This window comes from Neobacillus mesonae (genome assembly GCF_001636315.1).
Taxonomy (GTDB): domain Bacteria; phylum Bacillota; class Bacilli; order Bacillales; family Cytobacillaceae; genus Neobacillus; species Neobacillus mesonae.
Window position 1 is genome coordinate 1203 of record NZ_KV440949.1, and the last position, 115343, is coordinate 116545.

A 115343-nucleotide genomic window follows, 5' to 3' on the forward strand; every position below is an offset into this window, starting at 1 on the left:
GTGACGGATTCCCTACTGCTGCCTCCCGTAGGAGTCTGGGCCGTGTCTCAGTCCCAGTGTGGCCGATCACCCTCTCAGGTCGGCTACGCATCGTTGCCTTGGTGAGCCGTTACCTCACCAACTAGCTAATGCGCCGCGGGCCCATCTGTAAGTGCCAGCCGAAACCGACTTTCAGCTTACCAACATGTGTTGATAAGAATTATCCGGTATTAGCTCCGGTTTCCCGAAGTTATCCCAGTCTTACAGGCAGGTTGCCCACGTGTTACTCACCCGTCCGCCGCTAACTTTTGGGAGCAAGCTCCCGCAAGTTCGCTCGACTTGCATGTATTAGGCACGCCGCCAGCGTTCGTCCTGAGCCAGGATCAAACTCTCCAAGAAAGTTGATTAGCTCATAAATTTTACGTTGGCTCGAATCCCTCTATATATTATAGAAGAAATTCGATGTTTATTGTTTGTTGACGTTTTTGTTTGTTTAGTTTTCAAAGAACAAATTATTGCTTGCTTAAAAAGCGACAAAGAAAATCATAACATCTTTCTTTCATTCTTACAACCATCAATTATTTCCAATTGAAAACAATTGAATTTACATTTTCTAAGTTGTTTTTGAAGCGACTTTTACATCGTAACATCTTTTATGTTGCTATGCAATAGAAAGTTTTTCTAAATAACAAGTATTTATTATCTGAAAACAATCATATAGTATTGATCTGTTCTGAAGAGAACGATTCCCATAATACCAGCTTCATTAACAAAGTTCAATATGAAATTTTTTTAATTATTTATCCCACCCTCAATACATATCCCGTTTTGTTCATTACTGTAAATGTTTCGGGGGCGGGATTTTGTGATCTTGATTCTGTACCTCCTGAAAAAGATCCTCTTTGGATTCGTAATCGAATTGGCTATTCACTCGTGACAATAATTCATCAATATGTGCAAGCTGTGTATTACTGGGCAATAAGGTGACAATTGTTTGTTTGAATTCTTCGAAATCCTTTTTCGTCACCGGCTGAGCTTCCTCCTTCAATTCAAAGCCAATCTGGCCATTTGGTTCGAGTGTGGCCCATTTTACATCACTTATTCTTGAGATACTTTTTTGTCTTAGCCGCATTTCGAGCTGATCGACGGTTAAACGAAGCTTTTTCAAATTTTTCTCATTTAATTTTCCGTTTTCAATCACGATTTTCGCTTGGCCGGTAAGTATTTTTTCCATACGGTCTGATTTCAATTGAACGACTTCTAGTACTAAAAGAGTTCCCACCAACACCACTCCCACCATAAAGCTTGTCCATACACTTTTACCGGCAATAGGCTGAACAAGTAATGTCCCAATAGAAATCATTATGACTGTTTCGGCTAAAGTCATCTGCGAAATGGTCTTCCGTCCTGAAATTCGTAACAGCAGCGTCCCCGCCAGTACAATTAATACCGCTTTCCATATATAGCTCCATTCCATTGTATAACCACCATTCATTTGAAAAAGTTATCCTTACTTTTTCCTGTTATAGCAGAAATACACCATACAACAGAAAAAGTGCCAGGCACCTTCCAAATTTAATTCCGGTTGGTGCCTGACACTTTTGTACGTCACACTATATTTTTTTAATTAGGGGAAGTGTCTGGCAGGACATTTCTTGCCCTTTTAATGTAAAGCATACAGAGTATTCCTACAACCACTAGATACGGCTCAACCATCCATAATTTTAGGTAGCCTGTTTGGACAAAGATGAATGGGAAATCGATTACGGCATGTATCATCACTGCCAAGATAACAAAGGAAAATTTCTTTTTCACAACACCCGTCAGTACGAGAAGGCTTAACGCAATTTGAATGAACACCGCAAAGAACCGCTCGACAGTTCCTAATAAATAGTAGGAAACCCCCTGGCTTAACACCGTATCTTTTATCGCTGTCAGCTGATCGGCCGGCATTTTCCCTGCCATTTCCGTCTCCAAGGTACCGCTATTAATCATGACGGCGAACAAAATGTTTGGCACAATCATCATCAGCATTAATAGAATGGCTTCAATTCCGCCCCAGCCGACGCCAAAGGAGATACCGCCTTTATAGTCATGGAACTTTTTAAGCAGCCAGATAAATAATAGGAACCGTCCAAACTCTTCAAAGATTCCTGCAGCCATTGCCCCGTATAAACCAAATAGCCATGGGTGATCGGCATAATTCGGGAAATTGACCACTACAACAAAATGTAAAACTTTTTCTAATATCTGTGTAAAAACTATGAATCCAACTGCGCCCAGAATGAGCGGCTTTACTGCGATACCCGTTCTTTTTCGGTAAAACAAAATCAATCCAACAAAAAGCGCAAACGAAAAAATAATGGGTATAAACATTGAAACGATTGTGGCGGTGCTTACCATCCAACTCCCCCTTTTGATGTGTTGCAATTTTATAAACAATAAAAATATTAAATCGATAATAGTTATAGGTCAATAGTCCCTTGTTAAAAAATTATTCATCTTCCAAACAATTTACACAAAAAACGGTTTTGCCCCTTGTGCTAAGTTCTTTCACCTACTTTTATCTTATTGGCAAAAGATAAAAACTTGTTTAAAACAAGAAAAAATACCAAGTAATATTTGATATTTTTTATATACAAAAAAGCAGATGACCTTTTCTCTTAGTCATCTGCTTTGTTTCTTTCTCATTCGACTCCCATTATACTCCGTGCCTTAAACTATAATGAAATCGTTTCTGTCTCTTCAGTTAAAGCTGAAGGTTGTTCACGATGATTTTTTGGAAGCAGTAGTAAGAACAAAAATGAAACCGCGGTAAAGATCGTTAATAATATAGCGGTACTAGAAAGTGCACCTGCAGCATTTCCACCTGCTGTGAATATAGCAAATGTAACAAGGGCAAAGGAGGCACCAACACGGGAAGCGACATTCTCAATCGTAATATAGGTGAAGGAAATGACTCCCAGACGTGAAGGAGCTGCTTTCGACACAATCACCGACTTGACGACTGGACCGACTGTTCCAATGGAGGTACCAATGAAACTCATCGCAATAAATAAATAGATAAACGAAGTATCGATTCTTGCCATAGATAACATCCCTACACCGGCAACTAACAGCCCAATACTAACTCCAATCAAACGGCGGGCAGTGAATGTAGCCATTAATCTGCCGCTAATGATATTCGCTAATGCCATTGTTAAAAAGAGTGGAAATTGTAGCAGCCCAACAATTGTAGAGGGCTTCCCTTGAACACTTTGAACAAAGAAGGTTAACACATACATGACACTGCTAAAGGACATATACAGGATCACCGCAATAGCAGATGGGACCCAAAAGGTGCGCGTCTTAGCATACTGGATATCGAGCAAAGGCTTTTTATGCCTTTTTTCAACTACTAATAATAAGAGGAACGATACGACGGAAACCGCAAAAGCTGGAGCCCACATCCAAGAATGGACACCATAATGATTTATGAAGGTAGGAACAGTCAAAAGGCCGCCTAGTAATAAAAACACGAAGAGTACACCCAAGAAGTCAAATGAGGTGGATTTCACGCCTTTAGCATGCGGAACCCCGAACGCAAATAGCAAGATGGCTATAACGCCTAACATACTGCAAAGGAAAAAGATCGCATTCCAACCGAAACGGTCTATAAGGATACCGCTTACAATCGGTCCCGCTAAGCCGCCGATTACGGTATAGAATCCATAGATGCCCATCATTTTCCCTTGTTGTTCCTTGGAAAAATATTTTCCTACAAAGGCTACACCAGCCGGTATGACTGCAGCTCCAGAAAAGCCTTTTAAGAAGAGGCCGAGGACCAAAACCCAAAAGGTTGTGGCGAGGGCAATGAATAGAGAGCCAATAGCAAGAAGGACAGCTCCGATCAAAATGACAATTTTTTGTCCAAAGGAATCGGACAGCCATCCCATTAATGGCTGGAATCCTGTAAGACCTAAAGCAAAACCTAATTGCATATAAACGGAATATCCGGCACCTAACTGAAAATGCTCCAGCATCTTCGGATAGGCGGGAATATGTGTAGCCTCAGCAAAAACAACAAGTAGAATGCCCAGACATAAAATATGAAACGATTTTCTAATGACCTTTTCTTCCATTCCTTTTCCCCCTCGTTTGTCCTCTTTAGGACCATTTCGTATTCTTTTAAAAAAGGGACAACTCAAACGTTGTCCCCGTCATTATCCTTCCTCAATTACACAGGTTTTTTCTTGTGTGTTCTCTAAGATAGAATCCCTGCCAAAGCCGCTTTCCTTTACACCGCCAAACGGCAATTCAGGGCCGACCCGGCGATACGTATTCACCCATACATTTCCAGATTGCAGATTTTTTATCATTCGCTGGGCACAGGCCAAATTCGTTGTCCAAACACCGGCTCCAAGACCAAAGCTTGTATCATTCGCGATTTCCAATGCTTCCTCCTCAGTATCGAATGACATGACTGTCGCAACGGGGCCAAATATCTCCTCTTGGCAAATCCGAAGGGAATTCCGCTGAACCTGAATCAAGGTCGGCTCCACCCAATAACCGTTAGAAAATCTAGCATCCTTTACTGAAAGCGCCTCTTCACCAGAACGACCGCCGGTGAGGATGGTTCCCCCTTCATGTACACCTATTTCAATAAAATTCCGTACTTTGTTATATTGAACTTCATTCGCGATGGGACCCATGGTGGTAGATGGATCCAGTGGATCTCCAAGCCTTAGGTCCTCTTTCATTTTTTCTTTCATTAACGAAATCATTTCTTCAAAAATGGGCCGTTGAATGAGGATCCTTGAACCGCCTACACAAATTTGGCCGGCATTCCCAGTAAAAATCCCATTGGTGGTTACTCCTTCCACCGCTTTTTCAAGGTTTGCGTCCGCAAAAACAATGTTTGGGGACTTGCCGCCTAACTCAAACGTAAGCGGTTTTGGTGCCTGTGCTGTAGAACGGACGATTGCCTTTGCGGTGTTCCCAGATCCAGTTAATGTAACCCGGTTTACCTCCCTGTGGCTTACCAGAGCTTCTCCCACTTCCCTATCACCGGAGACGACATTTACAATTCCCGGAGGAAGAATGGTATTCAATAGTTCCCCGTATCGTAAGCTGGAAACAGAAGCAAATTCCGATGGTTTGATAATCACCGCATTACCTGCTGCAAGTGCATAAGCCGCTTTGATCGTAAAGGTAAAGAGCGGTGCGTTCCATGGCAGAATTCCGACAACCACCCCTAAAGGTTCACGCAATGTATATCCGAAGCTGGTGGGACTTAGTTGGATCGTTTCTCCCCTGCTTGCTACAGATGCAGCTCCTGCCGCATCATACCAAATACTTGTCAAAGTAGGGATTAACCCGTAACTCGTTTCACGGATTACCCAGCCACAATCGTTCGTCTCTAGCATGGCTAACTCTTCTCCATGCTGGGCAATAAGATCGCCTATTTGTCTTAAAAAAGCGGCCCGTTCCATTGCCGAATACCTGGCCCACTTAGGAAAGGCCTGTTTCGCTGCAGCAACTGCGTTTTCAGCATCCTCTGCCGTACTGCCAGGAACCCTTGCCCAGACCTCCCCATTTGCCGGATTGATACTATCTATTCTTCTTCCGGACGAGGCAGGTACGAGTTCTCCATTCAAAACATTATGAAACTCACGAATCGAACTAACCGTTTCCAATCGTTTCCCTCCTTATCGTACAGCTAGAAGCAGGGGCCTTTTCCTTTACCAGCCCAAACCCGCCGCTGCTTTTTCATAATAATCATGACTGCTTCCAAGGTAGTTTTCATAAAAACGGGCGCGTTTGACAAACAGGTGACAGTCCAATTCCTCTGTGAACCCAATCCCGCCATGAATTTGGACATTATGACCGGCAGCTCTGTTAAAAGCTTCAGCAGCGAACAGACGGGCAGAGTAAATAGCCTGCACCCGGTCATCTGCCCCTGTCTCTAGTGCCCAATTGGCATAGTAGGCAAGGGATCTAGCTGTCTCAAGATCTACTTTCATATCCGCAATCCGGTGTTTTATCGCCTGAAACCTGCCAATCGGCTGGCCAAACTGGACCCGAATTTTTGCATATTCCGCTGCCATTTCGACGATTTTATCCATCCCGCCAACCATGATGGAGGCAAGTGCCGCATTTACTGAGAGCAATCCTTCCTCTAGCACCTCCCAGCCCTGATGCAATGGACCTAATAACTGCCCTTTTTCAATTCTCACATCCTTCAAGGTTAGTTCCGCCAAATGCCTAGATTCATCGATATTCTTTTGGCTCCGCAACTGGGTTTGTTCGGATAAATCAAGGATGACGAGAGAAATTCCGGTTTCCCCCTCTTCCTCGCCAGTCCGAACAGGTACGATCAAGCTGCTGGCCAATCTTGCGTCTGGAACTAATGATTTCGTACCATTTAAAAGAATGTCTTCGCCTTCTATCGTGGCCGTCATATGAATATCCGAAGGTTTGTAGCTCCCTCCAGGCTCCAGCCAGGCAATAGAGAAGGTTTGCGTTCCTTCAGCAATCCCAGGAAGATATTTTTGTTTCTGTTCTTCTGTTCCAAACTTTTCAAGAATAGGCACCGCAAAGGCATTGGTTTCAACAAACAATCCAGGCAGGACATTGCGGCCCATTTCTTCGAGGACCGGAACAAGATCCAATGCCCCCAGTCCCATTCCCCCATACTCTTCTGGAACAGTAATAGCCGTACAGCCTAATTCGACTAAACCTGAAAAAATAGATTGATAGTGCTCTGTATCACCCTTTATAAAATCGCGGGCAATTTTCGTTTCACCCTTGTCGGCTAAATATTTCCGCACGTAATTTCCAAACATTACTTGCTCTTCACTTAATGAAAAGTCCATTCCTTGTCACCTCCACTTTTTTCTATCGTCCCATATCTTTTGGCAGCCCCAGAATTCGTTCTGCGATTGTATTCCGCTGAACCTCACTCGTTCCCCCGCCAATGGTCATTCCGAATGAATACAAATAGTTTTCCTGCCAATACGAATCACCATAAATGGCATCCTCTTGCCACAAAAGTCCTCGGTGTCCTTGAATGGAAATCGACTGGGCGAACAAATCCTTTGTCAATTCGCTGACAATCAATTTATCCATAGAGCCCTCTGCCCCGGGCTGGCCGTTTTTCAACGTTTTTGTTAAGTTGCGATAATAATTTAAGAGAGACCCGCGAGTCCGTGCATAAAGATCGACCATTGTTTTGCGGACAAATGGCTGTTTTAGTAAAGGACGCCCCTCTTCCTGTAGTTCTTTTGTTAACACAACTAAATCGGCAAATTGCTGCTCAAGAGTAAATACTTGCCCGCCAATCCCCGTCCGTTCGTGCATCAATAAGGCAATCATTACCCTCCAGCCCTCATCGACTTCCCCGACAATATCAGCATCATAGGCAATGGCATCCGTTAAATACACTTCATTAAAATCATGTTTGCCATCCATCTGAATAATCGGCCGTGTCTCCACGCCAGGCTGTTTCATATCTAAAAGAAAAACGGTGATTCCTTTATGCTTCTTCTCTCCTTTGCTTGTTCGAGCCAGCAGGAAACAGCGGTCAGCCAGATGCCCAAAACTCGTCCAGACCTTCTGGCCGTTAATCACCCATTTGTCTCCCTCTTTGATGGCCGTGGTCTGAATCGCTGTAAGATCAGAGCCTGCATTCGGTTCTGAGTAACCCTGACACCATACCTCTTCACCTGTTAAGATTTTGTGAATATATGCATCCTTTTGGGCTTCCGTTCCGATTTGCATAAGCGTTGGGGCGACCATATGAATCCCTACATAATTAACAAGCGGCGGAGCCTTTACCCGTACCATTTCCTGCTGATAGATAATCTCTTCCATTAATGTGGCGTTCCTGCCGCCATATTTTTCCGGCCAAGCAATTGCTGCCCAGCCGCCTTCATATAATTCCCTTTGCCAGTTTCTTAGGAAAGCAGAATACTCATTCAAATCCTCCGGCAGCTGTCGATTTCCTTCCAGCCACCCAGCCGGCAAATGGGCTTCGAGCCATGTTCGAAGTTCCTCGCGAAAGGCCTCTTCTTTTTTTGTAAAAGAAAAATCCATTTTCCTTCCTCCTTTGTAGTTACGATACAGGGATCCATTGTGGCAGAGACCGTTCTTCGGTGATTTTCTGCCAGGTCATCTTTACCGGCATGCCGATTTTGACATCCTCCGGGGCACAGTCTAATATATTGCCAATAATTCGTACGGTTGGAGTCTTTTCAAGCTCCACAATAGCAATCGTAAGCGGCAGGTCATCCTGAAACCCTGGAAGAAATGGACGGTATGAAGTGACATACGAGTAAACCGTTCCGTTTATCTCACTGCCAAGGTTTTGCCAGCTTATCTCAGTGCTGCCGCATTTGGCACAGGCCGGGCCAGGTGGATGTGAATAGCTCTGACAACTTTCACATTTTTGGATGACGAGTTCATGACGATCCGCCGCGTCCCAATATGGCTGATTATCCTGCGTTTTTAATGGTATTGGTTTTTGATATCCCATCGATTTCCCTCCTAGTTTCGTAGAATCATAGCTCCTGCAATATCCGGGCCCGCCCAGCCGGTACACAGCCCAATTTCACAATTTTCTACTTGACGGTTTGTCCCTTTATAGTCATGACGGATTTGACGGACAATTTCGAGTACATTATTCATCCCGTGCGTATACCCTTCTGACAACATTCCGCCGGCCGTATTGCTCGGCAGTTTTCCGCCCATCCGCAGGTTTCCTTGGGCAACGAAGTCCCCAACTTCACCACGCGGGGCAATCCCGTATGCCTCCAGCTGCCGTAACACAACCCAAGAATAACAATCATAAATAGATGCAACGTGCAGATCCGACGGCTTTACACCAGCTTTCTTATAGACATCAGCCGCAACATAGTCAGAGGCAACCTCCGATAAATCGCTCCAATAATGGGAATGTGACACACACTGTCTAGCGGCAATCCCCATAATATACACCGGCCTTGATTTACAATCCTTTGCCCGCTCAGCAGACGTCACAATTATGGCATTGGCTTCGTCAGACTCTAAGCAAAAATCATGTTTATTAAATGGGGTACTTAGTGCAGGTGTTTGTAAGTATTCCTCCATCGTTAATGGTTTCCCGTAAAAATAGGCCTTTGGATTTCGTTGAGCATGCTCATAAAAACTGACACACACATGTCCTAAATGTTCTTTCGTCAGCCCTGTTTCATGCATATGACGAGTGGCAAATAACCCAAACCATTGTCCAGGACCACCAGCACCATAGGGTATAATAAAGCTGCCGCCGTCAATAGCGGATTGAAGCATATTGACATCCCAGCCGCCGCCGCCCATTCTGACTCCAGAACGACCATTCATGGAACGGTAGATGAGAACGGTTTGAACCTGCCCTGTTTCAATGAGCCCAATGGCATCCGCAATCAGCATCTCTGTACTGCTTCCGCCGCCCATAATATCCTTCACATATTTAGGACGAACTCCCAAATAGGTGGCCAATTGATGAGAAGTACACGAGTCATTCTCACTGTAGCTCATAAATCCGTCGATATCCTTTGCTTCTAGCCCGGCATCTTGAATCGCGGCCCTTGCTGCATCCAATGCCAGGTGCAACGGCGTGGTCCCGGAATTCTTGGACCTCACGCTTTCTCCTACACCAACAATGGCGTAGCGATCTTTAATGGTAGCCATACAAACACTCCTTTTCCTTTTAACGCTCTATAAATGAGATCTGTTGATGGGTGGAACTCACTAACTGCTTTTACCAAATCATTATTTTAAAAAAGCCCTTTTCTAAAAAATTGCGGCTTTCTTGATTCGCTAATAGAACCTCCTATTTCGCTAATAAAATCCAAAATTTCGCTAATAGAACCTTTAAAATCGCTAATAGGATGCTGAAATTCGCTAATAGAACACAGAAATCCATTCATGCAGTGTGAATTTTTACTGAAATCAAGTCTTTTTGGGTTGAATGTTTACGAAAACGGCCTAAAAAATCGCAAACTAGCTTGACCAGATCCAACCACTTTCCCAGGTGCCTTTTCAGCCGTCAGTTCCAGACGAGCAAACTGGTTTCCCTCTTCCTCATAAAGATTTGTAATCTTGGCAGAACACGTAACTTGATCACCCGGTCTTGTTATAGCGCCAAATCTCATGCAAAAATTGGTTAGCTCCGCTGTTACACCAGCCAGTCGATTCACATACTCCCCTAAGAATCCCATCACGAGCATTCCGTGGGCAATCACCCCTGGCATCCCAATACTTTGAGCAAATTCATCGTCAGTGTGCAACGGGTTAAAATCACCGGACGCTCCTGCATATTTCACTAACTGTACCTTGGTAACAGCTGGTTTTACCAATGGCTCCAGTTCTTTTCCCTCATGCAAATCTTCATAATTAAGCATGGCCCTCGCTCCTTTCCTTTTGGAAAAATTTCTGTGAATGCTTTTTAAAAAAGGCTGTTTTCGTAAAGTTGTTAAAAATCACTTTAATATGGTTTGAAATCACACATATTAACTAATTAATATGATTTATCGGCGATTCTCGTAAGTTTATCGGCGATAACTTCGATTTTATCGGCGAATTCAACCACTTTATCGGCGAATTTTCAATTTTATCGGCGAAACAAAAATCACAACAAACTTTTAGAAAAGAGCCTTAAAAAATGAACATTACACTTGCAGTTGTTTTGCCCGATAAATAATATTCATCCTGCTGACAACAACCATCTCGCCGCTTTCATCCTTCATTTCTGTATCCAGTACTAAAAACTGCATCTTGCCGCTTTTTCCTTCCCGCTCATATAAATCTGTCACCTTCATTTGACAAACGAGGCGGTCGCCCAGTCTAATCGGACGAGTATACAGAAATTCCTGCTCGCCATGAAGCATTCGTTTCGGGTCTAAATCCAATGAAATCCCATTTCCTTCTGAACCAATGACGATCGGAAAAGTTGGCGGAGCAATAATCCCGCCAAAAGGGGATTTCGCTGCGTACTCCTCATCTGTATAGAGCGGATTCTCATCACCAATGGCCGCCGCAAATTGACGAATATGTCTTTTTTCGACCTCGAACGTGAATACCGGTCCCGTTAATCCGATGATACTTTGATCTAAATCCATCCTATTACCCTCCAACCTCTGTTTTTTCAAGGACTTCTGAACTGCTGACAATTAAGGCATCTGCTGCCTTTAGTCCGTTTTCATATACGATGATTGGATTAATATCCAGTTCTTCTATCAACCCTTCAGCATCCATCATCAGGTCTGAGACATGTAACAAAACATCGATAATCGCCTCTTGATCTGCTGGTGCCTGTCCGCGCACGCCTTTCAGAATGGCCCGGGCTTTTAATTCCTCGATCATCTCCATCGCATCCTGCCTTGTAAGCGGGGCTAACCGGAAAGAAATATCTTTAAACGTTTCCACAAGGATTCCTCCGAGGCCAAACATGATAACAGGACCAAAAACAGGATCATTTGAAACACCAACAATTACTTCTGTACCTTTCGGGAGCATTTCGTGAACCGTGACCCCATTAATCACCGCATCTGGTTTATACATTTTGGCCGACTGAAGAATATCTGCGTAAGCTTTTTTGACTTCTTCATCCGACTGGATATTAAGCCTGATGCCGTTCGCTTCCGTTTTATGCAAAATTTGATTGGAATCAATTTTAAGGACTACAGGATAACCGATTTCATTCGCCTGTATAATCGCTTCCTCTACTGTAACGGCGAGCGCTTTTCTTGCAGTGGGAATACCATATTGTGCTAATACTTGGCCTGCTTCAAACTCACTTAGGGTCTTCCCCGGCTTTAATAAATTTTGAATGATTTGTTTGGATTCTACCGAGCCGCCGCTTCTTCTTTGCTCCTCCTGATGGGAGGTCAATTTTTTTTTACGGTATTTTTCACTGTAGGCCACCAGCTTGGCTAGCGACCCAATCGGATTTAAATCACCCGTTATGACTGGAATCCCGTTTTTCTCCATCTCTGCTGCACCTTTCGGAATCGACATTCCCTGTAATGGGAAGGTTGCCACGAGAACAAACTTATCTGACTCCTTACATAGCTGAATAAATTCCTGCAGCAGCGGGTGATCGGATCCCCAATTCATTGGAAATTCTGTGAAAATAATATTATCAACCTCAGGATCCTCCAAAAGTGCCTTCATGGGTGCGATAAATAGTTCTGGATTCGTGACCGATGCCGCCGCCGTTAAATCAATTGGATTGGCTGTACTTGCAAATGGTGGAATGGATTCTTTAATCCTTGCTTTTGTCTTTTCGCTAAGCGGGATAATTTGGAGACCATTCGCTTCACAGCGATCGGCTTCATTGATGCCTCTGCCCCCGGAACTGGTAATAATGACTGTATTTCTTCCGGTTGGCAATTTACCGGATAAGAACAGCTTCGAGAATGAAATGATTTCTTCATAGTCATTTGCTCTAACAATGCCAGTCTGTTTAAAAAAGGCATCATAGAGCTGATCGGATCCAGCTAAAGAACCTGTATGTGACGCTGCTGCCCGGCTTCCGGCCGAACTGCGCCCTGTTTTCATGACAACAATCGGTTTATTTAAGCTCAGGGCTTCCTCAGCTAGGTTGCGCAGCCTGTCAGGGTCCTTGGCCCCCTCTAGATAACCGCTGATGACTTTTGTCTTCGGATCATGAATCATATATTCGACGAAATCCGCGAACTCTGTATCCACTTCATTTCCAACCGTGATAAAATAATTAAATGACAGTCCGTGCTGGGCGGCCGCCATATAGGTCAGAACGCCAAAGGCGCCGCTTTGAGATACATATCCTACGGAACGTTCGTCTTTTAATGGGTAGCTCATGACAGCTGGTGAAAAGGTACCGACTAAACCATTGAGTGTATTCACCAATCCAACACAGTTAGGTCCGATTAAGCGGATGCCATTCTTTTTGGCAATCTCGGCCATCATAGCTTGCTGTCGTGCCCCTTCCTCACCGGTTTCGGAATAACCCGAGGCAAAAATAATGGCCCCTTTTACATTCTTGTTGGCACAATCATGGAGACTGCTCTGTACTTGTTCCGCGCTAACGCAGAATATGGCCAAATCAATCGGTCCAGGAACATCGGCCAATGAAGGATAACAGGTCAACCCCGCAATATCTTCCGCCTTTGGATTAATGGGATAGATCTCTCCAGCAAATCCACCATCCAATAAAGCTTTTACTTGGATATACCCGAGCTTATTTGGATTTTGAGATGCTCCTAACACAGCGACAGAACGTGGGTACAATAATGCATCTAAACTAGATAAGGTAACGCTTTCATTTCTCATGTTTTACCTCCATTTCCAAATTGCGAGCTTATTTGTCATCATACAGGATGATTTTTAAATATTCCGAAAAAATTTCCGCTTATATTATTTAATTTATTAGGGAGTACAAAAAGAAAAAATGTACAGGAAAACCGTAACTCTCCAGCGAAAAATAAATTTCTAAATTTTTTTCTGTACACCATTAGCCCGACAATCCTTCACGATCTCCTCGACAATAGGAGAAGATAGACTTTTTCAGCAAAAAAAAGAACCTTATGCCATTTTGATGCAGGCATAAGGTTCCTTAGGTAATTAAAATCGTTCCAACCATGTTATTAATTTAAATTGAATTTTTTTCGAAGGGACTTTTATTCCTCTTTCGATATGACTTAAATAGGCCGGTGAAATCTCCACCTCTTCCGCCACTTGATTTAAGGACAATTGGAATCGTTCCCTTATCCCTCTTATTTGTATACCAAGGCGTTCATCCATTTTTTCCATTGGTTCTTTTGGCGAATGGATCCTCTTTTGCCCCGGGGTGCTTCTTTTTATGGATTGATATTGTTCTTTAATAAGTGCAGGCGGTTGAATAATGATTAAGGCATTCACCCAAATCCGGCCCCACCCCTTTTGGTCAGCTATCGATTCATCCCATTTCTCATATTGCCACGCAGCGATAAGTCCATCTTGCTGCAGGGTGTCAAGGGCAGTTTCTAATCTTTCACGCGTACGCGAAGGTATACGCTTATTAATTTGTACCCCTGCCGCCTCTAGTAAGGTACTTACCTTATTGGGCTGTAAAAAATCCCCTTTTCTCGCTTGAATTCGCCAGCGCCAGCTTAAGTATCTTGTCAGTCTTTTTTCCCACGTTCTACGATATGGATCATACTGCAATACCTTTAACGGAAGAAGGGCAACCTGCCTCCCGGTTTTGAAGAGGTACCGGGCAAAGACTTGATCCACTTTATAGCTTATTTTTTGCGGAGCATCGTCTTTCGTCATAAGCAGGTCTTTCCCGTTTTGATCAACAAAAAGAAAGGCACGTCCTTGTAGTTTCGTCTCTAGGGGCTTTCCTTTTTCATAGACAACCGTCTTATCCAAATCAATCCACAGCTTTTGAATGATTTTCAGTGCTTGTACGATTTGAGCCCGTTGTTTCTCCTCGTAACCGCCGCGGCGCCCATCCCCGCTTAATTTTGCCTTTAGGCCGCGAATCGCCAAGAGGTCATCCAGCTTAATTTCAACCACATCATCCGCATGTTTTGCTTTAAATAAAAAAATCGAACAAAGGGCGTCAAATATATCTGCTTCCAGATCAGATAATGCCTTCACTTCCTCCCATGTTTCTTTCATCATAGAGGTGGTTTGGCTGCAGGTGTCTACAAGGAGCGGCCTTAGTTCAAGAACCCCTTCGACATTGCCTTTCACAAGCGGAGCAGCTGGCCAAGGTTTTTCTTCCATTTGATAAAAGTTATTCTGATACAACGCTTCACGAACTGCTTGGTATGGGGCATTATTCATGACAAATAGATATTTGTTTAAGGCTAATGGAAAATGGAAATCAGTGGTGGAAGTGACTGGATCACCCGCTATTCCAAATATGGATTCGATTTGCTGCATAGAACCATCATTTAGATCTAAGCTGGTTATAATCTTGTCTAGCCAATCCAGGGTATACTTATTTACAATGCTTGCAAATTTCACAATAAATTGCTTATTATCTGCTAAATTCGAGGAAATATATTGATAGAACAGTTCATTTAATTCCTTTTTCTCCATAGCGGCTAGACGAGCGTTCCCCATGGACTCGATCATTTCTTCAAGCACCCATTCTGTCAAATGAATCCGGAACCATTTACAAAAATCATTCCACACATCCTCATCGACTAAAAAGGTGTCGCTTTTTATGATTTCTTCTATAGATTGTATGCACTGTTTTTTCTTTTCTTGGTCTTGAGAAATAGAGGTAAACGCAGTCGAAAAATTTTTATATTTCATAAAAAGGTAAGCGACAATGTTTTCGGCAATATGCCCGATTAACCGGTTTCTTGCCATCAAACGCAGGCTATTAAATATTTGTGCACTCTCTCGATAAACTCGCTCCCAAATAATAAAAGAGTTGGCACCATAAGTGTCCGTAAAAATGGGCAAATCCGAAAGCGAATGGATCTGGTTCAGCTTTAAGGATTTGACATTTTTTACTCTATCATCCTGTTCATAGATACAGAGAATAAGGAAGTCATCAATCTTTTCTGCTAATTGTTTTACAAATCGAAGCTCTTCTTTTCGAACCTTTTGATCATGGCCGACAACTTTTTGATCTAACATTATAACCTCCTCAGCTGATCGACATTATTTTCGAAAGAATAAGTCATGTTGAGTACAAAAACTAGTAGATATTATTGAGTGTATCACGATATTTTTTATTGTTCAATATTTTCGGAATATTAGAAAACGATTCACGTAATAAGAACACAGCCCAACAAATGGCGCAGCCCCCAAAAAAAAAGAAGTGCTTTTAAAAACACTTCTCCCTTGTATCAATCAATCATTTCAAAACACCCGTCATGTTCGCTACATTTCTTGCAGCGGCAGACCCTGCTGCTTTATTCTTGCTGCTAAATCTTCCTTGAATCGATCTCATTATATGATATGTCGTTGGCACAATGACCAAGGTTAACAAAGTAGAAGTCAGCAGCCCCGAAATAACCACAATGGCTAAGGACCTCGAGATCAATCCCCCATCACTGGAGAGGGCAAGTGGCAGCAGCGCTCCAATCGTTGCCAATGCTGTCATCAAGATCGGACGAAGACGTGTCTTCCCTGCCTCAAGCAAAGCTGCTTTGATCTCCATGCCCTTCTTCTCATTCTGCTTCACCCGTTCCATTAACACAATCGCATTTGTTACTACTATTCCAATTAACATCAAGAACCCTACCAGTGCAGGCATCCCCAGCGCTTGATCAGTTAAATATAATCCCAGTAATCCGCCAGAGAACAAGAATGGCAGCGAGGTTAAAATGGCAACCGGCATTACCATATTTCCAAATGCCACCAGCATGACGATAAACACAAGCACTACGGCAACTGCCATCGAAATCATCATATTGGTGAAACCTTCATTCATCGCCTGTGCCTGGCCCTCTGAATGATAGGTGACCCCATCTGGCAAATCTAACGTCTTAAGCCGCTTATCTACTTCTGCTTGGACGCCTGAAGTATTATCTGTCGTAATCCGGCCCGTAACCTGGACATATTGCTCCTGATTTAACCGGTACAATGCCGAAGGACTAGGCTGCTTCGAAAGGGTGGCTACATCGGAAAGAACCACTTGCTGTCCCATCGGATTGGTCATCTTTTGGCTCAGTATATCTTTAATAGAGTCGCCAGAACCACTGTTCAATACTAAATTAACACTGGTCGTCTTCCCTTCCACTTGCATATCTCCCACATGATTACCGGCAATTAACTCCCTTACGAAGCTAGCTACCATGATTGGGCTTACCCCTTTATCAGCTGCTTTTTGATCATCAATCGACAGCTGCAGCTGTTCCTTCACTCCAGAAAGGTTTGATTCTACGTTTTCCAATCCATCTATATCTTTGATTTTTTCCACAATCAGCTTCCCGGCGGTCTCTAAATTTTCAGCATTGCTCCCCTCAACAATCAGAGCTAGACCGCTTGTTCCGACAATCCCGACAGGAGAAAGGGCGACCTGCATCCCATCGTCTAATTTTTCAACCTGAGACCTGACACTCTTTTCAAATTCAATCGTTTGTTCCTTCGTTACATCATCCTTTAAGTCGATGGAAAAACGTATGATGTCCCCATTCACAATCGTTTGCGTATTTTTTATCTGTTTTTCTTCAGCTAAAATCTGTTCTACCTTCAGGGCCAGTTTATTCGCCTTTGTAAGCGACGTGCCCTCAGGTAATTCCCCTGTTAACCGGTAGGAAACGGCTTTTTCTTGCGGTAAAAAGTTCTTTGGTATCATCGGAACCAAGGCAAGCGACCCGGCAAACATCACCGCAGCGAGTACCATCGTCAAGGCACGACGCGTTAATACCCAAGACAAAATATTCTTATAGGCTTTTTGAACCCAAGTTTCCTTTACCTCTTTATGCTTGATCCGCAGTAAAAACATCTTTGCTAACAATGGCACGACTGTCAAAGAGACAATCAATGAAAAGGCGAGCGCCACAATCACCGTGATGCCAAATGGGGCAAAGAATCGGCCAATAATCCCTGGAACAAAGGAAAGTGGTCCGAACACGGCAATCGTTGTCAGTGTGGAAGAGGTAATCGCTCCACCCACTTCTTTAGCGGCCGTAAGTACCATCCGCTCATCTCGTTTTGGACTTGTCAGGGTCCGGCGGTAGACATTTTCAATCACCACGATTGAGTCATCAATCACCCGCCCGACGGCGACGGCAATTCCAGCCAGGGTCATCATGTTTAAGCTGTAGTCCAAATATTTCATCGTCACCATTGAGGCCAAAATCGATAATGGAATCGAAAGCACCGCAACAATCGTTGCCCTTACATTTCGCAAAAACAAGAACGTCACAATAACCGCAAACAATGTCCCCAGCAATACCTCACGAAGCATCCCATCGACCGAGGTTTTTACTTCTTTGGATGTATCAAATAATTTGGTTAAGGTGTAACCAGCTGGAAGCTCTAATTTGTCCAGTTCTTCCTTCGCCTGGCTCACCACTTCCACAGTATTGGAGCCTGGCTGTGCCTTCATTTCCACCAAGACAGCCGGCTTCTCATTCAATCGGGTGTAAACCTGTTCCTTTTTATTGCTATACGAAACGTCGGCAATCTCCGACAGCTTCACATTTATGACACCAGCAGGTCCTTGCGTTAAAATTTGAATATTCTCAACATCTTGGACAGACCCCAGCTTGAAATCTGCCTGGACGTTCAAGGTTTTATCATCCACATTGACCTGCCCGGCAGGAAACGAAAATTGATGCGCTAAGAATGTTTGTTTGACTGTCTCATAAGAAATGCCAAACTTCTTCATCTTTTTCGGATCCAGTTTGACCGCCACTTCTTTTTCCGTCTCGCCATTAATATCAATCGCCCCTGCACCGTCAATTCTGGCTAAGGCCGGCTTTATGTGTTCATTGATATATTGTGTCAGGTCGGATTGACTCGCGGTTTCGGATGAAAGTGCAAATTGAAAGACCGGCATCGCAGAAGGACCGTCCTTTAGAATTTGTGGTTTCTCGGCCCCTTCCGGCAGCTTGATGGAAGCGACTGCTGTCGTCACATCCTTTTCGGCTTCATCCATATCCTTGCTCATGTCAAACTCAAGAATTCCTACTACTACATTGCTGTGTGCTTCAATATAGAGATTATCCAGTTTCTTGATTCCCGACAGCGTCGTTTCCAATGGTTTCCCTATATCCTCTAATCCTTGTTCCGGTGTAGCTCCAACATATGGAACCTGAACGATTATATAAGGGATATCGACATTCGGCATCGACTCCATCTTCATCGTTTTGACGGAATAAATACCGCCCGCGATCACCATAAGCATGGCGATAAAAATTACCCCTGCGTTCTTTAAAGAAAATTTGATCCATGATTGCATAACTTTTCTCCCTCCGGTAAACCGTTTAATTTTTCCCCTTTTTAACTGGATTTCCATTTTTTATTATAGGGTTTCCGCCTAGTCTTCAGCCTCGGGCGGCTGGTGTAAAATTTCCTAGGACCTGAGGCGTAGAAAAGTTTTCCAACAAGCTTTGTGTAATGCCTAAGCCTCACTTCCAATAGTGAAAATAGGCATAAAAAATGTAAAAAAGCCAAAATACGCAAGCAGTTCATAAAAACTTGCATATTTTAGCTTCTTTATTTTATTGCTTAATGTATTTGTTATGGAACATGATCACTTTATCGTTCACGCTAATCAAAGTTCAATCATTATGCATTCACATTCAAAATGCTCTTTGAATAAACCATACTAGCCCAAAAGCGAATATCGCAGCTGATGTACTAGGGATGACCCATTTGATTGGTTTATATTTTAATTTTCTTATCCACAAAATGATGGGAAAAGCCAAGGTTACGATCAATAGCTGACCCATTTCGATTCCGATATTAAAGGATAGCAGAGACATCGCCATATGATTGGTATCTAATCGCATTTCCGATAGGATTCCTGCAAAACCGAATCCATGAATAAGTCCAAAACCAAAGGCAAGCCAAGGCTGGTGTTTCGAGTCCTTATTAAATATATTTATAAGGGCAACGTAAATGATGCTTAAGGCGATTGCTGACTCTACAAACCTGCTTGGCAGCTGGACAATATCGAAAGTTGCCAGAGCCAATGTGATACTATGGGCAATCGTAAAGGCTGTCACTAAAGAAAGAATGTGACGAATCGTCCTGGCGCCAAAAAGCAAACTAATGACAAACAAGATATGATCATAGCCCGTAAAAATATGCTCTAATCCTAAAAATACAAACTGCTTTACGTTTTGCAGGAAACTTATTTCTCCAATTTCTACTTCCCTTGATTCGAAGGTTAATATCTTTTCTTGTTGTTTCCCGTTCAATTTAACTGTTGCATAATTCGCATGACTTGGGTCAGAATCATCCATAAACATATTATACTCAACCACTAATTTTTCAGGTTTATGTTCTATATTATACGCTAGGTTAATCACCGCAAATGGTCTTTCCTTGATCATCTCTATATCGTTTTTTTTGATTATGCCTTCAATAAGCTGGCTGTCCGCATAAAGTTTTATATGGGAGTTGATATATTCTTGTATAACTTTGTTATTTATTAACTGTTTTTGATCCGTTTCCTTATTAAGGGCATGGCCCAATTCCTCTAAATCTAGCTTTAATTCATAATCTAATGTTTTCTCATTGACCTCAATGTTAGAAAAACCTTCACTGTTATTAGTATGAGCAGAGGCTGGGGATGAAAGGATAGAACCAAATGGAAGTAAGATAAGCAGGATACAGCACCATAATTTTTTCATTAAAATCCACGTCCATTTCTTTTGTTTACTTTCAAGGATGTGTCGACAAAAGATAACGGAAAGACGAGGAGTGTTTCATGCCCCTCGTCAAGCCTTCCGCTTTCCCTTATTTATTTATCTGATTTCATGAAAATTGGGTTTGAATAGAACCAAAGATCATTCCATGGGTTCTCCCCTTTAGGATCTTGAGCTGGCTCTAATTGGTCTGTGTTCGTACCACGTAAACGAATGTAGCTGTCTTTATCCACATCTTTTAACGTATACGTAATTGTGATGTATTCACCATCTTGTTTCCAGTCGTTTTCCGTAAAACGCTTCACAACTTTTGTTGTAGGATTTGAAGCAGAAGAGCGGTCTTCCACTTTTCCATTCACTTCTCCCATGATTAAGTCAACACGTTTTACATTTGGCTTATCTCCATGGGCGTTCGCAGCGTTTGGATCCTTGATTCGAATTGTTACCGTGACATCAGATTTCTTACCTGGTAGTGTTAGTGTTTCACCGATGGTTGCAGTATTTCCTTTTGCCTCGGCATGTAATGGTGATTTGCCTCCTGCTTGCAGTTTCACATCAAGTTCTGAGATAAGGTCACCCGTGGTAACAAACACCTTACCTTTACGCAGGTTTTCCATTACATCCTTATAATTTTTCTCTGCTTTTACATAGGTTTTAGAATATTCACCAGGCCAGAAGTCACTTCCACCATCACGCCAGTTAACATGAGAATCAGAGGTTGCCGTAATCCACCAGTGTCTTCCTTCACCTAACATCGAATCCCATAAACCACCAACGATAGCCGTCATTTGGTCATACCCGCCCATTGTTGGAGCGTTTGCGTTTCCATACGAGCCACGAGATCCTTTAGGATTAAGAGAGCCATCTCGGTTAATAGCAGCCGCCTGGTGTCCTGGAGCACCTTCCATACCAATAGAAATGTCAGGTGCGGTATCGTTCCAATTACGGAACTCTTGCGGAGTATCTTGTCCCCATTTACCAATACCAGTAGCTGAGCGGGATGGATGATGTGCGATAGAAATTGGAAGCTCGTCCATTTGTTTCATATAGTTAAGAGCTTCAATCATAGTTGCTTCTGTATCCCTGCTTCCATCGTTTGGAAATGGATCACGTTTATTGAATTTACTTTCAATATCATAAAGCACTTGTGATTCATTTTCACCTTTTGGAATCATGAGGGTGCTGTGGTCAGCTGCCGGTGTGTCAAACTCCATTCCGTAGAATTGAAGAACTTCAGGAACAGCTGCACGGGATTTTAATAACTCAGGATATGCTTGTTCTAAGTTCACCTTTGAATGGTTAGGACCTCCATGATCTGTTGTCATCATCCAATCAAGTCCATATTTTTTACCATTTTCGGCATTTTTGGAGATTGGATAGATCGCGTCTCCACCCCTAATTGGAGCTGGAGGATTGGTCGAATTGTCCCAGCCAACGCTCCATTCACTATGTACGTGATGATCACCTGCAAGCCAAGATGCACCATTCTTTTTCACTTCTTCTTTTGATAATAATTGTGCATCTGCCTTTTGATTCCCTCCCTCATTAAATAATGTTTGGGTGGTAAGAGCAGTTGTTGCAAGAACAGTCGTTGCGATGAAAGGTATTGCCTTCTTAAAACGAGTTTTCATTTTTCCTTCTCCCCCTAATAAACTTGTTCTAACAGTTAAAATACTAATCTAGTTTTATTAGGGCATTATGGATATACCGTTAATTTTATGTAAATTAAAAATATTATTTAAATAACCTTTCTGTTATTTGTAATTTTTAGATTATTCCATTTATTCCGATCATTCTAACTGTACGTTCATAAGTATATTGCGTATAATGGTTTTTAGTAGTTACTTATTTTAACCTCATATAGTGTCAAATAGTAACCGTAATAACCAATAAAGGAGGAGAATAAAAATGGGGCATGTTTGTCATAGGAATTTTAGCTGCGAGAAAGAATTAACATTAGCGGTAATAGGCGGAAAATGGAAAATGCTTATTCTTTGGTATTTAGGAAAAGAAGGAACAAAACGTTTTAACGAGTTGAAGGCACTTATGCCAAATATTACCCAGAGAATGCTTGTGAATCAGCTTCGCGAGCTTGAATCAGATTTTATCATTCACCGTGAAGTATATCCAGTTATACCTCCAAAAGTGGAGTATTCGTTGACAGATCGAGGAAAAACGTTAATGCCTATTCTTGAAGCAATGTATGAATGGGGCATAGAGTATAAAGACTTTATTAAAACTAACTATATAATGTTAGAAGAAGCTGAAGTATCAACCAACTGAAGGATTCCCTCAAACCATAGGCAGAATGTATCTGTGTATGGTTTTTTAATATTATTAAAATAAAAACCTTTTTTAGCACTATATGTTTTCGGAATCACTATATGAATTTAATGGTCCAACTTCAAATAGGTCAACTTTACTATAGATAATCGAAAAGGCGCAATCATTCTTTTAAGAATATGCGGCCTTTTCTATATATGTGTGCAAGCCCTGCCATCTACGCAATATTTCACTATTTTGATAAATACTTAATAGTACCGTAAAAATTCATTTAATACACATCACGCTGGTAACGCCCATTCTTTTGCATATCATTTAGATATGCTTCAGCTTCTTGACGGGTCATTCCACCTTCTTTTTCAAGAACGTCAATAATAGCGTTGTGGACATCTTTTGCCATTCTTTGTTTATCTCCACAAATATAGAAGTATGCTCCATTTTCTAACCATTCAAATAACTCTTTACTATATTCAAGCATTTTATGCTGTACATATACTTTTTGAGCCGAATCACGGGAGAACGCTGTCTCTAACCTTGTTATCACTCCATTTTGATGATATTGCTCTAACTCGTTTTGATAAAGAAAATCCGACGCTGCATACTGATCACCAAAAAATAGCCATGATCTGCCTGTTGCTTTCGTTGCGGCACGTTCCTGGATAAAAGAACGAAATGGCGCAATACCTGTTCCTGGACCAACCATAATAATATCTTGATCCACAAACTTTGGTAAATGGAAGTGTTTATTTGATTGAATAAATATTGGAAGTGTATCTCCTTCTTGAATCCGTTCAGCAAGTAAAACTGAGCAAACACCTTTCCGGTCCCGTCCGTGGGCGTGGTATCTAACTGCACCGACCGTTAGATGCACTTCGTCAGGATTAGCTGATAGGCTACTTGCTATCGAGTAAAGACGTGGTGTCATTTTTCTTAATATAGACACGATATCTTGAGCAGTTGCTCTCCATGGACCGAAATCATGTAACAGATCAATTAAATAACGACCATAACAATATTCTTTCAATTTGGCTGTATTTTCAACTAACAAGAGTTTATGTAACTCTGTGTTTTCTGTAAATTCTGCTGCATTCAGTAATATTTTTTTTGTCAATACCGTAATTTCAAAGTGTGTTGTTAGCGCTTCCTTTAAAGGGAGTGTATCACCTTTCTTATTTAATGTAACAGCCATTTCTGCATCCCATTTCATTTCTTCAAGAAGTGAAGCAACTAATTCCGGATCATTTTTAGGTAGAATCCCAAGAGCATCACCTGGGGTATAGGAAAGGTCAGAACCTTTTAACGATAAGGCGACATGCCTTGTTTCCTTACTTGATCCATCTCTATTTAAATTTACATTCTGGAGAACTCTCGCTTGAAATGGATTTGTTCTTGAAAATGTTGTGGTCACTTTATTGCTTACTATTGAATTTTTAGGGTTTATTGTGGTGTTTTGCATAAACTTCACCTCTACTTTTTGAAATTTTAGTATTATCTGAATACCATAAATTATAACAAGTAATCCTCTCTATTTTAAGTACGCACTTTAATATCAGATAGTATTTAAAAGTATACTACCTAATCTAAATGTGGAAATTTATAAATTAAATAGACAAAAAATGGAAACTTATTTGAAGTTTCCATTTTTTAGGCAATATTTTCCAAGTTTTTATCTACTGTTCGGACCGTAAAACATCTGTTAATTTCATACATTCTTTTCTTAGGGAAGTTATTATTTGTGAATCGCTGGATAAATCCAGTACACCTTTTATTCCCACAATTGTAATGGTTGCCACTATTCTATTATCACTGCCAAACACGGGGCAGCTAACTGCAACCAAACCGGGAACTAGGATATCGTCCGCTACTGAATATCCCATTTCTCTGATGGAGGAAAGTTCCATTTGAAATTCATCTGGGTCCATATGATGTTCCAGGAGGTCTTTATGTAAATAATGCTGTACCTCCTTCTCAGGTAAAAATGCAGCGAACAATCTTCCAGTAGTCGTTAGAACAATACTGGTTTTATAGCCTACTTTTATCCCAATTGTCATCTGGCGCCTGCTCTCTTCAATGTCAATTGGATAGGGGGCATCTCCTGCCCAAACCGACAAGAACACAGTTTCATTAACCAAATCCCTTAATTTAATTAATGATGGCTTTGCCAAGTCTTTGATATCTTGTCCTATATTTGCGTTATTTCCGATTGCGACCAGCGCTGGACCAATGGAATATTGAAGAGAAGAATCCCTCTGAAGGAAGCCAGTTCGACAAAAACTAGTGAGGTATCTGTGCAATTTGCTTTTAGAAATTCCGCACATATCCGAAATTTCAGTTATTGAAAGAGACTTGTCCATCTCACCAATTTTTATTAAAATATTTATTCCTAATTCCAAGGACTGGATACCTTGCCCTCTCATTTCTGTATCCATTTTCGTATCTCCTTTAAGCAATATATATTCTTCATAGCTACAATTCTAGCTGACTTTTATATAAGGGCTTCCCTGCACCAGTATCTTAATGCTTTCTGTATCGGTACCAACATTTCCTAGCCCCTCTTAGTTCCTAGTCACCCTACTCAGAATAGAGGCTCTTGCTTTTATCGATAAGATCTTAGATTTGGTTTTGCAAGGGAGGATAATAATGTCTTGATTTATTAATTTTATCATATTCTGGGTTAATGGTTCAAACAGCTTTTAGATCCAGCACTCTACTGGTTGGCTAGTCTGATTAAAAGCAGATTGATTTCTTATTTTAATTAATTCCGCCAATACACTTATACTGATCTCCTCCGGTCCCTCTGCGCCGATACTTAATCCGATTGGAGAATGAATGAAAGACAATGATGTTTTATCGTTGACCAGCCGTTTGGTTCTTCTCTTAGGTCCTAATACTCCAAGATATTTCGGAGGGGCCTGCAGGAGATATTCCAGGATTATTTGATCCCGATTAAAATTATGGGTCATGATAAGAACATAACTGTTATAAGGAATCTCGAATCGATTAAAAAAAGATTCCGGATGCTCGTTGATTAAACAATCCGCTTTCGGAAAAAAATCCTCGCTGCACCGGCTGCTCCTCGGATCAATGACTGTAACCGAAAAATCCAGTTTTGAGGCAAGTTCAACCAAAGGCTCAGCATCGGGACCAGCACCAAAAATAAATAATTTGTCCTGTGGCAGATATAATTCGAATAAATAATCACCTTTAAGCTCTTCTATATACATTAACTTTACTTTCGGCCTACTGATGGAAAATTGGTGGATATATGGAATCAAAGTATACTCCACGTCTTGACCCAGAGACCCTCCTATCATTCTCCCATCAGTAGATGAAAGGATGAATGCCCCTTGCCTGTCTCCTTCTTTCATGCATTTTACCGTCACAAGGGTTTGGCCTTGCTCTAATTGTTCATAAATATGAGGCCATAACAAGGTGCTTTGATTTATTTGATTCCATTCCCATCCTATTGGCTCAATATATATTTCTATATTGCCATCACAGCCCGCACCCTGTCCCCAGGAAAGATCATCATCTTCGGACCTCAAATCATACTTCACAATTTTTGGCTGATATGATTCCAGTACATGCATGGATTGATGGATTAAATCCTCTTCCAAACAGCCCGCGCTAATGGTACCGTAATAACTTCCATCTCTTCCAATCAGCATTTTCGCCCCTTCTCGCCTGTAAGCAGAGCCATCTACACGGATAATTGTGGCCATAGCAAACATTTTTTCTTTATCCTTTTCTAATCTATCTAATAGCCTGGAGAAATCATTCATGATCGCAGCTCCTTTTTTCAGTTATATTATTTACTCCTTGTGATTACATGTTTACATATGTTAAATACATGATATAATTTATTTACCAAATTATCAATATTCAGAATAATCTATTTTAACAAAAAGGGGATGTTTTTTATTAACATACTGTATTTGGAGACATTTCTAACTGTTTGTGAGAATGGAAATTTTACAGAAGCCGCAAAGAACCTTTTTGTACCCCAGCCAACCATCTCAAACAGAATTCGCTACTTAGAAGAAGAACTTGGCCAGGAATTGTTTGTCAGAGGAAAAACAGGAAAACGGAGTGTGGAATTAACTAGAGCAGGAAAACTCTTTCAGCCTTATGCCAAACAAGTCATTGAAATAATAAAGTCTGCAAAAAATGAAATAAATCAAAATGAAAATGAAAATTTAATGACCGTAGGGAGCTCCCTCGCACTAACCCATCCATTTATTTACGAAAAAATCAACCTGTTGAATGACGTTCATAAAACGAATATCAACCTTCTAATAATGGACCAGTCACTGATTGCTAACTCGCTGATGGATGGAATTCTTGATCTAGCATTTGTAACCGAGCCTATCAACAATAAGAATTTAGTATCCTATCCAGTTTTAAACGAAAAATATGGTTTGATTGTGTCAAACAAACATCCATTGGCTAGAAAAAATTGTCTAAAAGAAGTAGAAAGTTTAGAAAACCAATACTTAATTTTCTACAAACCATTTATAAAAAATCAAACAGTATTCAATAATGTTTCATGCAAGAGAAGGATTATCACCAATCAAATTGAGTTAGTAAACGACCTTATTCACAACCATAATGGGGTATCTTTTCTCCCTTCACATGCTTTCAATAATGAAATTAAAAAAGGTAATTTAGTTCATATTCCTATTCATGAAAACTTGCTGGTTAGCGAAATTCAATATTTTTTGGCATTCAGAAAAAATGAGTTGTTCTATGAAGATATTTTTATACCTGAATTGGCAGCTGAAAAATTGTCATAATCATCCACAGTTGATTGGGGAGATGTTTCACTCGAGAAACTCTCTCCTCGCAACCAAAAATATCCCCATATATACACTTGCGGAAATTTGTATCCTTACCCGGAAATGACTCTAGCGTCCGGGCAAAGAATGGAGAGAAGATGATTATGAATATACAGCTTTAAAGAAAAAAAGAAAGCCTAATCTCTTGCAATGGCAAAAGAGAAATAGGCTTTGTGATAAAGGACTTCCTTGGATTACATACTGAAAATCACTTAATCTCTACTGCAGTTAACTGTGACAGCTCTTTTATAGCCTCATTGGACGAAACTACCCTGCCAAATGCTTCAGCAAAGAGGTTTAATTCCATCCTATGCCATTCTTCTGCAGTCCCTCCTGCATGATCGAAAGAACTAACAGCATCTGAGATGACCGCGACATTATAATGACGGTGATAAGCCGCTCTAACTGTACTATCAACACACCAATTAAGGACCGTGCCTGTCATAATTAGATCCGATACCCCAAGCGATTTGAGTACCTGGTCAAGTTCCGTTCCAGCAAAACAATCATAACCATACTTTTTGATGACTCGTTCATTGGGAAGAGGATGTAGTTCTGAAAAAATCTTCGTTTCGTGTTTCCCATCCCAAAAATTACATTCCGGTTCTTCCAGTCTCAAACCGCGCTGTTTGGCCATTTTCCAATAAAAATCATAGTGGAAATCAGGCCCTACACAAAAGGCGCTATAGATAACAGGTATTTCCTGATTTCGACAAAAGGTGATTAGTTCTCTTATGACTGGAACTTGTTTGCGTGCCATTGGTACCTCCAGAGGTGAACCCTCTTCGATAAATCCATTTTGCATATCGATAACGAGTAAAGCAGATTTAGTTGGATCCAGATTAAATACTGGTGTCCATTCCGAATATGATTTGGCCATTTAGATCCCTCCGACTTTAAAGCTTTTATTCTATTAAACACTTGATAACATTTACAAGAATCTAGGCGTTTTTTGGACTAACAACTTCCATCGTTTCGACAGACGGGGCCACACGCGTTTCTCTGCCAAGAATCCATACGTTCAATGACGCGAGGATGAATGCTGCGAAAAATACCGAGAAAATGATGGTAAACGAAAGATTGGCTGTAATCATGGCACCGATGGCAATCGGGCCGAAAATAGATCCTATACGTCCCGCAGCTTCCGTCATACCTACTCCTATACCACGCACTTTTGAGTCATAGTGGTCTGTTACATATGCATAGATTGTACCCATTACCCCAGGGATAAAAAAGGATATAGCCACACCTGCCGCGATAAGTTGTGGGACCGATTCGGCCATACCGAAGAACAGTGCACTTAACGCGGAAAACAGCATGAATCCAATAAGGGTATATTTACGTCCGGCTTTTTCAACCAGATATGCCGCACTGAAAAAGCCAGGCAATTGAACAAGCGTTACGAGCAAAACGTATCCAAAACTTTCAACCACACTAAAGCCTTTCATAACCATAAAAGATGGCAGCCATAAAAACAGGCCGTAATACGTAAACATGATAAGTAGAAAGAGAATCCAAAGCATCGTGGTGTCACGCGCATATTTTGGCGAAAATATCGTTTTCAAATTGGACCAGACGGAAGATTGCTGTTTATTCAATTTTTTAAACTCAGGTGGATCAGGAAGTCCCCGACGCATATAGAGTACAAAAAAGCCCGGCAGTGCACCAATGATAAGCGCTAAACGCCAGCCCCATTCCGGGACAATAAAATACCCAATGATACAAGATAGGATCCATCCTAATGGCCAGAAAGCTTCCAAAAGGACGACCATACGACCGCTTTTATGGGCAGGATAGTGCTCTGATATATAGGTTGCTGCAAGCGGTGCTTCTCCACCTAAACCTACACCGATAAAGAAACGCAGAACCAAAAACATAGCCAGCGATGAAGTAAAGGCCGAAAGTCCACTTGCGACGGTAAACAGGAGTACTGTTAAAATTAATATCTTGTTCCTTCCAAACCGGTCTGCAAGTACACCAGCTACAATCGCACCGACAAGCATCCCGAATGAATTGACGCTTCCTATCCATCCAGCTTCAAGAGACGTCAAGTTCCATTCTTTAATTAACATCGTTACGATAAAGCTGATAATTCCAACATCCATTGCACAAAACATAAAGGCAAACCCTGAAGCAATAAATATTTTCCGAGTAGATATCGGTTTTTCACTTCCAATATTCATAATATTCCTCCTTCTTCATCTTGTAAATTATTATAAAAATATGTCTCTTTTCCGTTTGTAAAAGTCTATCCGGTTCGTTACTAATAGGTCATATTCATTACATTTGGGCATTCTATTATTTCATCAATCATACCTCCATCTGCGATAAATATAACTAAACTCCTAAAAGGCGCCCCCTTTTTAAAAACATTTGAATTATTCAGTTAATTATAGTGTAAAAGGTATTAAATATAATGTTAAATACTTATTATTTATTAACGGATAAAAAAATTGAATGTTTGATAATCTACTAAAGTGAAAGAGCATGATTACAGCTAGACAAAGGAAGAATTAAATTATTTTTTATTATTTTTTCATGTAATCTAAACTATCCATATTTCTTGATAAAAAAACAATGAAAGCTTCTCATAATAAATGGAAGTTCCATTGCTTTTTGGTTAAGACCGGCACTTTAGATATGCTCATGATCAAGTATTCTATCATTTTGCCTTATATGACCAATCTAATTGAATCCCAGATGTGTTCCTGAGTCCTTAATCGGGCTAAGTAAGGGTCTCTATCTTTTATGGCCTCTAATATCAATCTATGTTGTTTTAATGTTTCCATAGCCCGGTCCCTGTTACTCCTCCATGACATGACTCTTATTAAATCAATTTTTGCCCTCAGATGCGATAATGTATTCTTCAAAGCTAAATTCCCGCTGACTTCTATAATCAGGTCATGGAATTGGTTATTAAACAACAACAATTCCGAATCTTGGATTATACCGTTTTCCTCTATTTTTCTTTGTGTTAAAAGGAGGAGTTCTTCTAATTGCATAAATTGGGCTTCAGTCCCCCGCCTTGCCGCTAGCTGTGCGGCCAAGCCTTCGAGTTCAGCCCTTAGTTCATAGATATCTTCTATTTCTTTTGTTGTGAAGTTCTTGATGCGCACTCCGTGATGAGGGACAGATTCCAAAACACTTTCCTGTACGAGCATTTTTAATGCTTCCCGAATTGGTGTGCTGCTTACTCCAAGGATTTCCTTAAGCTTCCTTTCTCTTATCCACTCTCCTGGCTGAAATGCTCCCGTTTCTATAAGGTTGTATATATGTCTGTAAACCATCATTGAAGTTGTTTCCTTATGGAGTTTTATGGTTACGTCCATTTTTCTCCTCCTTCCCCGAAAATATTTAATCAAAATCCATTGGTTGCCATATAAAAATAACAGTCGGAGAGTTAATCACAAACTAATAAGGTCGTAACACTCTCCGCTTTATAAAATTATACCTTTGCTTTTAAGCTATCCAGTTCCTTTATTACTTCTTCAACGGCTGTGACATCAGCATACTTTTGCTGCATATCAAATAGATTGATAGCGTGAGACGCGATTCCTCGGTCAAACGAACACTCTTCCGGAACAATCACTCGATAATTATTTGAGAAAGCATCAATAACAGTTGCCCGTACACAACCGCTTGTCGTACAGCCCGTAACAATTAATGTGTCCACATGATGTGCTGTCAGATAAGAAATCAAAGGTGTACCATGAAAAGCACTAGGCTTTTTCTTGGAGATAACCACTTCCCCATTTTGCGGTTCGAGCTCTGCAACCACTTTCGTTCCCTTTTCACCTTCTAATAGGTTAGAATGGTCAAATATGTTTCCTTTAATCGCTACACGGTCATTAGAGGAGGTTTTGCTTCCTTCAATAACCGTATAAAAAACAGGAAGGTTTGCTTCTCTTGCAGCATCCAGCAAATTTTTAATATGACCAATCGCTGTCCAACTGGTTTCTCCACAGCTTGTCGGATATTTCCGAATGGACTCATGAATATCCTCCGGGGAGTCCCCTGTAAAGCCATATTGTACATCAACAATAACAAGCGCGGGTTTCTTGCCGATACCCATTTTGCTTCCTAGCCCTGCACCTTGATAGACTTTCTTATCACGTTCATCCAAATATGGATCCCAAATTCTCATGAAAAATCGCCCCTTTTTTATCCGTAAGTAATCACACGATCATGGTCCACAGTTAGCTGCACAAGTACATTTGGTTCAGCAAGCTCAACCTTTTTACCGCTGAGCTCTTGTTCATTTACGCCGCGGGCACCGCAGGAAATTCTTGATAGATAAATGTCTCCGCCACCTGCAACAATCTCATCGAAAGATTCTTTTAATGGTGTAACTCCATCGCCAATCCCAATCGTACTTTCTAAATGTTCATTTTTAATTAACTGTACTGCACTTCCTGCAAGAAACATGGATACTTTATGACCTTCCCTAATAGCGGTTTTGGCAATTAAGAAGGCACGATCTGCCTGAGTTGGCGCTTCAGGTCCATGTGTCAAATGAATAAGGATTTTTGCCATTTGTTCTTCCCCCTGATTTTCGTAAAATATTGATTAGGTCTTTAGGCTTTCGCTTTTCACTATTTTTCCATTATTTGCCAGCGTGTGCAGAATTGAATTCTTCGGATAGAAGATATCCCGCATTTGGCACAACCGGCTTTAAGGTAAGCTCTTTTAATAATTTATAAACAGTTGAAACAGCTGCGGAAAGCACAGGTTTTCCTAATTTATCCTGCACCTTTTGGATAGCAGGAAGAGACTGCATTTGTACACATGCAGATAAAACAACAGCATCTGCTTCGCTCACATCTAAATCATCCACAATAGTAACAAGGTTTAATGGGTCAAGTCTTCCTACTTCTAAATTGTCAGCAACCTCTAAGCTAATGGAATCCGTAACTTTAATTCCCTCAGATTCAATGTATTCAATAACCATATTCGTTAATGGCTTCATATAAGGAGTAACAATCGCGATTTTCTTTGCTCCTATGGCTTTCACACCATCGATTAAGGCGCCAGCACTGCTGATGACCGGTACAGGAGCACTATTTTCCTTTGCAACTTTAGAAAGGCGGCTTTCCGACAGGCAGTGGTAACCAGGACCTTGAGACATGATGGCCACTAAGCAGGCATAAGCAAGCGCATCACAGCGCGCATCCGAAAGTTCCAAGGCACAACGATCACTATCAATGTCCATTTTTGCTAATTCTTCTTTTGTTACCTTCATCATGCGCATACGGCTGGAATGGAAAGTAAACTTCTCATCCTGAATCATTTCTTCGCGAGCCTTTAGCATCGCCGGGATTTCCTTTTCCATTGTTGTATTCGAACTAGGCACGATTAAGCCTAAACGGTATTCTTTACTCATTGGTCATCCTCCATCTCCATTAATCTTTATATTTGAGGTGAATTACGAAAGAATGCTTTGTGATTTTAAAGGATTAGAAGACTTCTTGTCCGCGGGCGGGACAAATTTCCACTTTACTTCCTCGTAATCCGCTTCTTCCAACGCTTTATAAACCGCACTATGTGAATCATATTTGACATCCGGAATTTTACGCAGCTTAACAGTAGTTTCCACTTCGGAAACAAATGGGAAAGGATCGACGACAATGGATCCATCTCCCTGTCCTTGAACTGTAATCATCGTTCCTTTGCTTTCTAGGTCTCTTCTAACCGGTCCCATAACCAATTTATTAGTTGTATCCGGCTTATGCATTGATACATATTGAGACAACCGGTCCATAAATTGAACAATCTCATAGTTAATCCATAAATGGTTTTCGAATTCGCTTCTTGGACCTTGTTTATTCCATAATTCCATCTTCAGCTCGACCCATTCTTTTTGCATCTGAATGATTGTCTCATCAATTTGCGGAGCTAGGTCTTGGGGAATTTTAAAGGTAAAGGAAGGATCATAACCAAAACGGCTTGTATAAAGCCCCATCCAGTGCATTCCGACCAATAACCCGGCATAAGGATCCTCGGCTTTTACTTTTTCATATCCTTTCCCATAAAAATCAACATGCTGCAGCAGGTTAACACTTAGAAAAGGAACTGGCTGACCCGCTAGTTCATCAAATAACACTTTTTCATCTGATTCAATCCAACCGATATCATGCTTTTCAACTGCCAGACACATGGATTCAAAATACTGAGGACGGATAAATTCCTCGTTCCCCCAATACCTTGCTACTTCCCCAGCCTGTACGGAATGATCATATTGGTTGACAATATACAAATATCCATCCTCATGCTTGGTAATAAACATAATCAGTCTCTCCTTTTAATCTAGTTTTTCCATCTTTGCAAGGGCTGCTAGCTTTCAAAGCAAGCAGGTTGTTTTCTATATTTCAGGAAATGCCAATTTGTTCTTTTTTTTCTGGTGAGCTTTCACTTTCAAAAATAAAAACATCGTCAATATCAAGCGGCTTTTCTCTTGTAAACAAATTCTTATATGTCTTTGTGATGTCGGGCAATTTCGTTGCAATATTGAACATAAGCGGGGCAAGTTCTTTCCTGACAGGTTCCCTTGTTAAAAACTTCTCTAAAATCAATTGAAGGTTTTGGATTAGTTTTACTTCTTCATGACGTCTTCTTTGTACTTGTTTAAGTGTCTCAAGTGATAAGTCATTATTTTCAAACCCTTTATAAAGAACATCCGCTGTTATCACTGCCGTTCCCATTGCAAGTGTGCTTCCTACTGCTCCCCACGGGGTAACACAGTGGGCCGCGTCACCAATTAATAACAGGCCGTCCTTTGCCCATTCTCTTACATAACGCATACGGCAAAGAAGGAGTACGAATTCTTTGAAATTTGTTACATTTCCAAAATAATCTTTTAAAATTGGCATATCTTCAACAATCTTCGCCTTGAAAGCTTCAATGCCTTCTTTTCTAATTTTCTGATACTCGCCTTTTGTTAATGAAACTCCACACTGAATATATCCACCTAGTTTCGGAAGGAATAGGTAGTTATAATTTTTCTGGAAATAGAAGTGGTAGATATTGTAGTCCCAAGTTTTAGGTTTTTCAAATGAGAACCATAATAAATCGTTATCGTGATACTCAAGATCCACTTCAAATTTGCCAAGTTTTTCGATGGTTGAGTTTCGTCCATCTACGCCAACTGTAACTCTGGCATGGACATTCAATTCTCCTTCAAATACTTGTTCTTTCAAAAAGTTGATCTGCTCGCCTGACTTAGCCTGAGCATGTACTCCAACCGTCTTTTCTCCTTCTTTTAGAAGGCTCCTTACTTTTGTATTAAAAAGAAGCTTAAAGTTTGGATATTCTTTCGCTTTTTTAAGCAGCGCGGCTAAGAGAGTAGGCTGTGTCAACCTTGCACAGTAGCTTTCCTCTTCAATTAAAGTATTAAATTTAAGGTTCATGATTGGATTACTGTTATGGAATACAGTCACCTCAGGTATCTTTACATGATCAAGTGATTCAATATAATCTAATAAATTCAATTGTTTCATTAGTTGGACAAATCGCGGCTGGGTAATTTCACCGCGGTACTCTCTGTGAAAATCTGGATTTTGCTCAAGAACTGTAATTTTTAATCCTTGTTTAGCCAAAAGCAAACCTAGCAGCATTCCCGCGGGGCCAGCACCAACGATGCACACATCAGACTTCATTTCTTTTATTGTATTCACCACTTTTTTCCTCCCCTTTACTAACTTTATTTTTTATCACCAGCCATATTGTTTTAAAAATAGTCTTTATAATGGTTGCATATACCTAACCGGGGTTCTGTATTTAAAACAATATGACTGCCCGCATTCATTGCCATTCTTTTCAGTTCCATCATCTTCGCGGGGATGATAGCAAAAACCTCGTTCAGTGTTGATAGTTTGGCAGTTTCTAGCACATGATCAAGTAACGCCGATATTAATATTCACCCTTCTTTCTCTGAAGGACCCTTTTTTATTGTCTAGCTCCAGCGCCCTAGCGGCTAGTGTCCTTCGCTCTCCCCCCTACGATAAGTCAAGCACGAATGCGCCTCCGGCTCTTCGTGTTTCCTTTATCTCAGTTGGAGCGCTCCACAAGGAATGCTTCGGCAGCATAGACATCGCACGAAGAAAAAGCGTTAGCTTTTTCGAGGAGGCCATACGCCGCTGACTAGGGCGCTTACGCTTTTCTTATTGCTTCCCTTATTTGTTCAGGTCGTATTGGCAAGGAAGTGATGTTGAGCGGGAATTTATCCAAAGCATTGCTAATGGCATTAGCAAGGGCCGGCGCTACCGCAACCGTTCCTCCTTCACCTGCTCCTTTGACACCTAATGGATTTAAAGGGGAAGGAGAGTTTTCCAGGATATTAATATCAACTTCAGGGACTTCCATTGAACTTGGCAGTAAATAGTCCATAAATGATCCAGTGACTAGCTGTCCATTGTCATCATATCGAAGCTCCTCATAAATGGCGCCCCCTAGACCCTGGGCCATTCCACCTACAAGCTGCCCGTGAACAAGCATCGGATTAATCGCTTTACCTACATCATAAGCAATATAATATTTTTCAATTTTCACTTTTCCTGTTTCGGAATCAACTTCAACCTCTGCTGCATGTATCCCATATGGATAGGACATATGATCAATTGAAAACGTATACTTTTCACGTAGTTCGACCCCTTGTTTTTTCGCCACGTCCAGGATATACGCGATTGAGCAAATCTTTAGCCCCGTGGTGACTTGGGTAATCACTTCCTCTTTGATATCGAGATTCTCGCTTGGAAGATTGTATTTCTTTCCTGCGAACTGCAATATCTTCTTTTTAAGCTCAGATGATGCGTAGTATGCGGCAGAACCGCCAACCACAGTTCCCCGGGTTGCAAAGGAACCATTCCCCTTTTCTACCACATCCGTATCCCCATGGATTACTTTCACCTTTGAATAAGGAATTCCCAATTGCTCGGAGCATATTTGGGCAAGGGCTGTTTCTACCCCTTGGCCGATATCCGATAAGCCTGTTTTACAAATCAATTCTCCGTTATCCGTAAATTCAACTTCGCAAAACTCCCAAGGTCCTAGTCCAGACTTTTCAACAAACATAGCAAACCCTAAACCAATATACTTTCCTTCCTGTTCGGCTTGGGCCTTTCTTTTATAAAAATTCTCCCAATCCATTTCCTTCCGTGCAATATTTAGAATTTGTGGATAATCACCACTGTCGTATTCTACAACCTGCCCTAGGGCGGAAATGCCATTCGTGTACGGCATTTGTTCAGGTTGAATTAAATTCCTTTCTCTTACTACAGTTGGATCTAGATTAAGTTTCTTTGCGACTAAATCGATAACCCTTTCCCGTACAAACGAACCTTCAAATCTGCCAGGTCCGCGATATGTTCCGGTTGGCCCCTTATTGGTTGCAACTACATGTACTTTGAATTCTAATCCTTGAATATCATACGGTCCGGCAAACATGCCCTGGGTCAAAACCGGAACCGTAATCCCATGAGTGCGGATATAGGCGCCCGTATCAACAAAAATTTCATCTTTTAATGCATGAATTCTTCCCGTTTCATCAAATCCAACGACAACATGATGCTTCTGCTCACGGGAATGGTTTGTCGCCTTCATATGTTCCAGGCGGTCTTCAATCCACTTAACAGGCCGGCCAAGCTTAAGCGCTGCAAAAGGGATAAGATAATCCTCTGGATAAAACTCTCCCCTTGGTCCAAATCCTCCGCCAACATCTGTCTCGATAAACCGGATTTTTTTTATATCCTTCTTTAATAGCCTGGATAGAATTTGATGATTAAAATGGACTACTTTTGTTGGTCCATATACAGTTAAGCGCTCATCCTCATCTACAAAAGCAAGGAGCCCCCTTGTTTCCATTGGAATCCCTGAGTGACGCTGAACATATAATTCTTCCTCAATTTGATGCGGGCTATTTTTTAAAAGCTCATCAATATCTCCTTTTTTGGAATGGATCAGGAAGAGATCGTTGCTTCCAATTTCCGGATGCAAAATATCTGTGTTGGGATGAATCGCTTGATGTACGTCAGTGATGGGATCTAACGGTTCATAATATACATCTACCAAATCTGCGGCATCCTCTGCTGTATATCTTGTTGAGGCCACAATGAGTGCAACCGGTTCCCCGGCATACCGAACTCTATCTTTTGCTAGTGGATACTGCAAAGCCTTTGTTAACGCGTCATTTGGTGCAAGTCGCATTGGAATTGGCTCAAGGTCCTCAGGCAAATCCTTACCAGTCAAGATTAAGTGAACATCTGACATTTGCTTTGCTTTTTCCGTATCTATACGAAGAATCTTAGCATGAGCATGTGGGCTGCGAAGAATGAAAGCTTCACATTGGCCTGGCAGCTTGATGTCCCCTACATATTGGCCCTTACCTGTAATTAGGCGTGGGTCCTCAATCCGCTTTACACTAGTGCCAATAGTCATACTTCCACCTCCCCCCTAGAATGTATAATCTTTTTATCACTTGGTCCTTCCACGCTCTCTTTATTCTTATTCATTAATTCTGCCGCCATTTCCACGGCGTCCACGATATTTTGATATCCCGTACAACGGCAAAGATTACCGGAGATACCTTCCCTGATTTGTTCCCGGGTAGGGTTAGGATTTTCCTTTAGAAAATGACAAGCAGACATCAGCATCCCTGAAGTGCAAAAACCACATTGGAGGCCATGTTTCTCCCAGAAAGCTTCCTGTAAAGGATGAAGATCGCCGCCCGGCTCTGCTAATCCCTCTACTGTGGTTATCTCTGCTTTGTCGGCCTGTACACCAAAGGCCAGGCAGGACCGTACAGCCCGGCCATCCATTATTACCGTACATGCTCCGCATATTCCATGTTCACAGCCGACGTGTGTCCCTGTTAAACCAAGCTCATCACGTAGTACGTCGGATAATAACATCCGGGGCTCAACTGTTACGTTATACTCTTTTCCATTCACGGTTAATGTAAGGTTTCTTAAATTACTATGCGACATGGTTTCACCCCCGAAAAAATACTAGAAAATTAATCTTGTTGATGACTAGCCCTTTTGCAAGCCAATTTAAGGACACGCTTGGCATATGTTATAGATAAATCTTTTCGATATTCCGCACTTGCATGTATGTCCGGCTCAGGATCAATTAACTCCCCTATTGAATGGCAGCATTCAGCTATTAACTCATCGTCAGGAAGCTTTCCGATTAGTCCATCTGTCACTTCTTCCAAGACTACAGGAACTCCGTCAACCCCTCCTAGACAGAGTGTGGCGGCTCTTATCTTTCCTTCATCGTCAAGAGTTGCAGAAGCAGCTGCCAAGACGATGCCAAAATCCCCTTTTCTTAAAGTGAATTCATCGATTGCAAATCCTGTTCTTTTTGACGGTAAGGGAATTTCGACTGACACCAAAATCTCATTCATTTCGATTGTGGTTGTCAAATAGGTCATAAAAAATTCATCGGTCGTAACCGTCCTCAGTCCATCAGGTGATGCTAGAGTAATCGTTGCTCCCAATGCGGCAAGCATAACAGGAAGTTCCGCGGTAGGATCTGCGTGTGCAACACTTCCCCCAATTGTTCCCCGAGACCTTATTTGGGAATGTCCGATTAATTTCATTCCTTCTGGCAGTAAAGGACAAATTTGTTTCATTTCCTCCGACTCCTCAACTTGATAGTGACGAGTCATTCCGCCAATTTGGATAGATGAATCTGTCACACGAATATAGTTGAGTTCAGATATATTACTGATGTCGATAATTACTTTTGGGCGGGCCAGACGCATATTCATCATCGGGATTAGACTCTGTCCACCCGACATGATTTTGGCGTCAAAACCAAAGTCCTCCAATAAGTCTAATGCCTCATTAAGGTCTGTTGGAGCATGATAGTCAAAAACTGCTGGTTTCACGATATCCCTCTCTTTCCCGGCTAAATCGTTTATTCCTATTCTACTTAAATGGCTGTTCTCGTTTTTGTTTCCTTGGCAATTCTCTTAAAGAAGTCTTTAACAATCATTTTGGCAATTCCGGACAAGATTCGCTGTCCAACCCCTGCAATCAGGCCGCCTACCTTTGCTTCCCCATCATATCGAATGGTTGTCTTTGAATTTTTATAATCAAGTTCAACCACAGCATTCCCTTCAATGAATCCCATTTTACTGTCAGCTTTCATAAGAAGTCGGTAGCTGTTTGGGGCGGATTTCTCAAGGATTTTAATCTCTGCCTGATATTCACCGCGCACCGCTGCGATTCCGAGGGCGATTTCTGCCTTGTAACTGTCCGGCTCGACTTCAGTTAAATCTTTACACCCTGGGGTTGCCTTCTTGAGGACCTCTGGATCATTCAAAGCGTTCCAAACCTCTTCCTGGCTAGCATCAACAATAATTTCACCTTGTACGTTCATTATTCATAACCACCCTTACTTTATTTTTCAGCTAGTAAGCTTTACCTTTCCGATGACAATTCATAATTATCAGAAATTTATTTTCATAAATAAAGTATAAAATATATTATATATAATTGTGAAATACCTAAATTTTATATAATCATAAACTTTTTCTATTTGCTTGATTATTAATTTACTATAGTAAAAAGCCTAAACTCTCGGATGACAAAAAGAGAATTTAGGCTCTTTGGATGAATTTACAACCCCAATTGATACACCATTTAGATAGAACTTACTTTCTCTATTGGATTTTCAAGTATTTCAGTTTCCTCCGTTTGTCCTCGTGTTTCTTTACCAAGAAGCAACACGTTCAAAGCTGCAAGGATACATGTGCTGAAAAAGAGGATGAAAATAGTTTCAATCTGAAAACCTGCCGTCATCATTCCACCGACAACTACAGGGGCGATAATAGACCCTATACGTCCAAGCGCATTTGCCATCCCTGATCCTGTAGCCCGTACTTCCGCGGCATAGTTTTCTGTCGCATAGGCATATATCGTACCCGTAACCCCTGGAAAGAAAAAGTTTAAAGCGAGTCCTGAGGCAAGAAGTGCCGTTACAGTTTCAGCATTTCCAAAGAAAAGTGAACTAATAGCTACACATATCAAATAGCCAATAAGGACGAATTTTCGACCTATTTTTTCAATCAGCCACGCTGCGCTAAAAAATCCTGGCAATTGGGCCAAGGTCATGATTAGCACATATCCAAAACTTCGAATGAGGTCAAAACCTTTCAGGACCAGTATGGATGGGAACCATAAAAACATGCCATAATACGTAAACATAGTGAGTAACCATAGAATCCAAGTCATCGTGGTGGCACGTGCATATTTTGGAGTCCATAATGTTTTTAAATTCCCCCATACGGAAGTGCGCTCTTTATCCATCTTGTTAAAAGTGGCTGATTCCGGAACTCCGCGGCGGATGTAGATGGCGATAAAGGCAGGAATTGCGCCAATAAGAAGCGCTGCGCGCCATCCCCAGTTCGGTATTACAAAATAGCCAATTATTGCAGCTAACAACCAACCTACCGCCCAGAAACTCTCTAACAGTACAACCCAACGCCCTCTTGTTTTGCTAGGAGCGTGTTCAGCAACAATTGTAGCCGCTACCGGACCCTCCCCTCCTAGACCTAATCCCATAAAGAATCTTAGAACCAAAAGTATGGCAAGTGATGTTGAAAGCGCAGAGAGTCCACTACTGATGCTAAACATAATGATTGTAATCGTTAATACTTTCATGCGGCCAATCCGGTCCGCAAGCACACCAGCAATGATCGCTCCGAAAAACATCCCGATTGCATTAATGGTTCCAATCCACCCAGCTGTAGCATGTGTCATATTCCAATCCTGAATTAACGCTGCTGTTAGGAACCCAATAATTCCAACATCCATTGCATCAAACATAAAACTCGTACCTGAAACCAAAAATACTTTTCGAAAAGATACTGTTTTAGTATTATTATCACTCAAAAATGTTCACCTTCTTTAACAGGGATTGGATAAGCCAAAATCTTTTAAACCTAGATTCAAAATGAATATCTTTAGGAGATAGAAAGTTTCTTATATTTTGTGAGATTAGGAACACTTCTAAAACTATTTCCCTACGGTTTTTGCTTTTCGAGCCCTTGTTAAAAAATGGGTCATGCTAAAAAGCACAACCCTATTGTCTCTCTAATAATAAGGCAAGACCTTCTATATTGTTGAATTGTTCTACACTATCAATCAAAGAAGTCTTCTTGTCATTACAGGCGGAAGCCTTAACAATGTGCATATTTACAAAAACATACCTAGATTCATAACTGTTAATACAGTCTGATCGGGATAGATCGTCCTTTGAGAAATTTTCCATTTTCCTTCTTCTTTCCGAATTACATCTTCCCGTTCTCCCATAATTTCTTCCGTTTGAAGCTCGGAAGCCCTGCTTCGTTTGTAGAAAAAATAAGTTCGGACGTTATATTCATCAGAAACAGCACTCGGTGTTATCATGATGTTCGTGATATAATGCCTTTGTCTAGTAGGTGGATCATCGACCCAGGCCGAATTCGTATAAAGCCTCTGGACTCTTGTTTCAAGTGACTTTTTCGTTTCTTCAAAGTAGGTCATTTCATCCACTATATCGGAACCGTCTCTTCTTTCTTTAGTCACACGTAGTGGCATACGATATTTAACATCATCCGTTAATAAATCAAACCATTCTTTATACATCCGATGGTCTAAAAAATAGGCTTCTTGATGGTAAAATTGACTAATTTCAAGGTGTAACTTTGGATCCACTATATTTTGCTGAAGTTGTAATTCCAGACTCACTTCTATTCCCTCCTTTTAGTCCACAATCCCTTTTGAAATGAGTTCAAACCAACGCTTATGAATATTTTTCGCTAAATTATCCGTGTAACAAGATGGGTAAGCAACACCTGGTCCAGGGAACGTTTCATCTGGTTCAAATACTGATTCTCCAAGCAGGTAGTTATTGACATTGTTATAATTTAATTCTTTATCTTCCATCATGAGCGCGTTGTTTACTTGAGTGATACGAGCCCAAACCTCTGTATCATCCTGCTCCAATGTGCCGGAGGGACCAAAGGAACCAACATATGATTTATATGCTTCTTCCTTGTATTCTTCAGGTGCTGCCTTATCAATTAAAAACCAACACCAAATTTCTACTTTATCCGGACCTAAAGGTCTCCAAACCCGAAGATTTAAGTAGTTGTGCATTTCCCCTTCCGTCCCATGAACTGGACTGTCAAATGCAAAGTTAGGGAAAACGCCGCCTATGAAAACCGTTGTTTTTGATAATACTTCAGCTTGTTCCGGGCTTAAATTTCTTTCAAACATTGGCCACATGGATTCAGGCATTGTTTGATATTTATAAGGTGAGCTGCCTGTGGCAGAGGTAATGATACTTAAACCGTGACCGTTTTCTAAGACGACCTGATGGCCATATCCCGCATAATTCGGGTCACTCGGGCTAATTCCTAATTCTACTGTGGATCTATGGGTCGTTTGCACATGATAAGGATCGGAAGAGAAGTTTTCATGCGTCATCTTCCAATTTGCTTGGGCTACCCAGCGTTGAGGGACCCCTCTAACCTCCATTCCTCCGTCACTTCTGCCCAACAGGATGTCTAAGTACCATTTCATATCCCCAAGGTACTCTTCTAAGGGAACAGCTTCATAATCCAAGTTTCCAAAAATTAACCCTTGATATATCTCTACCTTCGGAATTGGCCGAAGCCCCCAATCATCCTTCACCATATTTTCCCCGTACACTTTTTTCCCAGAAACTACACCAATTAAATCTCCATCGAGGTTGTAACTCCATCCATGATAGGGGCATGTAAACGTTTTCTTATTTCCGAAATCAGCCGTGCATAATTGCGCGCCTCTATGCGTGCAAGAGTTAAGAAAGGCTTTAATCTCACCTGATTTTGTTTTTACGAGTAATATAGGATCACTAGCCATCCATCTAGTTACATAACTTCCAGGCTCCTTTATCTCTGATTCGTGCCCAAGAAATTGCCAAGTACGGGCAAAAATCTTCTTACGTTCCAATTGATATATTTCAGGATCTGTCACTACCCATTGAGGTAATAAACCCTGTTCCATTTTTTCTTTCAGCTTCTGAAAAATCTCCTTATTTAAGTTATCTTTAACCAACATTTCCTGCTCACCTCAATTTGTCTATATTCCATTTGTAAGATAATTCTTTGGTAGATTCATTATTTATGTGTAATACTGAGTGTCAAAATTACCTATTAATATGTTTGGCGATTCTATCACTTCATCCATTTAACCTCCATCCAAATATTAGATACACTAAATATTAACTAAAAGTGTTCTTTCAAAACGAATGTTTGAAATTCTCTGCTAATTATAGTTTAAAATGTATAATATATAATGTTAAATACTTATTATTTATTAACGAATAAAAAAAATGAATGTTAATGCCCGTGCCTTCCTTAAAAAAAGTTCACCTTTTTTGATTAGAAAAAAGCTCATGCGCCCTGGTCAGCGGCGTATGGTCACCTCGAAAAAAAGCTAACGCTTTTTCATCGTGCGATGCCAATGCTGCCGAAACCTTCCTTGTGGAGCGCTCCAACTGAGATTGGCGACAATACTCATAGAAAAATTGAGGATCCAAAATAATAAAGTGCCAGGCACCTTCCTGATTTCTGGTTAGTGCCTGGCACTTTTGTACGGTCACACCATATTTATTAAGTAGAGGAGGTGTCTGGCAGCAATTTTCTTGTTTTTTTAATGTAAAGCATACAGAGGATTCCGACAACCGCCAGATACGGTTCGACCATCCATAATTTAATGTAGCCGGTTTGGACAAAGATGAATGGAAATTCGATCACCGCATGTATGAAGATGACAATGGAAATTTTCTTTTTCACGACACCCATCAGCACGAAAAGGCTTAACGCAATTTGTATAAACACGGCAAAAAACCGCTCAACAGATCCCAATAAATAGTAGAATACACCTTAGCTTAATACCGTGTCTTTTATCGATGCCAGCTGATCTGCCGGCATTTTCCCTGTCATTTCTGTCTCTAAGGTACCCTAATTTATCATAATGACGAACAAAATGTTTGGTAGAATGAGCATTAGCATCGATAGAACAGCTTCAATCCGCCCCATCCGAAACCAAAGGGGATCAGCCTTTATAGTCATGAAACTTTTTAAACAGCCAGATAAATAATAGGAATCGGCCCAACTCTTCAAAGATTCCTGTGGCCATTGCTCCGTATAAACCAAACAGCCATGGGTGATCTCATAATTCGGGAAATTGACCACTACAACAAAATGTAAGGCTTTTTCCAAGATCTATGTAAAAACAAAAAATCCTACCGCCCCTAGAATGAGCGGCTTTACTGCAATACCTGTTCTTTTTCGATAAAACATATCAGTCTAACAAATAGCACAAATGAAAAAATGATGGGTACAAACATAGAAACGATTGTAGCCGTGCTTACCATCCAACTCCCCATTTTGATGTGTTGCAATTTTATAAACAATAAAAATATTAAAGCGAGATTGGTTATAGGTCAATAATCATTTGTTAAAAAATAATTTAGCTTCCATTATCTTCAATACTAAACAGAACACCAGAATTCTATTGGGTCCCCTACGCAAAAAACTGCCCAAGATATTGAGCAGCTGATCTTCGAAACTATTTAATTCCTATTGCTTTTTTCGTTGATAATACTGTCAGATAACGATCTTTTTAGTAGAGACGGAATGCTTTTTTGTATTTAGGTTTAAAGACCTAATTCCTTTGCTGAAATTCTGTGAAGGGTTCTCCACTATCCTCTTTTTGTTCGATTTGATTTACCTTATTAGCAATATATTTATTTGTATAAACTAGTAATAAAAGGAACAAAACTAAAAATCCGCTAATAATTAACAAGAAATTTTGAAACCAAGCACCGAAATCTAAGATCTCCATTGATATTCCTCCTATTCATATTTTCATTTTCTAGATTTAGAATATATTTACCCAAAAACTAGTTTGCCAATCATATAAATGATAGTTTAGGCAAAAAATTCTGCAAAAGCGCTGCAGTGTATCACCATAAGGTTTTTATCAACTAAAGAAAGGGTATTATTTTAGCAATAATAAAAGAGGATGTGAATCATCATGCTGTCTACAAAGCAACTTGATACATTAAAAAAGAGGCTTGAGAAGGAAAAACAGGAAATTAAAGACCAGATTGATTTTAACAATAATTACAATAAAATGGATACTAGCTTGCGAGAAACAGTCGATGAATTATCGGCATATGACAATCATCCTGGTGATCTGGGCTCTGAATTAATGGAGCGTCAACGAGAATTTGCATTAGAGGAACACCAGGATAAAGAGCTCGAAAAAATAAATAGAGCACTAGATGCCATCGAAAATGGATCCTATGGAAAGTGCCAGGTATGCGAGGAAGAAATTCCCTTAGAGCGGCTGGAGGCTCTTCCGACCACTTTATATTGTATAAATCATACTCCGGAAACAGCTCTCGGAGAATATCGCCCTGTTGAGGAAGACCTCATAGAGCCCTCGGAAGTCAATTCCTTCAGACATCAATCCGAAGATGGGATTGTCGATACGCAAGATAGTTTTGAGGAAGTCGCTAGATTTGGAACCTCGGAAACTCCATCAGACCTTGTTGGTGATTATGATAGCTACAATACTCTGTATAACAAAGGGAAAAACGAAGAATCATATACCGAGGATTACGAAAACTATTCTGCCACTGACATCACAGGCCAGCAAAAAAACGTAATGCCGTCCAGAAAATTGGAGGAATACAAGGACCTGCTGGATAGAAAAGGAATAGACTCCAAAATTGGTGATATTCCATATAAAAAAGGTGACAGCTATATAAACGATAAGAACAACTAAGACTATATCTGGGTCAGAATTCCAAATAAGTGGGTCTGACCCTTTATTACATGCTTTCAACTAACGTAATCAAGTTTATCAACCTTTTGTTTTGAGAAGAATGATTAGTGAGGTGATGATGATGAAGATAATATTAATTTTAGGTAGTATTGTTGGGCCAGCTTTAATGATTATCCTGCAAATGAAATGGAGAAAGCTCCAGACCCTTTTTAATTTTGCTGCTATCCTATCAGCACTGATCTTTGGTAATATTGCTGCCCTTGCGATACTTGAAATAATCAAAGATAATACAGTCTTTATGACTAATATTCATGGCATATTTCTAAATCCATTTTTCTTATTTACAGGCGCCTATTTAGGGGTTTATTTGCTCTATATTCTTATCTTGCGGACATTCAAAGCTATTACCTAAGCTGTGACTGTTACTGCCATTACAGAAACTTAGTCCTCCCAAATCAGTTACTTGCATGCAAAATCCGAATTTTTTTCCATCGTAATTGACATCCCCCATCTTTTTATACATACATTGAAAGAGACACAAGAATAATCCATGTGTCTCTTATTGTATAATTGACTCATTTAGACAACAATGCAATAATTTGTATGCGCATTTTTACTATTCTACTAGATTGATGGTGTTATTTGAGATGGATTTTATTAAAGTTCAAAAGGGCAAGAATGGTTGGAAACGGTATGTTGCTTCATTTATTGTTATTATTTCCTTTATTTTTCTGGCGGGTATACCTTATGGAATCGTTGGCGATTGGATTGTTCGGACGGATGGAAATCCCGATACCTATTATGATATGGAAAAGGCAGATTATGTGGGACTCAATCCGCTGCTTTATTTTGCCTTAATGAATACGACGTTTATATGGTGGCTTTTAGGCATTTTTGTGGCTGTTCGGTTTATTCATAAGCGGAAATTTAAGACACTGATTACGCCAAATCGAACTATCGATTGGAAGAGAATCGGCTTCGGTTTTATCACGTTTTTTGTCATTCTGGGCATCACTTCAATCATCGATGCCATGCTTAATCCCGGAGATTATTCATTGAATAAAATCAGCCTTTCGGAATATTTAACTTTATTTGTCTTAGTATTGGTTTTGACCCCCATTCAAACCACTTGTGAAGAGGTTTTCTTTAGAGGCTATCTCATGCAATTGATTGGCAAGTGGATTCGAATCCCAATTATATTATCCCTAATTGCCGGCGTGATATTTGGATCTCTTCATTTTTTCAATCCTGAAATGGGTTATTCTCCTCTATTAGTCGGGGCGGATTACGTACTGACCGGATTCATTTGGTGTTATATCTCAGTGAAAACAAACAGTACCGAATTGTCCATTGGAGCGCATGCAGCCAATAATATGCTCTTGAGCTGGTTTATAACGATGGATGACTCCGCTTTTGGTGATATCCCATCCTTATTTGTAGTGAAAAACATTGACCCCGCCATTTCACTCGTGTGGACCGCCATATCCCTGGGGATCTTTCTCTTCATTTCATTGAAAAAATATCATTTTACAAGATTGTGAGAAAAAATACTGCCTGGCAACTAATCTTTAGAATTGAAGGGTTGAAATGAAGACGTATTGATGTAAGTTTTCTAGCATTGAGTCTAAACATAAAGTAAAACAATACATTGTACGCTGTTCATCAAAAAAAGCGAACCGCCCATGTTATTTTACATGTCTGACGGTTCGCTTTTTTTATATTAAAACCATAATCTTTTATTATAATCATACTCATAAGGGTCAACATTCTCTTCCTCTACTGTTTTCGGGGCACATACTTCACATGGCTTGTCCTGGTCGTTATGTTCACATTGTTCAAATAGTAATTCCATTGTAGATTCCCCCTCCCTTTTATCTACCCTTATTATAATGTAAACGTTTTCATATTTCTAGTGTTTTTTTCTGGTAAAAATATTAGAATAATTTTCAATGTAGTAATTTTCTCAACTCTATCGCTTGCCTGCGGCTAGTATTGATCACTTCTTCTGCTATTTTTTTACTTTCCGAATCAAGGTCTCCCCTTACCAGTTCCTCAGAATATTCAACACCGTATTGATCTACACCCTTTAATGCATCCTTAATGATTTCAGTTGTGTCGTTGGGAAGCATGACCTTATGCATTAAGCTGTGCATCTTGCCTGATACCCCTTCGCTATCTGCAGGAACGCCATTCAAATTTTGAATCCGTTCGGCAAGTTTTTGTGCATTTTGCTTTGCCTCCTGCTGCATCGATTGAAACCTCTGCTTTAATTGTGGATCCTCCAGCCTTTGAATATGATGTTCAAAGGCATGAATGCCCATATAGGTCCCTCTTAATAATGTATTTAATTCTTCAACGACAATCTCTTCGTCCTTCATCAGCTCACACCCATTTCCCTTTTTCCCTTATTATTACAGTTTAAAGAATTATTATCCTTGATCTTTTTCCAAGAAAATGATTAGTATGAAAACGGACGGTTACATTGCAAGACAAAAAATTTTAGACTGGTGGTTGTATTCCACTACTTATTTCATTTTTTTTGACCGATTTTAAACCGAACAAAACTCGTAACAAATTAACTTTGCGAATGATAAAGTGATATAAAAACATAATGATTAAAAATATTAACGGTACTAAAAACACTACTTTAATTGGTACTGCCCAATTCAGGTTATAGATGAAAAAACCTAGTATGATAATGATCGGCTGATGAAGTACATAAAATGGCATAGAAGCTTGGCTTGTATACTTTAATGTCCCATTTGAGAAGTTTAAGTATTTGTCACCTAAATATAGGATAAAGAAGAGTACGTTCCATACTAAAACAACTCGAAGAATCATAAACAAAACCCAATTCAACGAAACATTCATCGGAAATCCGTTATACATTACCCAAATTAGATAACCAACGGTAGTAATACCGCTTAAACAACCAGATAAGACTCCAATTCTACGCACAAATTCCCTTAAAGACTCTTTTGCAAAAAAGAAATATCCATAAACGTATAATAGTAGATAAAAAATAATCCCCCAACTAGCTAAATTCACAATAGTATTAACGGTTAATGCCACTGCCAATAAAGGGATTGGCAGAAAAAAGTAATGAAAAGCTCCAAAGATTCTATGTTCCACTTTTTTTCTCAGCTTAATAAAAAAAGGCAACGTAACAACAGAAAAAAGCAGCAGCATCAAAAGGTACCAAAGATGATGTCCGAAAAAGGCAAAATTACCTGTTCCACCCATTTCCAGATACAACCCGTCAAAATAATGAGGAAAGAACTTTAAAAACGAACCATCAAATTGATTGTTTGTTACTCTTTCAATGTACACTTGAGGTGGTGACAAAAGAAATATCCCTAGAAGTAATGGTAATCCCAAGCGCAAAAATCTTTCTTGCATAAAACTTTGGGAATTTCTTTTGTTTAAGGCGTGATAGGTACTTATTCCGGAAATAACAAAAAATAAAGGCATGATCCAATTGCCCACAAGGAGGGAAAAGATCTCTATATAGGAATGATTAATGATGTTATTCTTAATGTGCCATTCAAAAGAATTAAAGAACATTGAACAATGATAAAGGAATACCATCAACATGGCCAATACCCTTATCCAATCTAAATCGTAATATCGTACATAACGGTTTTTATTTTCCATCAAATTCCCCTTTAAATAGAATATACCACTCAACAATTATAGGACTATTTTACCAAGTTTTTTAATAATTTGAAACAAATATACCATTTTAACAAAACAGGGCTAATAAACAATGGGGAGATTCAAAATCTAATTGCCCTACAAACAGATTGAAAAACTTATCAGTATAAATACCAAGCCTCTGCTGGACTGTGACAGCAGACAGGTTCCAAAAGGTATACCAAAATGGGTGTTAAAAGGTGTGTTAATTGAACGTTCAATTTTAGTTCATGGAAGACGATGATTATTGAAGTTAATTGAGCCGATAAACGACAATGCTCACAATGTAGACTCATTATCCAAGTTTAAGCTACAAGAATTAGATTTCAATAACGGAAATCGTTGCTTGATGAAATTATTACTTGGAGCGGTGCTCTAAAAACTTTAGCTTTCACTTGAATTTTTGTTTAATGATTAAACTCTTATTTATTTGTCTAATCTGTATATAGGATTATAACTATTATTTTAGGAGGAATTCTTGTGACAAAGACTAAATGGAACGTAGACCCCGCACATAGCAGTATCGATTTTGCTATTAGACACATGATGGTATCTAAAGTAAAAGGCACTTTTGAGACCTTCGAAGCCTCAATCGAAGCGGATGTGGAGGATTTAACTACTGCATCAATTGAATTTTCAGTAGACGTGAACAGTATTTCTACTCGCAACCAAGACCGAGATAATCATTTACGCTCAGCAGATTTTTTTGATGTTGAACATTTTCCTAAAATGACATTTAAATCTACCCAGATTGTAAAGAAAAGCCCAGGTGAGTATGAAATTACAGGAGACTTAACAATTCGTGGAACAACTAAACCTGAAACTTTTATGGTTAGTTACGAAGGCAGCGGTAAAGACCCTTGGGGAAATGAAAAGGCTGGTTTTGAAGCTCACGGTTCCATTAGTAGAAGTGAATATGGATTAACATGGAACGCAGCTTTGGAAACTGGTGGAGTATTAGTTGCAGACCAAGTTCAAATTTCATTGGAGATACAAGCTTCCAATGCTTAAATGGTTATTCAAAAAATGAACTACATAATAAAAACAAAGCAGTTGATTTAAACTGCTTTTTCTATTGCTAATTTGCTTTCTTTAAATGTGTTAATAAATATACTAATTGAGTTGTGACATGCTATTTTGTTCAAAATAAAACCCGTTTAATACTCAGATGTTTTTTAAATTTGTATTCATCTTACCCATAGAAAACCCACCTTATTTTATGGGATATTTTAAGAATACCTTTTGTTACCGGTTGGAATGTATCTTCCTTTGAATTAGGATTCTATTTAAAAACAATATGGTATAATTTTAACGTAATTTCGAGGAGGGACAATGTGAACAAAAAGAAAAAGATACTTCCTTTGTTAGTAGTTGTCACCCTGTCCTTTTCTGGTTGTTCTTTTAACTCACAACCAGACAAGTTAACGAAGGCAGAAAAAATAGCAAAGGATAAACAACAAAAAGAAAGAGAAAATAAAGAAAAAAGTGAGCGGTTAAGTAAGTACACACGGGAGAAATATGGATTTGACGTTGAATTTTTATATAGTACTTGTAATGGCTGTATAAGTAACACTAAAGACCAGGTTCAGAGAACGGACATTCCTGAAATTAAATTTGAAATTAAGGGAAGCGGTATTCCCAAATATAAATATGTGGATGATTATCAGGAATACTATAAAATTTATCAATTTAATCAGAAATATTTGCAATCAGATGCCTATCAAAAACTAAAAGAAATCGGCTTTGAACAATCTAATTTCCTAGGTGAATATTATTACGATTATTCAAAAGAAGACAAAAATGGAAAATCTATAAACGTTTACGCCCGTGACGCTGACTTTTATCTATTTAGACCAGGAGGCATAACCAAAGAATCAGAGCTGCAATTCATTTATGACGCTTTCCCCATCCTACAAGAGTTAAAACAGGAATTGAAAAAAACAGGCTATCAAATAGACGAATTAATCATTGCAGATACCAAATATGCAGAGCCAATTCTAAAGAATGAGTTACAAAACTATAATGATGAAACGGAAATCAGGATCGCTGACATACATAAAATCAATACACTAGAAGAATTAAAAATGGCAAGGGTCGTTAAGGACTTCTAAATGAAATGGGGTGTCAGGCACCATGTGAATTTTTCACATGGTGCCTGACACCCTTCTTCGTATGAAACCTGTAGATTTTCACATCCTATAAGGAAATGTTATTAGCTCGGGGAGGTTGAAATAAAATATGGAGCAAATGATGATTGATTCGATCAGGGATTGTTCGGTGCCTTTTGAGGATTTTCATGATTTGGATGTTATTTTACGTGAAATTGACCAGCAAAGGTTGGTCTTGCTTGGGGAGTCATCCCATGGCACCTCGGAATTTTATAAAATCAGAGCAGAGCTTTCAAAGCGGCTTATCGTCGAAAAAGGTTTTACGTTTATTGCCGTTGAAGGAGATTGGCCAGCATGTCAAGATGTTAATCAGTATATCAAAGGTTGGGATCGGCAACATACTAATGCGCAAGATGTTGTCCAAGCCTTTAACCGCTGGCCGACCTGGATGTGGGCCAACGAGGAAATCGTGGACTTTATTGAATGGCTGAAGCAATACAATCAATCGCAGCCACGTGATAAGCAGGTTAGTTTTTACGGCATTGACGTCTATAGTCTGTGGGAATCGATGGATGAGCTCTTCCGTTATTTGAAAAAAACAAATTCACCCGAACTCGAGGCAGTACGAGATGCGCTTGCCTGCTTCGAACCATTTAACCGGCAAGCAGAGAAATATGGGGTTTCCGCTGCTTTCTATCATGAGGATTGTCGTGATGAAGTGGTAAAGCTTTTAACCGACATCTGTTTAAAAAGGAATACCTACTTTGACGATGTAGAGAGCGGATTGAATCTTGAGGTGAACGCTCTTATAACGGCTAATGCTGAGAACTATTACCGAACGATGGTGACCGACGATACCGAGTCGTGGAATATTCGGGACCGTCATATGGTTGAGGTCCTAAATCGAATTATGACATTCTTTTCCCACCAAGCAAAAGGAATTGTCTGGGAGCATAATACCCATGTTGGGGATGCGCGGGCCACAGACATGGCTGACGAAGGAATGGTTAATGTTGGCCAAATTTTAAGAGAGCAGGAAGGCGTCGAACAGATCTATATCGTAGGTTTCGGGACACACCGGGGCTCCGTCATTGCCGCCAGCCAATGGGGCGATGATTTTAAAATTATGATCACACCGCCGGCAGAAACAGGCAGCTGGGAAGACCTGTTGTATAAGGCCAGTGCGTCTAATAAGATTTTGATTTTTAATGAGAACAACAAAGAACTCTTTCACCAACCCGTTGGCCACCGTGCCATTGGAGTTGTTTACAGCCCAAAATACGAACATCTAGGCAACTATGTCCCATCCAAGATGTCAGAAAGATACAATGCCTTTATCTACGTTACTAATACAAATGCCCTCCAACCCCTTCAAGTTGAAATTGCCTATCTTTAAACGGTGTCAGGCACCATGTGAATTTTTCACATGGTGCCTGACACCCTTGCTTGTTAGTAACTGTAATGTTGTTCAGGGAGATTGTCGTATACTGCGGGATCTGCTGTGTTGATGGTGCCGTCTGCGATTGCTTTTGCGGTTGAATCGATTGCTGTGAATGCTTGTTTGATGATGTATCCGTTTGATTTTTGTCCAAGAACATATGGTTCGTACGAATGGTCAGCCATTCCGCGCATTTCAAACAGCATGACGGATATCCCGTACTGAAGCGCCATGGCATTCGATGCAACACTCGTGTTAGTGGAAGGCTCATCATATTTTAATACATGCCCCCACCCTTTCGAATTCACATTTTCCAAGAGAACGGCGGCCAATTTTTTCGAATTGAGGAGAACCTCCTTGTCAACATTCGGATGATAAGGCGCCAGCACAGAACCGGAAGTTAATTTTCCAAAGTAATCCTCCTGGGTGCCTTGGTGATGTAAATCGATCATATAATCAATATGATATTTTTGTAGAACATTTTCGTGTAGAGCGCGGGTTTCAGGTGCTCTTTTGTTAACATGGTCGCGGTTCAGGTCAAGCCGATCAGCGTTATATCGGGTAAGATGACGTCCGCTTGCCATATAATTATCCAGTGAAAAATTCACATCCCCCATTGCCCCATCTGCATTAAACATTGGAACAATCAAGATATTCACGTTTTTGAGCATTTCTTTTATATTCTTGCTGTTTGAACCAAGATGACGAATGTACTCAAGCGCCCCTTCAGTTGTCAGCGCTTCATTACCATGCTGCTGGGTGAGATACAGGATGGTCGGATTTTTTGGATCTGTTATGTATTTGACAAGGAAGATGTCCCGCCCTTTTACTGTCTGGCCGATTACTTCAAGCCCCATGTTTGCCTGTTTGGCGGCTTCTTTTTTTAGAAATGCAGCCATTTCGTCATAGGTTGTCAGCATAGCTGTCTGAATTGTTTCATTTCCATTTACATCAGGACCGTTGCCAGTTGCATAAACCGGTGAAAAGCTCAAGCTGGACGTTGCAATCAGTGCTGATAAGGATAGTGCAAAAAACTTTTTCTTCATCTTATTTTCCTCTCCTTCATATTGGAATCAATCACTTTCATTATAGAATGAAAGCGCATTCATTACCACGGATTAGGAGATTATTAGATAAAAATAAGCCTAAACGACTAATCTAAAATAGATATATAGGACCTTGGTGCAATAGACCTGGTTCTTCCTCCTTGTATTTCAAACTTTATTAAATCAAAAAACTGCCCAAAAAATGAGCAGCTAATCTTTGAAACTATTTAATCCCTAGTGCTTTTTTCGTTGCAGGTCCAACAACTCCATCTACTGTCAAATGACGGTCTTTCTGGAAAAGACGGACTGCTTTTTCGGTGTTTGCTCCAAAAGAACCATCAATCCCTTTTGTACTGTATCCCAATGAGGTTAGTTTCTTCTGAAGTGTCGTTACAGCTGGTCCTTTACTGCCTCTTTTGAGGATGGATGAATTTGTTTGGGCGGGGGTTGATACTTTACTTTCTCCACCTATCACCCTATATCCATAGGATGCTGCAATAGACTTGAACGATTTCCCCGAGGAGGTAATAATGACCGGCGTATTAACAGGAACCTGTGCAAACAGCCATTCTACTTGATTGTCATACATCCGGACACAGCCACTGCTGACATAATGGCCGATGGAGCTTGGATTGTTGTTTCCGTGTATCCCGTAAGTGGTTCCCCATGTTCCTCTTGCATTCAAACCGAGCCAGCGGTTGCCAAGCGGATTTCGAGGGTCGCCGCCCGGAATTTTGCCCTTGTAGTAGGGACGGTTGACAATTTTGTTCACAATTTTAAACTTGCCTTCTGGCGTTAAGGAAGGGCTCCTCCCTGTTCCTACTCTAAATATTTTTTGCAGCTTACCATTCGCGTAATAAGCAAGCTGGTTGTTTTGTTTATTAATAATAATCAACTTGCCCCCTGTCGCCGCAAAGCTAGTTGTGACCCCCACATTTAAACTAAACAGCATGAGAAATCCAACAACAAAAAGAATAAACCATCTTTTTTTCAAAACAATCCCCCCACCATATCTAAATAACCAGTCGGTTTATCCTATGTTGGGAAAATTGTCCTGTATACCATTTTTATTCCAAATATTAATTGGACGATTTGAACCTCTTTCACTATTATTCCTGTCTATGTATGGACGAAAAAAGTACCAGGCGCCAACCTGAATTCTGGTTAGTGCCTGGCACTTTTATAAAAAGCAGACATTAGAACTGTCCCGCTAGTTTCCTGGATAGTTCAAGCTGTACCCCAATGTCTCAATAAAATGGACAAACGCCTTCACGACATTCCATTCCAAGGATTCCTTATGGTAATACATCCATGTTCTGCGTAAGATTGGGTTTCCATTTTGGTCTGTCAAATCAATTTTATATAAACCCTCTGTATCCATGAGCATACGGCTGGGTATTATGCCATAGCCTAACCCATTTAAAACCATTTTTTTACAAGTATCCACCTGATCCACTTCTATACTGATAAAAGGAGGTTGGATATAGTTTTCTGCCCACCAATTATCGATTAAGGTTTTTAATAAGAAATCTCCGCTATAGTCAATTCTAGGCAGTTTAGGCAAATCCACAAGATCAATCTCTTCTCTAGACGTTACAGAAACGGTTTCTTCTAATAATAAAAATTTCTGTAGTCCTCGAGGGCTGTAATCACCACGGACAAAGCCGATATGAACATCCTTGTTGTGTATGAGTTTTGTTACATCTTTACTCCAGCCCGTAATGACTTTAAAATCCACATTAGGGTACTGGCCTTTAAATAATTTCAGAATATGCGGCAGTTCATAATTCGCAAAAAAGTTAGAAACACCTAATTTCAGTATTCCTGCTACCTCATTACCTGAGTGATTACGCATATTCCTGACATGATCCTTTATTTTGTTAAATTGAGCTAGGATATCATCCGCACATCGAACAAGATATTCCCCCTCTGGGGTAAAATGAATCCCTCTACTTTCACGGGTTACTATTTTGACACCTAATTCTTCCTGCATTTGCTTTAATCGGTTGGTTAATGCAGGCTGGGTTATAAACAAAAGGCGTGCTGCTTTCGTCAGGTTCTTCTGGCTATAAAGAACCTTCAATATTTCCCAATCGCGATAATCCACATTCCCACCCTAATTCTTCCATATAATTTTTTTTTATATCACATTATAATCTTTTAGAATTTTATTTATTTCCATTATTACATTATCATTACCTCATAGCAATTTATAACGTATTGACGGAATTAACCTTAAATAACCTGGAGGGATTTTGTAATGTGGATTATTACTCGTTATATAGATTCGAATATTTCTCAATTTGAATTTGATACGGAGGAAGAAGCAAGAGAAGCTCTCAATACCATGGAAGGATGTAAAATTCTTTCTGAAGTTATCTATTACAACGATCCTTGTTTTCAGCAGGAAATAGCATAATATATCTTTTTTGGTGTCAGGCACCATGTGAAAAATTCACATGGTGCCTGACACCAATTTCCAACTTCTTACTTTGAAATAAGGAATACTGCTAATAGTATGATAGAGATCCCCTGTCCAACCGCTAGTCCGATCAGCCACTTTTTTAAGTTTTTTTCTTTTTTAGCTGTGGTATCGTGGTGATGTTTCCACTTTTCATCCCATTTTTCATTCCATTTTACTTGAAGGTCTTTTTGGGCTTGCTGATGCTGTATTTTCCATTCCTCTGCTTCCGTTAGAAGATTGGCTTCGAAAGAGGTTAGATGGTTCATGATAAAGGATAACCGTTCACCAACAGATTCATATTTTACATTTGTAACGGAAGCCTGTTCGTTCAGTTCTCTTCCAAATAGTCCATGGATCTCCTCCTGTGATGTACGAATGGCCTCCAGCACTTTCTCGGTTTGCATGTCCATAAATTTATAATCATTCCGCTGCAATTCCCTTAAATCTGCCAACAGCTTTTCGGTCTTAGTAATATATTCTTGATATTGCTGCTGCCACTGGGAGATCTTTTTTTCCAATAAGATAATTTTCTCATGAAAATGATTTATTTCACTATCGAATAACTCCGATTGCGGTGTTACGATTTCTTCCCTTAGCTGATCACTGATATCGATAGGTACCTTTTTCATCGAATGCTGCATTTTTTCAACAGATTCATATACTTCTTCATTCAATTGAGCGATTGTTTGTTCACGTTCTTTTAACAGATTCTTTAATTCATCATAAAATAAAAGGTTATTGATTTTTTTTAACGATTGAATCGCTTCATTATATTTTTCATCCACGATTGTTTTAGGAGTACTCATTTCCAATAATCCTCTCTGATTGCTTTAAAATAATTTGGCAGTATTGATGGTAGATCCATCGGTCTGCATCGCTTGTCTGTTTTGCGAACAGTTTCTCCTGCAAAACGGAAACAACGTTCACAAATTCTTCTTTTAAGATTTCATCCAACTTCCGTATCCGTTCTAAATCGTGATTCCATTCCCACTGAGCCTTCGTTAGCTTTTTTTCTAATTTAGAAATGCTCATATCCTTTGCCCTTTTTTGGACTTTCTTTTCTTCTAACTCTTCAAAGACCATGCGCAGGTGCTCCTTTTTAATGATGCACTTCTGTAGGAGTACTTTTTTTCCATACTGTTTAAAATGATTCATTTGCTCGACATAATCATTGTAAACCATTGTGTTGTTTTCGTTTAACGTATCTTGAACAATTTGATAATCCTCTTCAAAGTTTTTCAGCACCAGGTATTGGTCAAGCCCTCGGCCGTGCTTCAACGATAAAGCCGTCACCGGTAGATTGGTGTGAAAGTCAAATCTTTCGTAGGGCGCGGCAACGCCAAGAAAATGTTCGAATCTTCTTATACTCCTATCTAGCTGCTTTTGATAGAACTCGTCCATTTCTCTATTCAGTTCATAAAAGCTTTTAACCAGCTTGGTTGTTTTCCGGTCCTTAAATAGGACGCAGCCTTTTATCTGGTCGAATTCAAACCGCTTGTCTAACTCACACTTGAATTTTTCTAATAGACTTGTATCTAAATCTATTATCAGTTCTTCATATTGGGCGATTTCCTCCTGTAAGGACTGAGCGGCCATGTTAAGATGATGAACACTTTGCTCAGCTTCTTCCAGACTTTCTTTCATCCTTTTAATATCTTTATTCATCTGTCCCCATTCTCGAGTTCTCTGTCTGTACATTCTGTTATGCATGTTTTTAATCTGCATAATCTGATTTTCAGGTGTGATTTCCGCATTTTCCAGCAGCTCTTTATCAAAACGGACAATCGCTTTGTATATCCATTGTTCCTTTTCTTCCTCGAGTTTAGTTAGCAAATCGATGCTCATGCTTCATAACCTCTTTAACTTCTATTTCACTTACTATCATTGTAAAGACTAAACTCCAGCCAGACATAATCGGCTTTTAGTATCAATTTATGACCATTATCGCTATCATCTCTTATTTTTCTTATTCCCTATTTTACTCACTTATTGCTCCGATTTTCCAGCGATTTTGATATTTTTATTGAAAAGAGGTCAGATGGATTATGAAAATTATGTAGATAGACCGATTATGAAGTAGAGGATAGTAGACCTGCCTAACGGTAAATCATAGAAAACTGAGTATATATTAATAGTGAAACTTATAAAATAAAGGCATTGGAAATTGTTTTTTCCAACGCCTTTTGTCTTTGAGTATTATGGTGATTTTAAAGAATAGTACCTGCTGCCATCCCATAAACAAGGGAACCCTCCCCTTGTCTCATATAAACTTCATTGTATACTCCGCCTGGAACGTTTCACTTGGTTGAATCTTCTGGATTCCCAATTTCTCCTTCAGCTTCCCTGTGGTATTGTATGTATCAGCAATCCCATACCATGGCTCGATGCAAACAAACGGAGCAATCTTACCATCCGTATATTTCGACCAAATTCCAACAAACGGAAACCCTTCAAATCTTACTTCTACACCATAATTCGACTTATTAGATGTCAGTGTAACTTGATCAATATTACTATAAATAAGGGCATCATTCGCAAATAGGGAGTCCGTGAGTGAAATTGTTGAGATATCATTTATGATTCCTTTCTCCTGAATCAAAGAATTCGATATCTCATATTCCATCACTTCCTTATTTATGGCTGGAATCAATTGCAAACGATAGTCACCCAATGTTTCATTTTCTAAGAGAGGAATCCGAAATGCCGGATGGGCACCAATGGAAAAATACATCTCTTCCTCGTTTTCATTTACAATTTCCCAATGAACAACGAGTGTGTCTTCCTTTAGGGTATATTTGATAATTGCTTTAAAATCGTAAGGGTACACATGAAGGAATCGTCCCTCAGACTCAAAACGAAAGGAAACTTTTGTTGAAGTCTGCTCTTCCACCTTAAACTCCATATCACGCAAAAAACCGTGCTGTGACATCTTGTTGCACTTGCCACCATGTTCATAGCGGTCATCCTTTAAACGTCCAACAATGGGAAATAAGACCGGTGAAACGCGTCCCCAATAGGCCGGGTCCCCCGTCCACATATAGTCCAGCCCATTTTTCTTATGCGTCACTTTACGTACTTCTGCCCCATTGTTACTAATTTCTACCTTCAACCAATCATTTTCGATCACATTCATTATCTGGTCTCCTGTCTCTCATCTGCATTGTTTCCTTTTATTATACCGAAAGTCTATTTTTTCTAAAATAACCGCAAACCAACATGCTTTTTTTGCAAAAATAATATCCTTTGTTTCAAAAACAGCATGAACTGCTTTATAATACAAACTAATAATTTTTTTAGGGGTGATACACATGAGACACGTTACACTGATACAAATTTTCAAACATCATATTGCCAAAAAATATCTGAGCCGTTCTGGAATTGCTCATGCCATCGCCTGCGCCTATCACGCATTCAAGTTAGCCAAACAAAACAATGTATCTGTCGACTTGGCAACCAAAGCAGCACTGCTGCACGATATGGGGCATTATACATGGTATAGTAATGGAAAATGGGATTATGACTTATATAAAAAGAACGATATTCATGCGATTAAAGGTGCTGAAAGGGCCCATAAATTGTTAATCCGATTAGGAGAAAATCCTATTATTGCGAAAGAAATCGCCCTAGCTATATTGTTCCACACGGATTCCTATATGCCGGAGGGTTTTATCAAAAGAACGCCGTTACAAGAAATTGTGAAATTAGCGGATGAGATGGACGAAGAAGAAGGCGGCACGCATCATTATCGAAAAATCGACAAAGAAAAGGCGTTAAAAATGATCAAACGATTAGACCAAATGGTGGAAGAAGAACTGAAAATAACATCTGATCATGTAGAGTAGAGGTATGAAATGTTCCCTTTAAAAATCGGTTATCGAACCATCAAGACTGCCATCGGAGCGGCTGCAGCCATTAGTATTGCTCAATTTTTCGGCTTGAATTCCTTTGCTTCGGCAGGAATCTTAACGATTCTTTGTGTACAAAGCTCCAAAAAGAAGTCGCTGCATGCTGCCTACTCGAGATTTTTTGCCTGCATGCTGGCCATCGCCTTTTCGTTTATCTTTTTTGAAACGATTGCTTATCATCCTGTGGTCCTTGGATTGCTGCTTTTAGTGTTTATTCCTGTCACCGTCCGGTTTAAAATATCGGAAGGGATTGTGACTAGTACGGTCATTATTCTTCATCTATATACAAGCAAAAACATCACGCTTGGAATTGTTTTTAACGAAATTGCTCTTATAGTCATTGGAATTGGCGTGGCTCTTCTTGTCAATTTATACATGCCAAGTCTTGATGCTAAATTGCGACAATATCAAGTGGGAATAGAAGATAATTTCCGAACCATTTTTCAAGAATTGGTCTCCTATCTTCGGACCAATGAAAGCCGCTGGGTGGGAAAAGAAATCATTGACACGGCCCGCTTGTTGGAAGAAGCGAAAAGCATTGCATTTCGGGATGTCCAAAATCATTTTCTGCGATCACAAGATTATTACTACCATTATTTTAAAACGCGAGAAAAACAATTTGAAATTATTGAACGGATTCTCCCCTTGGTGACATCCATCGACCACCTTGTTACCCAGCGTTTTATGATAGCAGACTTTCTCGAAACTTTAACCGACGCCATTCACCCAGGCAATACGGCACAGCTTCATTTAAAGCGCCTGCATGAGCTGCAGGATCAATTTAAGGAAGAACCTCTTCCCACAACTAGAGACGAATTTGAGGCAAGAGCCCAGTTATTTCAACTGCTGAAAGAGCTGGAAGAATATTTATTGATTAAGAAATCCTTAAAAGTTGATCAAACCATTGTAAAAGGCCAAAAAACTTAAGAAATACTTCTACATAAATGAAGTGCTAGACATCCTCCAGATTATTGGTTGGTGCCTGGCACTTTTTTTATTTATTATTGGTACAATTTGAAAAGTTGCTGAATATACTGTTCTATAAATGAATGAATGGTTCATTCATTAAAGGAGGCAAAAATAAATGACTGATAGGACAACAAAAAAGCAATGGAACTTAAAAGACAAGTATGTCTTGATTACAGGAGCAACAAGCGGGATAGGACTTGCAGCAGCAAAGGCCATTGCAGCTCGAGGTGCAAATATAGGGATTATTGCCAGGAATCCAGGCAAAGCAGAGGAAATTTCAGATCTATTAAAAAGGCAAACAACGGAACCAATTAATATCGATCTATTTATTGCTGACCTTTCCTCCCAAAGATCTATTCGAAAAGCAGCTGCACAGATTCTTGAAAGATGTCCAAGAATCGATGTTTTAGTGAATAATGCAGGTGCTTTATTCGATACCTTTCAAGAAACCGAAGAAGGAGTGGAAATGACCTGGGCACTTAACCACCTGGCTCCCTTTCTACTCACCTCATTGCTGCTGGATCGTCTAAAGGAAAGTGATTCCGCACGAATTATCAATACTGCTTCACATGGACATAAAATGATAAAAAAAGGTTTTGAGTTTGATAATGGGAAGCATCTTTATCGAGGGTTTAAAAAGTTACTAGGCGGCCCAACAATCCGTTATGCACAAACCAAGCTGGCCAATATCCTATTTACATCTGAATTAGCCCGTCGTCTAGAAGGGTCAAATGTCACGGTTTATTGTTTCGATCCAGGACTGGTTGCTACAAATTTCAATCAAAATAATGGAATAATGGCCAAAGCAACCATGGCGGTCATGAATCTTTTTTCCCGTACACCAGAGAAAGGCGCTGATACATTGGTATGGCTTGCTGAATTAAAGAATGTCTCCAATCTAAACGGCCATTATTTTGCTGATCGACAGCAGAAGGCACCTACAGAATTAGCAGCTGATAAAGAATTAGCAAGGAAACTTTGGAACATTAGTGATGAGCAAGTTCAGTTATCATTGCTTTAACCACTAAAGAGGATTTGAAAACAAAGAAGAATCGGGTGAAAAGAATGTCTCGTTTTAATGATGACCAACTGGAAAAAATCCATGAGAAACGAAGGAAACAAATTAAGGAAGCGGCTTTAAAAGTATTTGCACGCCGTGGACTCATTGGCACGAAAATGAACATGATAGCGAAAGAGGCTGGCATCAGCCAAGGTCTTTCTTATCGATATTACCATTCCAAGGATGAACTTTTTATTGAACTTGTAAAGGACGCAATGGAAGAAACCGTTGAGGCATTTACTTCATTGGAAAATATGACTGGTTCTCCTTCGGAAAAAATCAAACAATTGACCAAAAAAATGCTAGATGCTAGTAATAGATATTCGTTTATGCTCATACAACAAGTTCAAATTTCGGATGAAGTCCCTGACAAGGCAAAGGAAATTATTCAACAATACCCCATCTCCTCTTTAATCGAGCAAATAATCCCTATTTTTAAAAACGGCCAGAATACTGGTGAATTCTGTAAAGGGAACCCAGCTAAGCTATTGATGCTCTACTTCTCCGTTATTTCAGGTTTAATGTTACTCCCGAATGCGACTGAGGACATAGATATAGATATTTTAATGAAATTATTATGTGAATAAATGAACCGTGATGGGAATTTTAATAGGGTATTCTTAAATTTAAAAAAAGTCCTGCCCCCGCCATGTTATGCCATCATTAACGGGGACAGGACTTTTTACTTATTACCCTAAGGGTTCTAAAATAAGGACTAAAGATTATTATCAGCTATAGGTTATTTCGTATGATTGCCCTAACCTTATTGAACAAACGAATAATCTATTAATTCATCGATATTCGGCTCTTTATCTATTAATTTTTGATCCAGCCAAAATTCAATGCTTAGTTTTGTGAGATCATATATTTTTCCTGGATTTTCTTTTGTCCCGAAATAGGTTTTATTAGCTTTCTCGTCATAAAATTTTACTCCCTTTAATGACTCTTCCAGCTCCGCTGGGGATTGACCCATAGCTTTCCCCATGATTTTTAAGCTTTCTTCCCTATTAGTTTTATAGTATTCGATTGCTTCAAACCATGATTTAGTGATCGCTTTAACAGCTTTTGGGTTTTGTTTGACAAAATCGGCTCTCATACCAAGCGTACCGGTAATAACACCTGGAGATGCATCACTTGATAAAAGAACATTCCCAAAATCGCTTTGTTTGGCCTTCGATAACCATGGCTCCCATGTGACGGCTGCATCGACTTTTTTAGCAATAAACGCGGCACCGGCATCACCAGCCGTCATATTTTGTGCATTAATTTCTTTATAATCAATTCCCTGTTCTTTTAATAAATAGAGGAACCAGAAAAAGCTTGCCCCTCCATCCGTCTGTACAGCCACGCTCTTCCCTCTTAAATCTTTAATACTATTAATTCCTTTCTTCGCAACGATCCCATCGCCGCCATTTGAATCATCCGTTGCAAAGACCTGAACAACCGGAACATCGCTTGCGGCCGTTACAATATGTGTATCCACTGTTGTGACGAAACCTTGAATACGATTTGCAGCTAATGAACTTCTTCTGTCAGCAACACTTTCCATTTTCACTAGATCTACATCGATTCCATTCTTCTTAAATAATCCTTTTTCCTTTGCGATATACAATGGTGCAAATCCTACCCATGTAGACACCGCAATAGAAAACTCGTTGTTTTCTTTAGATTGACTATCCTTTGGTTTCGATTCTTTTGAATCCGTACTGCCTTTTGCGGTACACCCGGTTATTACCAACATTGCGATCAGGAAAATGGCCATCCAACGTTTTCTCACTCGCCTCAACCCCCAAAGTTTTTTGATTTTTACTGCTACATATAATTGAAAAATCTTGAGTCAACCTGTGTAATCGTAATGAAGTTATTAATCTTTTAAGAGAATCACATGAACTTTTCCAGGTCCGTGAACGCCTAAAGCCAATTCCATTTCAATATCACCTGTCCTGCTTGGGCCAGTGATGAAATTAATGCATGAAGGCAATCCATTTGAAATCTGGTCATGAATGGCCGCAACACTATCTGATAATCTAGGGAAAATCGTACTCTCTGATAAAATCGCTACATAAACAGGAGGCAACGCACTAACCAAACGTCCGCGCCCGCCTCCATTCCATAAGACAACGGTTCCTGTCTCTGAAAGTCCCATCTCAGCAAACGTGATGCCCATATCCACCTTTGATACTAAGTCACGGAGCTCTTGTTCATCACCCATTGGATCCCAAACTTGAAACTCGACTTTTTTTTCAAAAAAGTGTTTGCCAAGCTGAAGCTGATGCAATCGATCATCATCCCAGCTTATTGCGGATGTAACCTTAAATTTTTGAATAATGAAATCCAAGGCATCGGCCATTTCAGAACGGTCGATATGACTTACTTCCGTATTCAAAGCCGCCAAATTTCCGATAAATGGTTGAATCAACTTTTTTCGGTCGTTTTCTCGATGTAGCTGCTCATAAGGCATCTGTTGCCAATTTGGTGGTGTAACAGCATGACGACGATGCCGTCCCAATTTACCTGCTATCGTATTTAGAAACGATTCTTGTCGTTCGGCTTCCATCTTACTGCCCCCCTTTTTCCTTCTTCCACCAATCACGGAAGGATTGTTTTGCAGGTCTTGGAAGGTCTCTTACTTCCGTCCAGCCTTTTAAAAGGCCGGGTCCTTTTTTAATATGGTCGTCCTTTGAAATGAACGCAGAACTTGCATGGGCCATTTTAACAGCTTTATCAAAAACAAATGGATGACTGGTCATGTAGCCAAATCCTTTAAATGCGAGTTTTTCTGTCAATGGAGCTAACCCTTTTTCCACTTCATCCTTTCGATGTTGTAGCAGAAGGTCATGTAACGGTATTTTAACCGGACAAACCTCGGTACACGCCCCGCAGAGACTTGAGGCATACGGAAGTTCCTTATATTCTTCATATCCTTTTAATAAAGGAGTAAGCACCGCCCCAATCGGACCGCTGTAAACATTACCGTAAGCATGCCCCCCTATATTTCGGTATACTGGGCAAACATTCGAACAGGCACCACATCGGATACATTTCAATACCTCTTGGTAAGCTGTTCCTAAAATATCAGAACGCCCATTGTCCAAAATAACCAAATGGAATTCTTCAGGCCCATCGAGTTCTTCCGGTAAACGAGGGCCGTTGATCACTGTCATATAAGAAGTAATTTTTTGACCCGCAGCGCTGCGGGTTAACATGGAGACGACGATATCTAATTCTTTCCACGTCGGAACGAGGCGCTCCATTCCCATGATGGCAATGTGTACTTTCGGTAAAGTGGTGGTTAAACGCGCGTTGCCTTCATTGCTTATCAGGACAACTGACCCCGATTCGGCCACCGCAAAGTTACAACCCGTGATGCCAATATCGGCCTTTAAAAATTTTTCCCGTAAATGTTCTCTTGCGAATTTCAGTAATGCATCGGTTTCTGCTGGAATCGTTCGGCCCGCCTCTTTAGAGAAGAGTTTGGCCACTTGCTGCTTTGATTTATGCATAGATGGAGATATGATGTGGGATGGGGTTTCACCGGCTAGTTGAATGATATATTCACCAAGGTCCGATTCTGCAACATTTACTCCTATTTCCTCTAAATGTTTATTGAGGTGAATTTCTTCTGTAACCATGGACTTGGATTTAACAACTGATTTTGCACTTATTTCCTTCGTCAGGTTTACCACATAGGAAATGGCATCCTCTGCTTTTGCAGCAAAATGCACATGCCCTCCATTTTTCCGAACATTAGCCGCCAGTTGTTCTAGATAACTATCTAAATTTTCAATGGTATGACTTCGAATCTTTGAAGCTATTTCCTTCCATTCTTCCACATTACCTAAATCCTCGGCTGCTTCCATCCATCCTGTTCGAAACCGGTCTTGTACGAGCGGAACGGCCTTTCTCATTTGTGAATCGTTTAGTGCTTTATCTACTCGTCCAAGAAAATCGATCTCTTCAACATTCACTTCTCTCCCTCCTTGCTAACACTTCCGCAATATGCGCCACTTGGATTTTGCTTCCGTTTTTTCGTAATCTTCCTTGAATGTTCAAAAGGCAGCCCAAATCTGCTCCAATAAGAACATTAGCCCCAGTCGAAGCAATATGTTCAATTTTTTCATCGAGCATTTTTTCGGAGATTGGGCTCATTTTTGCCGCAAAGGTGCCGCCGAATCCACAGCAATCTTGACAATATGGCAGTTCCTTTAGCTCTAAGCCCTCCACTTGAGACAAAAGCTGAAGGGGCTCATTTCTTATCCCCATTCCTCTGCTCATATGGCATGAGTTGTGGAACGTTGCTGTTTCGGAAAGTTTGGAATCAAGTTCAGTCATGTGTAAAATATTGACTAAGAAGTCTGTTAATTCATACGTTTTCCCTGCTAACTCTTCCGCTTTCTTATACCATTCGGGCTCCTCTTTAAATAAATCCTTATAATAATGACACACCATACTTGCACATGAACCGGATGGAGTCACGACATATTCACTGTGCTCAAATGCCTTAATCATTTGTTTTGCCGCTTTCTTTGCATCCTTCTGAAATCCACTGTTATAAGCGGGCTGACCGCAGCATGTTTGTCCTTCAGGAAAATCCACTTCCACTCCACATCGATTCATCAGATCAACGACACTTTTACCTACTTGCGGGAAGAATACATCGGACAGACATGTTATCAATAACGAAACTTTCATACAAACCTCCTCGGGGGAAAATTACTCTCTAAGCAAGATCTTACAGATTTTAGTTTTCTAATAATTCTGATTATAAAACCATCTTAACACCCATATTAGTATATAAAAACTATTTATTTTGTTAGTTTTCTATATAATAAAGGTATAGAAGGAGGTTTTTTATGGATATCCGTCAACTCCGTTATTTTGTCGTCATCGCTGAAGAAAAACAACTTACCCGAGCTGCTGAAAGGCTTCATATGGCACAACCTCCCCTTAGCAGGCAGCTTAAATTATTGGAAGAGGAATTGGGTACAACTTTGTTTGCAAGAAACGGTCGCTCTATGAATTTAACCGAAGCTGGTAAATTGCTGTATATCAGAGCTGAGAGTATCTTAAATCAATTAAACGAAACCATTACGGAGGTAAAGGATACTGGCGAGGGGCTTAAAGGAGTACTATCTATCGGGACCATTCACACTTGTATCCCCGTTCTCTCAGAGAAAATTCGGTACTTTCAGGAAAAATATCCACTTGTTAGCTTTAGGATATACGAAGAAAGTCCATCCATCTTAAGTGAACAATTAGAAAAACGGGAAATTGAACTTGCAATTATTCGCTCCCCCTTCAAAAAAGACATCTTTTCAATTCACAATTTACCAGAGGAACCTTTTGTGTTAGTCATGCCTGCACAGTGGCAAGAAGCCAATACACGTACAACAATAATGTTAAATGAATTCAAGAATTTACCCCTTCTCTTTCTAAAAAAAGGGAAAAGCAAAGAAAGAAGTTATCATCAAATGTTCATTGATGAATGTGACAAATTTGGTGTAGAGTTAAATATTGTATGCGAGTGCCCCGACGCGGCTTTTCTTCTCATGCTTGTCAAAGCAGGAATAGGCGCAACCATCCTGCCAAAAAGCTTTGTTACATTTAAAGTAGATGAATACGTGAAATTGATGGACATCTTAGATTTTCCTTGCCAATCCGAATCTTCAGTCATTTGGCTAAAGGAGCGCCAGCTTTCAAAAAGCGCCAGCCGATTCATTGAGACTTTTCAGAGTACTTAAATTTTCACCACTGATCCTAGTTTGAGGGGCTGCCTGGGCAAAATCACGCCTTCTTTTTTACCGCTTAACCCTGGTTGAGGCGCTGCCCGGGCAAAATCAAGACTTCTTTTTTACCGCTGACCTGGAATTGTGGTGCTGATCGGCAGAATCATGCCACTATTTTTACCACTGTCCCCTCACATGGTGCCCGACACCCGTTTGAACAAAAATGTCATATTTAATAATTTCAAGAATATGTATGTACTAGGGAAACGTAAGTCTTTACTTTTTCTTGGAGAGGCCGGGGGAATGAAAATTCACTTAGGTTTGGAGGAGAACCAGGATAGATACAGAAGTATTAATCCAGTTGCTCACACTGATAGTGATGATCATTGGGCTGGCTACAAAAGATAAGTAAGACTACAGAAAAACGAGCCTTCAAAAATAGATGGCTCGTTTTTCTATTTTATATGGGATTTATGGTAATGATAAATGCATTTGTTAACATAATAATTTTATACTAAACTATTTATCTACAGTGGTTAGAAGTGATGTCATTTTTACTTTTGACCTTTTTTCAAGCGCTATTCGGACAATAGAATCCACTTCTTTTTACCGGGTGACCCCCTTCTCAGCACACCGCGGGTAATAGAACTCTTTTCTTTTTACCGCTTGACCTCCTTCTAAGCACTCCGCGGGCAATAGAACCCTCTTCTTTTTACCGCCTGACCCCCTACTCAGCACTCCTCGGGCAATAGAACCATTTTCTTTTTACCGCCTAACCCCATACTCAGCACTCCTCGGGCAATAGAACCCTCTTCTTTTTACCGCCTCACACCCTTCAAAGGACCCAGCGGGCAATAGAACCATCTACTTTTTACCACCTTACCCCTTCCGAGCACCCAGCGGGCAATAGACCCCTCTTCTTTTTACCGCCTGACCCTCTCCCTTGCACTCCGCGGGCAATAGAACCCCCATAAAATCACAACATCCTCTAATTCCCTCTTCTCCCACCGCCTTTAGAACAAATCAATCAATTTATTTTTAATAGCATACTTGACTAATTCGTGTTTTTCCTTGAATCCCAGCTTCCGCATGATATTGGCTTTGTGATTTTCCACCGTTTTTGGACTGATGCCCAGTTGTTTTCCGATTTGGATGTTAGTGTATCCAAGGGATGTTAGCCGGACAATTTCCTGCTCGCGGACGGTCAAAACGGAGGCAGCGTCTTCTTCCTCGGACAAGCGCTTGAATTGATGCTCGGGCACCTTCGTTCGATAAAACCGCTTGCCTCTATACACAGCCTTCATGGCATCGAATAACTCATTTGAATGGCTATTTTTCAACAAATAGCCATGAATCCCGTGCTTCAAAGCTTTCCGGACATAAATTTCCTCATCATGCGTCGTCAAAGCGATGATTTTCACTTCTTCCGTTTCGAAAAGAATGGTTTGTGCTGTTGAGAACCCGTCCAAGCCATCAGGCATCGACAAATCCATTAAAATAATGTCCGGTTTCTCCTTCAGCGCAAGCGTAATGGCTTCTGATCCGTCGCGTGCTTCTCCGACCACCTGGATATCGGTGAATTTCTCCAATAGAAATCGAATTCCCTTTCTAATCAAAATATGATCATCGACGATTAATACCTTCATATCAACCCTCCGTATCCAACGGTATTTGCATGGTAATCACGGTTCTCTCTCCCTCATTTCCCTGGACATTCCACCCAATCAGTCGTTTGGCGACCGGATTCATTTCAATCTTCCAGATAAATTTTCCTGAAATCTCGTTCATCCTCAACCCAATTCCTCCCTATTAAAAACCTCTATAAATCTATCTTATTGACGAGATAAGGAATATGAACTAATATTGTCCAAAAATTAAAAAAGGGACTCTGGTCTTAAAACCAGGTCCCTGTAAACACCGAAACTTATCGCAAAACCGGAAACTTTTCTTTCTTCCAAGCTAAAATCCCACCCTTTAAATTGAGAACATTTTTGAAGCCATTCGCCTGGAGCAGACTGGCCGCAATCGCAGAACGCGCTCCCGAACGGCACTGTAAAATGTAAGTCTTCGCCGGGTCCAGTTCTCCCAGCCGGTCAAGAAGAGTGCCGAGCATATAATGCTTGGCGGATTCAATTCTGCCACCATCCCACTCCGCTTGATTCCGCACATCTAGAAGTTCGTGGTTACCCTCCCTTAAGTATTCAGGCAGCTCCTGAACATCAACTTCTCCAAACATTTCAACGCAATCCTCATGTGAAAGGGCCGTTTCCGGCTCGATAAACGCCATAATCCGGTCTAGTCCGATGGATGCCAGCGCCGTCCCAATCTCCTGAACCTCCTTTTGATTGGCAATCAGTACAATATCGCGATCATATGGTATCAGCCAGCCGGCCCAGTTTGTAAAGGATTTATTGAAAGGAATATTAATCGATCCCTCATAATGCTTCGCCGCAAATTCGCGGGCTGGCCGGGTATCTAGGAATACGGCTTCTTCGTTAAATGCCGCTAAGTCAGCCGGATTTACCAGCTTATTAAGCGGCGAATCACTTACGTAAGCAGGGCCGATTTTATTCAACGTTTTCATCATCGCGAAATATTTTGGCGGTTCTGGCTGTCCAGAAAGCAGCGTATTCACGAACTCTTCTTCATTGCCCATGCGAAGCGCCCAATTGTTCCGTTTTTCATAACCGACCGTTGACACTGGAACCGCCCCAAGCGCTTTTCCACAGGCGCTACCCGCTCCATGTGCCGGCCAAACCTGAAGAAAGTCAGGCAGCTCTTTGAATTTTTTCAATGACTGAAACATCTGCCTTGCTCCGATCTCTGCATTACCTGCAACGCCTGCCGCTTTTTCCAGCAAATCCGGACGGCCGATATCGCCGACGAAAACAAAGTCTCCGGTAAAAATCCCCATTGCCTCCTGCGAACCCCCGCCTTTGTCGGTCAACAGAAACGAAATGCTTTCCGGAGTATGTCCCGGAGTATGGAGCACCTGAAATTCAACATGGCCAATGGAAAAAGCACTTCCATCCCTCACTAAAACATGAGGAACCTCATCGAGATATTGATACTTCCAATCTTTGTCTCCTTCATCTGACAAATAAAGAACAGCCCCGCATTGTTTCGCAAGCTCCTTGGCACCGGACAAGAAATCCGCATGAATATGAGTTTCCGCCGCGGCAATAATCTTCAGACCCTCCATTTTAGCCGTACGAAAATAAGCTTGTAAATTCCGGGCAGGGTCAATCACAATCGCCTCACCACTTTGCTGGCAGCCCACCAAATACGACATATGTGCTAAGTTTTCATCGAAAAAAGAGCGAAAAAACATAGTTTCTCCTCCTGGATTACTTTTGTTTATGAATCACATCCAACAACGTTTCTACATATTTCAGACCTGATTGGATCGTCGGATGTTTCAACAAACGGTACATGCGCAGCATGGATACCGGTGAGGAGTCCTGTTGAACTTGGAATCTTTCGTTTGTCTCTTTCAGGACATTTAATGTTTTTTCAACCGGTGGCACCTCTTTAACCCCTTTTAGGGCATACTCGATTGACTCGGAATCCGTCACAACATTCTGCAGAAAGAGAAACATATCCTCTGCCTTTTCTAAGTATTGAACGAGCCGTGGAAGCGCTTGGACCATTAGCACCATTGCCTCCAGATGCTCTTTCGTTAAATGTAAGTTTTCGATTTTTTGTTCAACTTGACCAATGATCCCCTCTACGGATTGCTGGTCACTGATGGTATATTGGATAAACTTTACTTTTTCCTCGACGAATTGGATGGCCGATGTTAACTCGGGAAGCTTATTAACAAGAAAATGCAATGATTCAATTTGTTCGGGCTTTTCCATTTCCCGTAGAACGGCCTCTATTTGCGACTCGTTTTTAATAGTAGACATCCTGTTCCCCCTTTACTATAGCGTTTACATTAATCCCCTTAGCATGCCATTCCAATAAACGATTGGCAGCACATTCTTTTTTAACAAATACATGCTGATTCTTTCTTTCGATTGGTCGATTGGGAAGGACTCTGACGGGTTCTTTTGGTAGTCAAATTCTGCTAGGACGAGCTTGTTGTAGCCGGTTACTAATGGGCAGGATGTATAGCCGTCATATTTAGCGTTCATCGCTTTTCCCTTCCACAATGAAAGCAAATTATCGGCAACAACAGGCGCTTGTTTGCGAATCGCAGCCCCCGTTTTGGAGGTTGGCAGATTGCTGCAATCCCCCGCGCCAAAAATATTTTTATAGGTTTTATGTCTTAAAGTTTCGGTATCCACATCCACCCAGCCGCCACTATCAGCGATCGGACTTTTGGCGATAAACTCAGGAGGCCCCATCGGCGGAGTCACATGAATCATATCGAACTTATGTGTAAATGTTTCTTGGGTGTCCAAATTTTGAAAGGTGGCTTCTTTTTTGACGCCGTCAATGGCAATCAGCTCAACACGGTATTGTGTCTCGATCCCTTTTCTTTCTATTACCTGCTCGAGTGTTTCTGCGTAGCGCTTTACGGCAAAAATGGCTGGAAGTCCGGATGCAAAGATGATGTTGGAGTTTTCACGAACGCCGGATTGTCGGAAGTAATCATCGGCCAAATACATGATTTTTTGGGGTGCCCCCGCGCATTTCACTGGTGTGCTAGGCTGTGTAAAAATGGCTGTTCCGCCCTGAAAGTTTTCGATATTGGTCCAGGTGCTTTTAACATAGTGGTGGGAATAGTTACTGCAAACCCCATTTTTCCCCATCGTTTCTTTTAGACCCTTAATCTTGTCCCAATGAATTTGAATACCTGCAGCCACAACTAAATATTGATATTGGATGGTGGTTCCTTCTTTGGTGACCAGTGAATTTTCATCGGGAAAGAACTGCTCCACAGATTCTTTTAACCATTTTACACCTTCTGGAATTAAGGTTGCTTGCTCTCTTACGGAGTCTGCAAGATCTGCAGCACCGCCGCCGACCAATGTCCATAATGGTTGATAATAATGTTTATCTGACGGATCGATGATGACAACTTGTTCTCTTAGTGCTGGTGATTTCCGCACGAGACGGGCAGCAATCGAAATACCGGCAGACCCGGCACCAACAATGGCAACCGTGTACTTTGTCAATTTTCCCAAATGAATCCCCCTTTTATATACGAAAAATAATCATATCCATTCTATTGTAGTAATTTTGGTAAAAAATACATATAGGGTAAATCCCTCATTTTTACAACTTGATGGTGTAATTTTTTGATAAAACCGTTTGAATAGCCTGCATAAAAAAATAGAAAAAGTTTTTCATTTGTTATATAATGGATCCTCAAAAAACTTCTCCATGGTCGTTATATCGGGGGGTGATGGGGTGGCGAGAAACAGCGAATGGCCAGATACTTCAGCAGCTCATGCAAAGCCTAGTATTAGAAAGGCGATACTTTGCATGGGGTAGATTTTTTATTAAATCGCCTTAGTAAGCTTTTCTGATACAAAGCTTTGCACCTTATTTTTTCAAATAAAGAATAAGGAGCTGGGATGAATGGCTTATGTCAAAGCGACAGCTATTTTACCTGAAGAGCTGATATCAGAAATTCAAAAATATGTTCAAGGGGAAACCATTTATATTCCTAAACTTGAAGACTCTTATCAAAAATGGGGAATGCGTTCAGGGTCTCGAAAGAAGCTGGATGAACGAAATACCGCGATCAAGCTGGCGTTTAAACAAGGAAGGACTATTGAACAGCTCGCTGATCAATATTACCTATCCCCTGAAACCATCAAAAAAATTGTATACTCGAAATAATGGCATGAAGCACTGAATGATCTCAGTGCTTTTTTGTATGGCGAGTTTGGTTCCTAATCATTTTCCCTATTTAATAAGCAAAAGAATTTCTATAAAGTAAAAGGTAGCAATTCAGTAGGAGTGAAAAGAAATGGAACCATTTATTAGAGTTGATCAATTTCATTATATAAAAGACTGCACACAAAAGCTGATCCATGCCCATGCTTCCATTAATGATCGGGATGTATTGGAGGCTTATAAATCTCTCAACCTTGAAAAAGTAACAAACTTGTTCGTTGAGATGGAGATAGAGAAAAAAATGCTGCTTCATCCCATCATTGATATTGAAAATAAAGAACAAGCGGAGGAATTCTTAAACAAAGTAAAGCTTTATGTTCTTCCGTTTAAAGAAGTTACACTGCAAACAGCCAAAAAAATACTCCCTAAGGTGAAAAAGCTAAAGCTCCCGTCATTGGATCCCGCCGATTTACTAGAATTATCTTACCTCGGCATAGATGATCAAGGATCACAGAAAAAATATCTCATTGCCTATCTTGATGGAATGCCGATCGGTGTTCCAGGACAATTTAATCCGATCAATAAAAAAGGGATCTGTGCTGTGTGTAATAAATTAGAAGAAGTCGGGCTGTTCTTGACCGAAAAAAAAGGCACAATCCAAGGTACCTTCACCAAAAAAGGAAATTACATTTGCCAAAATAGCCATAAGTGCAACCAAAACTTAACCTCATTAGAAAAACTAAACGATTTTCTTTTGCTATGCTTGAAATGAGTTAACAAAGGGTGTCAGACACCATGTGAAAAATTCACATGGTGCCTGACACCCTCTTCATCTTTTATCTTACTTTTTTTCGTCTCATCCATTGTGTGGCTGCCCATTTGTCGCCGATGATGACGGGGGCGCCGCCGTGGAGTGTTAAGTCATTTAAGGTTTGATCGTTATAGAAGTATTCGAAGTATACCGCCATTCCCTTTTGTGGGGAGACGGAGAAGTTCAGTTTTGGAAAATAGGTTTCCCCGCCCTGCTCGACATCGTTTAAGTACATTACGAGTGTGCTGATTCGGGGATTGTTTGAATTCGAAAAGAAGTCAAAATGAGCTTTATACTCTTGATCAATTTTATAATTTAATACTTGAATGCCTTCCCCGTGTTCTATAGGGATATTCATAATCTGCGAAATTCTCTTTTCAATTCTAGCAATCATCTCATTTTCGCCATCTTGAAAGAACATACTGCTGCTAGTCCGGAGTTCATTTGTGTCACGAGTGCCTCCGATTTTTGAACGATGAAGCCGTTCTTTTGACATTTCCATGAGTGCATCACATTCTTCGTTGCTTAAGACATTTCCTAAAACGACGATCAGTGGTTCTTCCATTCTAGCAATAATGTTTATTTCTCGATCTTCCGTTTTAATTTTATTCCCAATGTGATTAAAAACAGTCTGTTCTTTATAAGAGAATTCTTTAGCATCCATTAACAACTTTCATCAACCTCTTCTTATTAGAATTTTCCAAAAATTTAACGGGTCTGATTCTGAAAGTTGCCATCGCTTAGAAGAAATCTAGTAAAACTATACCTTCCATCTACTCATTATTCCTTCCTGCAAAAAAATTTCTGCTTAAGAATTTTACCACCTTTGAAATAAGTTTTTCTACATTTTTTTAAAATTTTTTCCAACCTAATAAATATTTATTGGTTAGGGGTGTCAGGCACCATGTGAAAAATTCACATGGTGCCTGACACCAAACCCTAATTAAAAAAGCTCTCTCAGTATTTTAGGATCCACATTTCCTCCTGATACCACAGCCAATACCCTTTCACCTTGTTTTGGGTGGGATAATGCTGCGGCTAGGGCGACTGCGGAGGAAGGTTCTATTAGTTGATTCATTTGGGTCAGAGCCCAGGTGAAGGCCTGACAAATTTGTTCTTCGCTTACAAGACGAATTTCATCGACGTATTTCTGGAGAATTGGAAATGTTTTTTCCCCAGGGGTATTGGTTCTAAGGCCATCCGCAATGGTTCCGGCAGCCTCTGAGCCAATATTGACTCGTTCGCCGGCTTGCAAGGATAGGAATGTGTCATTTGCAAGTTGGGGTTCCACCCCAATGACCTTCACGTTAGGATTAGATTCCTTAATCGCCGTGGCCACCCCTGAAATTAAGCCTCCGCCTCCGATTGGAACATACACGGCATCTAACTCGTCCACCTGTTCGAGAATTTCCAATCCAATCGTACCCTGCCCCGCCATAATATCATAATCATCATACGGTGGGATGAATACAGTGCCTTTGTCTTGTAGCAAAGAACCAGCATAGGACAATCGTTCATCAGAGGTGGTTCCATGCATGACGACGTCAGCGTTATAGTTTTTAATAGCTTGCAATTTTGGTAGTACAACATCCGTAGGTGTTACGATGGTCGCCTTGATCCCCAAATGAAAGGCATTGCACGCAACCGCCTGCCCATGGTTTCCTGACGAAGCGGTAACAACATGTCTAGCCCCGATTGCTGCTTCCTTTCTAATCTTGTTCGTAGCCCCGCGTACCTTAAACGACCTTGTCAGCTGTAAATGTTCTGCCTTTAGAAAAATAGTATTTTCTCCGTTTTGGGACAATGGATCGCCATAGGATAATACAGGAGTTTTTTTAATAAAAGAACTAATATTTTCCCTAGCTTCTTGAATTTTAGATAAAGTAAAAATCGGAATCCCCTCCAAATTATAATCGCGGACTTTTTCGAGACTTAGCGGCCTGTTCAAATGCATAGGCTAACCTGATTAATATACCTTCACTGTAGGCGGTTCCGGCAAATGTTATACCAAAAGGTCTACCATTCTTCATATATCCAGCCGGTACGGCAATTGATGGATACCCAGCTTTGGCGCAAATCGTGGAACCTAAATAAGAAGGAAAAAGAATGGCATCAAGATGATATTTTTTCAAAGCAAAATCAATGCCTTCTTCCTGGGAAAAATACACATCTTCCAATTTGGCGTTTAAATATTCTGGACTTCTTAATGTATTAGGAAGTAGATCCCTCTCTTCAAATTTATTCTGACCATATTTCAATGCCCTGTCCTTATTGTCTCTGTTAAATTGAATTAACTCTGATAATGAATGTACAGGCACATTTGACGGCAATTGAGAAAGATAATTCTCTAAGCTGTGTTTCAACTCATGGAGATTGACTCCCCAGTTCCACTCTCTGTTGAATGATGGTATTTCAATATCTTCTATTACGTTGGCACCTTGATACCTAAGCGTTTCTACTGCATCTTTATATAACTCTTCGTCATACTCTTCGTCACTACGAAAAATACTAGATGTATAATTAAATACGCCTATATTGGCGCCAGTAAGACCCTTTTCGTCTAAAAAAATGGAATAATCTTTTTCCAGCCTTCCTTCACTTTTATAGGTTGCCGGATCCTTTTGATCGACACCTGCCAGTACCCCTAATAAAAGTGCAGCGTCCGCCACATTTCTTGCGATCGGACCAGCTGTATCCTGTGAATATGTAAACGGAATAATCCCTCTGCGGCTGATTAACCCAACTGTCGGTTTAATCCCTACCACTGAATTTTGAATTGATGGGCTTAATATCGATGCATCTGTTTCAGTCCCAACGGATACCACGGTAAAATTAGCAGCAACGGCAACGGCCGAACCAGTGCTTGAGCCTCCAACGAAAAATTCACCGGGCCCATAGGGGTTTAATACTTGCCCTCCCCTTGAACTATACCCTGCCCACATTTCTGTAGACACAGCATTTGAAAATTCCGTCATATTGGTTTTACCTAAAATAATGGCCCCCGCCTGACGAAGCTTTTCTACAAGAAACGCGTCACAGCGCGCGATATGGTTTTCTAACGCAATCGAACCTGCACTTGTATGCATGGAATCACCAGTTTCAATATTATCCTTTAACAAAACTGGAATTCCGTGCAAAGGGCCTCTGCTTCCCTTGGTTTTTCTTTCCTGATCGAGTCCCTCAGCGATAAAAATTGCATCAGGATTTATTTCAAGAATGGAATTTAACCTTGGCCCATCCTGGTCATACGCTGCAATCCTATCTAAATAATACATAACCAATTTTTTCGAAGTGATTTCCCCATTTTCCATCGCCCTCTGTAAATCACTAATCGATAATTCTTCCCTCAAAAACTCATTAAAATTAATAGCCATCCCCACACCCCTGATCACATTACTTTCTTTATTTTACCATAAGTAGAAAAATTCAATAAATAGAAAAAATAGAAAAAAAAGTTAAAAGGTGTCAGGCACCATGTGAAAAATTCACATAGTGCCTGACACCCACCTTAAACAACTCTATGCTTTTATTGAATGGTCATATACTTGTACATCTAACATTTCTAACTGTGATGCTACAACTGTCGTTCCGGTTAGATCTCCTGTTACGTTTGTTGTGGTGTGGCCAATGTCGATGATTGGCCATATAGCGGCTAATATTGGTACAAGAGTAAGCGGGAGTCCAAGCGTAGACAGTAATACGGTTGACATAACTACTCCTGCACCTTTCACGCCAGCTGCCCCAATCGATAGGACTAGCCCCAGGAATACAAATTGAATAATCGTCGAAAATGTAATAGGCAGGTCGTACAAATTTGCTGCAAATACAGATATAACACCTAGTGCAACAGCCATTCCATCCATATTGACAGTTGCACCAAGCGGCAGCGTAAAACCGTAAATTTTCTCCGGTATCCCTAAATTTTTATCGGCCACTCTCATAGAAACCGGAAGTGTAGCATTACTTGAAGTAGTACTTGCCGCAACTAATACGGCAGGAGATATATTCCGATAAAACCGAAGTACATTCTTTCGAGCAAGGAATTTTATAAATATAGGATAAAAAACACCTAAAACAATAATTAAGGCGATATAATCTGCTAAAATAAAGCGTCCTACCTCCGCGAGCATCTTACTGCCTAAAGTACCGGTCATGTTTGCAACTAAAGCTAGAATTCCATATGGGGAAATATACATAACGAATTCGGTGATTTTGATCATCAGGTCCGCACTTTCATTCGCAAGCTTTTTCAAACCGCTCACACTGTCTCCAAGAACTAGCAGCGCCACCCCTATAATGATTGAAGCAATAATGATTTGAAGCATGTTGGTTTCAGCCATTGCCTTCACAATGTTAGATGGGAACCATCCGACAATCTGGTTTATAAAACTAAATTCAACATTCTCCACTTTTTGACTGGAATCTAGTAATCCAACGGTCCCTTTTCCCGGATTGATGATAAAGGCAATTAATACTCCTACTGCAGTTGCAAGAAGGCTGGTGCAAATAAAATATACACCAATTCTTCCCCCTACTGACCTTACCGCACGAATATCTTCCATTTTCGTAATACCAGCAATCAAACAAAAAAACGTTAATGGGACTACAAGAAATTGAAGCAGACTAATAAAAATATCTCCTATAGGCTTTAGCGTTGCTGCTTTTGGTCCTAACATCAGCCCGAGGACTATTCCTATTAACGCACATATAGCGATCTGGGTATATAATTGTCTCTTAAACCACCATTTCATTATTATTCCCCCTCGTACATTAGAAAATTAATTTTCTACTCTTGGAGAATGAAATCTAGCTGCGATTCTTTTCAACCATTTTTTGAGTGATTATGAGAAACTCTTCGATATCCTCGATGCGATGACAGTGTAATGGTGAGACCCTTATCGCCCCTATCATTCCAAACGACTCTATCATTCTTTTAGAATAAATGCTTGTGGCAACACGCTCGAATACAATTACGCCTTCCTCTTCATATTGACGGACAGCCTCTTTATAGTCTAAATCTTCTATACTCATAGCAACGATTAAATCCCTTTTGGAAAGGTCCTTATAATCAAGATGAACCGTTACCCCAGGTATATTTCTTAATCCAGGAATCTTTTCCGTTCCATCAAGCAATGTTTCAAGAAGTCCCCGTTCCTGTAAAGCAATCCTCTTCATTCCTTCAACGAAAAGACTTCTTCGTTCCTGTTCATTGGAAAATTTACTGCCAATCCAGCAGACATAATCGACTACTTCACTAATAGCCGCAAAATGGGCTGGTACTGGGCTTCCCAGCTGTAAATCACCATCCGCTTTCCCATATAACCTGTGATGCGGCAGGTTTGCTGCTCTTTCAGAAAGGTAAGCAATCCCACATCCCCTCACACCAAAAAACTTATACGGTGCAAAGTTAATGGCATCTACAGGTGTTTTTTCAATATCGATGATTCCATGCGGCGCATGTTGTACAGCATCCACCACAATAAATAAATTAGGCTTTATTTTTCTAGCCTCTTTGACAATTGTCTCAATATCTAATATCGCTCCGGATACATTGGATGCATAAATGACGCTAAGGAGACTAGTATTCTCGTCAATAAGTTTTGTTATTTCATCAACATCTACTCCTCCAGTTACTGGGTTTGTATTGGCAACCCGAAGTTCTCTCCCTAATTTATTGGCGTAAAACTTGGCTGCATCGAAGGCTGATGGATGTTCTAAAGCGGTTGTTACAATGTTTGTTCCTTCCGTATTTTCAGCAATTACACCTGTAATCTCAAAGATGGCCTGTGAAGCCGTAAAATAAGTGTTTATACTTCCCTTTTTAGCATTGAAAATCGTTCTCGCATCGTTTATTCCCTTTTGTTCTACATCTAGTAAATATTTCGAGGTTTCATGATTCCGCTGAGGGCAATTAGGAATTAAATCGATCTGATGAAATACTTCTGTCGCTTTTTTTAAACGAAATGACCCCCCGGCATTATCGAAGAAAATTCTTTTCCTTTGCTTTACTGGATCAACATCAATATAGGAAAATTTCTCTCTAATTTCATTCAACAATTCGTTACTAAATAAGGTCTCACTTTTTAGTTTAGCCATTTGAACAAACCTCCATTTTTAGAAAAATATAGTAAAATTATTCCTCACTTTATAAACAATTTTTATAACAATCATTGAAATACTTACGATGAAAAATGATGCAGTTAGAGAGTAGAAACTAAGTAGGTCCGGGGATATTTTGAAATAATCTTCAATATTAATGCCTTTCATGTAGGCATTAATATTCATGATCATAGTTAGGTAAATTAGGCCGGCGAAGAGATGGAGTGTAAATGAAATTATGAAAGATTGAAAAATGATTTTTCGAATTCTCAAAGGCATCATCCTTTTTTAGTAATTCTTTAAACCTGCTAAAGTCGATGTTGAGAAATATTTTGTAAGGTTCATACGCGGTATTTGGAAAGCGCTTTTATTTTACTGAATGACATATTCCCCTCCTTTTTTGATTTTTGTAAAACAAAGTATGATTCTATGTGTTATAATGGTCAGACCATTATAACATGTTATCTATAAACAACTTTACATCACAAATTAATGTTTGTAAATATGGAATTTTCATAATTTTCAAATTTACATTCTGATATTATTCTTCTAAACTAAAACAAAAAGGAGTAAAAAAATGAATTTGAAATCGATTCAGAAAAAAAGTTTATCTGAAGAAATAGTTATTCAAATCATTCAGTACATCCGTAATGAAAATTTAAAAGCTGGTGATAAATTACCTTCCGAAGATCGACTGGTGGAAAAATTTCAAGTCAGTAAAACGGCAGTTCGCGAAGCACTTAGTATTCTAGCGTCAAAAGGTATACTAGAAAAACGACCGGGGATTGGGAGTATCCTTAGAGAAGTTACTGGAAGCACACTCGTAGAGGATCTGACAACCCAGTTGATTATTAATAAGCAATCATTAAGAGAAATTCTAGAGTTCAGAAGAGTGATTGAGGTGGAAGCAGCCTGGCTTGCAGCGGAAAGAGCAACAGAGGAACAAATGAAAAAAATTAAAGAGGCACATTTAGAGTTGATCCATCAGAATCAAAACGGAGAAATTGGAATTCAAGAAGATTATCGGTTTCATTATTTAATCGTTGTTTCCTCAAACAATTCTATCTTTGAAACCATATTCAATACAATCTCTTCAAGAATTTTTGAAGCAATCAAAATTACTAAAAAACAATCTGTTATGCTTTCACAGCAATATATTACCGAAACTCATGAGGAACATCAACGGATTACCGATGCCATTTTATCAAAGGACCCCAATTCAGCCCGGTTAGAAATGTTAAATCATTTACACAAAAATGAAGAGAAATTATGGAATAATGAATTGAGTCTATAATAAAAGGATGCCAATGCCCCCCTATTTTGTTTATTTAGGAGGATTCCTATGGTTGACAAGGAATATACGGTTAAAAGAAGCTTAAGAATGTTTGAACAGGTAGCCAATAGAATTGCTGATTATATTATATCTGAAAACCTTCCAGTTGGGGCTCAAATTCCTACCGAAAGAGATTTGAGTGTTACATTAGAAGTTAGCAGATCATCGATAAGGGAAGGTCTGCGTGTTTTAGAGCTAATGAAGTTTCTCGAATCCAAACAAGGTGGCGGCACCTTTGTATCAAAGCCGCCCTATTTCATCATCCCATATTACGAACTAAAGAAAAATCCAGGTTCTGATACTCTCTATCAGTATTATGAAATGTTTTTAGAAAATTCGCGGTTGATCGTAATTAATTATCTTAAAAAAGCGAAATCAGTCAATCCTGTTGAGCAATGGCTTTATTTAAATGAGACTTGCTCATGGGAAGCATTCTGTAAACTGCTTGAAAAACTAGGTTCTACAATAGAAAATCCCTTATATTTATCTTTATGGTCAAGCACAAAAACCTTTTTAGAAGGGCACCATTATTTTAACAACCTAAAAGACAATATCCCATACGTAGAATTCTTCGAATGTTTTAATAACAAGGATTTAGAAAAGCTAAATCAATTTTTTGACAAATGTTGTCCTTAAAGGTGTCAGGCACCATGTGAAAAATTCACATAGTGCCTAACACCCAATCTTATATTTTGATAAAAAAATAGTAAGAAGAAAAAACAATAGCTCCCAAGCCACCAAGTAATACGATGATTACATAGTAAAGCAGTAAAGCCGCTGGAATGATTGGGACTAGTATCATGAGTAACCCTAAAACCACAAATACCTTGCCGCCGAATCGGTGTGTCTTTTTCCAGACATCTTCACTCGCCAAAGTCCACGGTGTGCGAATACCGATAAAATAGTTCGGCTTAAATTTCGGGCTAAAGTTGCCAATAAAAATAAACAATAGTCCAATTATTTCCGGAATGACATATTTGGGATTTATAAAACCGAGGCTAGTTATCAAATGGACAGCCTGAAAGACGAATAAAAATAATAGAATTCCGTTCATAATCAAGGCATAGGTGTCTCCGAAACGTTGATAATTGTTCTTCTTTGGGTCAACCTTAGGTAAAAGAATTCTCATCAAATAGAATAATAACATTATTCCGGGGAATAAAAATGCCCCATAAGATTTATCTGCAAAGCTATTAGGTTCCCCTCTAAAGTTCCAATGAACACCTATCTGGTCCGGTAAATATGGATAGGCAAAACACGTTCCGATCATACTGATGATCAATAACACCAAGCCAAACCAATGCCTTTTCATGTCATCACTCCCCGTCATCCTTCTTTAAAAAATCCATGAACCATGTCACTACGTCTTCAAACACGCTTGTATTTAAAGAGTAAATGACCTGCTGCCCCTTCTTCTCCGCATCGACCAAGTTTGCTTGCTTCAGTAAATTCAAATGATGCGAAATACTTGGTTTTGTCATGTTAAAATGGTCCGCAATTTCCCCAGCCGATAAATCCTGCTTTTTCAACAAATGAAGAATCTTTCTCCTGCTTGGGTCAGACAACGCCTTAAAAGCATCATTCATGCCAATCCCTCTTTTCCAGTAAAGCATTTCTGAAAACTTTTGATTAGGTATTTAGATAATTATCTAAATATATACTATTTCTACCTACACAAATGTCAATTACCAATTTTGTTGCTTCCAGGTACCATTTAAAAAAGCCGCCTTTAATGAAAACAGCGGACAAATTTTACAGATATAGTTGAAAAACTGCAGATAAGTTCTTAAAAATTGCAGATATAAATGAAAAAGTGCAAATGCCTAATCCCTTAATGTGTAGGGGAATATCAGAAAGATGCCTTCTTACTAAAGAAAAGCTCCCTATAATGGATTAACGAAATTACTTTATTAATTTTCAACCGAAACCCTCTTCATTAATCGCTTTAATTTATTTTCTGTATCTGTTTCCTCTACTGGTGTATAGATACTGCACCGTAAATCCATATCACCTTGTACCTGAAGAGAAGTTAAATTAAACAACATTTTGCCTACTTTTGCATGTCTGAATTCAATTATCATTTCTGGAGCCTTACTTACTTGACTTTCTTGCCATAAATCCTGAAATTCTGAATGTGAATAACTCATTTCTTTAATAAATTGGTTGTACCATTCATCGCCTAAATAGTGTCCATAATAGGTACGGAAAATAGCAAGAAAACCTTTCGCAAAATGTTCCCAATTGACGGCCAATGCTTTAAATTCTTTTCTAGTGAACACTAAACGAATCAAATTTCTTTGATCATTCGGTATTTGGTCAAAATCTAAAAAAACATGAGCAGCTGCAGGATTCCAGCCCACTATATGGCAATGTCGATCCGTAATGATAGTCGGACAATATGTTAATTCAGTAAGTATTCGCTTTAAAGAAGGGCTAAGCTCTGATTGATTCTTTTTTTGAATTGAAATTTCTGATTTTGTCTCTAATGTTAGGTCATATAAGTAGTCTCTTTCATCATTATTTAATTGTAGAGCTGTAGAAATACAATCAAGTATGTTTGAAGAAACTTTTATATCTCTTCCTTGCTCTAGCCATGTATACCAAGTGGTACTTACACCTGCTAATTGTGCAACCTCTTCTCTTCGTAATCCAGGTGTCCTTCTCCGGGTTCCAGCAGGCAAACCAACAGACTCTGGCTTAATTTGGGCACGCTTAGCTTTTAAGAATGTCGACAAAGCTTCCAGCCTAGTTTTATCATTCATTTTTAAAACTCCTCAACTAATCATTTAACCTATTAGTAATTATACCATGATAAACTATCACTTGTAATAGGATAAAGGGGATGTAAAATACAAGTAAATTATTTTTTTGGAGGGATGAAAAGTGGAAAGAGTTGTGATTACCGGTATGGGGATAGTGTCACCTATAGGAAACAACGTCCAAACATTTTGGAACAATTTAATTAACGGGGAATCTGGTTTATCCACTATCGATACATTTGATGTTACTAATCATAAGACAAAAATTGCAGGTATCGTCCAAGATTTTGATGCAGATGAAGTTTTAGGAAAGAACGAAGCTAGACGTTTAGATCGTTTTTGTCAATTTGCTTTAGCTGCAGCTGAACAAGCTTGGATAGATTCTAAGTTAGACCTAGATCGTATAGATGTAGAAAGGTTAGGCGTATATGTAGGTTCTGGTATAGGGGGTATTGAAACCTTGATTGAAAATATTGATGTTCTTAGACAGAAGGGGCCAAGAAGAGTTAGCCCGACCCTAGTACCTGCCATGATTTCTAATGCTGCTGCAGCACAAATTAGTATCAAGTGGAACGCAATGGGACCTTCTATGTCGCCCGTTTCTGCTTGTGCTATTGGAAATACAGCTATTGGTGAAGCCTTTAGAATAATTCGTTCTGGAGAAGTTGACATTGTGTTCGCAGGTGGAACAGAGGCAGCTATAACAGACTTATCAGTTGCAAGCTTTGGTAATGCTACAGCATTATCAACAAGAAACGATGATCCTACTAAAGCTAGTCGTCCATTTGATGAGAATCGAGATGGATTTGTCATGTCAGAAGGAGCTGGAATTCTAATCTTAGAATCTTTATCTCATGCTTTACGTAGAGAGGCAAAGATTTATGCAGAAGTCATTGGATATGGTGCAAGTTCAGACGCACACCATATCGTAGCTACACATCCGGAAGGTAAAGGGGCCTATCTTGCAATGAGATCAGCTTTAAAAAATGCAAATATATCACCTGAAGAAATTGATGTTATTAGTGCCCATGCAACAAGTACAAAAGTGGGAGACATCTCCGAAACGATGGCTATCAAGCAGCTGTTTGGTAAACAAGCTTATCAGATTCCAGTAACAGCTAATAAATCTATGATCGGTCATATGTTAGGGGCAGCAGGCGGGGTTGAAGCAATTGCTTTAGCAATGAGTTTAAAGGAAGGTATAATTCCTCCAACAATTAACTTAGAAAATCCTGATCCATTATGTGATCTCGATTATGTACCATCTATTGCTCGCCAAGTGAAAATAAATACGGGTCTGTCTAACTCATTCGGTTTCGGAGGTCATAATGCTGCAATTGTTTTAAGGAAATACGAGTGAATAAGAATAAACTTTCTTTCGTAAATCTAACCGTTTCTTAAGGAAACGGTTAGATTTATTTCGGTGATAGAGCTTCATTCATATCATGAACATTCGGTATTTTTTCTATTGAAATACCCGAGGATTCCTCCTGTGTATGCCGGATGAGCGGAATTTTTTAAAAAATAATGGTTTTGTCTCATCACATAACGCCAAACGGCCTGATCAATGGCTGTAAATTTTCCTACTGTTGGTTCACAACATATTTTTGTAAGTGTTTCGGAATTCTTGCTGCTGTTTTTTCCATTTGCTATTCCTCTCCTTTAAAAAATAAAAAAGAGAGTCCTCACGCCCCCACTAGGGACGAAGAAACTCTCCGCGGTACCACCCTTTTTGACCCGCATAATTTCCTATCCTATTGAGGATACGGGGAAGTCTTATATAAAAGAAATGACCTGACTGGTCCTGACGATGAGGGAAATAGACCATATCCGGATCGACCAAAACAAGTATCTATTCAGCAACCTAATAGTAAAAAATATGACCTTGCTAAAGAATTTACGATATTTATAGTAAAACATGAAAAAACAGCGGTCTTCATCTTTTCAGAAGAGTACCGCTGTTTTTCTATTTAAACTAACTTGCTAGTAAGGCTGGGGACTCATCGCCGCTATTTGCTGATTGATGTTCAAGGATGTATTGGAGCATGAACATAATTTCTTTTTTATCCACTTCCTCCAAGTCCTTATTTGTAAACTTATTAGTATGTGAGTAAATTTTTTCTAGAGATTGATAGGCTTTATTTTTCTGACCTTTTTCAAACGTTTTAATCACGTCTTCCAATTGAGCGCTAAGGGATGTTTTGATTCCATTATTCCCCTTTGCTTGTTTTACTAAAGAAATCGCATTTTCGATTGTCGCAGATGTAATAAATACTTCAATGGTTTTCGTCTCCGAAACATTATGCACTTTATCGATCGCACGGTATTGAATGGAGTTTTTACCCTCTTTACTTACGGTAAGCCCCTCTTCATAACGTTTCCAAGTTGCACCGTTATCTAGGCTATATTCAATATGCGAAACGCCGATTCCTGCATCTGTTGCTGCTAAGGTTATTGTAACATCATGAAGATACGATCCATCTTTAAAATCAATCTGTTCAAATAGCAAAGTTGTATAGCCCTTAAATTTATCTAATAAAAAATTATAGAAATTAATAGTCACTTAAGATAGATTTAATTACTCCTTAATAAAAACTGAAAATCATTATATTATACTCGATTTTGGTGATGAAAATATGGTTTAGCAATAAGGAGATGAGTTTTTTGTCAAAAAAATTATCAGCTAACGAAAATACGGTACGGCAAGAACCAGTAGTAAAACAATTGTTTAGCAAGGTGCCAGAAGTAACTATTTTCTTCTGGATCATTAAGATTTTATGTACAACTGTCGGTGAAACGTTTGCCGATTTCCTTAATTTCAACCTTGGATTTGGATTAACTAACACTACGATCATTATGGGAATAGCGTTTTTCATTGTGTTGTTTCTTCAATTTAGAGCAAAGAAATATGTTCCAGGCATTTATTGGACAACGGTTGTACTTATAAGCGTATTCGGGACTTTGGTAACAGATAATTTGACAGACGGTATAGGTGTACCTCTTGAGATAAGCACAGCCGTTTTTTCCGTACTTCTAGGACTAACTTTTCTATTTTGGTATATAAATGAAAAAACACTCTCGATACACTCGATCTTTACATCAAAAAGGGAAGTATTCTATTGGCTTACGATTCTTTTCACATTTGCACTCGGAACTGCAGTAGGTGACTTATATTCCGAACAACTAGGACTTGGCTATCTTAATACAGGAATAATTGTCATTATTATCATATCTTGTATATTCTTAGCATGGAAAATGAAACTTGATGGTGTACTAGCATTTTGGATTGCGTATATTTTGACTCGTCCTCTAGGAGCATCATTAGGAGATTTCCTTTCTCAACCAAAAGTTAATGGCGGATTAGGGTTGGGTACAACTGTGACTAGTGTTATTTTTCTTGTAGCTATCTTAGCGATTATAGTTTTTCTCGCTGTTACAAAAATTGATATAAATACAAAAAGCGGAACAGCAAAAACAAACCAAACTAATGGAAGTAAGAAAAATTTTATGACCCAAACCATTACGGCACTGTGTATTTTCTTAATTGTTGGTATTGGCAGTTATGTATGGAGAAGTAATACTATAGCATCGCAATTAGTTTCTTCACAAGCCTCATTAGGTGGACAATTAACAGGATTTATTAAAATTGAAAATGACATGCTAACGGAAGTAAACTCAAATAACTTTAGTTCGGCTAAAACAAGTGCGGATGATTTAGAACATCAATGGGATTCATCAGAGCCTAAACTTAGGAAAATAGATGGTACCACCTGGACAAAAATTGATGGAACCATTGACGTAGTGTTGGCTGCAGTTCGTTCATCAAGCCCTGATGTCAGCAAGTCAAAATCTGCACTTACCAATTCGCTCAGTATCATATATGGTGCAAATAAATAGAAAATCCTTTGGAATCGAAAAAGCGGTTCCTTTTTTATGAGATAGCCCCAATTTAATTGTCAAAAGCGAAAAAGCCATCGTTAAGTGCTTTTAAATGATCCTCCATAATCGGCCCTTAAATGAAAATGAGCACTTATCCTAAGATAAACCCAATGTCTCAATAAAACTGAGAAATTGGGTTTTTTTATAGTTACTAAAAGTGCAAATAACGCTTAAAATAGGTGCAAAATAACTACTAATGTGACGGTTGTGCAACCAAACATATACATTTTTAAATTTTGTTCATGGATTGCTCATATTTACCTGTTAAGATAGATGTTAGTTAATTTGTTTTCTATTTTCTATTTAAACGACATATTTTTTTGTCATAATAATGCATTATGTTACTTAATAAAAGCGCCATTTAATTGAATAATAATGTCGAATAAGCCTTTGAATAATAGAAGTTGGCCGTTTCTCTTTCATAAATCGCTTTTCAGCTTCTTTAATAGTTTGATTAACTTTTTCCTCACGACGTGCATTAATAAGTACAGATGCACCTTCCGCCACTAATGACATGTCGATTCCTTTCCAATTCCTGATGTATACGGAAAAATGCGACTATATCATTCTGCGTTTTATTAGAAGTCAAAATTGTCTGGATCTGGTCCAACTCGATAATTCTGATTCAAGTCATCAATGATTTGCATTTCCTCTTTCGTCAATTCAAAATCAAACACATTTGCATTTTCAATAATTCGATGCTCTTTTGTTGATTTCGGAATTATAACAACCCCGTGTTGCAAGTCCCAACGCAAAATAATTTGGGCGACAGATTTATTATGATTGTCCGCAATTTTCTGTAAAATTTCATTTTCTAGCAACTGACCTTGCATTAATGGTGACCATGCTTCAAGCTGGATACCGTTGTTTTTGCAGAATGCTTGCAGCTCTTTTTGAGTTAATCGAGGATGCCGCTCTACTTGATTTACCATTGGCTTAATTTCAGCAGCCTTCATTAAGTCTTCCAAATGATGAATTTGAAAATTACTTACACCAATTGCTTTTACTCGGCCTTCTTTATAAAGAGTTTCTAATGCTCTCCAAGCATCTTTATATTTCCCTTCAACCGGCCAATGAATCAAATATAAATCTAAATACTCTAAGCCAAGTTTCTTTAAACTTGTTTCATATGCCGCAATTGTTGATTCATACCCTAAATCTGAGTTCCACACCTTTGAAGTAACAAATAGTTCTTCTCTTTTAATACCTGCTTCTTTTAAGCCTTCTTGGATTCCTATACCAACACCTTCTTCATTCTCATAAATCGCTGCTGTATCCACACTGCGATAGCAATGTTTAATAGCTGTTTTTACTGCGTTTACTAATTCAGGACCTTCTTCGACTTTAAAAACACCAATTCCAAGCCAAGGCATTTTCACACCATTATGCAAAGTTGTTGTATCTTGTAATTTTTTTACCATCATCTTTAAAACCTCCAAAATTTTATATTTTACTTACTTGATCTTTTCGTTCCAAAGCTCTGCTAAATCCAGTTAAGACTGCAGCCACTAAAACCATAAGTGCTCCAATCCAAGACGTGTGGATAAGACCTATGGAATCTGTAATAAGACCGCCTAAATAGGATCCAATCGCAATCCCAGCATTAAAGGCTGCAATATTTATTGCCGATGCCACATCCACCGCACTAGGAACAAAGCGCTCTGCCAGCATCACAACATATACTTGCAAGCCTGGTACATTCATAAATGCTAACAGCCCCATCAAAAGAATCGTTATTAATCCAGCAACTTTAAATGGTGCTGTAAACATCAAAATAAATAAGACGACTGCCTGTACAATAAACATATAGAACAATGCACGAATTGGATTTTGATTCGATAGCTTTCCACCAATCATATTTCCAATCACAATCGCAATGCCGTAAGCTAATAAAATAACAGCCACAGTTCCTTCTTTAAACCCAGTGATGTCTTGAAGCAATGGTGATAAGAAGGTAAACACGACAAATGTACCGCCATATCCTAATGCTGTAATAGTAAATAAAAGTAATAACCGACCATTTGTCACAAGCTTAAACTGATCACGAAAGGTTGTTTTTACTCCTTTTCGTAAATTAGATGGGACAAGAATGCTATTTGCAATTAAGGCAATGACACCAATGATAACAATGGTAATAAAGGCTGTTCTCCAACCTAGCTGTTGTCCAATAAAGGTTCCAAATGGAACACCAGTTACCGTAGCTACTGTAAGACCTGTAAACATAATTGAAATCGCACTAGCTCTGCGATTTTCCGGAACTAAATCGGCAGCTATTGTCGATCCTATTGACATGAAGACCCCATGTGAAAATGCCGAGATCACACGTGCTACTAGCAATAACCCAATAGTCGTAGAGATTGCAGCAAGAGTATTACCAATAATAAAGACAATCATAATCCAAATTAATAATGTCTTACGTGACATTCTCGATGTCAAAGATGTCAAAATAGGAGCTCCAAACGTTACTCCTAAAGCATATAAAGATACCGTTAATCCTGCCGTGGTAACTGGAATACTTAAATCATTTGCAATTAGAGGCAGCAATCCGACACTGATGAATTCAGTCGTTCCGATTGCAAAAGCACTAACTGCTAAAGCAAGCAATGCTAACGTGCTTTGCTTTTTACTTAATGCCATATTATCTCATCCTTTCTTCTGTTATATAAATGGATACTTTCTTTTCAGCAAATAATAAATTTCGAAAGAAAGTATAGTATGAATCGGCCGGCAGATGTTATTATGAGATATATCGATCGTAAAGAAAAGTACGCACTTTAAAGTAATATAGGAACTAGAAAGTGCTATAGGTACTTTTTAGTTCCTAGAGAGGGGTAAAAGAATGCAAAAAAAGAAATACAATATTTCTGTTGAAGCGACATTAGAAGTCATCGGTGGAAAGTGGAAATGTGTTATACTTTGCCATCTGACACATGGAAAAAAGCGTACAAGTGAATTGAAACGTCTGATGCCAAACATTACACAAAAAATGTTAACCCAACAATTACGTGAGTTAGAAGAAGATGGGGTCATTAATCGTATTGTTCATAATCAAATTCCTCCGAAAGTGGAGTATGAGCTCAGCGAATATGGACAAAGCTTAGAGGGTATCTTAAATTCACTATGTGTATGGGGAGAAAAACATATTACCAAGGTATATGGTGATAAATTTGCTGTATTAGAGAAAAGCGTTTTAAATGATAACTTGAAATAATATTCGTTGAATAGATTATACTATTTAATTCAAAAATCCTATTATCCAGGATTTTGCTTATTGAGAACGTAAAAACAAAAAGGGTGTCAGGCACCATGTGAATTTTTCACAAGGTGCCTGACACCCTTTTATTATTCCTATATCCATTGAATAGAGCTAAACTCGCCATGGGGATGGCTTTGTAGTTTAAATCTACGATATTCGTATTCTAATTTTGAAAGGGACATTTCGTAAAGCTGTTTGTCTTCTTTATCATATACGTTAAAAAAGACTAATTTATTGATAAGCTTTTGCTTCCTTTTTTCAACACTATTTCTCATTAGAAACACTCCCCTAACTTGTATATGTTTCTTTCCTTTTACCACTTGCTTATAATCAACTTTAAAGTCCGGTTAGTTTATTTATTAATTTTATTATAAACTTATAATTCCTATATGTAAAGTATGAATTAACCTAAATATAATCCCTTCCAAAGAAAAAAGGCACTATGTGAATTTTTCACATGGTGCCTGACACCAACTCCCAATTTTTTACTTACTTTACTCCTGCCTTAGTTTGTTCCTCCTGATACGCCTTCAGTTGTTCGATCATGACGTGGAGTTCGGGTTCGCTGATGGATGGGTAGTCGTCGATTTTGTCTCTTACGTATTTGAGCTGTTCGGGGAGGTCTCCTGTTTTGTTTGAAAAGAATGAGGCTACCGTTCCTGTTACGACCCCTATTAACCCGATGCCAACGAACATTAGCACACTAGCAATGATTCTTCCAACATCTGTTTCAGGAGCTAAATCTCCATAGCCGACAGTGGTAGTGGTCACGACTGTCCACCATAAAGCATCTCCATAACTTTTAAAGCTTGGTTCAATCCAGCTCATCGGAATCGCTGTTATAAATAATAATGCAATGACGGTCACAAATAATTTATCCAAGCGATATTTCTCAATCAACAGATCTAATATGGAATTATTTCTTTTTACGACGAGGATAAGCCTAATAAGACGTACCAAACGGATTAAACGGAGTGTTCTAAACAGCTGATCAACGGGGATCAGGGCAAGGAGCTCAATCGGATGACTTTTAACAAATTCCCATTTATTTTTACTCATAAATAGCCGAATCAGATAATCAGCGGCAAAGAGCACCCAAACAAACCAGCCCAGTACAAGATCCTCCCGCTCAGGCAATTCAGCAGCTATCGAAAAAATTATAAGTCCTGCAAGTAAACATTCATAAATAAAACCAATCTTCCGTTTTGACAAACAACCACCTCTAACACTACTAGTTTCCCTTTCTATTTTAAAGGAAAAACTTCGCCGATAACAAGGGCAGATTTTCTATTGAAGATGCCTAATTAATCGTTTCACTTTATTCCTTTTCCATCTTCTACTATGATAGATAGTAAAGAATGTAAAGGAGTTTTCCACATGATTAATGTTTTATTCGTCTGCCTCGGCAACATTTGCCGTTCGCCGATGGCTGAAGCTTTGTTTCGCGACTTAGTAAAAAAGGAAAAGCTGGAGGACAAAATTTCCGTCGATTCCGCTGCCACCAGTTCATGGCATATTGGTTCGCCTCCCCACAAAGGAACGCTCGCCATATTAAAAAAATACAACATTTCATCTGCGGGGCTTGCCGGCCGCCAATTAACGAAAGAAGACTTTGAAAAATTCGATTACATTATCGGAATGGATGAAAGCAACACGAATAACATCGCCACCATCACCGGCCAGCCAAAACACCCGAAAATCATCCGATTGCTTGATTTGACTGACCATCACAAAGACGTTCCCGATCCTTATTACACCGGCGACTTCCAGGAAACATATGACCTTGTATCCGAAGGGTGTCAGGCACTACTTGGAAAAATACAGAAGGAACATGATTTATCGTAAGAAAAAATGCTGCAGCTCAAGGGCTGCAGCATTTTTATCCATCTATTTGATTTCTCTGTAAATATTGAGCTCGCCGCTTTCCCGAAGCTTCTTAAGTTCGGGTATAATTCTTACCATGTGAGCAGTTTGATTATGCTGCTCCAATGCCTGTTCATTCTCCCATTCCTCTAGCATAGTAAAAATGGTAGGATCGTTAATATCCTCATGAAGAGCATACGATATGCAGCCCTTTTCTTTACGGGTTTCGGCCACAAGTTCTCTCGCCAGCATGATATAATCTTCTGGATTGACTTCCGGTTTTAGCTTTGCTTTGGCAACGACTTTAATCATGTATATCTCCTCCGTTTTTCTAGTAAACGAAAAACTTCTAATATGTAATAAAGTGCCTGTTCCCCTTCACTTTAATCTATTAGATAAACGGGGTCAAGCACCGTGATTTTTAGTACTAGTCTATTATTGTTTTTTAATAGGAGTCACGACAGCATACAAACTTTCAGTTGGATCCGATACATTAAATTCAATAATCTTATAGCCGGTTTCAACTTCTTTGCACTCGCTTGTTTTAGTCGAAATTAATTGAATGTCTTTCATCATGATACTTCCTTCCTAATATTCTTCACACAGAAGTTACTATATGCGTAAAACACAAATATGTGCATATTTTTTAAAAAAATCTCAAATTAAACTGATAAGGTTGTAATTTATCTACTGGAGGACGATTAAACAATATCCTTCCATTCACCGCTTTGATGAAGATCATCATATGCTTTGTACAAGTTCTCAACCTCTTTTATTTCAATCCCTCGATTATATAAGGTATCTGGGTCAAAATGATATCTTTTGTTTCATAATTACAGCCCATTTCCGGAAAAATGAAGCATTTTTTAGGGTCGAGTTTCATACATAAGAAGGGTGTATTGAGAATAACTCACCTAGGAGGACAGCAAGATGATTCAACAATCAGTAAAAGTCAATAAAAAAGCCGGGTTGTATGCGAAGCCCGTCAATCAATTAGTCCAAACTGCTTCGCAATTTAACGCAGACATTTACCTTATTTACAACGAGCGCAAGGTTAACGTAAAATCAGTACTCGGTATTTTATCACTAGCAATACCAAATCAGGCAGAAGTTACAATAGAAGCATCTGGCGAAGACGAAACAGAGGCTCTTAAGGAGATCATCCGCCATCTGGAAGAAAGTTGAAAAAGGTGTCAGGCACCATGTGAATTTTTCACATGGTGCCTGACACCCAAAATGACATTCAAATAGTTTTACATCCCAAAATGTTGTTTAGCCAACTCCTTGAATCTCCCATGATCAATGTGTTCTTTTGTTACGATTCCGTCTTTCCATTGTGTGAAGGTGGAGTCGGTTAAGGTAATGTTTCCGTTTTCTGTTAGGCGGGTTATTAATGGGTGTTTGTTAAAGGAAGATTCCGGGTGTTCGGCGATGATCGTCTGGATTTCATTCAAATTAGCAAAATCCTTCATAGGCTTTCTGGAATCAAAAGCATAGCCAGTTCTCCAATCGGAATCTTTATGTTTTAGTTTCATTTGCAACACATAGTCGCCCTGCTCGATGTACGCCTTTCTTATTCTAAATTCCCCGTTACTTGAAGAAACTGTTTCACCCGACAAAGGCACAGGTTTTAACGGTAAATTTGCACCAAACCCGGTGTCAATTAAATACCTTTCCCCTTCGTAGTCTAAAAGAATCGCTACATGAGTTCTGCCGACCGCCGTATACTCCCCTTTTGCTTGATTGAAAACAACACCAGTGACTAACGCAGCATTAAAATCATTTTCCAATAAATAATAGTAGAGAAGCGGATTTAGTTCATAGCACAAACCGCCCTGATTTTTCCCTAAAATTTTATCCGTCAAGTTCTCCTTCGTAACCTCACGCTTGTTATTGTCAATAATCGCTCTATTTTCAAATGGAATACTTGTAGCTGTTTTTTCAAGTACTTTGTTTAATTTTTCAAAAGTAATCTTTTCATTTTCTGGAATTCCAGTTCTTTTATGAAATAAAGAGGTTAACTTACTCATTCTGAACCCTCCAAATTTTAATGACTTATTGACTATTATAATAGTACTTTGAAATACCGCCATCTTCAAACAAAAAGGCCAATTCCCAAGCGTATTAACGCACAGTGGAATCGGCACCAAACAATTTTAGTTAAAAAACAATCGTTTTATTTTGATGGACAATAATCCGGTCTTCGAGATGCCATTTAACAGCACGCGCCAATACGCTTCGCTCAATCGCCCGTCCCTTTTTCTTTAGTGCATCAACATCTGAACGGTGATCCACTCGGGCGATGTCCTGTTCAATAATCGGGCCCTCATCCAAATCATTTGTCACATAATGGGCGGTCGCCCCAATTAATTTCACGCCGCGGTCGTAAGCCCGTTCATATGGTCTCGCACCGATAAAGGCCGGGAGGAAGGAATGGTGAATATTGATAATCTTCTTGGAATTAGCAGCGACAAATTTAGGCGTTAAAATTTGCATATATCGGGCTAAAACAATCACATCAATGTTGTATTCTTTCAGAAGCTGTAATTGCTGCTCCTCCACCTGCTCCCGAATATCCTTATTTGCTGGAATATAATAGAAAGGAATATTCAATCCTTCTACCACATCCCTTGCTGCCTCATGATTACTAATGACTAAGGCGATGTCGGTCATTAAATCGCCGCTTTGCCATTCCCATAAAAGCTCGAGAAGACAATGAAGCTCCTTTGAAACGAATATTGCTGTCTTTTTCACCTTATAAACAGGTGTTAAACGCCAATCCATGGAAAACTTCACAGCAATCTCGGTAAACTCCTCTGCCATTTGGTTTTCTTTATCCTTTAAAAATGGGCATTCAAACTCAATCCGAATGAAAAATTCGCCGCCCTCTGGATTCGTAGAGTACTGACTTGACTCAATAATATTGGCATTATGAGAAAATAAAAATTGCGAAATGGCCGACACAATCCCTGGCTGGTCTGGACAGCTGACCAATAAACGGCCACGATTTTGATTTTGGAGCTTAAATTGTTCAACTTGCTCTTTTATAAATGAATTCATTTGCTCGATTTCCCTTCCCGTTTTTAATGAAAACAATTATACATTAGATTTGTTTGGTTTGTTAAGAATTTTCTTAAAAATAATTTTAGCACTACGATGCATTAAAGCTTTAACCTAATGGCAAGCTGAACTCAAAAATTTTTCAACAACTATATTCCCTCGTCCTTTTATTTTCTTCTATTATCAGGCACCTCCATATTAAGTCTATAAATTTTCCACATTTCCAAATAAATCCTTAGAAATATGCACATATTATATAAGGAATTTTTTAAATTTATTTTGAGGATGAATAGTAATGGAAGAGATTGTCCATGCCGTCGTTCGTACAGTTGTCTCCATCTCCATTGTAATGGTTTTTTCCACATGGTTTGGAAAACAACTCAACGCTCATATTAACCTTTATAATTTTGCGTTGTCTATTATTATTGGTTCATTTATTGCCAATATGGGATTTGATATCAATTTAAAATTCCTCCCGATGCTCGCCGCCTTTTTAACTCTCGTTTTAATCTTTTTTTTGTTTTCTTTTATTTCATCCAAGAGTCGGGTTATTCGCAAATGGTTATCCGGTAAACCCGTCGTAGTCATCGACAACGGCAAGATCCTGGATGATAACATGAAAAAAATAAGGTATACTCTTGATGATTTAAATCAGCAGCTGCGGGAATTAGGAATATTTGATATTAGTGAAGTTGAGTTCGCCATCTTGGAAGTAAGCGGAAAGTTATCTGTTATGAAAAAAACGAAATATCAAAATGCCACAAAACTAGATTTAAATCCAGCTATTCAAAATGAAAACTTCATCTTTCCAAAAGAACTCATCATGAATGGAAAAATAATTGAAAAGAACATGGATGCACAATATTCAAACGCCTGGCTGATGAATCAATTAAACAAAAGAAGGTTAGAGTTACCAGATGTCCACTACGCCGTCATTTCCTCTACCGGACATCTATTTATAGACCATTACAAAGATCACATATCGTCCCCCATTGACAATGAATAAAAGAATTTTGGACATCAATCGGGTGTCAGGCACCATGTGAAAATTTCACATGGTGCCTGACACCCGATTTCATTTTGCGAACATTATTTGAATTTCATTTTCCGCCTCAATCATTCTTCCAAAACGGTAGCCTTCTATTAGTACATGCCTTTCGTGGTCATTTAGACGGCGGTTCCATTTGGTTTCCAGATAGAAAATCACTTCATTGTAGAAAATGTCGGGATATTCAAAGGGTTCATTCATGAATCGCTCACCTCGTTGTCATAATTAGTTTATCAACATCTCCAGTCTTGTCTAATATCCCTATTAATATGATCGTTTTATGAAAAAACAAAAGACCAGCCACCTTCGGAAAGATCCCATGGTGCCTGGCACTTCCTCCATATTCTTTTCATTTATTTAATCCCAATTTTGCTCATATCAATAACCTTTTTCAAATATTCGTATTCCTTTTCCTCCAAAATATCCACTTCATTGTTTGTAGCAACAAGGATCTGGTCCCTGCACTTTGCTAACCGTTGGATCATTGGATAAATTGTTAAACTGGAGCGATTGACAAAATCATATAAATCATTTAAACAAACTGGCAGCTTGTACCCTTTAGAGCTGCTGGCAATAATGACACCGCTGTCACGGAGCTTGGATACTATGTTGGAGCGGAAATAATGCTGGTTCATTTTTATATCCCTTAAGGCATTTAAGTTGTCGAGAATTTCTTGTGTATAAACATATTCATCCGGATTTTCTTTCAAATTAAATAAAAGAAACTTTAAAAAATCAATCCGCAGCCGTTCATCGTCTTCTTCAGTCTTTTTATGTTTTTCAATATAGTTATAGGTTAATGTTACTGCCTGTTTGATAATGATTTCTTCGTATTGGGATTCTTGATGATTTGATTTGTAGTCATACAGAAAATGAGTATAATCTTGAGGTAATAAATTGATCGCGGCTATTTTATGTTTTATTAATTTGTATAAAGTCCGATATTGATTAGAAAAATGGGCACGGTCATACCCTTTTGCGAGGATCGCCGCCACTAGGTTAGCTAGTTGTAAAAGCAAGTCCGATTTGGTCTGATTGAAGCCGAATATAGAATAATTAAATAAATCTGGAATACTGTTCGTTTTTACATATTGGTGAAACTCTCGCAAAAATGGTTTCGAATCTTGTATGTCTGTGACTAAGTCCAGCTGCTCGAAACTGCGATTGAGATCCTCATAAATCATGCGATTAACGTACCGAATAAACGGCTTTGAATGCATCACACCGCTCTCTTCTCTTATCTTTCTTTTATCAATCACATACGCATAAATGCTAAAAGGTAAATCCTTAAGTTCGGTTAAAATTTGAACAAGGTCTTCATCTGTGAATGTTGTACTGCCTTGAAAACATTGAATCTTTCGCATTTCCGTTTCCAGTAATTCTAAGTTAGAATCCTTAACTAGAATAGAAACGATAATAAAATGCGTTGACATTCCCTGATGACTAAAGTCAAACCGGTAATCCCCACACTCATCGATAAAAGCATACTGAATCTCTTCCATGGCCCCGCCCCCAATATACACATTATCCTTTCTATACAATTTCAACACACTATCTAAAGAAACCTTCTTTTATCTAAAAAGGGTGTCAGGCACCAAGAAAAGCTCCTGCGCTTTGATCAGCTCCGACAAGCATAAGACGCGCCGGCCTAAAGGTTGCTTTTTAACCTTTTGGACGGATTGGCTTATGACTCGCAGGGCTAAGCGCTGGAGCTAGACATGTGAATTTTTCACATGGTGCCTGACACCCGATTTGATATTCCTATTTCAATGCGTTGATTGCGTTGATTAGTCCGTTGCCGGATTTTTCGTCATAGCCTGGATTGAAGATGTCTTCAGCTGATTGGAGAATAATACTTTTTACTTGTGCTGGTTTTAGTTTGTCCTTACCGTGTTGGGCGATAATGACGCCGGCAAGAGCAGCTACTTTTGGTGCTGCCATGGATGTACCTGCTTTATAACCCCAGCCTCCAGGGACAGTAGCCAAGCAAAGGTAGGAGTTATCTCTTCCTTCTTTTGTTTCTGGATTATAGTTTGGCCCTAAATCTCCACCTGGAGCCATTACATCAATTTTTCCTACGCCATAGTTTGAGTAGTATGCCAAATTCTTTAATTGGCCGCCAGCAGAAACTCGAATCATATTCTGATTGCTTGGACTCCTGTGTGTAGCCCCTTTGTCATCTCCGGAAAGTTTTCCTGGGCTGCTAATATCCACAGCGTTATTCCCTGCAGAACCAACCACAGTCACACCTTTTTGGATCGCATATTGTATGGCACGATTAAACATGTTTACGTCGGCTACAACATCTTTTGTGGCATATTCTGGGTCTTGGAACCAATCATAGCCTCCGAGCGACATATTAACGACATCCACATTATCATCTGCCGCTGTCATTAAAGCTTCTGCAATATCTGCTGTTGATGCGCTTCCCGTAGGGCCGAAGACACGATAAGATGCCACTTTAAGGTCAGGTCCAATCCCTAATGTTCTGCCTTTTGCTGCAATCGAACCTGCTACGTGTGTACCGTGTCCGTTTTCATCTTTAGGATCTGAGTAACCTGGAACAAATGATTTTCCGTAGGCATAATTCTCTTTTAAATCCGGATGAGTGTAGTCAATACCAGTATCAATCACCGCAACTACAATGTCGTCTCCTGATACTGGCTTTCCAGTACCGCCCTGTAATGTCCACGATTCCCCATTATTGGTAACTTGCTTTATATCCCACTGGAATTGTTCATATAGATCTGCCTTAACTGGAGCTGCCTCAGCATATGTAACGGATGCTTCAACCGCTGGTGTCTCCGCGTACACTTTGTTTTCTACTCCAGCTTCAGCTACCAAGGAGGATTTTCTTACCTCGCTTAAGAAATTCGGATTGTTTGAGGAAACTTCAACAGCCCCTAATTTATCAAGCTTTTGCTGTACTTTCCCGCCTGCTTTCGTAAGCAATGCTTCGTAACCCGACGGCAGCTTGCTTTCATCCTTAAAAACGACTATGTACTTCTTTTCAAGTGATTGTGCATGGCTTACACTGAAACCGCTTGCAAAAAATGTGGAAGCACCTAATGTTAAACTAAGCGCACCTGCAAAAAATGCTTTTTTCATCTTCATCTAGAAGACCTCCTTTATCTATTTCCTAAATTTGATTATATTTGAAATCACTGGATGGACGAGAGTTTTCTTTCGACACGATCCAAACACGTTATCCGACTTTAGAATTACAAGAATACATTTTATTGAAAATAATTAATTAACAAAGATTACTTTCCCTTGTTGATGAAGACCGAATCCAATCGAACTTTGTCGAAACTATGATTCTTATATCTCAAAAAACAAAGAAAGATGTCGGCACCATGTGAAATTTTCACATGGTGCCTGACACCCTAAACATGTTCAATATTTAATATCATTAAAGAGTTTTCTCAAATGCAGTTAATGCATCGTCAACAATGCTGATAATTTCTTCCACTTCTTCTTTATTAATAATGAGAGGCGGAGCAATTGCTACGATATTCTTACCCTCTTCAAAATCAGCAGCTCTCAAAATTAATTTATTATTAAAGCAATGTTCAACAACAAACGACGCGGCCCGAATAGATTGTTCGAATGGTGTATCCGTATCAGGATCTGCCTGTAGATCAAAACCTGCCAGCAATCCAATTGCTCTTGGCTTTGTAAAATGCTTATGTTTATTAGCTAAGTATTCAAAACCATTCTTAAGAACCAATTCCATATTTTTCGCGTTCTCAATCAGGTTATCTCGTTCAATAATTTCCAAGTTTTTCAAAGCTACAGCACACGCCGTCGGGTGACCACTATACGTAAAACCGTGACCGAGAATCTGATCATGCTCATTTAAAGTATCCCTAATTTCTTTATTAACCATGACCCCGCCGAGCTGGGCATAACCGCTGGTAATTCCTTTAGCCACACTCATGATATCTGGAACAACGTCCCAGTTATCAACACCAAACCACTTACCTGTACGGCCAAATCCGCAAATAACTTCATCAGCAATCAGCAAGATTTCATTTGCTTTACATAGTTCTTTGACTGCTTTTAAGTAACCATCAGGGGAAACATGGACACCGCCCGCACCTTGAATTGGCTCTAAAATAACTGCAGCAATATTCTCTGCACCCACTTTTTCAATCGTATCTCGAATACAGCCTTCATAGTTTGAATCCGTTTTATCGCCTAACTCACAATTCGTAACATGGCCTCTTGCATTAATAATGTCAATATCCCTAGAGCCAGCAAAATTATGGAAGGCTTCAATTCCAGTAGCGGATCCTGCAGAAACAGTTGCCCCGTGATAACTCCGGGTAATAGAGATAATTTTTTTCTTCGCTTTGCGGCCTTTTAAATTCCAATAGAATCTTGCTAGTTTAAAGGCTGTATCATTGGATTCCGATCCGCCAGAAGTATAGAAAATAGCACTTAAATCACCAGGAGCAACGGAGACGACCTTTTGGGCCAACCGGACTGCATTTGGGTTCGAATAGCTATAAAATGAAGAACTATAAGCGATGGTGCTTAGCTGATCATATGCCGCTTTGGCTAGTTCTTGATTTCCATGTCCTAAATTTACATTCCAAAGCATTGAAACACCATCTATATACGTGTCCCCTTTTACATCTGTTACCCGAATACCTTTACCCTCTTGAAAAATAATTTTCGGTCCTTTTTCCTGAAATAACTTAGGAACAGTCGTCGGGTGTAAGTAGTGCTTCTTATCCAACTCGATAAGTTCTTGAATTTCGGGTAAAGCTTGAGAGATTGTCATAGAATAAAGCCTCCTAAAAATTTTTTAAAGCAGAGATCCAACCCTTCAAGTTTGTTCTTTATTTGATAGCACTCTACGTAAATGGGACTAGATAAGCATAGATTTATGTGTGAGTTTTAAACATCAATCTCCTAATCCGATTAAAGGATTGAATCCCTAAGTATTCCTTAAATGTAATATACCTACAATGTATAAGTTTGTCAATTATAAATATTTAATATATTCTAAAAATTATAATCAGAGTTTTATATATTCACCCCTTTTCCCTCATTAATTGGACTATTTAATTGTTCTGACTCTCCCTCCTCCTCTTCGGTATGGCTGGTCAATACTTCAATCGGTGTTGTTTCAAAGATCCTTTTTTTCATAACAAACTTTACCCAACAAAAAGAATAAACTACTGTTAAAGTTAAAAATATTATTGTATAGGTGTAAATGTTCATTTTAATGGTTGGGTCCGGGAAAATATTAAAGATTACATATAGCATCCCGATTATACCAATTATTTGGAAGGTGAAACCGAACGGTGATTTGAACCCTCTTTTTATATTCGGATATTTAAGTCGTAAAATGATCACATTTAAATGGGCAATGATATAGGCAACCATCCAACACAGACATCCGGCCAAAATAAATGTGGTAATCGACGAACTATTCGTTATTCCAATCAGTAAGAAGAACACAAACAGTAAAGACATGAAGAGAATCGCAACCCAAGGAATACCCCAGCGATTTAACTTACTAAAAACTTTCGGCATTTGACCTTCTAATGCCATTGCGTAAAGCATCCTTGAAATGGAGCTAATAAGAGTGTTTAACGTACTAGATGTCGCAAGGATTGTGACAATTCCCATCCAAATAAGTCCTGTGTCACCTAACATGGCTTTAGCTGCATCAACATGTGGTGAGGCAGATTCTGCCAAACCTTCTAGTGGAGCGTACTTGATTGAAGCGAATCCAAAGATGAGGTCAGCAATGAAAATGATGACCAAACCTAAGATCATGGATAAGGGGATATAGATTTTCGGTTTCTTAATTTCCTCAGCCAGCGGCGTAACAAACTCTACCCCTACGAAGAGCCAAAAGGCTAAAGCAGTTAAACTTAACACACCCCATCCCATTGGATTAAAATCTAGTGTATTTGTCACAGGGGTCCCTGTGGCATTTCCTGTTAACCCAATAATCCCGAGTGTAACGGTGGATCCTATTAATAGGGTAGTTAATATTGTCTGCGTCCAACTGAAAACCTTAACACCAAATAAGTTACTAATACCTAGAAATAAAACAACCACAATGGATACCAATACTGGATTAATTTTTACAGAAAAGACCTCTGTAACAATAAATCCTGAAATAGCCGCTTCCGCACTTCCTGCAAAAATAGTAACCAGAACATAACCGCTTATGACGGCAACCATTCCAACAAACGGCCCCATTGCTGGCAGTGTAAAATGATTAATTCCTCCTGCCCGAGGAATAATTCCTGACAATTCAGAAAAAGAAAACGCAACACATAGATTGAGGAATAAGGCAAATAGCATGGCAATGATGAAACCTTTACCTCCAATACCAAATCCCTGCCCTAATGATACTAATGCACTAGAGCTTACGACAATTCCGACAGCTGTTGCCACTGCCCCCCATAATCCTAATGACCTGATTAATTGCTTACTCAATAGCATAATTCCCCCTTCATTTGAAATAGGTTGATAATACACAACAGGGTATCAATTTAAAGAAATCGATTATCACAAATAAGTTTAAAATGAATGATCATCTTAAACAGTTCTCTCACTAGTCGAAGTAATATAGGTTCTTTTCTTCATTTTTTCATAGCCTAAATACATGCTTAGGGAAAGAACAATTCCTACTACCCATGCAATATCTAACCCATCCATCATTTTAGAAATAGGGCCTTGGTAGATTCCCGTATTGGTAAAAGGAATTTGACTAATGACTGTAATAAGATAAATGATAATAGAGCTAAGGCGTAATTTACCAAAAACACCATTTTTCTCGACAAAATCATCAGGCTTATAATCTTGCCGTTTAAGGAGGTAAAAATCGGTTAAGTTAATAACACTCCATGGGACAATAAAGAAAAGGATAAATCCTAGATAAAGCTGAAAATAGCCCATAAAATTACCAGCCCCAACCGTGGCCGCCAATGCTAAAAGACACCCGACCAGAAGAGAAGCTAGAACACGTATTTTGATAGTTGTAGTGAATTTAACGAAATTACTTGCTATAGATAAGAGGATGATCCCTGCCCCATAAATATTTAACGAGTTGATTACAATCAATCCTAAAGATAACAAAATGACAATAACAGTTCCCATACCACCGCCTAATTCCTTTATTTGTCCCATCACATTACCATCAATCACCATCGTTGCAACGGCTGCACCTAACAGCATCAGCCAAGTAGAGCTAAGAAAACTCCCTAAATAGCTGTAAACAAATGTTTTTTTAGACTCCTTTGGATGCATATATCTTGAATGGTCTGACACGTAGGGACCATAAGTGATTTGCCACGTTATTGAAATCGAGGTGGCAAGTATAAATTGGCTAAAGGAAAACCCTCCGCGATTTAGCATTTCCATCGAAATATTGCCAAGGACAAGGAACGTTAAAATAATAAAAATAATCGTGTAAACAATTGTGTATATTTTCATTGATTTCTGGATAAGACCCTGCCCATAAATTGCCAATAACACCATCGGTATGAGGCTGAAGAGTACTGTTCCATTAATATTAATTCCCAATGTTTCATTAATCCCCTGACCAACTAACACGGTATTACTTGCTCCGTATCCCATATACATAATAAAGACGATTAACATCGGTAAGATGACACCAAAATATCCAAACTGCGCTCTGCTTTGCATCACTTGCGGTATACCAAGTTTTGGACCTTGTGCAGAATGGAGGGCCATGACAATGGCACCTAACGCATGGCCAAGAATAATGGATAACGCTGCCCACCAAAAATTCAATCCAATAACAATAGCTAATGCTCCCGTAACTAATGTGGTAGAAACAGTATTGGCAGCATACCAAGTGAAGAATAATTCCTTTGGTTTACCTCTTCGCTCTTCTAATGGGATAAATTCGTAACTTTTTTGTTCAATAGAATTTGAATGTTGATCAGCCATTCTATCACTTCCTTTTCATTTTTATATTTTTTAACATAGGAAAGGCTTCCATAAGAAGATAATCCTATACTATCCTTCTATTCTTGGAAGCCTCTCAATTAAAATTACTGTAAATTAATCCATACACTTTTTACCTCTGTGTAATTTTCCAATGCATAAGAACCCATATCACGACCAAAACCAGATTGTTTATATCCCCCGAACGGTGAAGCAGGATCCACCATACTGTAACAGTTAACCCATACACTTCCGGCTTTAAGACGATTAGCAATATAATGCGCATTTTTTACATTCTCGGTCCATACACCAGCAGCTAATCCATATGGTGAATTATTGGCACGTTCAATAATTTCATCCATATCATCGTAAGGCATAGCCACCACAACTGGACCAAATATTTCCTCCCTGGCAATTCTCATTCCTTCGGATACCCCAGCAAAAATGGTTGGTTTCACGAAATAGCCTTCTTCGGTCTTTTCCCCGCCTGAAAGACATTCAGCCCCTTCATTCCTGCCGATATTAATATAATTCAACACCCGTTCCTGCTGCTCAATGGATACAAGTGGTCCCATTTGAGTATCTTCGTATAGACCATTCCCTAATTTTACTTTTTCAGCAAATGAAGCTAAATCTGCGACAACATTGTCATACGATTTCTTTTGAATATAAACACGTGAACCTGCACTGCATATTTCACCTTGGTTCGTCATAATTCCCGAGAAGACACCTGGTACTGCCTTTGACATATCGGCATCTGGTAAAATGATATTAGGAGATTTTCCACCTAATTCTAAGGAAACACGCTTCATCGTATTTGACGCTTCACGCATAATTAATTTTCCTACTTCAGTAGAACCTGTAAATGCTATTTTATTAACATCGGGATGTTTTACCAGGGATGCTCCCGCCGTTTCACCAAATCCCGGAACAATATTAATAACTCCTTCTGGAAAACCTACTTCTTGTATTAATTTCCCTAAATACAATGCCGTTAAGGGAGTCTGTTCAGCGGGTTTTAATACTACAGTACATCCAGTTGCAAGGGCAGGAGCTACTTTCCACGAAGCAATCATCAATGGAAAATTCCAAGGAATAATTTGCCCGGTTACTCCAACCGGTTCGTGGCGTGTGTAGTTAAAGAAAGAACCCGACACTGGTATCGTTTGGCCCGTAATCTTAGTAGTCCACCCAGCAAAATACCTAAACTGTTCAATTGTACCTGGTAAATCTATGATTCTTGCCTCATTTATTGGCTTTCCATTATCAAGGGTTTCCAATTGTGCTAGTTCTTCCTTATGTTCTTCGATTCGATCCGCCAGTCGATATATTAAATGGCCTCTTTCTGCAGCACTCATTTTTGACCATGGACCTTGTTCAAACGCTCTCTTAGCCGCCTGGACTGCTTTATGGATATCCCTTTGGTCGCCCTCACTTACAATAGCCAATACTTCCCCAGTTGCCGGATTGTAAGTATTAAAAGTTTTACCAGATTCAGCCTCAACGAACTCCCCATTAATAAATAATTTCTTAGTACCATTTAAGAATTCTGCGACTCTAGGTAATAATGTGATTGTCTGAGTGTTCATAAGAATCCCCCTCTATTAATTGATTAAATACTTTAAAGGTATTAAACTAGCACTTTCAAAGAGCTCCAATATTCAGATTGAATCTCAATTACTTTATTGATCACATTTTTTTGATGTTCATATAAATAATCCGGATACCCATTGGCTCCAGCTACAAATGGATCCACTACGTCAGTCTTAATGCCGCTAAGAGTTTCAATTATGCGAAGTGTGCAAAAGGGAACATAGGCATTGCTATATCCGCCTTCATGGCAGAAAACTATTTTTTTATTACAGTGCTTTTCAGCAATCTCCATCATTAATTCTGTCATCTTTCCAAACCCTTCAGCAGTTACTCTCATTCTGCCTAATGGATCATATATACTTGGATCCTGTCCAGCTGATACAATGATAAGTTGGGGTTTATAATCATCTGCCAAAGGTGCGATAATCGACTTAAATACTTCTAAATAACCGGCATTCCCAGTGCCTGGCGGTAATGGTATATTCACATTAAACCCGCGACCGCTGTCCTCACCAACATCTTCTGCATACCCTGAATTATCAGGAAAATTCAAGTCCTCATGAATGGAAATAAATAATACATTTGGATCATGATAAAACGCTTTCTCTGTGCCGTTTCCATGGTGAACATCCCAATCCAAAATCATAATTCTATCTAAACCATATTTTTCCCTGGCATATTTAGCTGCAATGGCTACATTGTTGAATATACAAAATCCTATCCCCATATCCGCTTCAGCATGATGCCCTGGTGGTCGTGTAAGGGCATAAGCATTTTCCACCTCTGATTGCATAACCGCGTCAACTGCGGTTATTGCCCCACCGGTTGATAATAAGGCAATTTCGTACGACCCTCTGCCAACAATGGCATGATCCCCTGCGTCACCACCAGTGGTGTCACTTAATAATTTGACTTTTTCGATATAATTAGTGGTGTGAAATAATTTAATTTCCTCTAACGTTGCGGGTCTTGGATCAATCCTTTTTAGTTTTTTCATGATTCCACACCGTTCCATCAGATTATTGACTCGTCTTTTTGTGGCAGGATCCTCAGAAAAAACATCCTTTTCTAAATATCCCCCTGAAGGTAGAAAAAGTGTTCCACTACCTGTGTCATGCCAAAAATAACTTTCATCATAAATATAACCAGTTTTCATACAGTCCCTCCTAATCATTTACTTGATTTATCTTTCGGAATCTCTACTTTCATAGTGATACCTGCGAATGGATAAATAAATATTTCCCCCTTATAAAAAATATCAATAAAGGAATTTATCCTTATTTATTCCCTATTAAAATATAGTTTTTATTCTGAAAATTGTCAAGTTTCAAAAAGGAGTTTATGATTTTTATTATCCAAGATAAGACCGATGGACAATCTCGCTTTCTTTTAGTTCTTGTTTGGTTCCTTGGCCCGCTAATCGGCCTGCCATGAGGACGTAGCCGCGGCTGCAGAAATCAATGGCCATTTCGGCATTTTGGTCGACTAATAGGATGGTTGTTCCTTGTTGATGCAATTCTGTGATTTTTTCATAGACTTCGAATACTAGTTTTGGAGACAACCCCATGGACGGTTCATCCAATAATAGAAGTTTAGGGCGTGTCATCATCGCCCTTGCAATGGCAAGCATTTGCTGCTCTCCACCCGACATCAGCCCAGCCAATTGGTCTCTTCTTTCGCGAAGAATGGGAAAAGGCTCTGTCACCTCTTCTGCCCTTTGCTGCCTTTCTTTTACAGGCAGGGTATAGCCTCCTAACAGCAAGTTATCCCATACCGAAAGCAGCGGAAACACATGTCTTCCTTCGGGTACTAGCGTCATGCCGCGGCTGACAAGCTTAAAAGTTTTTTCCTTAATAATTGATTTTCCATTAAGCTGAATATCCCCGCTTTTCGGACGAAGCTCTCCGATAATCGTTTTTAACAGCGTGCTTTTACCCGCACCATTGGCCCCGATGACGGAAACGGCTTCCCGCTCTTCCACTTTTAAACTAACATTGTCTAATGCACATATTTGGCCATAATATGTACTTAAATTTTGGACATTAAGCATTCACCTCAGCCCTCCCCATATAAGCCTCCATTACAGCCGGATGATTTTGAATCAGTTCAGGAGGACCTTCTACCAATTTTCCGCCAAAATTGATCACCGTGATTTGATCGGACAACGTATTTACTAGATGCATATCATGGGCAATAATTAATATGGTGATCCCTTGAGTATTCACCTGTGAAAATAGCTGCATCAATTCCTTCGTTTCTTTCTGGTTCATCCCAGCGGTAGGTTCATCTAGTAATAATAAGAGTGGATTTGTCGCCAAGGCTCTAGCGATTTCTACCCGCCGCTGGTTCCCGTACGAGAGTTTCGCGGCATATTCATGACGGATCTCCCACAACCCGACAAATTGCAGAATCTCTTCAATCCGTGCCTTTGCCTGTCGTTCCTTCTCGCGGAATTCCTTTGTTCGTAAAACAGCTGGAAGCAGCTTGCCGCCCGTAAATAAATAGGTTCCAATTAAAACGGTTTCAAATACCGTCATATCCGGAAATAGACGGATATTTTGGAAGGTACGTGAGATCCCATGCTGGGCAATTTTATCCGGCCGTAAAGAAGTAATGTCTGTGTCCAATAATTGAATTTTTCCTTCATTAGGGGAAATAACACCCGTAATCAAATTGAATAATGTACTTTTTCCCGCTCCGTTCGGACCTATAATGGCATGAATATTATTTTGTGTAACAGAAAAAGATAGATCATTAACTGCTTTTACTCCGCCAAAAGACTTTGAAAGGTGATCAACTGTTAAAATAGATGTCCTATTGTTACTGTTCATAACTCAATCCCTCCTTCTCTACAGCAGTTTTTTCTACCTGTACATTTCTTTGGAGGAAGCGTTTCTTCAACATTTGGAATAAGCCCATGATTCCCTTAGGGAAAAACATAATCATGACGACAATCAAAAATCCATAAATTAACATCCTTAATTCAGGTGTTTCCCTTAATGCTTCTGAAGAAACGGTTAAAATGGATGCACCAATGATCGCCCCAGCAACAGACCCCTGCCCGCCAATCATCACCATTGTCAAAATCGTAACTGACATCCCAAAAGCGAATGTCTCCGGACTTACCACGTGCAGGAAATGGGCATATAATCCACCCGCCGCCCCACAGAAGGCCGCTGAAATCGTAAACATCGTGACTTTCGTCTTAAACACTGGAATTCCCATGGCTTGGGCGGCCAATTCATCGTCACGAATCGCGGTGCATGCCCGTCCAAACCCTGATTTAATGATCAGCCTGGTGATCAAAATCCCTAGGTACACAAAGATCAGTAACAATGGAAAATAATCATGATATTGAAGAAATGAATATTCAAATGATCCTATCTTTACCGTAGGCGGGGCGGGTATTCCCGCAATTCCCATCGGTCCGCCAGTTAAATCGGTCCAGTTGAGAAAAACCAGCCAAATGATGGTACCGAAGGCAAGTGTCGCCATGACGAGATATTCTTCAATTAACTTTAAGCCAATGAATCCAATGATGAATCCGATGACAGCTGTAACCACGATGGAAAGCGGCAGCGTCAGCCAAAAGGAAAATCCTAATTTTTTGGCAAGAATGGCCGCAACGTATGCCCCTACCCCAAAGAATGCTCCATGCCCAACTGACACCTGACCCGTGTAACCTACGATTAAGTCCAATCCGAGGGCAAGGAGGGCATAGATTAAAATAAGGTTAATAATGTACATGAAGTAAGGATTCATGATTCCTAACGGCAGGAAAAATAAAGCAATTCCCGCGATGATCAGAATGGTTTTTCGAATACTTGATCTTTTCATTACGTCCATACAGCTCCCCCCTTTATACTTTTTGCTGAACAACCTTGCCGAAAATCCCCTGTGGACGAACTAACAAAATAAATAATAAGATGACCATTGCTACTGCATCACGATATCCTGAGGAAATGAACCCTGCGGCAAAGCTTTCGATAACCCCCAGCATTAATCCGGCAATCATGGCACCGGGAATATTCCCCATGCCGCCCATAACAGAGGCAGTGAATCCTTTTAGGCCTGCAAAGATCCCCATCGTTGGATACACTAAAAATACTGGTCCTACTAAAATACCTGCGAGTGCCCCTACCGCTGAACCAATCGCAAATGTAATCGAAATAATTTTATTCGCATTAATCCCCATCAATTGTGTAGCATTGATATTTTGTGCAGCGGCCTGAACCGCTTTTCCCATCAGCGTTCTATTAATAAATAACTCTAACGTAATCATCACCAGTATGGTTAAGATAATGATAAAAATATAGTGTTGGTTGATCATCATATCTCCCACCTGAATATTTTTCGAGAGAAATGGTGACGTCAATCGTTCTGGTGTTGCCCCCCAAATGTATTGTGCTAAGTTTTGCAGCAGAATCGAGATCCCAATCGCTGCAATCAATAGATTTAATTTAGGGGCACTTCTCATTCTCAAGTACACCACTTTCTCCATTAAATACCCAAGCAAGGCTCCTGCCAGTACCCCCCCAAGGTACGCGATCCAAATAGGTGTATCTAATAATAGAAGATAAAGGGACACGAATGCCCCTCCCATATATACTTCTCCATGTGCAAAATTGATAAAGCGAAGCACGTTCCATACCATCGTATAGCCAATTGCCATTAACGCATAAATGCTGCCAAGAACAATTCCATTTATTAATTGATCGACAAACATCCCAATCCCCCTATTCCGATTGTTTAATTACCACAAAGTCACCTTTTTGCACCTGCATGATCATCGGAGTATTGGCGCGGTCTCCATTTTCATCAAATCTAATCGGACCTGTGATGCCTTTGTAATCAATATTAGCCAGCGCATCTCGGGATTTTTCTGCATCGGCTTTTCCTTCCTCCAACGCCTTTGCTAACGCCATTGCTGCATCATAAGCAATAGCCGTATTAGCCTGTGCCGGGATTTTATTTTCTTCTGCCAGCTTTTTAAATTCTTTCATTTCCTCCGTATCTGCATTCAAATCAATCATCGAGGCAAAAATGTGATTCTCCACTGCTTCCCCGCCTAGTGAGATCAGCTGCTCTGAGTACATCGAATCATCCGGTGAGAAAAATTGGACATTCAAACCGGCCTGCTTCGCTTGCTGTTCAATTAAGGCCACCTCGTTGTATAAACCTACCACCATGACCGCATCTGGATTAAGCGCCTTTATTTTGGATAATTGGGCGGAAAAATTCTTATCGCCAGGGTTATATTTTTCCGTCGTAGCAAATTCTACACCGAGTTCCTTTGCCGATACTTTGGCAGCATCATACATCGTAATTCCGTAATCCGTATTTTCAAACAGGGCGGCGATTTTCTTTACCTTTTTCTCCTCAGACATATATTTCATGACAGCCGGAACGTAAACCGAACCTGTTAAAATCACGCGGAACAAGTAGTTGTTGCCTGTTTTGGACAAATCAGGGCTTGCTCCCATGTTCAAGTGAAGCACCTTTGCTGGGCCGGAAACATCCTGTGCCGCAAGCGTTGGTGATGAATTGTACCCGCCAATAATCGCTTTGACGCCATCATTCATGATCATTTTGTTGACAACGGCTACCGCCTCAGAAGGAGTGGCTTTATCATCACCGACAATTAACTTGAGCTTTTTGCCATTGATTCCGCCATCGCTATTAATCTTTTGAAAAGCAAGCTCCACGCCATTCTTCATATCCTGTCCATACTGGGCATTATCGCCCGTCATCGGTGCCTGTAATCCTACTTTAATCGTGTCACCGTTTTCAGATTTGGAGGTGCCATTGCCAGATGAAGATTTAGTTGCAGAGCACCCTACTAAAAGTACTGCTAGAATCATAAACATAACGGTTTTCTTTACGAGTTGTCCCATCATATTTCCTCCCTTATTTTTAAAATTAGTCCTCTATGAAGAGCGAATAGTAGATTCTGGAATGTTAATCCCAGCCGCCCGACGCACTAATTCACGCTGGGGCTCCATATCGAAATTGTTATAGACGGCCATCTGTTGGGCAAATGGCGGGCTTTGAGCAAAAAGTTCAAACGTCGTGCGATGACCGGCGTAAGAGGAATTCAACAAATCTCTGGCAAAATAAAGCAGCTTTCCGCGATCTTCTGGTGTCCAGTCTCCCACCGAATAATATTGATCAACATATGGTTTAATCTCCGAATCTACCATCGTGGCTGTGTCAGGTGTCACCGCTAATTGTCCGCCAACGAGCTCTCTTGTCAGGTGGGCCATCGCCGGGAAATTCGCCAGGGCAAACACCCGTCCTGTATAAAGCAGGGATTGGTTCGGCATCATCAGACCGCCTGGACTTCTTTCGGCTTCAGCGACAGCCGCCGTTAAATGGGCATTAATTCCTTCGCGATAATTGATTAACTGAGAAATTTTTTCTTTTACTGCTTGAAGATGGGTTAAACCTGTTTGTTCAACATTCAATAAAGCGGCACCGATTAGATAATCGGCTCTTCGTAACATTCTTAAGGTGTAGTTAAAAGCAGAATAACGATGTAGTGTGGAACGGATATAGGCGGCAGATTCTAAGGAGCGATGGAATAATACATTTTCCCAAGGAATGAGAACATTATCAAAAATAAGCAAAGTGTCAATTTCTTCAAATTTCGTGGCGATTGGATAATCGTTTGGATTTCGGTCGGCTCCAAGCGATGTCCGGCAAATATGCTTTAAGCCGGGTGACCCCATGTCGCAAATGAAGCCGCAGGCAAAAGGAGCCATTTTTTCGGAACCGGCATTCCAGTCCAGGATGGTCGGTTTTACAAATGCTTGATGGGCATAGGCAGCGGCGGTTTCAAACTTGGCCCCTTTCACCACGATTCCTTTATCATTTTCCTCGACGACATGAAGCAGGGTACCGCCGTCTCTTCCGCTGAATAATTTGCTTCTGTCCCCTTTTGGATCTGTGTTTGCGGAGACATGGAACAGGTCCTCTCTTGCCACACGGTCGATATGGTACTTCATATTTTTGGCATATGTGGGGTCAATTTCATTCAATTTATCCTGAGCATCGAATAGCGACCACATTTCCCCAATTGTTTCATCACCAACCCGGTAAACGACACCGCCAAGGTCATCCAGCACTGTTTCCACATGCTTTCGAATCGCGGTTAGATCTTCCTTCGTTTCAGGTGCTTTATACGCCCTTGAAACAACCTCTCCCTCTGCTAGT

109 protein-coding genes, 2 pseudogenes and 1 other annotated feature (2 of these 112 cut by a window edge) are annotated in these 115343 nt (G+C 39.7%); of the genes and pseudogenes, 24 read left to right on the forward strand and 87 right to left on the reverse strand.

Features of this window, described 5'->3' with window-relative positions; genetic code table 11:
- Nucleotides 1-378 (reverse strand) — a sequence feature (mutual gap in cmsearch alignment for this rRNA model is longer than 100) (it extends 1018 nt beyond the left edge of the window).
- 436 nt (nucleotides 379-814) lie between these two features.
- From A6749_RS00010 to A6749_RS00080, 15 genes are all read right to left on the reverse strand, one after another.
- Nucleotides 815-1456, reverse strand: coding sequence for a DUF421 domain-containing protein (locus A6749_RS00010; RefSeq protein WP_066383087.1), 642 nt, complete (start codon nucleotides 1454-1456; stop codon nucleotides 815-817).
- 146 nt (nucleotides 1457-1602) lie between these two features.
- Complete coding sequence (locus A6749_RS00015) at nucleotides 1603-2382, reverse strand: YhfC family intramembrane metalloprotease (protein ID WP_084797582.1); 780 nt, start codon at nucleotides 2380-2382, stop codon at nucleotides 1603-1605.
- A 317-nt stretch (nucleotides 2383-2699) separates the two neighbouring features.
- A complete protein-coding gene (locus tag A6749_RS00020) occupies nucleotides 2700-4100 on the reverse strand; it encodes an MFS transporter (RefSeq protein ID WP_066383091.1) in 1401 nt (466 codons plus the stop codon).
- A gap of 81 nt (nucleotides 4101-4181) precedes the next feature.
- Entirely contained in the window at nucleotides 4182-5654 is a 1473-nt protein-coding gene (locus tag A6749_RS00025) for an aldehyde dehydrogenase family protein (RefSeq protein WP_066383098.1), read from the reverse strand.
- 45 nt (nucleotides 5655-5699) lie between these two features.
- Nucleotides 5700-6833 (reverse strand): acyl-CoA dehydrogenase family protein, encoded by a 1134-nt coding sequence (locus A6749_RS00030; RefSeq protein ID WP_066383105.1) that lies wholly within the window; start codon nucleotides 6831-6833, stop codon nucleotides 5700-5702.
- A 22-nt stretch (nucleotides 6834-6855) separates the two neighbouring features.
- A complete protein-coding gene (locus A6749_RS00035; RefSeq protein WP_066383108.1) occupies nucleotides 6856-8052 on the reverse strand; it encodes an acyl-CoA dehydrogenase family protein in 1197 nt (398 codons plus the stop codon).
- Nucleotides 8053-8071: 19 nt separating this feature from the next.
- Nucleotides 8072-8491, reverse strand: coding sequence for a Zn-ribbon domain-containing OB-fold protein (locus A6749_RS00040; protein ID WP_066383111.1), 420 nt, complete (start codon nucleotides 8489-8491; stop codon nucleotides 8072-8074).
- An 11-nt stretch (nucleotides 8492-8502) separates the two neighbouring features.
- On the reverse strand, nucleotides 8503-9666 hold the full coding sequence (locus tag A6749_RS00045; RefSeq protein ID WP_066383114.1) for a thiolase C-terminal domain-containing protein: 1164 nt from the start codon (nucleotides 9664-9666) through the stop codon (nucleotides 8503-8505).
- Nucleotides 9667-9950: 284 nt separating this feature from the next.
- Nucleotides 9951-10379: a MaoC/PaaZ C-terminal domain-containing protein gene (locus tag A6749_RS00050; RefSeq protein ID WP_066383120.1), complete on the reverse strand. Its 429-nt coding sequence runs from the start codon at nucleotides 10377-10379 to the stop codon at nucleotides 9951-9953.
- Between the two features lie 267 nt (nucleotides 10380-10646).
- A complete protein-coding gene (locus A6749_RS00055; protein WP_066383129.1) occupies nucleotides 10647-11096 on the reverse strand; it encodes a MaoC family dehydratase N-terminal domain-containing protein in 450 nt (149 codons plus the stop codon).
- A gap of 4 nt (nucleotides 11097-11100) precedes the next feature.
- Nucleotides 11101-13290, reverse strand: coding sequence for an acetate--CoA ligase family protein (locus tag A6749_RS00060; protein ID WP_066383135.1), 2190 nt, complete (start codon nucleotides 13288-13290; stop codon nucleotides 11101-11103).
- 291 nt (nucleotides 13291-13581) lie between these two features.
- Nucleotides 13582-15597, reverse strand: a complete 2016-nt coding sequence (locus tag A6749_RS00065; protein WP_066383136.1) for a helix-turn-helix domain-containing protein — start codon at nucleotides 15595-15597, stop codon at nucleotides 13582-13584.
- A 220-nt stretch (nucleotides 15598-15817) separates the two neighbouring features.
- Nucleotides 15818-18874, reverse strand: coding sequence for an efflux RND transporter permease subunit (locus tag A6749_RS00070; protein ID WP_066400543.1), 3057 nt, complete (start codon nucleotides 18872-18874; stop codon nucleotides 15818-15820).
- Nucleotides 18875-19217: 343 nt separating this feature from the next.
- Nucleotides 19218-20273, reverse strand: coding sequence for a HupE/UreJ family protein (locus A6749_RS00075; protein WP_066383139.1), 1056 nt, complete (start codon nucleotides 20271-20273; stop codon nucleotides 19218-19220).
- Nucleotides 20274-20383: 110 nt separating this feature from the next.
- On the reverse strand, nucleotides 20384-21919 hold the full coding sequence (locus A6749_RS00080; RefSeq protein WP_066383140.1) for a CehA/McbA family metallohydrolase domain-containing protein: 1536 nt from the start codon (nucleotides 21917-21919) through the stop codon (nucleotides 20384-20386).
- A gap of 277 nt (nucleotides 21920-22196) precedes the next feature.
- On the opposite strand from A6749_RS00080, the gene A6749_RS00085 reads away from it, so the two are divergent.
- A complete protein-coding gene (locus tag A6749_RS00085; protein WP_066383144.1) occupies nucleotides 22197-22571 on the forward strand; it encodes a winged helix-turn-helix transcriptional regulator in 375 nt (124 codons plus the stop codon).
- 271 nt (nucleotides 22572-22842) lie between these two features.
- On the opposite strand, the gene A6749_RS00090 is transcribed toward A6749_RS00085, so the two are convergent.
- From A6749_RS00090 to A6749_RS00100, 3 genes are all read right to left on the reverse strand, one after another.
- Nucleotides 22843-24027 carry a sulfite reductase subunit alpha gene (locus A6749_RS00090; protein WP_066383148.1) on the reverse strand — a complete coding sequence of 395 codons (1185 nt, stop codon included), beginning with the start codon at nucleotides 24025-24027 and terminating at the stop codon, nucleotides 22843-22845.
- Between the two features lie 214 nt (nucleotides 24028-24241).
- Nucleotides 24242-25000, reverse strand: a complete 759-nt coding sequence (locus A6749_RS00095; protein WP_066383152.1) for an IclR family transcriptional regulator — start codon at nucleotides 24998-25000, stop codon at nucleotides 24242-24244.
- A 264-nt stretch (nucleotides 25001-25264) separates the two neighbouring features.
- Nucleotides 25265-26353, reverse strand: a complete 1089-nt coding sequence (locus A6749_RS00100) for an XdhC family protein (RefSeq protein ID WP_066383154.1) — start codon at nucleotides 26351-26353, stop codon at nucleotides 25265-25267.
- Nucleotides 26354-26482: 129 nt separating this feature from the next.
- Between A6749_RS00100 and A6749_RS00105 the strand changes: the two genes are divergently transcribed.
- On the forward strand, nucleotides 26483-27364 hold the full coding sequence (locus A6749_RS00105; RefSeq protein ID WP_084797583.1) for a LysR family transcriptional regulator: 882 nt from the start codon (nucleotides 26483-26485) through the stop codon (nucleotides 27362-27364).
- A 250-nt stretch (nucleotides 27365-27614) separates the two neighbouring features.
- Here A6749_RS00105 and A6749_RS00110 read toward each other — a convergent pair whose 3' ends face one another.
- From A6749_RS00110 to A6749_RS00195, 18 genes are all read right to left on the reverse strand, one after another.
- On the reverse strand, nucleotides 27615-28286 hold the full coding sequence (locus A6749_RS00110; protein ID WP_066383156.1) for a cysteine hydrolase family protein: 672 nt from the start codon (nucleotides 28284-28286) through the stop codon (nucleotides 27615-27617).
- Nucleotides 28287-28347: 61 nt separating this feature from the next.
- Nucleotides 28348-29589, reverse strand: a complete 1242-nt coding sequence (locus tag A6749_RS00115; protein ID WP_066383159.1) for an MFS transporter — start codon at nucleotides 29587-29589, stop codon at nucleotides 28348-28350.
- Between the two features lie 489 nt (nucleotides 29590-30078).
- The gene (locus A6749_RS00120) at nucleotides 30079-30735 is read right to left on the reverse strand and encodes a GntR family transcriptional regulator (protein WP_066383161.1); all 657 of its coding nucleotides are present in this window, start codon (nucleotides 30733-30735) and stop codon (nucleotides 30079-30081) included.
- A 116-nt stretch (nucleotides 30736-30851) separates the two neighbouring features.
- Entirely contained in the window at nucleotides 30852-31550 is a 699-nt protein-coding gene (locus A6749_RS00125; RefSeq protein WP_066383163.1) for an isochorismatase family protein, read from the reverse strand.
- Between the two features lie 17 nt (nucleotides 31551-31567).
- Complete coding sequence (locus tag A6749_RS00130; protein ID WP_066383166.1) at nucleotides 31568-31939, reverse strand: DsrE family protein; 372 nt, start codon at nucleotides 31937-31939, stop codon at nucleotides 31568-31570.
- A 70-nt stretch (nucleotides 31940-32009) separates the two neighbouring features.
- A complete protein-coding gene (locus tag A6749_RS00135; protein WP_066383168.1) occupies nucleotides 32010-32786 on the reverse strand; it encodes a maleate cis-trans isomerase family protein in 777 nt (258 codons plus the stop codon).
- Nucleotides 32787-32828: 42 nt separating this feature from the next.
- Nucleotides 32829-33689, reverse strand: coding sequence for a DUF3891 family protein (locus A6749_RS00140; protein ID WP_066383170.1), 861 nt, complete (start codon nucleotides 33687-33689; stop codon nucleotides 32829-32831).
- Nucleotides 33690-33771: 82 nt separating this feature from the next.
- Nucleotides 33772-35076, reverse strand: a complete 1305-nt coding sequence (locus A6749_RS00145) for an FAD-dependent monooxygenase (RefSeq protein ID WP_153042982.1) — start codon at nucleotides 35074-35076, stop codon at nucleotides 33772-33774.
- A 475-nt stretch (nucleotides 35077-35551) separates the two neighbouring features.
- Nucleotides 35552-37834, reverse strand: coding sequence for a xanthine dehydrogenase family protein molybdopterin-binding subunit (locus tag A6749_RS00150; protein WP_066383177.1), 2283 nt, complete (start codon nucleotides 37832-37834; stop codon nucleotides 35552-35554).
- Nucleotides 37831-38382 carry a (2Fe-2S)-binding protein gene (locus A6749_RS00155; protein WP_066383179.1) on the reverse strand — a complete coding sequence of 184 codons (552 nt, stop codon included), beginning with the start codon at nucleotides 38380-38382 and terminating at the stop codon, nucleotides 37831-37833. The genes A6749_RS00150 and A6749_RS00155 overlap by 4 nt, the downstream gene beginning before the upstream one ends.
- 29 nt (nucleotides 38383-38411) lie before the next feature.
- A complete protein-coding gene (locus tag A6749_RS00160) occupies nucleotides 38412-39290 on the reverse strand; it encodes an FAD binding domain-containing protein (protein ID WP_066383181.1) in 879 nt (292 codons plus the stop codon).
- A gap of 44 nt (nucleotides 39291-39334) precedes the next feature.
- Nucleotides 39335-39784 (reverse strand): CoxG family protein, encoded by a 450-nt coding sequence (locus tag A6749_RS00165; protein WP_066383184.1) that lies wholly within the window; start codon nucleotides 39782-39784, stop codon nucleotides 39335-39337.
- Nucleotides 39785-40047: 263 nt separating this feature from the next.
- A complete protein-coding gene (locus A6749_RS00170; RefSeq protein WP_066400548.1) occupies nucleotides 40048-41232 on the reverse strand; it encodes an MFS transporter in 1185 nt (394 codons plus the stop codon).
- Between the two features lie 369 nt (nucleotides 41233-41601).
- Entirely contained in the window at nucleotides 41602-42135 is a 534-nt protein-coding gene (locus A6749_RS00175; protein WP_236719603.1) for a 3-phenylpropionate/cinnamic acid dioxygenase subunit beta, read from the reverse strand.
- A gap of 15 nt (nucleotides 42136-42150) precedes the next feature.
- Nucleotides 42151-43491: an aromatic ring-hydroxylating oxygenase subunit alpha gene (locus A6749_RS00180; protein WP_407937498.1), complete on the reverse strand. Its 1341-nt coding sequence runs from the start codon at nucleotides 43489-43491 to the stop codon at nucleotides 42151-42153.
- A 554-nt stretch (nucleotides 43492-44045) separates the two neighbouring features.
- The gene (locus A6749_RS00185) at nucleotides 44046-44300 is read right to left on the reverse strand and encodes a YhfC family glutamic-type intramembrane protease (RefSeq protein ID WP_066383186.1); all 255 of its coding nucleotides are present in this window, start codon (nucleotides 44298-44300) and stop codon (nucleotides 44046-44048) included.
- A gap of 190 nt (nucleotides 44301-44490) precedes the next feature.
- The gene (locus A6749_RS29330; RefSeq protein ID WP_407937522.1) at nucleotides 44491-44595 is read right to left on the reverse strand and encodes a YhfC family glutamic-type intramembrane protease; all 105 of its coding nucleotides are present in this window, start codon (nucleotides 44593-44595) and stop codon (nucleotides 44491-44493) included.
- 507 nt (nucleotides 44596-45102) lie between these two features.
- Nucleotides 45103-45282, reverse strand: coding sequence for a hypothetical protein (locus A6749_RS00195; protein ID WP_066383195.1), 180 nt, complete (start codon nucleotides 45280-45282; stop codon nucleotides 45103-45105).
- 192 nt (nucleotides 45283-45474) lie between these two features.
- On the opposite strand from A6749_RS00195, the gene A6749_RS00200 reads away from it, so the two are divergent.
- The 3 genes from A6749_RS00200 to A6749_RS00210 all read left to right on the forward strand — a co-directional run bounded on the left by A6749_RS00200 (nucleotide 45475) and on the right by A6749_RS00210 (nucleotide 47771).
- On the forward strand, nucleotides 45475-46230 hold the full coding sequence (locus A6749_RS00200) for a TraR/DksA C4-type zinc finger protein (RefSeq protein WP_066383198.1): 756 nt from the start codon (nucleotides 45475-45477) through the stop codon (nucleotides 46228-46230).
- 121 nt (nucleotides 46231-46351) lie between these two features.
- Nucleotides 46352-46642, forward strand: coding sequence for a transposase (locus A6749_RS00205; RefSeq protein WP_066383201.1), 291 nt, complete (start codon nucleotides 46352-46354; stop codon nucleotides 46640-46642).
- A 235-nt stretch (nucleotides 46643-46877) separates the two neighbouring features.
- Entirely contained in the window at nucleotides 46878-47771 is an 894-nt protein-coding gene (locus A6749_RS00210) for a CPBP family intramembrane glutamic endopeptidase (RefSeq protein WP_066383208.1), read from the forward strand.
- 179 nt (nucleotides 47772-47950) lie between these two features.
- On the opposite strand, the gene A6749_RS29105 is transcribed toward A6749_RS00210, so the two are convergent.
- The 3 genes from A6749_RS29105 to A6749_RS00220 all read right to left on the reverse strand — a co-directional run bounded on the left by A6749_RS29105 (nucleotide 47951) and on the right by A6749_RS00220 (nucleotide 49884).
- Entirely contained in the window at nucleotides 47951-48082 is a 132-nt protein-coding gene (locus A6749_RS29105) for a hypothetical protein (protein WP_269085672.1), read from the reverse strand.
- Between the two features lie 94 nt (nucleotides 48083-48176).
- Complete coding sequence (locus A6749_RS00215; protein WP_066383212.1) at nucleotides 48177-48608, reverse strand: DUF892 family protein; 432 nt, start codon at nucleotides 48606-48608, stop codon at nucleotides 48177-48179.
- 121 nt (nucleotides 48609-48729) lie between these two features.
- Entirely contained in the window at nucleotides 48730-49884 is a 1155-nt protein-coding gene (locus A6749_RS00220) for an acyltransferase family protein (protein ID WP_066383215.1), read from the reverse strand.
- Nucleotides 49885-50403: 519 nt separating this feature from the next.
- Between A6749_RS00220 and A6749_RS00225 the strand changes: the two genes are divergently transcribed.
- The 3 genes from A6749_RS00225 (at nucleotide 50404) to A6749_RS00235 (ending at nucleotide 53427) form a co-directional block, all read left to right on the forward strand.
- The gene (locus A6749_RS00225) at nucleotides 50404-50934 is read left to right on the forward strand and encodes a YceI family protein (RefSeq protein WP_066383218.1); all 531 of its coding nucleotides are present in this window, start codon (nucleotides 50404-50406) and stop codon (nucleotides 50932-50934) included.
- Between the two features lie 323 nt (nucleotides 50935-51257).
- Nucleotides 51258-52034, forward strand: coding sequence for a hypothetical protein (locus A6749_RS00230; RefSeq protein WP_066383221.1), 777 nt, complete (start codon nucleotides 51258-51260; stop codon nucleotides 52032-52034).
- A gap of 127 nt (nucleotides 52035-52161) precedes the next feature.
- Nucleotides 52162-53427, forward strand: coding sequence for an erythromycin esterase family protein (locus tag A6749_RS00235; RefSeq protein ID WP_066383223.1), 1266 nt, complete (start codon nucleotides 52162-52164; stop codon nucleotides 53425-53427).
- A 53-nt stretch (nucleotides 53428-53480) separates the two neighbouring features.
- Here A6749_RS00235 and A6749_RS00240 read toward each other — a convergent pair whose 3' ends face one another.
- The 3 genes from A6749_RS00240 to A6749_RS00250 all read right to left on the reverse strand — a co-directional run bounded on the left by A6749_RS00240 (nucleotide 53481) and on the right by A6749_RS00250 (nucleotide 56622).
- A complete protein-coding gene (locus tag A6749_RS00240; protein ID WP_066383224.1) occupies nucleotides 53481-54515 on the reverse strand; it encodes a M14 family zinc carboxypeptidase in 1035 nt (344 codons plus the stop codon).
- A 223-nt stretch (nucleotides 54516-54738) separates the two neighbouring features.
- A complete protein-coding gene (locus A6749_RS00245) occupies nucleotides 54739-55509 on the reverse strand; it encodes a L,D-transpeptidase family protein (protein ID WP_066383226.1) in 771 nt (256 codons plus the stop codon).
- Between the two features lie 216 nt (nucleotides 55510-55725).
- Entirely contained in the window at nucleotides 55726-56622 is an 897-nt protein-coding gene (locus A6749_RS00250) for a LysR family transcriptional regulator (RefSeq protein WP_066383229.1), read from the reverse strand.
- 153 nt (nucleotides 56623-56775) lie between these two features.
- On the opposite strand from A6749_RS00250, the gene A6749_RS28530 reads away from it, so the two are divergent.
- Nucleotides 56776-56934 carry a hypothetical protein gene (locus A6749_RS28530; protein ID WP_164745666.1) on the forward strand — a complete coding sequence of 53 codons (159 nt, stop codon included), beginning with the start codon at nucleotides 56776-56778 and terminating at the stop codon, nucleotides 56932-56934.
- Nucleotides 56935-57002: 68 nt separating this feature from the next.
- Here the strand turns inward: A6749_RS28530 and A6749_RS00255 are convergent, their stop codons facing one another.
- The 3 genes from A6749_RS00255 to A6749_RS00265 all read right to left on the reverse strand — a co-directional run bounded on the left by A6749_RS00255 (nucleotide 57003) and on the right by A6749_RS00265 (nucleotide 60112).
- Complete coding sequence (locus A6749_RS00255) at nucleotides 57003-57785, reverse strand: hypothetical protein (RefSeq protein ID WP_066383231.1); 783 nt, start codon at nucleotides 57783-57785, stop codon at nucleotides 57003-57005.
- Nucleotides 57772-58824: a hypothetical protein gene (locus tag A6749_RS00260; protein WP_066383233.1), complete on the reverse strand. Its 1053-nt coding sequence runs from the start codon at nucleotides 58822-58824 to the stop codon at nucleotides 57772-57774. The genes A6749_RS00255 and A6749_RS00260 overlap by 14 nt, the downstream gene beginning before the upstream one ends.
- 415 nt (nucleotides 58825-59239) lie before the next feature.
- Nucleotides 59240-60112: an aldose 1-epimerase family protein gene (locus A6749_RS00265; RefSeq protein ID WP_066383236.1), complete on the reverse strand. Its 873-nt coding sequence runs from the start codon at nucleotides 60110-60112 to the stop codon at nucleotides 59240-59242.
- A gap of 175 nt (nucleotides 60113-60287) precedes the next feature.
- On the opposite strand from A6749_RS00265, the gene A6749_RS00270 reads away from it, so the two are divergent.
- The 4 genes from A6749_RS00270 to A6749_RS00285 all read left to right on the forward strand — a co-directional run bounded on the left by A6749_RS00270 (nucleotide 60288) and on the right by A6749_RS00285 (nucleotide 63500).
- A complete protein-coding gene (locus tag A6749_RS00270; protein WP_066383239.1) occupies nucleotides 60288-60821 on the forward strand; it encodes an HD domain-containing protein in 534 nt (177 codons plus the stop codon).
- Between the two features lie 9 nt (nucleotides 60822-60830).
- Complete coding sequence (locus A6749_RS00275; protein ID WP_066383243.1) at nucleotides 60831-61811, forward strand: aromatic acid exporter family protein; 981 nt, start codon at nucleotides 60831-60833, stop codon at nucleotides 61809-61811.
- Nucleotides 61812-61968: 157 nt separating this feature from the next.
- Nucleotides 61969-62874, forward strand: coding sequence for an SDR family NAD(P)-dependent oxidoreductase (locus A6749_RS00280; protein ID WP_066383248.1), 906 nt, complete (start codon nucleotides 61969-61971; stop codon nucleotides 62872-62874).
- A 44-nt stretch (nucleotides 62875-62918) separates the two neighbouring features.
- Nucleotides 62919-63500, forward strand: coding sequence for a TetR/AcrR family transcriptional regulator (locus A6749_RS00285; RefSeq protein WP_066383251.1), 582 nt, complete (start codon nucleotides 62919-62921; stop codon nucleotides 63498-63500).
- A gap of 176 nt (nucleotides 63501-63676) precedes the next feature.
- On the opposite strand, the gene A6749_RS00290 is transcribed toward A6749_RS00285, so the two are convergent.
- From A6749_RS00290 to A6749_RS00305, 4 genes are all read right to left on the reverse strand, one after another.
- On the reverse strand, nucleotides 63677-64690 hold the full coding sequence (locus A6749_RS00290) for an ABC transporter substrate-binding protein (protein WP_236719604.1): 1014 nt from the start codon (nucleotides 64688-64690) through the stop codon (nucleotides 63677-63679).
- Nucleotides 64691-64777: 87 nt separating this feature from the next.
- Nucleotides 64778-65470 carry a LutC/YkgG family protein gene (locus A6749_RS00295; RefSeq protein WP_066383258.1) on the reverse strand — a complete coding sequence of 231 codons (693 nt, stop codon included), beginning with the start codon at nucleotides 65468-65470 and terminating at the stop codon, nucleotides 64778-64780.
- A gap of 1 nt (nucleotide 65471) precedes the next feature.
- Nucleotides 65472-66881: a LutB/LldF family L-lactate oxidation iron-sulfur protein gene (locus A6749_RS00300; RefSeq protein ID WP_066383263.1), complete on the reverse strand. Its 1410-nt coding sequence runs from the start codon at nucleotides 66879-66881 to the stop codon at nucleotides 65472-65474.
- Nucleotides 66871-67605, reverse strand: coding sequence for a (Fe-S)-binding protein (locus A6749_RS00305; RefSeq protein WP_066383267.1), 735 nt, complete (start codon nucleotides 67603-67605; stop codon nucleotides 66871-66873). The genes A6749_RS00300 and A6749_RS00305 overlap by 11 nt, the downstream gene beginning before the upstream one ends.
- Nucleotides 67606-67766: 161 nt before the next feature.
- Here A6749_RS00305 and A6749_RS00310 point away from each other — a divergent pair, with 161 nt between their 5' ends.
- Nucleotides 67767-68654, forward strand: coding sequence for a LysR family transcriptional regulator (locus A6749_RS00310; RefSeq protein ID WP_066383269.1), 888 nt, complete (start codon nucleotides 67767-67769; stop codon nucleotides 68652-68654).
- 998 nt (nucleotides 68655-69652) lie between these two features.
- Here the strand turns inward: A6749_RS00310 and A6749_RS00320 are convergent.
- The 5 genes from A6749_RS00320 to A6749_RS00335 form a co-directional block, all read right to left on the reverse strand.
- Nucleotides 69653-70285, reverse strand: a complete 633-nt coding sequence (locus A6749_RS00320; RefSeq protein WP_066383276.1) for a response regulator — start codon at nucleotides 70283-70285, stop codon at nucleotides 69653-69655.
- A 1-nt stretch (nucleotide 70286) separates the two neighbouring features.
- On the reverse strand, nucleotides 70287-70433 hold the full coding sequence (locus A6749_RS28250) for a hypothetical protein (RefSeq protein WP_161487097.1): 147 nt from the start codon (nucleotides 70431-70433) through the stop codon (nucleotides 70287-70289).
- 130 nt (nucleotides 70434-70563) lie between these two features.
- Nucleotides 70564-71970, reverse strand: coding sequence for an MBL fold metallo-hydrolase (locus tag A6749_RS00325; RefSeq protein WP_066383277.1), 1407 nt, complete (start codon nucleotides 71968-71970; stop codon nucleotides 70564-70566).
- A gap of 16 nt (nucleotides 71971-71986) precedes the next feature.
- A complete protein-coding gene (locus A6749_RS00330; RefSeq protein ID WP_066383280.1) occupies nucleotides 71987-72547 on the reverse strand; it encodes a hypothetical protein in 561 nt (186 codons plus the stop codon).
- A gap of 24 nt (nucleotides 72548-72571) precedes the next feature.
- A complete protein-coding gene (locus A6749_RS00335) occupies nucleotides 72572-73771 on the reverse strand; it encodes an FAD/NAD(P)-binding oxidoreductase (protein WP_066383284.1) in 1200 nt (399 codons plus the stop codon).
- 397 nt (nucleotides 73772-74168) lie between these two features.
- Between A6749_RS00335 and A6749_RS00340 the strand changes: the two genes are divergently transcribed.
- The gene (locus A6749_RS00340) at nucleotides 74169-74432 is read left to right on the forward strand and encodes a CD3324 family protein (RefSeq protein WP_066383287.1); all 264 of its coding nucleotides are present in this window, start codon (nucleotides 74169-74171) and stop codon (nucleotides 74430-74432) included.
- 130 nt (nucleotides 74433-74562) lie between these two features.
- Nucleotides 74563-75201, forward strand: a complete 639-nt coding sequence (locus A6749_RS00345) for a FusB/FusC family EF-G-binding protein (RefSeq protein WP_066383292.1) — start codon at nucleotides 74563-74565, stop codon at nucleotides 75199-75201.
- 64 nt (nucleotides 75202-75265) lie between these two features.
- Here A6749_RS00345 and A6749_RS00350 read toward each other — a convergent pair whose 3' ends face one another.
- From A6749_RS00350 to A6749_RS00370, 5 genes are all read right to left on the reverse strand, one after another.
- The gene (locus A6749_RS00350; protein WP_066400555.1) at nucleotides 75266-75904 is read right to left on the reverse strand and encodes a 2OG-Fe(II) oxygenase; all 639 of its coding nucleotides are present in this window, start codon (nucleotides 75902-75904) and stop codon (nucleotides 75266-75268) included.
- A 279-nt stretch (nucleotides 75905-76183) separates the two neighbouring features.
- Entirely contained in the window at nucleotides 76184-77194 is a 1011-nt protein-coding gene (locus A6749_RS00355; RefSeq protein WP_330220434.1) for a threonine ammonia-lyase, read from the reverse strand.
- On the reverse strand, nucleotides 77148-78614 hold the full coding sequence (locus A6749_RS00360) for an amidase family protein (protein ID WP_066383295.1): 1467 nt from the start codon (nucleotides 78612-78614) through the stop codon (nucleotides 77148-77150). The genes A6749_RS00355 and A6749_RS00360 overlap by 47 nt, the downstream gene beginning before the upstream one ends.
- A 144-nt stretch (nucleotides 78615-78758) precedes the next feature.
- The gene (locus tag A6749_RS00365) at nucleotides 78759-79991 is read right to left on the reverse strand and encodes a dicarboxylate/amino acid:cation symporter (RefSeq protein WP_066383299.1); all 1233 of its coding nucleotides are present in this window, start codon (nucleotides 79989-79991) and stop codon (nucleotides 78759-78761) included.
- A gap of 55 nt (nucleotides 79992-80046) precedes the next feature.
- On the reverse strand, nucleotides 80047-81336 hold the full coding sequence (locus A6749_RS00370; RefSeq protein WP_066383303.1) for an aminotransferase class V-fold PLP-dependent enzyme: 1290 nt from the start codon (nucleotides 81334-81336) through the stop codon (nucleotides 80047-80049).
- 580 nt (nucleotides 81337-81916) lie between these two features.
- Here A6749_RS00370 and A6749_RS00380 point away from each other — a divergent pair.
- Nucleotides 81917-82633 (forward strand): FadR/GntR family transcriptional regulator, encoded by a 717-nt coding sequence (locus A6749_RS00380; RefSeq protein WP_066383320.1) that lies wholly within the window; start codon nucleotides 81917-81919, stop codon nucleotides 82631-82633.
- 48 nt (nucleotides 82634-82681) lie between these two features.
- Nucleotides 82682-83308, forward strand: coding sequence for a FadR/GntR family transcriptional regulator (locus tag A6749_RS00385; RefSeq protein ID WP_066383325.1), 627 nt, complete (start codon nucleotides 82682-82684; stop codon nucleotides 83306-83308).
- A 49-nt stretch (nucleotides 83309-83357) separates the two neighbouring features.
- Here the strand turns inward: A6749_RS00385 and A6749_RS00390 are convergent, their stop codons facing one another.
- From A6749_RS00390 to A6749_RS00400, 3 genes are all read right to left on the reverse strand, one after another.
- Nucleotides 83358-83984 carry an SdpI family protein gene (locus A6749_RS00390; protein WP_066383328.1) on the reverse strand — a complete coding sequence of 209 codons (627 nt, stop codon included), beginning with the start codon at nucleotides 83982-83984 and terminating at the stop codon, nucleotides 83358-83360.
- A 4-nt stretch (nucleotides 83985-83988) separates the two neighbouring features.
- On the reverse strand, nucleotides 83989-84258 hold the full coding sequence (locus A6749_RS00395; protein WP_066383329.1) for an autorepressor SdpR family transcription factor: 270 nt from the start codon (nucleotides 84256-84258) through the stop codon (nucleotides 83989-83991).
- A 324-nt stretch (nucleotides 84259-84582) separates the two neighbouring features.
- Nucleotides 84583-85434, reverse strand: a complete 852-nt coding sequence (locus A6749_RS00400) for a helix-turn-helix transcriptional regulator (protein ID WP_066383336.1) — start codon at nucleotides 85432-85434, stop codon at nucleotides 84583-84585.
- 121 nt (nucleotides 85435-85555) lie between these two features.
- Here A6749_RS00400 and fabF point away from each other — a divergent pair, with 121 nt between their 5' ends.
- Nucleotides 85556-86791, forward strand: a complete 1236-nt coding sequence (fabF, locus tag A6749_RS00405; protein WP_066383338.1) for a beta-ketoacyl-ACP synthase II — start codon at nucleotides 85556-85558, stop codon at nucleotides 86789-86791.
- Nucleotides 86792-87406: 615 nt separating this feature from the next.
- Here the strand turns inward: fabF and A6749_RS00410 are convergent.
- Complete coding sequence (locus tag A6749_RS00410; protein WP_153042984.1) at nucleotides 87407-87940, reverse strand: OmpL47-type beta-barrel domain-containing protein; 534 nt, start codon at nucleotides 87938-87940, stop codon at nucleotides 87407-87409.
- A 155-nt stretch (nucleotides 87941-88095) separates the two neighbouring features.
- Here A6749_RS00410 and A6749_RS00415 point away from each other — a divergent pair, with 155 nt between their 5' ends.
- A complete protein-coding gene (locus tag A6749_RS00415; protein WP_066383346.1) occupies nucleotides 88096-89328 on the forward strand; it encodes a COG4705 family protein in 1233 nt (410 codons plus the stop codon).
- Nucleotides 89329-89748: 420 nt separating this feature from the next.
- On the opposite strand, the pseudogene A6749_RS28770 reads toward A6749_RS00415, so the two are convergent.
- The 4 genes and pseudogenes from A6749_RS28770 to A6749_RS00425 form a co-directional block, all read right to left on the reverse strand.
- Nucleotides 89749-89820, reverse strand: a pseudogene (locus A6749_RS28770) (hypothetical protein); the annotation flags it as partial.
- Nucleotides 89797-89924: pseudogene (locus A6749_RS29335) on the reverse strand (SDR family NAD(P)-dependent oxidoreductase); the annotation flags it as partial. The pseudogenes A6749_RS28770 and A6749_RS29335, both read right to left, overlap by 24 nt.
- Before the next feature lie 24 nt (nucleotides 89925-89948).
- Entirely contained in the window at nucleotides 89949-90791 is an 843-nt protein-coding gene (locus tag A6749_RS00420; RefSeq protein WP_169809871.1) for an aldo/keto reductase, read from the reverse strand.
- A 22-nt stretch (nucleotides 90792-90813) separates the two neighbouring features.
- On the reverse strand, nucleotides 90814-92007 hold the full coding sequence (locus A6749_RS00425) for an MFS transporter (RefSeq protein ID WP_066383359.1): 1194 nt from the start codon (nucleotides 92005-92007) through the stop codon (nucleotides 90814-90816).
- A 202-nt stretch (nucleotides 92008-92209) separates the two neighbouring features.
- On the opposite strand from A6749_RS00425, the gene A6749_RS00430 reads away from it, so the two are divergent.
- Nucleotides 92210-92581, forward strand: a complete 372-nt coding sequence (locus A6749_RS00430) for a winged helix-turn-helix transcriptional regulator (RefSeq protein WP_066383367.1) — start codon at nucleotides 92210-92212, stop codon at nucleotides 92579-92581.
- A gap of 137 nt (nucleotides 92582-92718) precedes the next feature.
- Here A6749_RS00430 and A6749_RS00435 read toward each other — a convergent pair whose 3' ends face one another.
- Nucleotides 92719-92901: a Fur-regulated basic protein FbpA gene (locus tag A6749_RS00435; RefSeq protein ID WP_066383378.1), complete on the reverse strand. Its 183-nt coding sequence runs from the start codon at nucleotides 92899-92901 to the stop codon at nucleotides 92719-92721.
- 214 nt (nucleotides 92902-93115) lie between these two features.
- Complete coding sequence (locus A6749_RS00440; RefSeq protein ID WP_066383386.1) at nucleotides 93116-93838, reverse strand: potassium channel family protein; 723 nt, start codon at nucleotides 93836-93838, stop codon at nucleotides 93116-93118.
- A gap of 165 nt (nucleotides 93839-94003) precedes the next feature.
- Between A6749_RS00440 and A6749_RS00445 the strand changes: the two genes are divergently transcribed.
- A complete protein-coding gene (locus A6749_RS00445) occupies nucleotides 94004-94471 on the forward strand; it encodes a low molecular weight protein-tyrosine-phosphatase (RefSeq protein WP_066383388.1) in 468 nt (155 codons plus the stop codon).
- Between the two features lie 42 nt (nucleotides 94472-94513).
- Here the strand turns inward: A6749_RS00445 and A6749_RS00450 are convergent, their stop codons facing one another.
- Together A6749_RS00450 and A6749_RS28255 are read right to left on the reverse strand one after the other, a co-directional pair.
- The gene (locus tag A6749_RS00450; protein ID WP_066383389.1) at nucleotides 94514-94801 is read right to left on the reverse strand and encodes a putative quinol monooxygenase; all 288 of its coding nucleotides are present in this window, start codon (nucleotides 94799-94801) and stop codon (nucleotides 94514-94516) included.
- A 123-nt stretch (nucleotides 94802-94924) separates the two neighbouring features.
- Entirely contained in the window at nucleotides 94925-95065 is a 141-nt protein-coding gene (locus A6749_RS28255) for a hypothetical protein (protein ID WP_161487098.1), read from the reverse strand.
- Between the two features lie 354 nt (nucleotides 95066-95419).
- Here A6749_RS28255 and A6749_RS00455 point away from each other — a divergent pair, with 354 nt between their 5' ends.
- Complete coding sequence (locus A6749_RS00455) at nucleotides 95420-95674, forward strand: HPr family phosphocarrier protein (RefSeq protein WP_066383391.1); 255 nt, start codon at nucleotides 95420-95422, stop codon at nucleotides 95672-95674.
- Nucleotides 95675-95742: 68 nt separating this feature from the next.
- On the opposite strand, the gene A6749_RS00460 is transcribed toward A6749_RS00455, so the two are convergent.
- The gene (locus A6749_RS00460) at nucleotides 95743-96519 is read right to left on the reverse strand and encodes an arylamine N-acetyltransferase family protein (RefSeq protein WP_066383394.1); all 777 of its coding nucleotides are present in this window, start codon (nucleotides 96517-96519) and stop codon (nucleotides 95743-95745) included.
- A gap of 130 nt (nucleotides 96520-96649) precedes the next feature.
- On the reverse strand, nucleotides 96650-97549 hold the full coding sequence (gene purU / locus A6749_RS00465) for a formyltetrahydrofolate deformylase (protein WP_066383397.1): 900 nt from the start codon (nucleotides 97547-97549) through the stop codon (nucleotides 96650-96652).
- Between the two features lie 295 nt (nucleotides 97550-97844).
- Between purU and A6749_RS00470 the strand changes: the two genes are divergently transcribed.
- Nucleotides 97845-98555, forward strand: coding sequence for a DUF421 domain-containing protein (locus A6749_RS00470; RefSeq protein ID WP_066383401.1), 711 nt, complete (start codon nucleotides 97845-97847; stop codon nucleotides 98553-98555).
- A gap of 69 nt (nucleotides 98556-98624) precedes the next feature.
- Here A6749_RS00470 and A6749_RS28260 read toward each other — a convergent pair whose 3' ends face one another.
- From A6749_RS28260 to A6749_RS00535, 14 genes are all read right to left on the reverse strand, one after another.
- Nucleotides 98625-98798 carry a hypothetical protein gene (locus tag A6749_RS28260; protein WP_161487099.1) on the reverse strand — a complete coding sequence of 58 codons (174 nt, stop codon included), beginning with the start codon at nucleotides 98796-98798 and terminating at the stop codon, nucleotides 98625-98627.
- 152 nt (nucleotides 98799-98950) lie between these two features.
- Nucleotides 98951-100099: a DUF3800 domain-containing protein gene (locus tag A6749_RS00475; protein WP_066383403.1), complete on the reverse strand. Its 1149-nt coding sequence runs from the start codon at nucleotides 100097-100099 to the stop codon at nucleotides 98951-98953.
- Nucleotides 100100-100358: 259 nt separating this feature from the next.
- Nucleotides 100359-101711, reverse strand: coding sequence for a S8 family serine peptidase (locus tag A6749_RS00480; RefSeq protein ID WP_066383405.1), 1353 nt, complete (start codon nucleotides 101709-101711; stop codon nucleotides 100359-100361).
- A gap of 298 nt (nucleotides 101712-102009) precedes the next feature.
- The gene (locus A6749_RS00485) at nucleotides 102010-103386 is read right to left on the reverse strand and encodes an aminotransferase family protein (RefSeq protein WP_066383406.1); all 1377 of its coding nucleotides are present in this window, start codon (nucleotides 103384-103386) and stop codon (nucleotides 102010-102012) included.
- 245 nt (nucleotides 103387-103631) lie between these two features.
- On the reverse strand, nucleotides 103632-105062 hold the full coding sequence (locus tag A6749_RS00490; RefSeq protein ID WP_161487100.1) for an APC family permease: 1431 nt from the start codon (nucleotides 105060-105062) through the stop codon (nucleotides 103632-103634).
- A 102-nt stretch (nucleotides 105063-105164) separates the two neighbouring features.
- Nucleotides 105165-106541, reverse strand: a complete 1377-nt coding sequence (locus tag A6749_RS00495) for a purine-cytosine permease family protein (RefSeq protein ID WP_066383409.1) — start codon at nucleotides 106539-106541, stop codon at nucleotides 105165-105167.
- Nucleotides 106542-106645: 104 nt separating this feature from the next.
- Nucleotides 106646-108127: an aldehyde dehydrogenase family protein gene (locus tag A6749_RS00500; protein WP_066383412.1), complete on the reverse strand. Its 1482-nt coding sequence runs from the start codon at nucleotides 108125-108127 to the stop codon at nucleotides 106646-106648.
- Between the two features lie 41 nt (nucleotides 108128-108168).
- On the reverse strand, nucleotides 108169-109287 hold the full coding sequence (locus tag A6749_RS00505; protein ID WP_066383422.1) for a class II histone deacetylase: 1119 nt from the start codon (nucleotides 109285-109287) through the stop codon (nucleotides 108169-108171).
- A 195-nt stretch (nucleotides 109288-109482) separates the two neighbouring features.
- Nucleotides 109483-110181 (reverse strand): ABC transporter ATP-binding protein, encoded by a 699-nt coding sequence (locus A6749_RS00510; RefSeq protein ID WP_066383429.1) that lies wholly within the window; start codon nucleotides 110179-110181, stop codon nucleotides 109483-109485.
- Nucleotides 110174-110962, reverse strand: coding sequence for an ABC transporter ATP-binding protein (locus A6749_RS00515; protein WP_066383433.1), 789 nt, complete (start codon nucleotides 110960-110962; stop codon nucleotides 110174-110176). The genes A6749_RS00510 and A6749_RS00515 overlap by 8 nt, the downstream gene beginning before the upstream one ends.
- A complete protein-coding gene (locus A6749_RS00520) occupies nucleotides 110952-111977 on the reverse strand; it encodes a branched-chain amino acid ABC transporter permease (RefSeq protein ID WP_084797589.1) in 1026 nt (341 codons plus the stop codon). Before A6749_RS00520 ends, A6749_RS00515 begins: the two co-directional genes overlap by 11 nt.
- A 13-nt stretch (nucleotides 111978-111990) precedes the next feature.
- On the reverse strand, nucleotides 111991-112857 hold the full coding sequence (locus A6749_RS00525; RefSeq protein ID WP_066383435.1) for a branched-chain amino acid ABC transporter permease: 867 nt from the start codon (nucleotides 112855-112857) through the stop codon (nucleotides 111991-111993).
- A 10-nt stretch (nucleotides 112858-112867) separates the two neighbouring features.
- Complete coding sequence (locus A6749_RS00530) at nucleotides 112868-114025, reverse strand: ABC transporter substrate-binding protein (RefSeq protein WP_236719605.1); 1158 nt, start codon at nucleotides 114023-114025, stop codon at nucleotides 112868-112870.
- Nucleotides 114026-114058: 33 nt separating this feature from the next.
- A protein-coding gene (locus A6749_RS00535; RefSeq protein WP_066383441.1) for a 4-hydroxyphenylacetate 3-hydroxylase family protein crosses the window boundary here: on the reverse strand, nucleotides 114059-115343 show its 3' portion. Its footprint extends 182 nt past the window's final position; only the last 1285 of its 1467 coding nucleotides appear in the window; its start codon lies beyond the right edge, outside the window; it ends in the stop codon at nucleotides 114059-114061.

What these genes read in the sequence shown, in the direction of transcription:
- A6749_RS00110 (WP_066383156.1), bottom strand. Translation starts at nt 28,286, where the DNA reads ATGGCCAAATCATATTCGGAATGGACACCAGTATTTAATCTGGATCCA.
- A6749_RS00035 (WP_066383108.1), bottom strand. Translation starts at nt 8,052, where the DNA reads ATGGATTTTTCTTTTACAAAAAAAGAAGAGGCCTTTCGCGAGGAACTT.
- A6749_RS00095 (WP_066383152.1), bottom strand. Translation starts at nt 25,000, where the DNA reads ATGGATACAGAAATGAGAGGGCAAGGTATCCAGTCCTTGGAATTAGGA.
- A6749_RS00075 (WP_066383139.1), bottom strand. Translation starts at nt 20,273, where the DNA reads ATGAAAAAATTATGGTGCTGTATCCTGCTTATCTTACTTCCATTTGGT.
- A6749_RS00355 (WP_330220434.1), bottom strand. Translation starts at nt 77,194, where the DNA reads ATGCATTTGAACAGGCCGCTAAGTCTCGAAAAAGTCCGCGATTATAAT.
- A6749_RS00420 (WP_169809871.1), bottom strand. Translation starts at nt 90,791, where the DNA reads ATGGTAAAAAAATTACAAGATACAACAACTTTGCATAATGGTGTGAAA.
- A6749_RS00320 (WP_066383276.1), bottom strand. Translation starts at nt 70,285, where the DNA reads ATGAAGGTATTAATCGTCGATGATCATATTTTGATTAGAAAGGGAATT.
- A6749_RS00055 (WP_066383129.1), bottom strand. Translation starts at nt 11,096, where the DNA reads ATGGATTTAGATCAAAGTATCATCGGATTAACGGGACCGGTATTCACG.
- A6749_RS00220 (WP_066383215.1), bottom strand. Translation starts at nt 49,884, where the DNA reads ATGGAAAATAAAAACCGTTATGTACGATATTACGATTTAGATTGGATA.
- A6749_RS00340 (WP_066383287.1), top strand. Translation starts at nt 74,169, where the DNA reads ATGGCTTATGTCAAAGCGACAGCTATTTTACCTGAAGAGCTGATATCA.
- A6749_RS00115 (WP_066383159.1), bottom strand. Translation starts at nt 29,589, where the DNA reads ATGAATATTGGAAGTGAAAAACCGATATCTACTCGGAAAATATTTATT.
- A6749_RS00265 (WP_066383236.1), bottom strand. Translation starts at nt 60,112, where the DNA reads ATGAATGTGATCGAAAATGATTGGTTGAAGGTAGAAATTAGTAACAAT.
- A6749_RS00240 (WP_066383224.1), bottom strand. Translation starts at nt 54,515, where the DNA reads ATGAAGAAAAAGTTTTTTGCACTATCCTTATCAGCACTGATTGCAACG.
- A6749_RS00325 (WP_066383277.1), bottom strand. Translation starts at nt 71,970, where the DNA reads ATGTTTTTTCGCTCTTTTTTCGATGAAAACTTAGCACATATGTCGTAT.
- A6749_RS00200 (WP_066383198.1), top strand. Translation starts at nt 45,475, where the DNA reads ATGCTGTCTACAAAGCAACTTGATACATTAAAAAAGAGGCTTGAGAAG.
- A6749_RS00050 (WP_066383120.1), bottom strand. Translation starts at nt 10,379, where the DNA reads ATGCTTAATTATGAAGATTTGCATGAGGGAAAAGAACTGGAGCCATTG.
- A6749_RS00350 (WP_066400555.1), bottom strand. Translation starts at nt 75,904, where the DNA reads ATGGATGCTAAAGAATTCTCTTATAAAGAACAGACTGTTTTTAATCAC.
- A6749_RS00330 (WP_066383280.1), bottom strand. Translation starts at nt 72,547, where the DNA reads ATGTCTACTATTAAAAACGAGTCGCAAATAGAGGCCGTTCTACGGGAA.
- A6749_RS00510 (WP_066383429.1), bottom strand. Translation starts at nt 110,181, where the DNA reads ATGCTTAATGTCCAAAATTTAAGTACATATTATGGCCAAATATGTGCA.
- A6749_RS00450 (WP_066383389.1), bottom strand. Translation starts at nt 94,801, where the DNA reads ATGATTAAAGTCGTTGCCAAAGCAAAGCTAAAACCGGAAGTCAATCCA.
- A6749_RS00485 (WP_066383406.1), bottom strand. Translation starts at nt 103,386, where the DNA reads ATGACAATCTCTCAAGCTTTACCCGAAATTCAAGAACTTATCGAGTTG.
- A6749_RS00150 (WP_066383177.1), bottom strand. Translation starts at nt 37,834, where the DNA reads ATGACTATTGGCACTAGTGTAAAGCGGATTGAGGACCCACGCCTAATT.
- A6749_RS00170 (WP_066400548.1), bottom strand. Translation starts at nt 41,232, where the DNA reads ATGTTTGATGCAATGGATGTTGGAATTATTGGGTTCCTAACAGCAGCG.
- A6749_RS00280 (WP_066383248.1), top strand. Translation starts at nt 61,969, where the DNA reads ATGACTGATAGGACAACAAAAAAGCAATGGAACTTAAAAGACAAGTAT.
- A6749_RS00345 (WP_066383292.1), top strand. Translation starts at nt 74,563, where the DNA reads ATGGAACCATTTATTAGAGTTGATCAATTTCATTATATAAAAGACTGC.
- A6749_RS00030 (WP_066383105.1), bottom strand. Translation starts at nt 6,833, where the DNA reads ATGGACTTTTCATTAAGTGAAGAGCAAGTAATGTTTGGAAATTACGTG.
- A6749_RS00520 (WP_084797589.1), bottom strand. Translation starts at nt 111,977, where the DNA reads ATGGACGTAATGAAAAGATCAAGTATTCGAAAAACCATTCTGATCATC.
- A6749_RS00455 (WP_066383391.1), top strand. Translation starts at nt 95,420, where the DNA reads ATGATTCAACAATCAGTAAAAGTCAATAAAAAAGCCGGGTTGTATGCG.
- A6749_RS00065 (WP_066383136.1), bottom strand. Translation starts at nt 15,597, where the DNA reads ATGTTAGATCAAAAAGTTGTCGGCCATGATCAAAAGGTTCGAAAAGAA.
- A6749_RS00260 (WP_066383233.1), bottom strand. Translation starts at nt 58,824, where the DNA reads ATGAGCATCGATTTGCTAACTAAACTCGAGGAAGAAAAGGAACAATGG.
- A6749_RS00195 (WP_066383195.1), bottom strand. Translation starts at nt 45,282, where the DNA reads ATGGAGATCTTAGATTTCGGTGCTTGGTTTCAAAATTTCTTGTTAATT.
- A6749_RS00215 (WP_066383212.1), bottom strand. Translation starts at nt 48,608, where the DNA reads ATGAAGGACGAAGAGATTGTCGTTGAAGAATTAAATACATTATTAAGA.
- A6749_RS00425 (WP_066383359.1), bottom strand. Translation starts at nt 92,007, where the DNA reads ATGGCATTAAGTAAAAAGCAAAGCACGTTAGCATTGCTTGCTTTAGCA.
- A6749_RS00470 (WP_066383401.1), top strand. Translation starts at nt 97,845, where the DNA reads ATGGAAGAGATTGTCCATGCCGTCGTTCGTACAGTTGTCTCCATCTCC.
- A6749_RS00165 (WP_066383184.1), bottom strand. Translation starts at nt 39,784, where the DNA reads ATGAACGTACAAGGTGAAATTATTGTTGATGCTAGCCAGGAAGAGGTT.
- A6749_RS00365 (WP_066383299.1), bottom strand. Translation starts at nt 79,991, where the DNA reads ATGAAATGGTGGTTTAAGAGACAATTATATACCCAGATCGCTATATGT.
- A6749_RS00015 (WP_084797582.1), bottom strand. Translation starts at nt 2,382, where the DNA reads ATGGTAAGCACCGCCACAATCGTTTCAATGTTTATACCCATTATTTTT.
- A6749_RS00505 (WP_066383422.1), bottom strand. Translation starts at nt 109,287, where the DNA reads ATGAAAACTGGTTATATTTATGATGAAAGTTATTTTTGGCATGACACA.
- A6749_RS00140 (WP_066383170.1), bottom strand. Translation starts at nt 33,689, where the DNA reads ATGTTTATTACCAAGCATGAGGATGGATATTTGTATATTGTCAACCAA.
- A6749_RS00275 (WP_066383243.1), top strand. Translation starts at nt 60,831, where the DNA reads ATGTTCCCTTTAAAAATCGGTTATCGAACCATCAAGACTGCCATCGGA.
- A6749_RS00205 (WP_066383201.1), top strand. Translation starts at nt 46,352, where the DNA reads ATGAAGATAATATTAATTTTAGGTAGTATTGTTGGGCCAGCTTTAATG.
- A6749_RS00400 (WP_066383336.1), bottom strand. Translation starts at nt 85,434, where the DNA reads ATGAATGATAAAACTAGGCTGGAAGCTTTGTCGACATTCTTAAAAGCT.
- A6749_RS00305 (WP_066383267.1), bottom strand. Translation starts at nt 67,605, where the DNA reads ATGAAAGTTTCGTTATTGATAACATGTCTGTCCGATGTATTCTTCCCG.
- A6749_RS00525 (WP_066383435.1), bottom strand. Translation starts at nt 112,857, where the DNA reads ATGTTTGTCGATCAATTAATAAATGGAATTGTTCTTGGCAGCATTTAT.
- A6749_RS00085 (WP_066383144.1), top strand. Translation starts at nt 22,197, where the DNA reads ATGGGGCATGTTTGTCATAGGAATTTTAGCTGCGAGAAAGAATTAACA.
- A6749_RS00080 (WP_066383140.1), bottom strand. Translation starts at nt 21,919, where the DNA reads ATGAAAACTCGTTTTAAGAAGGCAATACCTTTCATCGCAACGACTGTT.
- A6749_RS00210 (WP_066383208.1), top strand. Translation starts at nt 46,878, where the DNA reads ATGGATTTTATTAAAGTTCAAAAGGGCAAGAATGGTTGGAAACGGTAT.
- A6749_RS00100 (WP_066383154.1), bottom strand. Translation starts at nt 26,353, where the DNA reads ATGAATGATTTCTCCAGGCTATTAGATAGATTAGAAAAGGATAAAGAA.
- A6749_RS00045 (WP_066383114.1), bottom strand. Translation starts at nt 9,666, where the DNA reads ATGGCTACCATTAAAGATCGCTACGCCATTGTTGGTGTAGGAGAAAGC.
- A6749_RS00370 (WP_066383303.1), bottom strand. Translation starts at nt 81,336, where the DNA reads ATGGCTAAACTAAAAAGTGAGACCTTATTTAGTAACGAATTGTTGAAT.
- A6749_RS00040 (WP_066383111.1), bottom strand. Translation starts at nt 8,491, where the DNA reads ATGGGATATCAAAAACCAATACCATTAAAAACGCAGGATAATCAGCCA.
- A6749_RS00255 (WP_066383231.1), bottom strand. Translation starts at nt 57,785, where the DNA reads ATGAGTACTCCTAAAACAATCGTGGATGAAAAATATAATGAAGCGATT.
- A6749_RS00435 (WP_066383378.1), bottom strand. Translation starts at nt 92,901, where the DNA reads ATGAGAAATAGTGTTGAAAAAAGGAAGCAAAAGCTTATCAATAAATTA.
- A6749_RS00480 (WP_066383405.1), bottom strand. Translation starts at nt 101,711, where the DNA reads ATGAAGATGAAAAAAGCATTTTTTGCAGGTGCGCTTAGTTTAACATTA.
- A6749_RS00395 (WP_066383329.1), bottom strand. Translation starts at nt 84,258, where the DNA reads ATGAATGATGCTTTTAAGGCGTTGTCTGACCCAAGCAGGAGAAAGATT.
- A6749_RS00155 (WP_066383179.1), bottom strand. Translation starts at nt 38,382, where the DNA reads ATGTCGCATAGTAATTTAAGAAACCTTACATTAACCGTGAATGGAAAA.
- A6749_RS00060 (WP_066383135.1), bottom strand. Translation starts at nt 13,290, where the DNA reads ATGAGAAATGAAAGCGTTACCTTATCTAGTTTAGATGCATTATTGTAC.
- A6749_RS00445 (WP_066383388.1), top strand. Translation starts at nt 94,004, where the DNA reads ATGATTAATGTTTTATTCGTCTGCCTCGGCAACATTTGCCGTTCGCCG.
- A6749_RS28530 (WP_164745666.1), top strand. Translation starts at nt 56,776, where the DNA reads ATGTGGATTATTACTCGTTATATAGATTCGAATATTTCTCAATTTGAA.
- A6749_RS28255 (WP_161487098.1), bottom strand. Translation starts at nt 95,065, where the DNA reads ATGATGAAAGACATTCAATTAATTTCGACTAAAACAAGCGAGTGCAAA.
- A6749_RS00020 (WP_066383091.1), bottom strand. Translation starts at nt 4,100, where the DNA reads ATGGAAGAAAAGGTCATTAGAAAATCGTTTCATATTTTATGTCTGGGC.
- A6749_RS00390 (WP_066383328.1), bottom strand. Translation starts at nt 83,984, where the DNA reads ATGAAAAGGCATTGGTTTGGCTTGGTGTTATTGATCATCAGTATGATC.
- A6749_RS00105 (WP_084797583.1), top strand. Translation starts at nt 26,483, where the DNA reads ATGTTTTTTATTAACATACTGTATTTGGAGACATTTCTAACTGTTTGT.
- A6749_RS00120 (WP_066383161.1), bottom strand. Translation starts at nt 30,735, where the DNA reads ATGGACGTAACCATAAAACTCCATAAGGAAACAACTTCAATGATGGTT.
- A6749_RS00515 (WP_066383433.1), bottom strand. Translation starts at nt 110,962, where the DNA reads ATGAACAGTAACAATAGGACATCTATTTTAACAGTTGATCACCTTTCA.
- A6749_RS00070 (WP_066400543.1), bottom strand. Translation starts at nt 18,874, where the DNA reads ATGCAATCATGGATCAAATTTTCTTTAAAGAACGCAGGGGTAATTTTT.
- A6749_RS00235 (WP_066383223.1), top strand. Translation starts at nt 52,162, where the DNA reads ATGGAGCAAATGATGATTGATTCGATCAGGGATTGTTCGGTGCCTTTT.
- A6749_RS00385 (WP_066383325.1), top strand. Translation starts at nt 82,682, where the DNA reads ATGGTTGACAAGGAATATACGGTTAAAAGAAGCTTAAGAATGTTTGAA.
- A6749_RS00530 (WP_236719605.1), bottom strand. Translation starts at nt 114,025, where the DNA reads ATGGGACAACTCGTAAAGAAAACCGTTATGTTTATGATTCTAGCAGTA.
- A6749_RS28260 (WP_161487099.1), bottom strand. Translation starts at nt 98,798, where the DNA reads ATGAATGAACCCTTTGAATATCCCGACATTTTCTACAATGAAGTGATT.
- A6749_RS00360 (WP_066383295.1), bottom strand. Translation starts at nt 78,614, where the DNA reads ATGGCTATTAATTTTAATGAGTTTTTGAGGGAAGAATTATCGATTAGT.
- A6749_RS00380 (WP_066383320.1), top strand. Translation starts at nt 81,917, where the DNA reads ATGAATTTGAAATCGATTCAGAAAAAAAGTTTATCTGAAGAAATAGTT.
- A6749_RS00295 (WP_066383258.1), bottom strand. Translation starts at nt 65,470, where the DNA reads ATGGAAGCCGAACGACAAGAATCGTTTCTAAATACGATAGCAGGTAAA.
- A6749_RS00475 (WP_066383403.1), bottom strand. Translation starts at nt 100,099, where the DNA reads ATGGAAGAGATTCAGTATGCTTTTATCGATGAGTGTGGGGATTACCGG.
- A6749_RS29105 (WP_269085672.1), bottom strand. Translation starts at nt 48,082, where the DNA reads ATGGAATTACTATTTGAACAATGTGAACATAACGACCAGGACAAGCCA.
- A6749_RS00130 (WP_066383166.1), bottom strand. Translation starts at nt 31,939, where the DNA reads ATGGCAAAAATCCTTATTCATTTGACACATGGACCTGAAGCGCCAACT.
- purU (WP_066383397.1), bottom strand. Translation starts at nt 97,549, where the DNA reads ATGAATTCATTTATAAAAGAGCAAGTTGAACAATTTAAGCTCCAAAAT.
- A6749_RS00430 (WP_066383367.1), top strand. Translation starts at nt 92,210, where the DNA reads ATGCAAAAAAAGAAATACAATATTTCTGTTGAAGCGACATTAGAAGTC.
- A6749_RS00495 (WP_066383409.1), bottom strand. Translation starts at nt 106,541, where the DNA reads ATGGCTGATCAACATTCAAATTCTATTGAACAAAAAAGTTACGAATTT.
- A6749_RS00010 (WP_066383087.1), bottom strand. Translation starts at nt 1,456, where the DNA reads ATGGAATGGAGCTATATATGGAAAGCGGTATTAATTGTACTGGCGGGG.
- A6749_RS00125 (WP_066383163.1), bottom strand. Translation starts at nt 31,550, where the DNA reads ATGAGAATTTGGGATCCATATTTGGATGAACGTGATAAGAAAGTCTAT.
- A6749_RS00090 (WP_066383148.1), bottom strand. Translation starts at nt 24,027, where the DNA reads ATGCAAAACACCACAATAAACCCTAAAAATTCAATAGTAAGCAATAAA.
- A6749_RS00135 (WP_066383168.1), bottom strand. Translation starts at nt 32,786, where the DNA reads ATGAGTAAAGAATACCGTTTAGGCTTAATCGTGCCTAGTTCGAATACA.
- A6749_RS00500 (WP_066383412.1), bottom strand. Translation starts at nt 108,127, where the DNA reads ATGAACACTCAGACAATCACATTATTACCTAGAGTCGCAGAATTCTTA.
- A6749_RS00460 (WP_066383394.1), bottom strand. Translation starts at nt 96,519, where the DNA reads ATGAGTAAGTTAACCTCTTTATTTCATAAAAGAACTGGAATTCCAGAA.
- A6749_RS00285 (WP_066383251.1), top strand. Translation starts at nt 62,919, where the DNA reads ATGTCTCGTTTTAATGATGACCAACTGGAAAAAATCCATGAGAAACGA.
- A6749_RS00310 (WP_066383269.1), top strand. Translation starts at nt 67,767, where the DNA reads ATGGATATCCGTCAACTCCGTTATTTTGTCGTCATCGCTGAAGAAAAA.
- A6749_RS00180 (WP_407937498.1), bottom strand. Translation starts at nt 43,491, where the DNA reads ATGTTGGTTAAAGATAACTTAAATAAGGAGATTTTTCAGAAGCTGAAA.
- A6749_RS00270 (WP_066383239.1), top strand. Translation starts at nt 60,288, where the DNA reads ATGAGACACGTTACACTGATACAAATTTTCAAACATCATATTGCCAAA.